The 112,268-nt window shown below is 71.1% G+C and carries 102 protein-coding genes, 1 tRNA gene, 2 pseudogenes and 1 riboswitch (2 of these 106 cut by a window edge); of the genes and pseudogenes, 46 read left to right on the plus strand and 59 right to left on the minus strand.

Annotated features, from left to right (window positions below; genetic code table 11):
- Both clpX and lon read left to right on the plus strand, forming a co-directional pair.
- Positions 1-400, plus strand: the 3' end of a protein-coding gene (gene clpX / locus ACE101_RS28340; protein WP_379136990.1) for an ATP-dependent Clp protease ATP-binding subunit ClpX. The gene continues 872 nt to the left of window position 1, outside the view; only the last 400 of its 1,272 coding nucleotides appear in the window; its start codon lies off the left edge, out of view; its stop codon occupies positions 398-400.
- Positions 401-666: 266 nt separating this feature from the next.
- On the plus strand, positions 667-3,090 hold the full coding sequence (gene lon, locus ACE101_RS28345) for an endopeptidase La (protein WP_379136993.1): 2,424 nt from the start codon (positions 667-669) through the stop codon (positions 3,088-3,090).
- Positions 3,091-3,183: 93 nt separating this feature from the next.
- Here lon and ACE101_RS28350 read toward each other — a convergent pair whose 3' ends face one another.
- Entirely contained in the window at positions 3,184-4,671 is a 1,488-nt protein-coding gene (locus ACE101_RS28350) for an NAD(P)H-hydrate dehydratase (protein WP_379136997.1), read from the minus strand.
- A 182-nt stretch (positions 4,672-4,853) separates the two neighbouring features.
- Between ACE101_RS28350 and ACE101_RS28355 the strand changes: the two genes are divergently transcribed.
- The 7 genes from ACE101_RS28355 (at position 4,854) to rpmG (ending at position 12,123) form a co-directional block, all read left to right on the plus strand.
- Positions 4,854-5,192: a P-II family nitrogen regulator gene (locus tag ACE101_RS28355; RefSeq protein ID WP_012336219.1), complete on the plus strand. Its 339-nt coding sequence runs from the start codon at positions 4,854-4,856 to the stop codon at positions 5,190-5,192.
- Positions 5,193-5,304: 112 nt separating this feature from the next.
- Positions 5,305-6,717, plus strand: a complete 1,413-nt coding sequence (gene glnA, locus ACE101_RS28360) for a type I glutamate--ammonia ligase (protein ID WP_379137000.1) — start codon at positions 5,305-5,307, stop codon at positions 6,715-6,717.
- A 245-nt stretch (positions 6,718-6,962) separates the two neighbouring features.
- Positions 6,963-9,248, plus strand: a complete 2,286-nt coding sequence (rnr, locus tag ACE101_RS28365; RefSeq protein WP_379137003.1) for a ribonuclease R — start codon at positions 6,963-6,965, stop codon at positions 9,246-9,248.
- Complete coding sequence (locus ACE101_RS28370) at positions 9,245-9,757, plus strand: DUF983 domain-containing protein (protein WP_379137005.1); 513 nt, start codon at positions 9,245-9,247, stop codon at positions 9,755-9,757. The genes rnr and ACE101_RS28370 overlap by 4 nt, the downstream gene beginning before the upstream one ends.
- Positions 9,693-10,448 carry an NUDIX hydrolase gene (locus ACE101_RS28375; protein ID WP_379137008.1) on the plus strand — a complete coding sequence of 252 codons (756 nt, stop codon included), beginning with the start codon at positions 9,693-9,695 and terminating at the stop codon, positions 10,446-10,448. The genes ACE101_RS28370 and ACE101_RS28375 overlap by 65 nt, the downstream gene beginning before the upstream one ends.
- Before the next feature lie 214 nt (positions 10,449-10,662).
- Positions 10,663-11,829 carry an MFS transporter gene (locus tag ACE101_RS28380; RefSeq protein ID WP_379137011.1) on the plus strand — a complete coding sequence of 389 codons (1,167 nt, stop codon included), beginning with the start codon at positions 10,663-10,665 and terminating at the stop codon, positions 11,827-11,829.
- A 126-nt stretch (positions 11,830-11,955) separates the two neighbouring features.
- Entirely contained in the window at positions 11,956-12,123 is a 168-nt protein-coding gene (gene rpmG / locus ACE101_RS28385; protein ID WP_127731156.1) for a 50S ribosomal protein L33, read from the plus strand.
- A 55-nt stretch (positions 12,124-12,178) separates the two neighbouring features.
- Here rpmG and ACE101_RS28390 read toward each other — a convergent pair whose 3' ends face one another.
- The 3 genes from ACE101_RS28390 to ACE101_RS28400 all read right to left on the minus strand — a co-directional run bounded on the left by ACE101_RS28390 (position 12,179) and on the right by ACE101_RS28400 (position 14,665).
- Positions 12,179-12,643: a hypothetical protein gene (locus tag ACE101_RS28390; RefSeq protein ID WP_379137014.1), complete on the minus strand. Its 465-nt coding sequence runs from the start codon at positions 12,641-12,643 to the stop codon at positions 12,179-12,181.
- A 254-nt stretch (positions 12,644-12,897) separates the two neighbouring features.
- Positions 12,898-14,271, minus strand: coding sequence for a PleD family two-component system response regulator (locus tag ACE101_RS28395; RefSeq protein WP_379137016.1), 1,374 nt, complete (start codon positions 14,269-14,271; stop codon positions 12,898-12,900).
- A gap of 13 nt (positions 14,272-14,284) precedes the next feature.
- Complete coding sequence (locus tag ACE101_RS28400; RefSeq protein WP_015933713.1) at positions 14,285-14,665, minus strand: response regulator; 381 nt, start codon at positions 14,663-14,665, stop codon at positions 14,285-14,287.
- Between the two features lie 170 nt (positions 14,666-14,835).
- On the opposite strand from ACE101_RS28400, the gene ACE101_RS28405 reads away from it, so the two are divergent.
- Together ACE101_RS28405 and ACE101_RS28410 are read left to right on the plus strand one after the other, a co-directional pair.
- Positions 14,836-15,081 (plus strand): DUF3572 domain-containing protein, encoded by a 246-nt coding sequence (locus ACE101_RS28405; protein WP_379137018.1) that lies wholly within the window; start codon positions 14,836-14,838, stop codon positions 15,079-15,081.
- Positions 15,078-16,358, plus strand: a complete 1,281-nt coding sequence (locus ACE101_RS28410; RefSeq protein WP_379137021.1) for a DNA polymerase IV — start codon at positions 15,078-15,080, stop codon at positions 16,356-16,358. Before ACE101_RS28405 ends, ACE101_RS28410 begins: the two co-directional genes overlap by 4 nt.
- 4 nt (positions 16,359-16,362) lie before the next feature.
- Here ACE101_RS28410 and ACE101_RS28415 read toward each other — a convergent pair whose 3' ends face one another.
- Positions 16,363-17,217, minus strand: coding sequence for a cell envelope integrity EipB family protein (locus tag ACE101_RS28415; RefSeq protein ID WP_379137024.1), 855 nt, complete (start codon positions 17,215-17,217; stop codon positions 16,363-16,365).
- A gap of 539 nt (positions 17,218-17,756) precedes the next feature.
- Here ACE101_RS28415 and ACE101_RS28420 point away from each other — a divergent pair.
- The gene (locus ACE101_RS28420; RefSeq protein WP_379137027.1) at positions 17,757-18,299 is read left to right on the plus strand and encodes a GcrA family cell cycle regulator; all 543 of its coding nucleotides are present in this window, start codon (positions 17,757-17,759) and stop codon (positions 18,297-18,299) included.
- Positions 18,300-18,444: 145 nt separating this feature from the next.
- On the opposite strand, the gene phoB is transcribed toward ACE101_RS28420, so the two are convergent.
- From phoB to pstS, 6 genes are all read right to left on the minus strand, one after another.
- Positions 18,445-19,149 (minus strand): phosphate regulon transcriptional regulator PhoB, encoded by a 705-nt coding sequence (phoB, locus tag ACE101_RS28425; RefSeq protein WP_379137030.1) that lies wholly within the window; start codon positions 19,147-19,149, stop codon positions 18,445-18,447.
- Positions 19,150-19,174: 25 nt separating this feature from the next.
- Positions 19,175-19,897, minus strand: coding sequence for a phosphate signaling complex protein PhoU (gene phoU, locus ACE101_RS28430; protein WP_379137032.1), 723 nt, complete (start codon positions 19,895-19,897; stop codon positions 19,175-19,177).
- A gap of 28 nt (positions 19,898-19,925) precedes the next feature.
- Complete coding sequence (gene pstB, locus ACE101_RS28435) at positions 19,926-20,738, minus strand: phosphate ABC transporter ATP-binding protein PstB (protein WP_379137034.1); 813 nt, start codon at positions 20,736-20,738, stop codon at positions 19,926-19,928.
- 28 nt (positions 20,739-20,766) lie between these two features.
- Positions 20,767-21,687 (minus strand): phosphate ABC transporter permease PstA, encoded by a 921-nt coding sequence (gene pstA / locus ACE101_RS28440; RefSeq protein WP_379137037.1) that lies wholly within the window; start codon positions 21,685-21,687, stop codon positions 20,767-20,769.
- 19 nt (positions 21,688-21,706) lie between these two features.
- A complete protein-coding gene (gene pstC / locus ACE101_RS28445) occupies positions 21,707-22,681 on the minus strand; it encodes a phosphate ABC transporter permease subunit PstC (RefSeq protein WP_379137040.1) in 975 nt (324 codons plus the stop codon).
- A gap of 125 nt (positions 22,682-22,806) precedes the next feature.
- Positions 22,807-23,847, minus strand: a complete 1,041-nt coding sequence (gene pstS / locus ACE101_RS28450) for a phosphate ABC transporter substrate-binding protein PstS (RefSeq protein WP_379137042.1) — start codon at positions 23,845-23,847, stop codon at positions 22,807-22,809.
- Positions 23,848-24,108: 261 nt separating this feature from the next.
- Here pstS and ACE101_RS28455 point away from each other — a divergent pair, with 261 nt between their 5' ends.
- Together ACE101_RS28455 and ACE101_RS28460 are read left to right on the plus strand one after the other, a co-directional pair.
- On the plus strand, positions 24,109-24,363 hold the full coding sequence (locus ACE101_RS28455; RefSeq protein WP_379137045.1) for a hypothetical protein: 255 nt from the start codon (positions 24,109-24,111) through the stop codon (positions 24,361-24,363).
- A gap of 205 nt (positions 24,364-24,568) precedes the next feature.
- Positions 24,569-25,285 (plus strand): sigma-70 family RNA polymerase sigma factor, encoded by a 717-nt coding sequence (locus tag ACE101_RS28460; protein ID WP_379137047.1) that lies wholly within the window; start codon positions 24,569-24,571, stop codon positions 25,283-25,285.
- A gap of 353 nt (positions 25,286-25,638) precedes the next feature.
- Here ACE101_RS28460 and ACE101_RS28465 read toward each other — a convergent pair whose 3' ends face one another.
- The 13 genes and pseudogenes from ACE101_RS28465 to ACE101_RS28525 form a co-directional block, all read right to left on the minus strand.
- Entirely contained in the window at positions 25,639-25,839 is a 201-nt protein-coding gene (locus ACE101_RS28465; protein WP_379137049.1) for a hypothetical protein, read from the minus strand.
- 183 nt (positions 25,840-26,022) lie between these two features.
- Positions 26,023-27,696 carry a DNA repair protein RecN gene (gene recN / locus ACE101_RS28470; protein WP_379137052.1) on the minus strand — a complete coding sequence of 558 codons (1,674 nt, stop codon included), beginning with the start codon at positions 27,694-27,696 and terminating at the stop codon, positions 26,023-26,025.
- A 182-nt stretch (positions 27,697-27,878) separates the two neighbouring features.
- Positions 27,879-28,778, minus strand: coding sequence for an outer membrane protein assembly factor BamD (locus ACE101_RS28475; protein WP_379137054.1), 900 nt, complete (start codon positions 28,776-28,778; stop codon positions 27,879-27,881).
- A gap of 227 nt (positions 28,779-29,005) precedes the next feature.
- Entirely contained in the window at positions 29,006-29,953 is a 948-nt protein-coding gene (gene lpxC / locus ACE101_RS28480) for a UDP-3-O-acyl-N-acetylglucosamine deacetylase (RefSeq protein ID WP_379137056.1), read from the minus strand.
- A 397-nt stretch (positions 29,954-30,350) separates the two neighbouring features.
- Entirely contained in the window at positions 30,351-32,171 is a 1,821-nt protein-coding gene (gene ftsZ / locus ACE101_RS28485) for a cell division protein FtsZ (protein WP_379137059.1), read from the minus strand.
- Between the two features lie 99 nt (positions 32,172-32,270).
- Positions 32,271-33,596 carry a cell division protein FtsA gene (gene ftsA / locus ACE101_RS28490; RefSeq protein ID WP_379137062.1) on the minus strand — a complete coding sequence of 442 codons (1,326 nt, stop codon included), beginning with the start codon at positions 33,594-33,596 and terminating at the stop codon, positions 32,271-32,273.
- 52 nt (positions 33,597-33,648) lie between these two features.
- Complete coding sequence (locus tag ACE101_RS28495) at positions 33,649-34,632, minus strand: cell division protein FtsQ/DivIB (RefSeq protein WP_379137064.1); 984 nt, start codon at positions 34,630-34,632, stop codon at positions 33,649-33,651.
- A pseudogene (locus ACE101_RS28500) lies at positions 34,599-35,420 on the minus strand (D-alanine--D-alanine ligase). The gene ACE101_RS28495 and the pseudogene ACE101_RS28500 overlap by 34 nt, the downstream one beginning before the upstream one ends.
- Positions 35,421-35,458: 38 nt before the next feature.
- Complete coding sequence (gene murB / locus ACE101_RS28505) at positions 35,459-36,385, minus strand: UDP-N-acetylmuramate dehydrogenase (protein ID WP_379137067.1); 927 nt, start codon at positions 36,383-36,385, stop codon at positions 35,459-35,461.
- A 196-nt stretch (positions 36,386-36,581) separates the two neighbouring features.
- A pseudogene (locus ACE101_RS28510) lies at positions 36,582-36,857 on the minus strand (endonuclease domain-containing protein); the annotation flags it as partial.
- Positions 36,858-36,873: 16 nt separating this feature from the next.
- Entirely contained in the window at positions 36,874-38,289 is a 1,416-nt protein-coding gene (murC, locus tag ACE101_RS28515) for a UDP-N-acetylmuramate--L-alanine ligase (RefSeq protein ID WP_379137069.1), read from the minus strand.
- Between the two features lie 28 nt (positions 38,290-38,317).
- The gene (gene murG / locus ACE101_RS28520; protein WP_379137072.1) at positions 38,318-39,436 is read right to left on the minus strand and encodes an undecaprenyldiphospho-muramoylpentapeptide beta-N-acetylglucosaminyltransferase; all 1,119 of its coding nucleotides are present in this window, start codon (positions 39,434-39,436) and stop codon (positions 38,318-38,320) included.
- A gap of 76 nt (positions 39,437-39,512) precedes the next feature.
- Positions 39,513-40,652, minus strand: coding sequence for an FtsW/RodA/SpoVE family cell cycle protein (locus tag ACE101_RS28525; RefSeq protein WP_379137074.1), 1,140 nt, complete (start codon positions 40,650-40,652; stop codon positions 39,513-39,515).
- 210 nt (positions 40,653-40,862) lie between these two features.
- Here ACE101_RS28525 and ACE101_RS28530 point away from each other — a divergent pair, with 210 nt between their 5' ends.
- The 5 genes from ACE101_RS28530 to ACE101_RS28550 all read left to right on the plus strand — a co-directional run bounded on the left by ACE101_RS28530 (position 40,863) and on the right by ACE101_RS28550 (position 47,897).
- Positions 40,863-43,694: a bifunctional transaldolase/phosoglucose isomerase gene (locus tag ACE101_RS28530; RefSeq protein ID WP_379137077.1), complete on the plus strand. Its 2,832-nt coding sequence runs from the start codon at positions 40,863-40,865 to the stop codon at positions 43,692-43,694.
- 94 nt (positions 43,695-43,788) lie between these two features.
- Positions 43,789-44,763: a phosphogluconate dehydrogenase (NAD(+)-dependent, decarboxylating) gene (gene gnd / locus ACE101_RS28535; protein WP_379137079.1), complete on the plus strand. Its 975-nt coding sequence runs from the start codon at positions 43,789-43,791 to the stop codon at positions 44,761-44,763.
- 13 nt (positions 44,764-44,776) lie between these two features.
- Positions 44,777-46,300, plus strand: a complete 1,524-nt coding sequence (zwf, locus tag ACE101_RS28540) for a glucose-6-phosphate dehydrogenase (RefSeq protein ID WP_379137082.1) — start codon at positions 44,777-44,779, stop codon at positions 46,298-46,300.
- A 1-nt stretch (position 46,301) separates the two neighbouring features.
- Complete coding sequence (pgl, locus tag ACE101_RS28545) at positions 46,302-47,024, plus strand: 6-phosphogluconolactonase (protein ID WP_379137084.1); 723 nt, start codon at positions 46,302-46,304, stop codon at positions 47,022-47,024.
- Positions 47,025-47,177: 153 nt separating this feature from the next.
- A complete protein-coding gene (locus ACE101_RS28550; RefSeq protein WP_379137087.1) occupies positions 47,178-47,897 on the plus strand; it encodes a superoxide dismutase in 720 nt (239 codons plus the stop codon).
- 44 nt (positions 47,898-47,941) lie between these two features.
- Here ACE101_RS28550 and ACE101_RS28555 read toward each other — a convergent pair whose 3' ends face one another.
- Positions 47,942-49,027: a 2'-deoxycytidine 5'-triphosphate deaminase gene (locus ACE101_RS28555; RefSeq protein ID WP_379137090.1), complete on the minus strand. Its 1,086-nt coding sequence runs from the start codon at positions 49,025-49,027 to the stop codon at positions 47,942-47,944.
- Between the two features lie 194 nt (positions 49,028-49,221).
- Here ACE101_RS28555 and apaG point away from each other — a divergent pair, with 194 nt between their 5' ends.
- Positions 49,222-49,614 carry a Co2+/Mg2+ efflux facilitator ApaG/CorD gene (gene apaG, locus ACE101_RS28560; RefSeq protein WP_379137092.1) on the plus strand — a complete coding sequence of 131 codons (393 nt, stop codon included), beginning with the start codon at positions 49,222-49,224 and terminating at the stop codon, positions 49,612-49,614.
- Between the two features lie 85 nt (positions 49,615-49,699).
- A complete protein-coding gene (gene argE, locus ACE101_RS28565; RefSeq protein ID WP_379137095.1) occupies positions 49,700-50,884 on the plus strand; it encodes an acetylornithine deacetylase in 1,185 nt (394 codons plus the stop codon).
- Here argE and ACE101_RS28570 read toward each other — a convergent pair whose 3' ends face one another.
- The 6 genes from ACE101_RS28570 to ACE101_RS28595 all read right to left on the minus strand — a co-directional run bounded on the left by ACE101_RS28570 (position 50,885) and on the right by ACE101_RS28595 (position 56,823).
- Entirely contained in the window at positions 50,885-51,508 is a 624-nt protein-coding gene (locus ACE101_RS28570) for a LysE family translocator (RefSeq protein WP_379137098.1), read from the minus strand.
- Complete coding sequence (locus ACE101_RS28575; protein ID WP_379137100.1) at positions 51,505-52,548, minus strand: DUF2332 domain-containing protein; 1,044 nt, start codon at positions 52,546-52,548, stop codon at positions 51,505-51,507. Before ACE101_RS28575 ends, ACE101_RS28570 begins: the two co-directional genes overlap by 4 nt.
- A 165-nt stretch (positions 52,549-52,713) precedes the next feature.
- Positions 52,714-53,196, minus strand: a complete 483-nt coding sequence (locus ACE101_RS28580) for a PRC-barrel domain-containing protein (protein ID WP_379137101.1) — start codon at positions 53,194-53,196, stop codon at positions 52,714-52,716.
- 203 nt (positions 53,197-53,399) lie between these two features.
- Positions 53,400-54,413, minus strand: a complete 1,014-nt coding sequence (locus ACE101_RS28585) for an Hsp33 family molecular chaperone (protein ID WP_379137103.1) — start codon at positions 54,411-54,413, stop codon at positions 53,400-53,402.
- A 272-nt stretch (positions 54,414-54,685) separates the two neighbouring features.
- On the minus strand, positions 54,686-55,630 hold the full coding sequence (gene argF / locus ACE101_RS28590) for an ornithine carbamoyltransferase (protein ID WP_379137105.1): 945 nt from the start codon (positions 55,628-55,630) through the stop codon (positions 54,686-54,688).
- Positions 55,630-56,823 carry an aspartate aminotransferase family protein gene (locus tag ACE101_RS28595; protein ID WP_379137108.1) on the minus strand — a complete coding sequence of 398 codons (1,194 nt, stop codon included), beginning with the start codon at positions 56,821-56,823 and terminating at the stop codon, positions 55,630-55,632. The genes argF and ACE101_RS28595 overlap by 1 nt, the downstream gene beginning before the upstream one ends.
- 242 nt (positions 56,824-57,065) lie before the next feature.
- On the opposite strand from ACE101_RS28595, the gene ACE101_RS28600 reads away from it, so the two are divergent.
- From ACE101_RS28600 to ccoS, 6 genes are all read left to right on the plus strand, one after another.
- The gene (locus tag ACE101_RS28600) at positions 57,066-57,539 is read left to right on the plus strand and encodes a RidA family protein (protein WP_379137111.1); all 474 of its coding nucleotides are present in this window, start codon (positions 57,066-57,068) and stop codon (positions 57,537-57,539) included.
- Positions 57,536-58,291, plus strand: a complete 756-nt coding sequence (locus ACE101_RS28605) for a glycerophosphodiester phosphodiesterase family protein (protein ID WP_379137114.1) — start codon at positions 57,536-57,538, stop codon at positions 58,289-58,291. The genes ACE101_RS28600 and ACE101_RS28605 overlap by 4 nt, the downstream gene beginning before the upstream one ends.
- A gap of 268 nt (positions 58,292-58,559) precedes the next feature.
- Positions 58,560-60,050 (plus strand): cytochrome c oxidase accessory protein CcoG, encoded by a 1,491-nt coding sequence (gene ccoG, locus ACE101_RS28610; RefSeq protein WP_379137117.1) that lies wholly within the window; start codon positions 58,560-58,562, stop codon positions 60,048-60,050.
- Positions 60,051-60,078: 28 nt separating this feature from the next.
- Positions 60,079-60,579, plus strand: a complete 501-nt coding sequence (locus ACE101_RS28615; RefSeq protein ID WP_379137120.1) for a FixH family protein — start codon at positions 60,079-60,081, stop codon at positions 60,577-60,579.
- 9 nt (positions 60,580-60,588) lie between these two features.
- Positions 60,589-62,865, plus strand: coding sequence for a heavy metal translocating P-type ATPase (locus ACE101_RS28620; RefSeq protein WP_379137123.1), 2,277 nt, complete (start codon positions 60,589-60,591; stop codon positions 62,863-62,865).
- On the plus strand, positions 62,862-62,999 hold the full coding sequence (gene ccoS, locus ACE101_RS28625) for a cbb3-type cytochrome oxidase assembly protein CcoS (protein ID WP_379137126.1): 138 nt from the start codon (positions 62,862-62,864) through the stop codon (positions 62,997-62,999). Before ACE101_RS28620 ends, ccoS begins: the two co-directional genes overlap by 4 nt.
- A 43-nt stretch (positions 63,000-63,042) precedes the next feature.
- On the opposite strand, the gene ACE101_RS28630 is transcribed toward ccoS, so the two are convergent.
- From ACE101_RS28630 to ACE101_RS28655, 6 genes are all read right to left on the minus strand, one after another.
- Positions 63,043-64,122, minus strand: a complete 1,080-nt coding sequence (locus ACE101_RS28630; RefSeq protein WP_379137128.1) for an HD-GYP domain-containing protein — start codon at positions 64,120-64,122, stop codon at positions 63,043-63,045.
- Positions 64,123-64,682: 560 nt separating this feature from the next.
- Positions 64,683-65,405, minus strand: a complete 723-nt coding sequence (gene lexA / locus ACE101_RS28635; protein WP_379137131.1) for a transcriptional repressor LexA — start codon at positions 65,403-65,405, stop codon at positions 64,683-64,685.
- 195 nt (positions 65,406-65,600) lie between these two features.
- A complete protein-coding gene (locus ACE101_RS28640) occupies positions 65,601-65,960 on the minus strand; it encodes a hypothetical protein (protein ID WP_379137134.1) in 360 nt (119 codons plus the stop codon).
- Between the two features lie 208 nt (positions 65,961-66,168).
- Positions 66,169-66,254: transfer RNA gene (locus ACE101_RS28645), tRNA-Leu, on the minus strand.
- A 34-nt stretch (positions 66,255-66,288) separates the two neighbouring features.
- Positions 66,289-67,503 (minus strand): FAD-dependent monooxygenase, encoded by a 1,215-nt coding sequence (locus ACE101_RS28650; protein ID WP_379139008.1) that lies wholly within the window; start codon positions 67,501-67,503, stop codon positions 66,289-66,291.
- Between the two features lie 22 nt (positions 67,504-67,525).
- A complete protein-coding gene (locus ACE101_RS28655; protein WP_379137137.1) occupies positions 67,526-67,783 on the minus strand; it encodes a zinc-finger domain-containing protein in 258 nt (85 codons plus the stop codon).
- A 175-nt stretch (positions 67,784-67,958) separates the two neighbouring features.
- Here ACE101_RS28655 and ACE101_RS28660 point away from each other — a divergent pair, with 175 nt between their 5' ends.
- The 8 genes from ACE101_RS28660 (at position 67,959) to ACE101_RS28695 (ending at position 74,921) form a co-directional block, all read left to right on the plus strand.
- Positions 67,959-68,279: a DUF456 domain-containing protein gene (locus tag ACE101_RS28660; RefSeq protein WP_379137140.1), complete on the plus strand. Its 321-nt coding sequence runs from the start codon at positions 67,959-67,961 to the stop codon at positions 68,277-68,279.
- A gap of 142 nt (positions 68,280-68,421) precedes the next feature.
- Positions 68,422-69,246: a type I methionyl aminopeptidase gene (gene map, locus ACE101_RS28665; RefSeq protein ID WP_379137141.1), complete on the plus strand. Its 825-nt coding sequence runs from the start codon at positions 68,422-68,424 to the stop codon at positions 69,244-69,246.
- A gap of 13 nt (positions 69,247-69,259) precedes the next feature.
- A complete protein-coding gene (gene radC, locus ACE101_RS28670) occupies positions 69,260-70,000 on the plus strand; it encodes a RadC family protein (protein ID WP_379137144.1) in 741 nt (246 codons plus the stop codon).
- A 159-nt stretch (positions 70,001-70,159) separates the two neighbouring features.
- A complete protein-coding gene (locus tag ACE101_RS28675; RefSeq protein ID WP_379137146.1) occupies positions 70,160-71,599 on the plus strand; it encodes a circularly permuted type 2 ATP-grasp protein in 1,440 nt (479 codons plus the stop codon).
- 145 nt (positions 71,600-71,744) lie between these two features.
- Entirely contained in the window at positions 71,745-72,689 is a 945-nt protein-coding gene (locus tag ACE101_RS28680; RefSeq protein WP_379137149.1) for an alpha-E domain-containing protein, read from the plus strand.
- 190 nt (positions 72,690-72,879) lie between these two features.
- Positions 72,880-73,761 carry a transglutaminase family protein gene (locus tag ACE101_RS28685; RefSeq protein ID WP_379137152.1) on the plus strand — a complete coding sequence of 294 codons (882 nt, stop codon included), beginning with the start codon at positions 72,880-72,882 and terminating at the stop codon, positions 73,759-73,761.
- A gap of 169 nt (positions 73,762-73,930) precedes the next feature.
- Positions 73,931-74,077 (plus strand): hypothetical protein, encoded by a 147-nt coding sequence (locus ACE101_RS28690; RefSeq protein WP_379137155.1) that lies wholly within the window; start codon positions 73,931-73,933, stop codon positions 74,075-74,077.
- Positions 74,078-74,168: 91 nt separating this feature from the next.
- The gene (locus ACE101_RS28695; RefSeq protein WP_379137158.1) at positions 74,169-74,921 is read left to right on the plus strand and encodes a proteasome-type protease; all 753 of its coding nucleotides are present in this window, start codon (positions 74,169-74,171) and stop codon (positions 74,919-74,921) included.
- A 38-nt stretch (positions 74,922-74,959) separates the two neighbouring features.
- Here ACE101_RS28695 and ACE101_RS28700 read toward each other — a convergent pair whose 3' ends face one another.
- From ACE101_RS28700 to ACE101_RS28735, 8 genes are all read right to left on the minus strand, one after another.
- Positions 74,960-75,610 carry a thiamine phosphate synthase gene (locus tag ACE101_RS28700; protein ID WP_379137160.1) on the minus strand — a complete coding sequence of 217 codons (651 nt, stop codon included), beginning with the start codon at positions 75,608-75,610 and terminating at the stop codon, positions 74,960-74,962.
- Positions 75,607-76,404, minus strand: a complete 798-nt coding sequence (locus ACE101_RS28705) for a thiazole synthase (protein WP_379137162.1) — start codon at positions 76,402-76,404, stop codon at positions 75,607-75,609. Before ACE101_RS28705 ends, ACE101_RS28700 begins: the two co-directional genes overlap by 4 nt.
- Before the next feature lie 39 nt (positions 76,405-76,443).
- Entirely contained in the window at positions 76,444-76,656 is a 213-nt protein-coding gene (gene thiS, locus ACE101_RS28710; RefSeq protein WP_379137165.1) for a sulfur carrier protein ThiS, read from the minus strand.
- Positions 76,653-77,861: a glycine oxidase ThiO gene (gene thiO / locus ACE101_RS28715; protein ID WP_379137168.1), complete on the minus strand. Its 1,209-nt coding sequence runs from the start codon at positions 77,859-77,861 to the stop codon at positions 76,653-76,655. The genes thiS and thiO overlap by 4 nt, the downstream gene beginning before the upstream one ends.
- A gap of 72 nt (positions 77,862-77,933) precedes the next feature.
- Positions 77,934-78,061, minus strand: a riboswitch (TPP riboswitch).
- A 27-nt stretch (positions 78,062-78,088) separates the two neighbouring features.
- Positions 78,089-79,339, minus strand: a complete 1,251-nt coding sequence (locus ACE101_RS28720) for an adenylate/guanylate cyclase domain-containing protein (RefSeq protein ID WP_379137171.1) — start codon at positions 79,337-79,339, stop codon at positions 78,089-78,091.
- 390 nt (positions 79,340-79,729) lie between these two features.
- On the minus strand, positions 79,730-81,730 hold the full coding sequence (rpoD, locus tag ACE101_RS28725) for an RNA polymerase sigma factor RpoD (protein WP_379137174.1): 2,001 nt from the start codon (positions 81,728-81,730) through the stop codon (positions 79,730-79,732).
- 208 nt (positions 81,731-81,938) lie between these two features.
- Positions 81,939-83,828 (minus strand): DNA primase, encoded by a 1,890-nt coding sequence (gene dnaG, locus ACE101_RS28730; RefSeq protein ID WP_379137177.1) that lies wholly within the window; start codon positions 83,826-83,828, stop codon positions 81,939-81,941.
- A gap of 58 nt (positions 83,829-83,886) precedes the next feature.
- A complete protein-coding gene (locus tag ACE101_RS28735; RefSeq protein ID WP_379137179.1) occupies positions 83,887-84,741 on the minus strand; it encodes a glutamine amidotransferase-related protein in 855 nt (284 codons plus the stop codon).
- Between the two features lie 237 nt (positions 84,742-84,978).
- Here ACE101_RS28735 and ACE101_RS28740 point away from each other — a divergent pair, with 237 nt between their 5' ends.
- The 4 genes from ACE101_RS28740 to ACE101_RS28755 all read left to right on the plus strand — a co-directional run bounded on the left by ACE101_RS28740 (position 84,979) and on the right by ACE101_RS28755 (position 92,086).
- Entirely contained in the window at positions 84,979-87,126 is a 2,148-nt protein-coding gene (locus tag ACE101_RS28740) for a transglycosylase domain-containing protein (protein WP_379137181.1), read from the plus strand.
- A gap of 260 nt (positions 87,127-87,386) precedes the next feature.
- The gene (locus ACE101_RS28745; RefSeq protein WP_379137183.1) at positions 87,387-89,876 is read left to right on the plus strand and encodes a TonB-dependent receptor; all 2,490 of its coding nucleotides are present in this window, start codon (positions 87,387-87,389) and stop codon (positions 89,874-89,876) included.
- A gap of 138 nt (positions 89,877-90,014) precedes the next feature.
- Entirely contained in the window at positions 90,015-91,457 is a 1,443-nt protein-coding gene (locus ACE101_RS28750) for an ATP-binding protein (RefSeq protein WP_379137186.1), read from the plus strand.
- The gene (locus ACE101_RS28755) at positions 91,454-92,086 is read left to right on the plus strand and encodes a response regulator (RefSeq protein WP_379137189.1); all 633 of its coding nucleotides are present in this window, start codon (positions 91,454-91,456) and stop codon (positions 92,084-92,086) included. The genes ACE101_RS28750 and ACE101_RS28755 overlap by 4 nt, the downstream gene beginning before the upstream one ends.
- A 27-nt stretch (positions 92,087-92,113) precedes the next feature.
- On the opposite strand, the gene ACE101_RS28760 is transcribed toward ACE101_RS28755, so the two are convergent.
- The 3 genes from ACE101_RS28760 to ACE101_RS28770 all read right to left on the minus strand — a co-directional run bounded on the left by ACE101_RS28760 (position 92,114) and on the right by ACE101_RS28770 (position 95,931).
- Positions 92,114-94,258: a putative bifunctional diguanylate cyclase/phosphodiesterase gene (locus ACE101_RS28760; protein WP_379137191.1), complete on the minus strand. Its 2,145-nt coding sequence runs from the start codon at positions 94,256-94,258 to the stop codon at positions 92,114-92,116.
- Between the two features lie 342 nt (positions 94,259-94,600).
- Complete coding sequence (gene coaA / locus ACE101_RS28765; protein ID WP_379139010.1) at positions 94,601-95,593, minus strand: type I pantothenate kinase; 993 nt, start codon at positions 95,591-95,593, stop codon at positions 94,601-94,603.
- A 14-nt stretch (positions 95,594-95,607) separates the two neighbouring features.
- Complete coding sequence (locus ACE101_RS28770) at positions 95,608-95,931, minus strand: phosphoribosyl-ATP diphosphatase (protein ID WP_379137193.1); 324 nt, start codon at positions 95,929-95,931, stop codon at positions 95,608-95,610.
- 481 nt (positions 95,932-96,412) lie between these two features.
- Here ACE101_RS28770 and ACE101_RS28775 point away from each other — a divergent pair, with 481 nt between their 5' ends.
- From ACE101_RS28775 to ACE101_RS28785, 3 genes are all read left to right on the plus strand, one after another.
- Positions 96,413-98,377: a hypothetical protein gene (locus tag ACE101_RS28775; protein WP_379137196.1), complete on the plus strand. Its 1,965-nt coding sequence runs from the start codon at positions 96,413-96,415 to the stop codon at positions 98,375-98,377.
- Between the two features lie 220 nt (positions 98,378-98,597).
- The gene (locus ACE101_RS28780; protein WP_379137198.1) at positions 98,598-99,074 is read left to right on the plus strand and encodes a TadE/TadG family type IV pilus assembly protein; all 477 of its coding nucleotides are present in this window, start codon (positions 98,598-98,600) and stop codon (positions 99,072-99,074) included.
- Positions 99,074-99,487, plus strand: coding sequence for a TadE/TadG family type IV pilus assembly protein (locus ACE101_RS28785; protein ID WP_379137201.1), 414 nt, complete (start codon positions 99,074-99,076; stop codon positions 99,485-99,487). Before ACE101_RS28780 ends, ACE101_RS28785 begins: the two co-directional genes overlap by 1 nt.
- A 13-nt stretch (positions 99,488-99,500) precedes the next feature.
- Here the strand turns inward: ACE101_RS28785 and hisF are convergent, their stop codons facing one another.
- From hisF to ACE101_RS28840, 11 genes are all read right to left on the minus strand, one after another.
- Positions 99,501-100,277 (minus strand): imidazole glycerol phosphate synthase subunit HisF, encoded by a 777-nt coding sequence (hisF, locus tag ACE101_RS28790; RefSeq protein ID WP_379137203.1) that lies wholly within the window; start codon positions 100,275-100,277, stop codon positions 99,501-99,503.
- Positions 100,278-100,281: 4 nt separating this feature from the next.
- Complete coding sequence (locus tag ACE101_RS28795; protein WP_379137206.1) at positions 100,282-100,758, minus strand: DUF29 domain-containing protein; 477 nt, start codon at positions 100,756-100,758, stop codon at positions 100,282-100,284.
- 27 nt (positions 100,759-100,785) lie between these two features.
- A complete protein-coding gene (hisA, locus tag ACE101_RS28800) occupies positions 100,786-101,547 on the minus strand; it encodes a 1-(5-phosphoribosyl)-5-[(5-phosphoribosylamino)methylideneamino]imidazole-4-carboxamide isomerase (RefSeq protein ID WP_379137209.1) in 762 nt (253 codons plus the stop codon).
- 31 nt (positions 101,548-101,578) lie between these two features.
- The gene (gene hisH / locus ACE101_RS28805) at positions 101,579-102,241 is read right to left on the minus strand and encodes an imidazole glycerol phosphate synthase subunit HisH (protein WP_379137212.1); all 663 of its coding nucleotides are present in this window, start codon (positions 102,239-102,241) and stop codon (positions 101,579-101,581) included.
- Positions 102,242-102,269: 28 nt separating this feature from the next.
- Entirely contained in the window at positions 102,270-102,755 is a 486-nt protein-coding gene (locus ACE101_RS28810; protein WP_379137215.1) for a DUF2628 domain-containing protein, read from the minus strand.
- A 141-nt stretch (positions 102,756-102,896) separates the two neighbouring features.
- Positions 102,897-103,499, minus strand: a complete 603-nt coding sequence (gene hisB, locus ACE101_RS28815; RefSeq protein WP_379137218.1) for an imidazoleglycerol-phosphate dehydratase HisB — start codon at positions 103,497-103,499, stop codon at positions 102,897-102,899.
- 68 nt (positions 103,500-103,567) lie between these two features.
- Positions 103,568-104,443, minus strand: coding sequence for an S-methyl-5'-thioadenosine phosphorylase (locus tag ACE101_RS28820; RefSeq protein ID WP_379137220.1), 876 nt, complete (start codon positions 104,441-104,443; stop codon positions 103,568-103,570).
- Positions 104,444-104,641: 198 nt separating this feature from the next.
- Positions 104,642-105,538, minus strand: coding sequence for a cytochrome c1 (locus ACE101_RS28825; protein WP_379137222.1), 897 nt, complete (start codon positions 105,536-105,538; stop codon positions 104,642-104,644).
- Between the two features lie 89 nt (positions 105,539-105,627).
- Positions 105,628-106,914 (minus strand): cytochrome b, encoded by a 1,287-nt coding sequence (locus tag ACE101_RS28830; RefSeq protein WP_379137225.1) that lies wholly within the window; start codon positions 106,912-106,914, stop codon positions 105,628-105,630.
- A gap of 98 nt (positions 106,915-107,012) precedes the next feature.
- Entirely contained in the window at positions 107,013-107,576 is a 564-nt protein-coding gene (petA, locus tag ACE101_RS28835; RefSeq protein ID WP_379137227.1) for a ubiquinol-cytochrome c reductase iron-sulfur subunit, read from the minus strand.
- A gap of 238 nt (positions 107,577-107,814) precedes the next feature.
- The gene (locus tag ACE101_RS28840) at positions 107,815-109,107 is read right to left on the minus strand and encodes an MFS transporter (protein ID WP_379137229.1); all 1,293 of its coding nucleotides are present in this window, start codon (positions 109,105-109,107) and stop codon (positions 107,815-107,817) included.
- Between the two features lie 257 nt (positions 109,108-109,364).
- Between ACE101_RS28840 and ribH the strand changes: the two genes are divergently transcribed.
- The 4 genes from ribH to ACE101_RS28860 form a co-directional block, all read left to right on the plus strand.
- Positions 109,365-109,910, plus strand: coding sequence for a 6,7-dimethyl-8-ribityllumazine synthase (ribH, locus tag ACE101_RS28845; protein ID WP_379137231.1), 546 nt, complete (start codon positions 109,365-109,367; stop codon positions 109,908-109,910).
- Positions 109,907-110,377, plus strand: coding sequence for a transcription antitermination factor NusB (nusB, locus tag ACE101_RS28850; protein ID WP_379137234.1), 471 nt, complete (start codon positions 109,907-109,909; stop codon positions 110,375-110,377). Before ribH ends, nusB begins: the two co-directional genes overlap by 4 nt.
- A gap of 12 nt (positions 110,378-110,389) precedes the next feature.
- Complete coding sequence (gene thiL, locus ACE101_RS28855; RefSeq protein ID WP_379137237.1) at positions 110,390-111,382, plus strand: thiamine-phosphate kinase; 993 nt, start codon at positions 110,390-110,392, stop codon at positions 111,380-111,382.
- Positions 111,383-111,601: 219 nt separating this feature from the next.
- Positions 111,602-112,268, plus strand: partial view of a sodium-translocating pyrophosphatase gene (locus ACE101_RS28860; RefSeq protein ID WP_379137240.1) — the start only. 1,481 nt of this gene lie beyond the right edge of the window; 667 of the gene's 2,148 nt are visible here — the first part of the coding sequence; its start codon is at positions 111,602-111,604; its stop codon lies beyond the right edge, outside the window.

The following is a 112,268-nucleotide window of genomic DNA, read 5'->3' on the forward strand; positions in this document are numbered from 1 at the left end:
TCTGCTGAAATTCGGTCTGATCCCCGAATTCGTCGGCCGCCTGCCGGTGCTCGCCACCCTCGAGGACCTCGACGAGACCGCCCTCAAGCGGATCCTCCAGGAACCCAAGAACGCACTGGTCAAGCAGTACCAGCGCCTGTTCGAGATGGAGAACGTCGATCTGACGTTCCAGGAAGAGGCGCTGACGCTGGTCGCCCGCAAGGCGATCGAGCGCAAGACCGGCGCCCGCGGCCTGCGCTCCATCCTGGAGAGCATCCTCTTGGAAACGATGTACGACCTGCCGGGCCTCGAGTCGGTCGAGCAGGTGGTCATCGGCCCCGAGGTGGTCGAGGGCAAGGCAAGACCGCTCTACATCCACGGGGACCGCAACAAGGATGCCCCGGCGAGCGTGAGCGCCTGACGGCTTGGAAAGGCCGCCGCAGAAGCGGCGGCCTTTCCTGTCTCAACTCCCATGCGGCCGGGGTGGCACGGCGCTTGAAAGACACAGCGCCCGCAACCACCTGAGAGCTAACGCGGCGGCCGCATGCTCACTCGGAGGTGCGGTGCCGCGGCCCGGCCGCCTCCCCCCTCCGACCCTGCGGCCCGGTCGTCCCCCCGTACCGTGTGCTTCTCGCCGATTGATCGAAGGCGCGGAACGTCGGGAGTCATCATCAAGGAAGTCAGTCAATGACCCAGCCGAAATCGCGCCAGCCCGTCGTCCCCGGTTCGACCGGGACCTACGCGGTTCTGCCGCTGCGCGACATCGTGGTCTTCCCGCATATGATCGTCCCGCTCTTCGTGGGCCGCGAGAAGTCAATCCGCGCGCTGGAGGAGGCGGTGCGCGCCGACCGCCACATCCTGCTCGCCACCCAGGTCAACGCCACCGACGACGACCCGGCCACCGACGCCATCTACACGATCGGGACGCTCGCCTCGGTTCTCCAGCTGCTCAAGCTGCCCGACGGCACCGTGAAGGTGCTGGTCGAGGGCGCCGGCCGGGCCAAGATCCGCTCCTTCGTGCGCTCGGACGAGTATTACGCCGCCGAGGCCGAGACCCTGTCGAACGACCTCGGCGACCGGATCGAGGCCGAGGCCCTGGCGCGCTCGGTGATCTCGGAATTCGAGAACTACGTCAAGCTCAACAAGAAGATCTCGCCCGAGGTGGTCTCGGCGGTGATCCAGATCGACGAGCCCTCCAAGCTCGCCGACACGGTCGCCTCGCACCTCGCGGTCAAGATCTCCGACAAGCAGGCGATCCTCGAGATCCCGACCGTCGCGGAGCGCCTGGAGCGCGTGCTCTCGCTCATGGAGAGCGAGATCTCGGTGCTGCAGGTCGAGAAGCGCATCCGCACCCGCGTCAAGCGGCAGATGGAGAAGACCCAGCGCGAGTACTACCTGAATGAGCAGATGAAGGCCATTCAGAAGGAACTCGGCGACGAGGACGGCCGCGACGAGCTGGCCGAGCTCGAGGACAAGATCGAGAAGACCAAGCTGTCGAAGGAGGCCCGCGACAAGGCGATGGCGGAGCTGAAGAAGCTGCGCCAGATGTCGCCGATGTCGGCCGAGGCGACGGTGGTGCGCAACTATCTCGACTGGATGCTCGGCATCCCGTGGGGCAAGCGCTCGAAGATCAAGAAGGACCTCGTCGGCGCGCAGAACCTGCTCGATTCCGATCATTTCGGGCTCGACAAGGTCAAGGAGCGCATCGTCGAGTACCTCGCGGTCCAGCAGCGCGCCAACAAGCTCACCGGCCCGATCCTGTGCCTCGTCGGCCCTCCCGGCGTCGGCAAGACCTCGCTCGGCAAGTCGATCGCCAAGGCCACGGGCCGCGAGTTCGTGCGCATGTCGCTCGGCGGCGTGCGTGACGAGGCCGAGATCCGCGGTCACCGCCGGACCTATATCGGCTCGATGCCCGGCAAGATCGTGCAGTCGATGCGCAAGGCCAAGACCTCGAACCCGCTCATCCTGCTCGACGAGATCGACAAGATGGGCATGGACTTCCGCGGCGACCCGTCCGCGGCGCTCCTCGAGGTGCTGGACCCCGAGCAGAACGCCACCTTCAACGACCATTACCTCGAGGTCGATTACGACTTGTCGAACGTGATGTTCGTGACGACGGCGAACACGCTCAACATCCCGCCGGCGCTCCTCGACCGTATGGAGGTGATCCGCATCGCCGGCTACACCGAGGAGGAGAAGGTCGAGATCTCCCGCCGCCACCTGATCCCGAACACGCTGAAGAAGCATGGTCTCGCGGTGAAGGAGTGGTCGATCGCCGATGACGGCCTCCTGCTGCTGATCCGCCGCTATACCCGCGAGGCGGGCGTGCGGAACCTGGAGCGCGAGCTGTCGAACCTCGTCCGCAAGGCGGTCAAGGAGATCCTGATCTCCAAGGTCACCAGCGTGACGGTGACCGCCGACAACCTCGACACCTTCCTGGGTCCGGCGCGGTTCCGCTACGGCGAGGTCGAGACGGACGATCAGGTCGGCGTGGTCACGGGGCTGGCCTGGACCGAGGTCGGGGGCGAGTTGCTCACGATCGAAGGCGTCATGATGCCCGGCAAGGGCAAGATGACGGTCACCGGCAACCTGCGCGACGTGATGAAGGAATCGATCTCGGCGGCGGCGTCCTACGTCCGCTCGCGGGCGGTCGATTTCGGGGTCGAGCCGCCGATGTTCGAGCGCCGGGACATCCACGTCCACGTGCCGGAGGGGGCGACCCCGAAGGACGGGCCCTCGGCCGGCATCGCCATGGCGACGGCGATCGTCTCGGTCATCACCGGCATCCCGGTGCGCCGCGACATCGCCATGACCGGCGAGGTCACGCTGCGGGGCCGCGTGCTCCCGATCGGCGGGCTGAAGGAGAAGCTCCTGGCGGCTCTGCGGGGCGGCATCAAGACGGTGCTGATCCCCGAGGAGAACGCCAAGGACCTCGCCGACATCCCGGCCAGCGTGAAGAACGGCCTGGAGATCGTCCCGGTCGCGCGCATGGACCAGGTGCTGGAGAAGGCCCTGATCCGGCTGCCCGAGGCGATCGAGTGGGACGAGGCGCTGGCCCCCAAGACCCCGGCCCGCGGCGAGGACGAATCCTCGGGGCTGGTCGCGCACTGATCGCGCGCTTGAGCTGAACGCGTGAGAAGGGCCCCGGACGGCGACGTCCGGGGCCCTTCTGCTTTCGACACCAGATGGGCGCGCGGCAGTAGCCTAAGCGAGCAGGGCCGCCAGCACCCGCGGCATCAGCTCCGGCAGATCCTCCGCGATCAGGCCCGGCCCGTAGTGGCGACCCGCCTCGGCATGCATCCACACCGCCGCGCAGGCTGCCTCGAAAACGGGCATCCCCTGGGCGAGGAGCCCGGCCACGAATCCCGTGAGCACGTCCCCGGCCCCGGCCGTGCCGAGCCAGGGCGTGCCGTTGTGGTTGATGGCCGCTCGCCCGTCCGGCGCGGCGATCACCGTGTCGGCGCCCTTGAACACCAGTACGCCGCCGATGAAGGCGGCGGCGGCCCGCGCCCGCTCCAGCTTCGAGCCGGCCGGCACCGCCGCGACATCATCGAACAGCCGCGCGAACTCCCCCGCATGCGGGGTCAGCACGGCCTGCGATCCGCTCTCCCGCAGGAGCCGCGCGAGGTCGCCGGCCCGGCCCTTGAAGCTCGTCAGGGCATCCGCGTCGAGGACGAGGGAGCGCTCCGCCTCCGCCATCACCCGCACGATTTCCCGCGTCGCGCCGCCGCTGCCCAGCCCCGGCCCCGCCGCGATGGCGTTGAGCCGCTCGTCCACGAGCAGGTCCTCCAGGTCGTCGGCGCCGTTGCAGGGACGCAGCATGATGGCCGTGAGATGCGCCGCGTTCTCGGCGAGCGCCGTCTCGGGGGAGACGACGGTCACGAGGCCGGCGCCGATCCGCAGCGCCCCGCGGGCCGCGAGCCGCGCCGCGCCGGTGCGCGTCGCCGGCCCCGACACGACAACGGCGTGGCCGCGGGTGTATTTGTGGCTCGCATCGGTCAGGCGCGGAAAGTGCTTCTCCCAGAGGGCCGGGCCGTTCGCGAAGGTGCGCGCGCCGAGCCCCGCCACGATTGCGTCCGGAATGCCGATCTCCGCCAGCGTGACCGGCCCGCACAGATCGCGGCCCGGCAGCAGCAGGTGCCCGGGTTTGAGCCGCGCGAAGGTGACGGTCTCGGCCGCCCGCACGGCCGTGCCGCGCGGCTCGCCCGTGTCGCCGTCGAGGCCCGAGGGAACGTCCACCGCGAGAACCGGCACCCCGGCGCGGTTGACGCGCTCGATCAGCGCCCGGGCCTCGCCCTCCACCGGGCGGGTCAGCCCGGCGCCGAACAGGGCGTCGATCACCAGATCGTAGCCGGCCGGCTCGAGGCCTGCCGCATCCGCGACCGGGCCCGTCCAAGCGTCCGCGGCCGCGGCGGCGTCGCCCACGAGGGCCGCACGGTCGCCCAGCAGCGCCACCGCGACGGCGCGGCCCGAGGCGGACAGGTCGGTCGCGGCCACGAAGCCGTCGCCGCCGTTGTTGCCGGGCCCGCAGAGCACGAGGATGCGGGCCCCCTCCCCCGTCAGTGCCAGCGCCCGGGCGGCCACGGCGGCGCCGGCCCGGCGCATCAGCGCGAAGCCGCCGGTGCCCGCCGCGATGGTCACGGCATCGGCCCGCCGCATCTCCGCATTGGTCAGCACTTCGGTTGTCGCCATCGCGGCCATCCTCGGAATCCTCCGATGCGGGACTCTAGACGCGGCATCTGCACAACAATCGCGCAGGATGCGCCTATTCGCTGGGCGCTTCTCGGGGGACGCGCCGGAAAACATCATGGCGGCCGGCGCGGCGCGATGCTAGGAATGCGGCAGGAACCGTTGCAGAACCAGGCCCGCCCGGCATGAAGAAGATCGAAGCGATCATCAAGCCCTTCAAGCTCGACGAGGTGAAGGAAGCCCTTCAGGAGGTCGGCCTCCAGGGGATTACGGTGATCGAGGCGAAAGGGTTCGGCCGCCAGAAAGGGCACACCGAACTCTACCGTGGGGCGGAATACGTGGTGGATTTCCTCCCCAAGGTGAAGCTGGAGATCGTCCTTCCCGACCACCTCGTTGACGGAGCGGTTGACGCCATCCGCAAATCCGCGCAGACCGGCCGCATCGGCGACGGGAAGATCTTCGTGTCGTCGATCGAGGAGGCCATCCGGATCCGCACGGGCGAAACGGGCGCCGACGCGATCTGATTTCCCGGTCCGCCTGACCTCCTCTCCATTTCCAGACCGCGGTCCCCGCATGTGCGGGGCCCGTGGATTTGTGACGGCCTGAGCGCCGGCTCTAGGAAGGGGTCAAAAGGGAATGACCAAGACTGCCACGGAAGTCCTTAAGGAGATTAAGGACAACGACGTGAAGTACGTCGACTTCCGCTTTACCGATCCGCGCGGCAAGTGGCAGCACGTCACCTTCGACGTGTCGCTGGTGGACGAGGAGATCTTCGCGGAAGGCACGATGTTCGACGGTTCGTCGATCGCCGGCTGGAAGGCGATCAACGAATCCGACATGCTGCTGATGCCCGATCCGGCGACCGCCTGCATGGACCCGTTCTTCTCGGCCGCGACGATGTCGATCGTCTGCGACGTGCTGGAGCCGGCGACGGGCGAGCCCTACGGCCGCGACCCGCGCGGCATCGCCAAGAAGGCCGAGGCCTTCGTGAAGGCGAGCGGCATCGGCGACACCATCTTCGTCGGCCCCGAGGCCGAGTTCTTCGTGTTCGACGACGTCCGCTTCTCGGCCGATCCGTACAACACCGGCTTCAAGCTCGACTCGGTCGAGCTGCCGATCAACGGCCAGACCGAGTACGAGGGCGGCAACCTCGGCCACCGCATCCAGATCAAGGGCGGCTACTTCCCGGTTCCGCCGCAGGATTCGGCGCAGGACATGCGCGGCGAGATGCTGGCCGCCATGCAGTCCATGGGCGTCAAGGTCGAGAAGCACCACCACGAGGTAGCCTCGGCCCAGCACGAACTCGGCATGAAGTTCGACACGCTGACGCTGATGGCCGACCAGATGCAGATCTACAAGTACTGCATCCACAACGTCGCCCAGAGCTACGGCAAGACCGCGACCTTCATGCCGAAGCCGGTCTACGGCGACAACGGCTCGGGCATGCACGTCCACCAGTCGATCTGGAAGGAAGGCAAGCCGCTCTTCGCGGGCAACAAGTACGCCGACCTCAGCCAGGAATGCCTGTGGTACATCGGCGGCATCATCAAGCACGCCAAGGCGCTCAACGCCTTCACGAACCCGTCGACCAACTCCTACAAGCGGCTGGTCCCGGGCTACGAGGCGCCGGTGCTGCTGGCCTATTCGGCCCGCAACCGCTCGGCCTCCTGCCGGATTCCGTGGACGACCTCGCCGAAGGCCAAGCGCGTCGAGGTCCGCTTCCCCGATCCGATGGCGAACCCCTACCTCGCCTTCGCGGCCATGCTGATGGCGGGCGTCGACGGGATCGTGAACAAGATCGATCCCGGCCCGGCCATGGACAAGGACCTCTACGACCTGCCTCCGGCGGAACTCAAGGAGATCCCGACCGTGTGCGGCTCGCTTCGCGAGGCGCTGAACTCCCTCGATGCCGACCGCGAGTTCCTCAAGGCCGGCGGCGTCTTCAACGACGACTTCATCGACTCGTTCATCGAGCTGAAGATGACCGAGGTGCTGCGCTTCGAGATGACGCCGCACCCGATCGAGTTCGTGCACTACTACTCGCTCTGATCCATCCGGATCGTGAGACGAACCGGGGGCCGGAGCGATCCGGCCCCTTTTTCGTGCCCGGCCTCCGTCTCCTGCGGGGCCGCGCGGGATCGCGGGCCCGGCTCCGGCCGCCGTCGGCCGGCCGCTCCGGTTGCTCAGGACGGTCCGAGATCCCATATTCCGATGAAGAGGTTGGACCCGCGCGGGGCCGGAGGGTGTCGCGGAGCCGGTCGTCGCTCTCCCCCACTCCTCACGAAGTCTCTCTCTTGGCCAAACGCACCGCTCCGAACGCCGATCACGGCACCCTTCCCTCCCGCGAGGCCATCCTCGCCTTCATCGCCGAGTCCACCACCAAGGTCGGCAAGCGCGAGATCGCCAAGGCCTTCGGCCTCAAGGGCGCCGACAAGCTCGAACTCAAGCGCCTGCTCGCGGAGCTGAAGGACGAGGGCGCGGTCGAGAAGGACCGCTCCGGCCTGCGCAAGGCCGGGCGCCTGCCGCCCGTCCTCGTCGCCGACATCGATTCGCGCGACCGCGACGGCGAGTTGCTGGCCCGTCCGGCCCAGTGGGACGCGGAGGCCGGGCCCGCCCCGAAGATTCTCGTGATGGTGCCCCGCGGACGCCGCTCGGGCGCGCTGCCGGCGCCCGGCATCGGCGACCGGGCGCTCCTGCGGGTCGAGCCGGACCGCGAGGCGCCCGGCCGCTACATCGGCCGCGTGGTGAAGCTCATCGGCCGCAACAAGGCCGAGGTGCTCGGCATCTACCGCGCCCTGGAGAAGGGCGGCGGGCGGATCCTGCCCGTCGACAAGCGGGCGCAGGGGCGCGAGATCGCGATCCCGCCCGGCCAGGAGGGCGAGGCCACCGACGGCGATCTCGTCACCGTGGCGCTCGCCCGGGACACCCGCTTCGGCCTCCCGCAGGGCCGGGTGAAGGAGCGGCTCGGGGCGATCAATTCCGAGAAGGCCGTGAGCCTGATCGCGCTCCACGCCCACGGCATCCCGCACGTCTTCCCCCGCGAGGTGCTGGCCGAGGCCGAGCAGGCGGCGCCGGCCGGGATGGAAAATCGCGAGGATTGGCGCGACGCGCCCCTGGTCACCATCGATCCGCCGGACGCCAAGGACCACGACGACGCCGTGATGGCGGTGCCGGACGCGGATCCGGCCAATCCCGGCGGCTTCGTCGTGACCGTCGCCATCGCGGACGTGGCCGCCTATGTGCGCCCCGGGAGCGCCCTCGACCGCGAGGCGCTGGCGCGCGGCAACTCGGTCTACTTCCCCGACCGCGTCGTGCCGATGCTGCCCGAGCGCATCTCCAACGATCTCTGCTCGCTCCGCCCTGCCGAGGACCGGCCGGCGATCGCGGTGCGCCTCGTCATCGGGGCGGACGGGCGCAAGAAGCGCCACAGCTTCCACCGGGTGATGATGCGCTCGGCCGCCAAGCTCGCCTATGCGCAGGCGCAGGCGGCGATCGACGGCCAGCCGGACGACGTCACCCGCCCGCTGCTGGGGACGGTGCTGCGCCCGCTCTGGGAGGCCTACCGGGCGATGGCGAGCGCCCGCGACCTGCGCGGCCCCCTCGCCCTCGATCTTCCCGAGCGCAAGGTGATCCTCGACGCGGAGGGGCGGGTCGACCGGGTGATCGTGCCCGAGCGGCTGGAGGCGCATCGCCTCATCGAGGAGTTCATGATCCAGGCGAACGTCGCCGCCGCCGAGACCCTGGAGGAGAAGGCCCAGGCCCTCATCTACCGGGTCCACGACGAGCCCTCCCTGGAGAAGATGCGGGCGCTCGGCGAGGTGCTGGCCTCGATCGGCATCAAGCTGCCGAAGGAAGGCGTGCTGCGCCCCTCCCTGTTCAACCGCATCCTCGGTCTCGTGGACGGGACCGAGCACCAGATCTTCATCAACGAGGTGGTCCTGCGCTCGCAGGCGCAGGCCGTCTACGCCCCGGAGAATGTCGGGCATTTCGGCCTCGCCCTGCGCCGCTACGCCCATTTCACCTCGCCGATCCGGCGCTACGCCGACCTCGTCGTGCATCGGGCCCTGATCCGGGCGCTGCGGCTCGGGCCGGACGGGCTGCCCGACATGAGCGCGGGCGAACTCGCCGAGGTCGGCCAGCAGATCTCCAACGCCGAGCGCCGCGCCATGGCCGCCGAGCGCGAGACCATCGACCGGCTGATCGCCCAGCACCTCGCCGACCGGGTCGGCGCCACCTTCGCGGGCCAGATCTCGGGTGCCACCCGCGCGGGGCTGTTCGTGAAGCTCACCGAGACGGGGGCGGATGGTTTCGTGCCGGTCTCGACGCTGGGAGCGGATTACTTCCGCCTTGAGGAGGGCCGGCACGCCCTCGTCGGCGAGCGCACCGGCGAGACCTTCCGCCTCGGCGACCGGGTGACGGTGCGGCTGGTGGAAGCAGCGCCGGTGGCGGGCGCCCTGCGCTTCGAAGTGGTATCGGAGGGGGCACGCGGCGCGCCCGGTCCCCGCCGGGGTCCGCGCCCGGGGCGCCCGTCGCCCCAGCGCCGCGAGGGTCTGACCAAACGAAGGGGGAAGCGGGCGTGATCGAGATCGACGGCAAGGCCGCCCCCGCACCGCAGCCCGCGGAGGTGCCCTGGCACCGCGCGGTGGTGCGGGGCTTCCGCAACCGCTGCCCGCATTGCGGGGAGGGTCGCGTCTTCGGGCGCTTCCTCAAGGTGCGGGAGGCCTGCGAGGCCTGCGGCACCGAACTGCACCATCACCGGGCCGACGACCTGCCGCCCTACCTCGTGATCTTCATCGTCGGCCATCTCGTCGGGATCGGCATCCTCGAGAGCGAGATGCGCATCGAGGACATCCCGCTCTGGTTCGAACTCACCTTCTGGCCGCTCCTGACCCTGGCGATGGCGCTCGGCCTGCTCCAGCCCGTGAAGGGCGCGGTGGTCGGGCTGCAATACGGCCTTGGCATGCACGGCTTCGCCGCGATACGCCGCAGCAGGGCCGGGACGGGCCCGAGCGGGGAGACACGGGATGGCGCGCGCGACGGCCGAGACGATGGACAGCGGGGCCACGCCCCCGATCTCCGCAGCGCGTGAGCGCAAGCCGACGCTCCGGCCGAAGAACGCCGCGACGCTGATCATCCTCGATCATTCGAAGCGCAAGCCCAGCGTCCTGATGGGGCGGCGCCACGACGGCCACAAGTTCATGCCCGGCAAATACGTGTTCCCGGGCGGCCGCATCGAGCTGGCCGACCGGCACATGCCGGTGGCGGGCACCCTCAACGACCGGGCGGAGGCGGCGCTCGCCGCGCGGGTCAGCCGCCCGCCCCACCATCTCGGCCGCGCCCTGGCGCTCGCGGCGATCCGCGAGACCTACGAGGAGACCGGCCTGATGATCGGCACCCGGGATTACGGGGCACCCGAGACCGCGCCGGACGGGCCCTGGGCGGCCTTCCGCGAGGCCGGGGTGATGCCGGATCTGGAGGCGATGCAGTTCATCGCCCGCGCGATCACCCCGCCGGCCCGGCCCAAGCGCTTCGACACCCGTTTCTTCGCGGTCACGCGCGAGGCGGTCGCCGTGGAGGTGCCCGGCATGGTCGGGCCGGATTCGGAGCTGACCGAACTCGCCTGGGTGAGTTTTTCCGAGGCGCGCAAGCTCGACCTGCCGCGCATCACCCACATCGTCCTCGACGAGCTGGAGGCGCGCCTCGCCGCCGGGTTCAGTCCGTTCCTGCCGGTGCCCTACTTCCGCGAGGTGCGCGGCAAGCACACCCGCGAGGAGATCTGATACGGTTTCCGGACGATCACTTTCGGAAACCGTATCACGAGCCGGCGCGGCGCCTGAGCGAGGCCGGTTTCCGCATCGCGAAGCGATCATCCGGAAACCGTATGAGAAAAGCTGCGTCGCGACGGGAAGCTGGCGGGCCTTCCACGCCGGCCCCTGGCTGCGCGGCCGGTTTCGCGCCATATCCGGCCGCCCGGAACGGGGTGGCAGGATCAGGATGCGCGCAGTCACGGCGGAATTCGGCAGGGCGGACGTCGCCTCGATCGCGGCGGCGATCGCCTGCGTGGCGGTGGTCGGGATCGGGCTCAGCCTCTCGATCCCCCTCCTCTCCCTCGAGATGGAGCGGATGGGCCTCTCCAACACGCTGATCGGCATCAACACCGCCGTCGCGGGCCTCGCCAGCATCGTCGTCGTCCCCTTCGTGCCGCGGGTCGCGGCCCGGCTCGGGGTGCTGCCGCTGCTCCTCGGCGCCATCGCGGTGGCGGCGGTCTCGCTCGTCGGCTTCCGGGCGCTGTTCGGCTTCCTGTGGTGGTTCCCGCTGCGCTTCACCTTCTCGGCGGCGCTCGGCGTCCTGTTCGTGCTGTCGGAGTTCTGGATCAACCAAGCGGCGCCCCCGGCCCGGCGCGGCTTGGTGATGGGCATCTACGCCACGGTGCTCGCCCTCGGCTTCGCGGTGGGACCGGGGCTGCTCGGCCTCGTCGGCACGGCGGGCTGGGCGCCCTACCTCGCGGGGGCCGCCCTGTTCGGCGTCGGCGCCCTGCCGCTCCTCCTCGCCCGCGGGCTCTCGCCGGAGATCCCTCACAAGGGGGGGAAGGGCTTCCTCAGCTACCTGCGGGTGGCGCCCTCGGCCACCCTGGCAGCCCTGGTCTACGGCGCCGTCGAGACCGGCGGCTTCGCGATCCTGCCGATCTACGGCCTGCGGCTCGGCTTCACGGCCGAGGAGGCGGCGGGTCTCGTCAGCCTCGCGGCCCTCGGCAACGTGCTGTTCCAGATCCCCGTGGGCCTGCTCTCCGATCACGTCGATCGCCGCAAGGTGCTGCTCACCGCGAGCGGTTGCGGGGCGCTCGGAGCCCTCCTGCTGCCGGCGGGCGCGGGGCAGCCGTGGCTCCTCGGCACCATCCTGCTCCTCTGGGGCGGGATCGCGGGGACGCTCTACACGGTCGGCCTCGCGCATCTCGGCGCCCGCTTCGACGGCGCGGCGCTGGCGGGCGCCAACGCGGCCTTCCTGGTGCTCTACAATGTCGGCCTCGTCCTCGGGCCGCCCCTCGTCGGCGGCGGCATGGACCTCGCCTCCCCGCACGGCTTCGCGTGGTCCCTGGCCGGCCTGTTCATCGCCTATCTCGTCGTGGTGGGTGGGCGCGTGATGCGCGCCGTCCCGGCCTGAGCGGGCGTAGCCGGCTTGACGTCCGGCGGCGGATGGGGCAATCACACCCGGCGTTTCGGCCGGGCCATCCCGGCCCTTTTTGCGTTTCGGTCACCCGGACGCATCCCTGCACAATGAGGTCGCGTCATGGCCAAGGCCGTCACCGTCAAGATCAAGCTCGTTTCGACCGCCGACACCGGCTACTTCTACGTGACGAAGAAGAACTCGCGCACGCAGACCGACAAGCTGTCGTTCAAGAAGTACGACCCCGTCGCGCGCAAGCACGTCGAGTTCAAGGAATCCAAGATCAAGTAACGGCCGGGCATCCCGCCGTTCGGAGAAAGGCCGCCCTCTCGGGCGGCCTTTTTGTTTATCCGAACAGGAGAAGCAGGCCCGGCAGGCTGACGACGCCGGCCGCGCAGCCATAGACCATCCAGAGTCCGGGCTGCTTGGCCGCGAGGCGGCGCAGACGGCGGGCGGTGGCGGAGCCCGTGACGCTGCGGCCGTTCACGCAGGAGCACAGCAGGTGGTGCGCCTCGCCCGTGCTCAGCTCGAAGAAGTCGCGCACGTCCCCGAACGTGTCTCCGGACAGCCCGCTCGCCCGCAGGATCGGATCCGCATAGGCGTAGGCGATCGGCGAGTTGTCGGCCCGGATGGCCGCCCGCATGCGGCGGGGCACGAACTCGATCTCTTCCAGGGTCGTGAAGGCGCGGGTCGGCTCACGGTCGAGGATCTCGGCCCAGCGTTCGAGCCGGGCGCGCCGTCCTTCGAGCAGTCCGGGGACCGGCTCGACGTCGGCGATGTCGCGGAGGTGACGAAGCGGCTGATGTTCCATGCTGGGCATCCTATCGATGCGCGGCGTTCAACCTTGCGCGCTGCTGTCGAACCAGCATGCAACAGACTTCGCGAGGATGCATGTGCGAAGATCGGGGGCGTTTTGACTTCTTTTACTGTCAAGCTTGCTTGGGATGACAGGCAAAGAGATGGCCGAAATCAATGGCCTGAGACACGATCGTCGGCGGCCGAACCCGTGCCACGGTCATGCTCCGAGAACATTGCGTCGTTTCGCCGCAAGTGCTCCGGCCGCCGTCACGCTGCCGCGGCGACGACCCGGTTCCGGCCTTCCTGCTTGGCCTGATAGAGCGCGACGTCGGCACGCTTGAGCAGATCGGCCGGGCCGGCATCGTCGGGATGCCGCACGGCGACGCCGATGGACACGGTCACGTCGATCGCCCGCGTGCCGCCATGGACCGTGAACGGCGCCGCCTCGATCCGCTCGCGGATCCGCTCGGCCACCTGGCGACCGCCGTCGAGGCCGGCATCCGGCACCACCACCACGATCTCCTCGCCCCCGAACCGGGCGACGATATCGATGCCGCGGGTATGGGCCCGGATGCGGTCGGAGAACTGCCGCAGCACCTCGTCGCCGGCATCGTGCCCGAAGCCGTCGTTGATGGTCTTGAAGCGGTCGATGTCGAGGAGGAGGAGCGCGAGCGCCCGCCCGCGCAAGGTCGCCTCGCGGAAGAGGCCGGCAAGATGGCTGTCAAAGTAGCGCCGGTTGTGCAGGCCGGTGAGCCCGTCCGTCACGGCGAGTTCCATCGAGGCCTGCACGGATTCGCGCAGCGAATGCGCGAAGCGCTTGCGGCGCACCTGCGTGCGGACCCGGGCCACGAGCTCGTTCCGGTCGATGGGCCGCACGAGGTAGTCGTGCACGCCGAGGTCGAGGCCGCGCATGATCCGCGAGCGGTCGCCCGCGTCGGCCAGCATCACCACCGGCATGTCGCGGGTCCGGTCGACCGAGCGCAGCTGCGTGCACAGGCGCAGCCCGTCGAAGCCCTCGAAATCGAGGCTCACCAGAGCCACGTCGTAGGCGCCCCCGGTCGCCTTCTCGAGGGCCAGCTGGGGATCGCAGACCACCTCGACGCAATGGTACTGGCAGAGGGCCGCCGCCATCCGGTCGGCGGAGGCGCGCCGGTCGTCGGCGATGAGGAGGTTGGCGTTGAGCCCGGTCTCGGCGGCGGCGGCGGCGAGCGGGTCGCCGAAGCCGAGGTCGCGCGAGGCGAGCGCGCGGTTGCGCAGCTCGTCCGTCATGGCCTTCAGCCGCACGAGGCTGCGCACGCGGGCGAGCAGGGCGGTGTCGTCGATGGGCTTCGTCAGGAAATCGTCGGCGCCCGCGTCGAGACCGCGCAGGCGGTCGCTCGGCTGGTCGAGGGCGGTGACCATCACCACCGGGAGATGCGCCGTGGTCGGCGTGGTCTTCAGCCGGCGGCACACCTCGAACCCGTCCATGCCCGGCATCATCACGTCGAGCAGGACGATGTCGCACAACCCCTTCTCGCAGATCGCGATCGCGTCCGGCCCGTTCATCGCCGAGACCACGTCGAAATATTCGAGCGACAGCTTGGTTTCGAGGAGCTTCAGGTTGGGGAACAGGTCATCGACGATGAGCACGCGTGCCGACATGGAGCGTCGCCTCTCAGCTCTGGCGCTCGTCGCCGAGATAGGTCCGGACGGTGGCGAGGAACTTCGCCACCGAGATGGGCTTCGACAGGTAGGCCTCGCAGCCGCCCTCCCGGATGCGCTCCTCGTCCCCCTTCATGGCGAAGGCCGTGATGGCGATCACCGGAATGCTCTTGAGTTCGTCGTCCTCCTTGATCCACTTCGTGACTTCGAGCCCGGACACCTCGGGGAGCTGGATGTCCATCAGGATCAGGTCGGGACGGTGCTGCCGCGCGAGCTCGATCGCCTCAATCCCGTTCGCGGTCTTGAGAGTCGCGTAGCCATGAGCCTCCAACAGGTCGTTGAAGAGCTTCATGTTCAGCTCGTTGTCCTCGACGATGAGCACCGTCTTCGTCATGGCTCACTGTCTCCGGCGTCGGCGAGACGCATCTGAACCTCCGACGACGCCCGTCCATCCTGTTTAAGCGGCACAAGTTGATGAAACGCAAATCACAGAGTTTTACCAGAGGGAAAGCTCCCCAGGGCGGAGCGCCGAGCCGCGCGGAGGCCGAGGCCCTGGCCGGCGCGGTGTTCGGATTCGTCACCGGCGATCCCGGCCGCCTGATGCGGTTCATGGAGCAGGCGGGCCTGAGCCCCGCCGCCCTGCGGCAGGCCGCCGAGGATCCCGGCCTCCTCGTCGGGCTCCTCGACCACGTCGTGGCGGACCAGGACTTGCTGCTCGCCTGCGCCCAGGCGATCGGCGAGACGCCGGAGCGGATCACGCTGGCATGGCAGCGCCTCGGGCCGCCGCCGCCGGATTCCTTCGGGGCATGACGGCCGGAATCCCGCTCTGCCGCGACTGCGCCCGCCTCACCGGCGGAACCCTGCGCTGCGCCGCCTGCGGGTCGCCGCGCCTCGTCACCCATCCGGAGCGCGACGGGCTCGCCATCGCCCATGTGGATTGCGACGCCTTCTACGCGGCCATCGAGAAGCGGGACGATCCGTCGCTGCGCGACCGGCCGCTCATCATCGGCGGTGGGCGCCGGGGCGTCGTCTCGACGGCCTGCTACATCGCCCGCACCCGGGGCGTGCACTCGGCCATGCCGATGTTCAAGGCCCTGAAGGCCTGCCCGGACGCGGTGGTGCTGCGCCCCGACATGGAGAAATACGTCCGCGTCGGCCGCGAGGTGCGCGGGATGATGCAGGCGCTCACCCCGCTGGTGGAGCCCGTCTCGATCGACGAGGCCTTCCTCGACCTGACCGGCACCGAGCGGCTGCACGGCGCGAGCCCGGCCGTGACGCTGGCGCGCTTCGCCTGCGCGGTCGAGGCACAGGTCGGCATCACCGTCTCGATCGGGCTTGCTCCCAACAAGTTCCTGGCGAAGATCGCCTCCGACCTGGAGAAGCCCCGCGGCTTCTCGGTGATCGGCCGGGCGGAGGCGCAAGCCTTCCTGGCGCCGCGCCCGGTCGGCATCCTGCCAGGCATCGGGCAGGCCGCCGCGGCCCGGCTCGGGAGCCTCGGCATCACCATGGTCGGCGACCTGCTGCGCGTGCCCGTCCCGCGGCTCCAGGCGGCGATCGGGCGCGACGCGGCCCGCCTCGCCGGCCTCGCCCGCGGCGAGGATCCGCGGCGCGTGCAGCCGGTTCGCGAGGCGAAGAGCGTCTCGGGGGAGACCACCTTCGCGGAGGACCTGCGGGATTTCTCCGCGCTGCGCCCGATCCTGTGGCGCCTGTGCGAGACGGTGGCGCGGCGCTTGGTGCGCGCGGACCTCGCCGCCGGCAGCGTGACCCTGAAGCTGAAGGATGCGAGCTTCCGCCTGCGCACCCGCACCCGCTCGGGCCTGCCCCCGACGCAGCTCGCCGACCGGCTCTTCCGGCCCTCCGAGGCGCTGCTGCGCGAGGCCTGCGACGGCACCGCCTATCGGCTGATCGGGGTCGGCGCGGGGGATCTCTGCGAGGCGATCCACGCCGACCGGGGCGATCTCGCCGATCAGGGCGTGCGGCGCGAGGCGAGCCGGGCCGCCGCCGTGGAGGCGCTGCGGACCCGGTTCGGCCCGGCCTCGGTCCAGCGCGGCCTCGCCTTCACGCCAGGCAAGACACCCAAGGCCTGACCCGTCAGGGCCGGCAATCCTTGGCTTCGGGCGCGAGATCGATCCGCGAGAGGTCGCCCTTGAGGGCGAAGCCGCCGTAATCGAGCCGCAGGGCGCCGCTGACGCCGTTCTCGTAGAGATCGAAGGAGAGCACGTAGATCGGCATGCGCTCGCCCTCCTCCCCGGCGGAGAAGTAGCTGAGCGTCACGGGCCAGCGCGGCATCGTCGCCATGGCGCCCTCGCGCAGAGGCGCCTCGGCGGCCGGAGGAGCGGTGGTCTCCACGCTCGCCGGAATCGTCCGGCGCGGGCCGATGACCGCGAGCGTGTCGTAGATCTTGCGGCCGTCATCCGAGCCGTCGAAGACCTTCACGGAGACGGTGCGCTCGCCGGCCTGGGCGGCCTCGATCAGCCGGCGCATGTGGGCGGCCGGGAACAGCACCTCCCCGGGCGCCGTGACGCGCGCCTTCTGCGGGTTCTTGATGGTGACGGCGAGCCCCTTGGCGTCGCGCTCCGCATCGCCGTCCACCGCCGGCTGCTGGCTGCCGTTGAGGTCGGACTGGGTGCGGAAATGGAAGCTGTGGCCGTCCCCGCTCTCGAAGGTGTTGTTGCGCAGGTCCGAGGTGCGCGTGCCGCTCTCCGAACTCTCCAGCACCGTCACCTGGCGGTACTGCAGCGCCCATCCCTTGCAGGGGTCGCCCGAGAAATCGAACACGATCCGGCCCCGGGCGCTGTCGACCGAGCGCGCCCCGCCGCTGCGCATCAGCGACAGGTCGTAGACCGCGCGGTGCGGCGCGAGGCGGATGCCGGATGCCGGTTCGGCGGCGAGACCGGTGGGGGCGAGGGCGAGGAGCGGAAGCAGGGACGCGAGGACGATCCGCATGAGTTTCCCGGGGGTCGAGCGCGTACGGCGCCGGGCCCGAACATAGGTGCAGCCCAGCCCGCGGGCAACGCCGCCTCTCGGGCGGGGGCACCGTGGCTTGTCTGCCACGCTGATCGCGCGAGCGGTTCGGGAGGCTGGCGTCGGAACTGCCCGATCGGGCCCGCGGCCGCGTCTCCGGCCCCGTGCGGACGGGGTCCCGAGGCCGGGTCCGGCAGCCCCCGGGATTGCCCACAAGCTGTTGACGGCGTGTGGATTTCAGGCGCCTGCGCGGCGGAGTTCGCGTGGCGCCGGCGCGCCTTGGCGCCCTTCCGAGGGGCGCCGCCGCATGCGCGGCCGGTGCGGGGAAAAGGGGCTCGGATGGGCCGGGGACTCTTGCGCGGGCAACAGCCGCTCCTGTAGGTTCACCCCCGTCGCAGGCGCTGTCACGAAGCGGCGATCACCAGCAGGATCGAAGGGTTTTGGCGCCCGGCCTCAGGGTCGGGCGAAGGCGGTCGCGTGCGCTTCGGCCGCCGGCGTACTGGGGGAATTCGGAGGCGGCGATGATGGATGCGGGCCCGAGCTGGACGAAGGAACGGGTCGAACTCCTCAAGCGGCTCTGGGGGGAAGGACGCAGTGCGAGTCAGATCGCCGCCGAGATCGGGGGCGTGTCGCGCAATGCGGTGATCGGTAAGGTGCATCGGCTCGGCCTCGCCGGGCGGGTGCTGAAATCGAACGGCGCGGTGAGTGCGGCCGCGCCCGCGCCCGTGCAGCCCCGCCGCACGGTGAGCGAGGAGGTCCGCGTGCCGAGCGCGGCGCCCACGCCGACGATGGTCGCCCCGGCGCCCGCGTCGCTGGCGCTGGTGCGTCCGGAGAGCATCGCGCCGCCTGATGTGGCGCTGCCGCTCTCCGAGCGTGTGACCATCATGGAGCTGCGGGAGTTCATGTGCCGCTGGCCCATGGGGGACCCGTCCTCGCCGGATTTCCGCTTCTGCGGTGCCCGCTCGATCACCGGGCTGCCCTACTGCACGCATCACGCCCGCATCGCCTATCAGCCGGCTGCGGAGCGCAAGCGCAGCGACCGGCGCGCGGTGGGCTTCCGCTGAAATCCAGGCACTCCCGGCGCCGGGTTGCCCTGCGCCGGGCCTAAGGCGCGACGCCCACACGAAAGAGCCCTCCGCCGATGGCGGAGGGCTCTTTCGTGTGGGGATGCGGGAGGCTCGCGGGGCGGATGGGCCGCCCAGCCGGGGATCAGGCCGCGCCGGTGGCGAACATCTCATCGAAGGAGTAGCCCGATCCGCGCACCGTGCGGATCGGGTCCGGGCGGCGCGGCCGGTTGATGGCCTTGCGCAAGCGGCCGATATGCACGTCGACGGTGCGCTCGTCGATGTAGACGTCGTGGCCCCAGACGCCGTCCAGCAGCTGCTCCCGGGAGAAGACCCGGCCGGGGCTCTGCATCAGGAATTCGAGCAGCTTGAACTCGGTCGGGCCGAGATGCAGCTCGCGGCCCTCGCGCCGGACCCGGTGGCTCACCCGGTCGAGTTCGATGTCGCCCGCGACCAGAAGATGCGCCACGTGGGCCGGCTTCGCGCGGCGCAGGAGCGCGCGCACGCGGGCCAGGAGCTCCGGCACCGAGAACGGCTTGACGATGTAGTCGTCGGCACCGGTCGCGAGGCCCCGCACCCGGTCGCCCTCCTCGCCCCGTGCCGTCAGCATGATGATCGGCAGGCGCTCGGTCTCCCGGCGGGCCCGGATCCGGCGGCAGAGCTCGATCCCGGACAGGCCCGGCACCATCCAGTCGAGGAGGACCAGATCCGGGATCTGCTCGCGCAGCCGGATGTCGGCCTCGTCGCCCCGCATGACGGAATCGACCTCGAAGCCTTCGGCTTCGAGGTTGTAGCGGAGGAGGAGCGTCAACGGCTCCTCGTCCTCGACGATCAGGATCCTCGTGCTCATGCGGGCTTTCGGGACTCCGACGGGGTCACGCGTCCGTCTGCGGCGCCACCGTGGCGTAGCTCGACCGGTCGTTCTTGGGCCGTTCGGCCACCAGGGTCTCGCCGGTGACGAGATAATGGATCGTCTCGGCGATGTTGGTGGTGTGGTCGCCGATCCGTTCCACGTTCTTGGCGCAGAACAGGAGATGCGTGCAGAAGCTGATGTTGCGCGGATCCTCCATCATGTAGGTCAGGAGTTCGCGGAACAGCGAGGTGTAGAGGGCGTCGATGCCGCCGTCGCGGGTCCAGACGTCGAGGGCCGCGGCGGTGTCCTGGGTGGCGTAGGCGTCGAGCACGTCCTTGAGCTGGGCCTGGACCAGCTCGGCCATGTGCTGGACGCCGACCACGATCTTCTGCGGCTGCGCTTGGTCGCTGATCGCCACCACGCGCTTGGCGATGTTCTTGGCGAGGTCGCCGATCCGCTCCAGATCGCCCGAAACGCGGATGGCCGAGACGGTCTCGCGCAGATCGATCGCCATCGGCTGGCGCCGGGCGATGAGCAGGATCGCCCGCTCCTCGATCTCGCGCTGAAGCCCGTCGAGGCGGGAATCCGCCGCGATGATCGACTGCGCGAGGCTGGCGTCGCGCCGCACCAGGGCGGCGGCGGAATCCGCCACCATCTTCTCGGCGATGCCGCCCATCTCGGCGATGCTGCGGCGCAGGTTCTGCAGGTCCGTGTCGTAGGAACTGACGATGTGTTGGTCCGGCATGGCTCTGTCCCCTTCCCAACCTGTGCGATCAGCCGAACCGGCCGGTGATGTAGTCCTGGGTCTGGCGCTTCGCCGGATTCATGAACAGGCGGTTCGTCGGTCCGACCTCGACGAGTTCGCCGAGATACATGAAGGCGGTGAACTGCGAGATGCGGGCCGCCTGCTGCATGTTGTGGGTGACGATGGCGATGGTGAACTCGCCGCGCAGCTGCTCGATCAGCTCCTCGATGCGCCCGGTCGAGATCGGGTCGAGGGCCGAGGTCGGCTCGTCGAACAGGATCACCTCGGGGCGCTGGGCCACCGTGCGGGCGATGCAGAGGCGCTGCTGCTGGCCGCCCGAGAGGCCCATGCCGGATTGCCTCAGCTTGTCCTTCACCTCGTCCCACAGGGCCGACTTGCGCAGGGCCTCCTCGACGCGGTTGTCGAGATCGGCCTTGCCGAGGCGCTCGTAGAGCCGGATCCCGAAGGCGATGTTGTCGTAGATCGACATCGGGAACGGGGTCGGCTTCTGGAACACCATGCCGATGCGGGCGCGCAGCTCGTTGAGGTCGATCGACGGGTCGAGGATGTTGCGCCCGTCGAGCAGGATCTCCCCTTCCGCGCGCTGCTCCGGATAGAGGCTGTAGATCCGGTTGAAGGTGCGCAGCAGGGTGGACTTGCCGCAGCCCGACGGGCCGATCAGCGCCGTGACCTGCCGGTCGAGGAAGTTGAGGTTGATGTTCTTCAGGCCGTGGAAGGTATTGTAGTAGAAGTTGAGATTCTTGACCGAGATGCGGACCGGCGCGGCCTCGTCGGCGACGCTGTTGCCGACGATCGGAGCGGCGGTGGCGGGGGCGCTCATCGGGATTCTCCTGAGGATCGGCAGGGGGTCAGCGGCTCTTGCCGCCGCCCAGGAAGACGCGGGCCACGATGGAGAGGCCCAGGATGGTGACGGTGATGAGGAGCGCCCCGGCCCAGGCGAGCTGGCGCCAGTTCTCGTAAGGAGAGAGGGCGAACTGGTAGATCATCACCGGCAGGTTGGCGACGCCGCCCATCAGGTTGGGAGCGAACCAGGAATTGTTGTTGAGCGCGGTGAAGAGGAGCGGCGCGGTCTCGCCGGCGATGCGAGCGAGCGCGAGCAGGATGCCGGTGACGATCCCCGATTGCGCGGCCTTCCAGGTCACGGCGCGGATCACGATCGAGGTCGGCGCGCCGAGCGCGGCGCCGGCCTCCCGCAGGGTGCCCGGCACGAGGCGGAGCATGTCCTCGGTGGTGCGCACGATCACCGGGGTGGCGATGATGGCGAGCGCGACGCCGCCGGCCCAGCCGGAATAGCCGCCCATGCCCCGGACCATGATCGTGTAGACGAACAGGCCGATCAGGATGGAGGGGGCCGAGAGCAGGATGTCGTTGAGGAAGCGGATGACGTCCGCGAGCTTCGAGGTGCGGCCGTATTCCGCCAGGTAGGTGCCGGCCAGGACGCCGATCGGCGTCGCCACGACGATGCCGATGAACGTCATCACCAGGCTGCCGAGAATGGCGTTGGCGATGCCGCCGCCGGCCGAGCCGGGACCCGGCGTCACCTCGGTGAACAGGGTCGGCGAGAAGCCGCGCAGGCCCTCGACGATCAGCATGATCAGGATCGAGCCGAGCACGAGGGCGCCGAGCGCGGTCGCGCCGGTGCAGAGCACGATCAGCAGGCGGTCGGCGGTGCGCCGTCCCGCGCGCACGCGGCCCCAGGCCGCCGCGGACGGGGCGGCAGCGGCCGCCGGGGCGGCACCTGCCGGGGCGAGAGTGGTCCGGGCGTCCATGAGAGGCTCCGTGGCGGGATCAGGCCACCTTCACGCGGCGCACGAGCAGCCGGGCGATGATGAGCACGATGAAGGTGACGACGAACAGGATGCAGCCGAGGGCGAGGAGCGAGCTGAGCTGCAAGCCATCCGCCTCGTTGAACTCGTTGGCGATGCGCGAGGCGATCGTCGAGCCCGGGTCGAAGATCGAGGCCGAGAGCCGGTTGGCGTTGCCGATCACGAAGGTGACAGCCATGGTCTCGCCGAGCGCGCGGCCGAGGCCGAGCATGATCGCGCCGATGATCGACACCGAGGCCTGCGGGATCAGCACGTGGCGCACGACCTCCCAGGTGGTGCAGCCGATGCCGTAGGCGCTCTCGCGCAGCACGGTCGGGATCTGGTCGAGCATGTCGCGGGTGATCGAGGCCACGAAGGGCACGATCATGATGGCCAGGATGATGCCGGCGGTGAGCACGCCGACGCCCGAGGGCACCTGCGCGTAGAGCAGGGTGCCGACGATGGGCAGCCCCTCGACGAGGTTCGACACCGGCACCTGCACGAAGCGGGCGAAGAGCGGCGCGAACACGAACAGGCCCCACATGCCGTAGATGATGCTCGGCACCGAGGCGAGGAGTTCGATCGTCATCGCCACCGGGCGGCGGGCCCAGCCGGGGCAGAGCTGCGTCAGGTAGATCGCGATGCCGAGCGAGACCGGCACGCCGATGAGCAACGCCAGGAAGGCCGAGGCGAGCGTACCGATGATGGCGACGAGGGCGCCGTATTCCTCGCGCCCGACATTCCAGGCGCTCGACGTGATGAAGCCGGGCCCGAATGTCCGGAAGGCCGGGATCCCGCCGTAGATGACCGAGGCGAGGATGCCCGCCAGGACCAGCAGCACCAGGAGCGCGGAGCCGAGCGAGGCGGCACGGAAGAGGCGGTCGGCCACGGGGCTCGGCGCGCTGCGCGCGGGCTTCGAGGCGGAGGCGAGAGCGACGTTTTCGGACAACGCGACCATCCGGGATTCCCTTGAGTGAGCCGCCTGTGGCGCGTCGGGCGGGAATGACGCGAGCCGGGGACGGGAAGAGGGCTCCCCCGCCGGGAGGAGGGAGAGCCCCGTCGATCAGGATCGAGGGAAGCCGATCACAGGCCGAGGACGGGCTTGCCGTCCTTGCCGGCGACCTTCTTCCACTCCTCGCGGACGAGGCCGACGACGGTCTCCGGCAGCGGGACGTAGTCGAGGTCGCTGGCGAGCTTGCCGCCGCTCTTGTAGGCCCAGTTGAAGAACTTCAGCACCTCGGTGGCGCGGGCCGCGTCGCTCGGGCTCTTGGGGATCAGGATGAAGGTCGCGGCGGTGATCGGCCACGCCTTGTCGCCCGGCTGGTTGGTGAGCGAGATGCCGAAGCCCGGCGCCGCCTTCCAGTCGGCGTTGGCGGCGGCGGCCTGGAAGGCCTCGTCGCCCGGCAGCGGGAACTTGCCGGCCTTGTTCTGGAGCAGGACCACCGGCAGGTTGTTCTGCTTGGCGTAGGCGTATTCGACGTAGCCGATCGCGTTCGGCACCTGCTTCACGACGGCGGTCACGCCCTCGTTGCCCTTGCCGCCCTGGCCGGCCGGCCAGCTGACGGTCGTCGAGGCGCCGAATTCCTTCTTCCAGTCGGCCGACACGTCCGACAGGTAGGTGGTGAAGATGTTCGTGGTGCCCGAGGCGTCGGAGCGGTAGACCGGGGTGATCACCGCGTCGGGGAGCTTCACGCTCTCGTTCAGCTTGGCGATCTTGGGATCCGACCACTTCTTGATCTTGCCGGCATAGATCTCCGCCAGCACCTCGCCGGTGAGCTTCACCTCGCCGGTCTTCACGCCCGGCACGTTCACGACCGGGACGACGCCGCCCATCACGGTCGGGAACTGCACGAGGCCGTCCTTCTCGAGGGTCTCACCCTTCAGCGGCGCGTCGGTGGCGCCGAAATCGACCGTGCGGGCCTGGATCTGCTTGATGCCGCCGCCGGAGCCGATCGACTGGTAGTTGAGGCCGACATTGGCCTCCTTGCGGTACGCCTCGGCCCACTTGGAGTAGACCGGGAACGGGAAGGTCGCGCCGGCGCCGGTGATGTCGGCCGCGAGCGCGGACGTGGCGATCTGGACGGTCGCGAGCCCGATGGCGAGCGCGGTTGAGAAGGGTCTCACGAGAAGTCTCCGTGTGCCTGGCGATCTGTCGCGCGGCCGATCCCTAACGCAGCGTTAGGCTTCGCTCCGCCCGGGCAGCGGTAGACCGGCAACGACGCCGCCCCTATGACGATTGCATGACGCTTAGATGACAGCGCCCGGGGTGGCGGCCCTCCGGCGGCGGCTTCCATGGGGATGAAGCGGAATCGGATGCGACTGTTCCGGGCCCTCGCGCGTTGATCCCCCGGATGACCACACGGGAGCGAATCGAGGAACTCCGCCGTGCACGAGGCGACGACCGAGATCGGAAACGGGCAGGACCGTGAGCGGGCCGCCCTGCTCGCCCTCCATGACGAGCGCGAAACGCTGGAGCGGCGCTTGGCGCTGGCGCGTCAGCAGCATCTCTACCTCTCCGACCCGGACGCCATCGCGGCGGCGCAGGCGGAGGAGCGGATCCTGCTTCAGCGGCTCGACCAGCTTCTCACGCGGATCCGCGCCGCCGAGTACCGGCGCCGGCCCGGCGGACGGTCCTGGTAGGACGTAGGCAACTCGATTTCGCGAGAGCGGCCGAGGAACCTTAGCCGTGCTTCGGCCGTTGCCCCCGGCGCGCGGCCCTCATGCGGGGTGCCGCTGGTGATGCCGGGACGAGGGACGGGCCATGGCGATCGGTGCGGATCGGGCCGGTGCAGGCCCCTCGCTTCTCCGTCCGGCATCCATTCCCACGTTTGAGAGTTCTGCGACCATGCTCTACCCGAATGCCGCCGCCTCGACCGGGGTGAAGCCCTCCCTGCCCTCCACGGTGCAGCAGCATCTCGGGCAGCACCTGCGGGACGCCTACGCGGCGATCGAGACCACGATTCCCGAGGGCTTCCTGACGCTGATCGAGCGGCTCGAAGCGGCGCTCGCCGCGCAGGGGCGGACCGTCGAGCCGGAGTTCCGCGACGGCCTACTCTCCGCCCTCCCCTCGCTGCGGGCCTTCGCGCTCTCGCTGACCAACAACGCCGCCCGGGCCGACGATCTCGTGCAGGACACGATTCTGCGGGCATGGCAGAACCAGCACCGCTTCCAGCCCGGCACCAACCTCAACGCGTGGCTGTTCACGATCCTGCGCAACGCCTTCTACTCGGAGCAGCGCAAGCGCATGCGCGAGGTGCAGGACGAGGACGGGTCCTACGCGGCCCGCCTGTTCACGGCGCCGGACCAGGGTCACCGGCTCGACGTGCAGGACCTGCGGGCCGGTCTCGCCAAGCTCCCGCCGGATCAGCGCGAGGCCCTGATCCTCGTGGGCGCGGAGGGGCTGTCCTACGAGGAGGTCGCCCGGATCTGCGGCGTTGCCATCGGCACCATCAAGAGCCGGGTCAACCGCGCCCGCAACCGGCTCGCGGACCTGCTCGGCTACACCGAGGACGACCTGAGTTCCGACCGCATGATCCAGTCGGCGATGAGCGAGGGCGCCTGACCGGCCGGATCCGCTCGGTGAGCGCGAGGAACCCCTCTCCGAATGGAGAGGGGTTTTTTGTGTGATACGGCGTCGTTGGCCGGGCTCGGCGCCGTCCTTCGTGCCGACCGCGCGGCGATGGCGCTCGGTCCCAGCGCGCAAGCCGCACCACCCTCGGGCTGAAGCGCCCGGTGTCGACGATTGCCGGGCCTCGAAGCACCTCCGGCCCGATGATCCCGACAGCGGATCAGGCGCGCGGAGGGGATTTGCGCCGGGCGATTCGCCATCGCCGGCGCCCTCGGCAGAAGGGCGGTTCGCGTGGATCCCGATCCCGGCGGTGGGTGGTCGGGTCCGACCACCCGCCCGAGCCGGCATCAGCGCGAGCGCTGCAACTCGCGTTCCCGATGGCGCAGCCGCAGCAGCTGCTGGATCTGATCGTCCGGCAGTGGCAGGCCGTCCGTCGTCGTCTCGTAGAATTTCCGCAGAACCTGTCCCAGCCGCCGCTGGATCTCGGCTCCCAGGAACGGCAGCCGGCGGTCGGGCGTGATGGCCGGCGTCACGGCGTCCTGATTCATCGCGATCCCCTTGCGCGGTCGGGGGCTCCGGCAACAGGGAGCCCGCTGCGAGCACCGAGGATCGGTTCACATGGTAAAGATCCGGTTAATTTTCTGATTTCGTTTACCATGTCGCGCGGGTGCGGCAGCGTAGCGCGATTCGCGATACCGGACCTTAACCGTTTGCCGCGGCCTGTCCAGCGGTCACGCTTCGGCCGCCTCGAGCAGCCGCGCGGCGGCGGCGCGGGCCTCCTCGGTCACCGTCGCCCCCGCGAGCATCCGGGCGATCTCCTCGCGTCGCGGATCCGCGGCGAGGAGCTTGACGCGGGTGGCGACGCGGTCGGAGCCCTTCACGGCCTCCTTGGCGATCAGGAAATGGGTGGCGGCGCGGGCCGCGACCTGGGGGGCGTGGGTCACCGCCACCACCTGCACCCGGGCCGAGAGCCGCGCGAGCCGCGCACCGATGGCATCCGCCACGGCTCCGCCCACGCCGGTATCGATCTCGTCGAAGATCAGGGTCGGAGCGGAGCCCTTGTCCGCGAGCACCACCTTGAGGGCCAGCATGAAGCGCGAGAGTTCACCGCCGGAGGCGACCTTCATCATCGGCCCCGGCCGGGTGCCCGGATTGGTCTGGGCCCAGAACTCCACCCGGTCGAGGCCGGCCGGATCGCGGCTCTCCTCGTCGGCGGCGATCTCGGTGATGAAGCGCGCGCGTTCGAGCTTGAGCGGGGGCAATTCCGCCTGAACGGCCTTGTCGAGCTTGCCCGCGGCCTTGCGGCGGCCCTCGCTGAGTGCGCGCGCCTTGTCGAGATAGGCCGCCTCCGCCTGGGCGAGGTCGGATTCGAGGCGGCCGAGCGTCTCCTCCCCGGCATCGATCGCCGCCACGTCGGCGACGTAGCGCTCGCGCAGGGTCGCGAGGTCGTCGGCCGGGACGTCGTACTTGCGGGAGGCGGCGCGCAGCCCGAACAGGCGCTCCTCCACCCGCTCCAGTTCGCGCGGGTCGAACTCGGCGGCCTGGAGCGCGTCCTCCAGGGCGTTGCGGGCCTCGTCGAGGGCGACGAGGGCCGCGTCGAGGGCGGCGACGCAGGGCTCGACGAGGCCCGGCGCCTGCGCGGCCCGGCGTTCGAGCTTGCGCAAAGCCGCCGAGAGATGCGCCGCGGGCGAGCCCTGGCCGCCGACCGCGTCGAGGGCCTCGTTCAGCTCGCGGGCAACCTTCTCGCCCTGCTGCATGACGGTGCGGCGCTCGGCGAGGTCCGCCTCCTCGCCCGGCTTCGGGTCGAGGACGTCGAGCTCCTCGACGGCGTGGCGTAGGAAGTCCGATTCCTTGCGGGCCGCCTCCACCCGGGCGCGGTGCTCGGTGAGCGTGCTGCGCGCCTGCCGGACGCGCTTGGCCGCCTCCGCCACCGCTGCCTGCCGGTCCTGCAGGTTGCCGAAGGCGTCCAGGATGGCGCGGTGCGTGGTCGGGTCGGCCAGCGCCCGGTCGTCGTGCTGGCCGTGGATCTCCACCAGCGCCGCGCCGATCGCGCGCAGCACCTGCACGCCCACCGGCTGGTCGTTGACGAAGGCGCGGGTGCGCCCGTCCGCCACCTGCACGCGGCGCAGCACGAGGTCGCCCTCGGTGTCGAGATCGGCCGCGGCCGCGACGGCGCGGGACGGATGGTCGAGGGGCACGTCGAAGACGGCGGTGACCTGCCCCTGCGCCTCGCCGTGGCGCACGAGGCGGCCATCGCCGCGGCCGCCGAGGGCGAGAGCGAAGGCATCGAGGAGGATCGACTTGCCGGCACCCGTCTCGCCGGTCAGCACGCTGAGGCCGTCGCGGAAGTTCAGCTCGAGCTTGTCGATCAGGACGATGTCGCGGATGGCGAGCTGAACCAGCATGCCGCCTTGGCCAAGCCTCTCGGAAGTCTCTCGGAAGGGTGAAACCGGGCGTCTCTACAGGTTTCCGCAACCGGGCGCGAGAGGCACCGCGGCCGCACGTCCTTGCGGGCGCCAGATCGTGCGAACGGCCCGACGCGTCGACGCATCGGGCCGCCGATCGATGCGCCGCGACGGCGGCGCCTTTACTGCGCCTCGGCGGTCTGCTCCATGCCGACGATGCCGCGGAAGGCCTTGCTGATCCACGAGGACTTCTCCTCGCGGGGCGCGACGCCGCCCGATTGCAGGAGCGCGTAGGCGTCCTTGTACCAGGGCGAGTCGGGGAAGTTGTGGCCGAGCACGGCGGCGGCGGTCTGCGCCTCCGCGACGATGCCGAGCGCCATGTAGGCCTCGGCCAGCCGCTCCAGCGCCTCCTCGGCGTGCCGCGTCGTCTGGTACTTGCTCACCACGTCGCGGAAGCGGTTGATCGCGGCCGGGAAGTTGTGGCGCTCCAGGTAGTAGCGCCCGATCGCCATTTCCTTGCCGGCGAGCTGGTCGCGGGTGATCTGGATCTTGGCCTTGGCGTCGGCGGCGTATTCGGAGGTCGGGTACTTCTGCACCAGCTCCTGAAGGGCGGCCAGCGCCCGCTCGGAGCGCTCCTGGTCGCGGGTCACGTCCGGGATCTGCTTGTAGTGCGACATCGCCAGGATGTACTGGGCGTAGGCCGCGTCCTTGCTGCCCGGATGACGCTGCAGGTAGCGCTTGGCCGCCGTGATCGCGTCCTCGTACTTCTGGCCCTCGTAGTTCGAATAGGCCGTCATCAGCACGGCTTTCCGCGACCAGTCGGAATACGCGTATTCCTTGTCGAGGCTCTCGAACCGCTTCACCGCCTCGTCGTAATCGTGGTCCTCGAGCTTGGCGAGGCCCTCGCTGTAGAGCTTGTCTGCGGGACGGCGCTCGATGATCTTGGGCTGATACTTCTCGGGGCCGAACGGATTGATCGAGTCGAGGGCGTCGCAGCCGCTCAGACCGGCGCCGCAGGCCGCGACCAGCGCGACGCGGAGTACGGCATTCTTCGCACCGCGAAGCGAGGAGGCGAGAGCCATGAGTTCATCCCCAAGCGGGCGGCCCGCGCGGGCGCCGACCCCTGTCATGTCGATTGCGCCGCGGGATCGCCCCGCGGCCCTGCCCTCACGTCTGCGAGGCGATTTGGGCGCGAAAACGGCGCGCGGCCCGCTGGCACTACCGGCCGTGCCGCGGATGCACCGGATACTCGCCTGAAAACGGGAGGTCTGTGGCTTTCGCGCAACCCGCGCCGCGAGCGAGCGGCCGCTCAGAGATCGGGGGCGTAGGCCGCCACGCCGAGGGCGGCGCCGAGATCGGCAAGCACGGGCTCGCGGCGGGCGCCCGCCCCTTCCACGATGGCGTAGTTCGCCCGGTCGGCGAAGAGCGCGTCGAGCACCGCCACGTTGAGGCCGTGGCCGCCGCAATAGGACTGATAGGCGCCGAGGATCGGCAGGCCGGCGAGGGCGAGGTCGCCCACCGCGTCGAGAAGCTTGTGGCGGACGAACTCGTCCGGGTAGCGCAGGCCCTCGGGGTTGACGATGCCGCCGTCGCCGACCGCGACGGTGTTCTCGAGCGAGGCGCCGAGGGCGAAGCCCATCTTCCAGTAGCGTTCCACGTCCCGCATCATCCCGAAGGTGCGGGCGCGGGCGATCTCGCGGCGATAGGCGGCGGGGGTGAGGTCGAGGGCCTTGCGGCTGCGCCCGATCACCGGGCTCTCGAAGTCGATCTCGACGTCGAGGCGGAAGCCGCGCTCGTAGGGGCGCAGCTCGGAGAAGGCTCGCCCCTTCTCGGCCCGGACGGGCTTGAGGACCTTGATGTAGCGCCGGGGGGCGCCGCAGGAGACGATGCCGACCGAGTCGATGGCGGCGACGAAGGGGGCGCTCGACCCGTCGAGGATCGGCATCTCGGGCCCGTCGATCTCGACCAGCACGTTGTCGAGGCCGAGGCCGCAGAGGGCCGACATCAGGTGCTCGACGGTGGCGACGGCGCCGGTCTCGCGGCTGCCGATCACGGTGCAGAGTTCGGTCGCGGAGACTTGGCTGTGATGGGCCTTGATCAGCCGGTCGAGGCCCTTGGGCAGTCCGGTGCGGAGAAACTCGATGCCCTCGTGAGCCTCGCGGGGGTGAAGCGTGATGCTGACGGGGTTCCCGGAATGGACGCCGATGCCGGTGAGGCTCACGGCCGAGCGGAGGGTCGTCTGCTGACTCGATCTCATTCTTCAGCCCCCGGACGCGATCCACCGTCGCGTCCCGCTTGGGAGACACGCTCGAGAGAGACCCATCCGCTGTTTGAAGCCCCTGGGGCGCCTTGGCCGACGCTGCCGGCCGCGACCCCTGCTTTGCTGTTGGGACACCTATAGTCGCGCTCCAAAGCGCGGCCAAATCACGGATTCTTACGCTCTGTAACAGCCCGGCGGATCGTGTGCAGTTCCCGAAAGCCGTTATGGCACAGAGTCTTAAACAACGGCTTAATCCCCGGGATCAGGGATCCCGGGGTGTGGCCGAAACGCCTCTATGACGGGTCGTGATGGCGCCGTCGGGGCGCTTTCAGGGCCCTCGCGAGGCCCTCTCGCGGTGCTCCCGGCCCATCCCGGAGGATGGGCCGGCGCGCTCTCAGTTCGCCTGCCGCCGGAGGAAGGCGGGAATCTCGAGCTGGTCGTCGTCCATCATGCGCGGGGCGGCCATGGCGCGGCCCTGCGGGTCGAGCTGGCCCTGCGCCGGCCGGTAGCCCTGCGGCTGCGGGGCGTAGCCGGGATGCGCGGGAGCCTGGACCGGCGCCCGGGGAGCCGGCGGTGCCATCGGCGCTTGCGGCTGCCGGGCGACGGGCTGCTGCGGCATCGGCTGGTGCATCGCCGGGGCCGGAGCCTGGGGCTGGGCGGCCGGAGCGGCCATTCCCTGGGCATCGTCCTCGCGCCGGCCGCCGAAGCCGACGGTGGCGAGGCGGCGCAGCAGCGAGGTGCGCTTGACGTCGGGCGCGACCTGCTGGGGCACCGGCTCCTCGCCGCGGCTCGCGCGGATCTGGTTCTGGGCCGGGAGCGGCAGATCCTGCACCCGCGGCATCCGCGGGGCCCGCACCACCGCCGGCGACGGCGGGATGAAGGGCGCGGAGGCCGAGACCATCGGCTGCTCGGCGACGGGCGCGGGCGCTGCCGGCTCGTAGGAGGGCATCGGCCGCGGCTGGGTCGGGGTGATCTGCACCTCGTCCCGCATCATCGGGGCCTGGGGCAGCTCGGCGCGGGGCGCCTCGACGGCCGGGGCGGCCATCATGGGCGGGGCCATCTCCTGCGCCGGGGCGAGCCGGGGAGCGGCGGCCTGCGGCTCGGGCTGGCGGTAGACCGGCGCGGCGGGCTGGGGCTGCTGCTGGTTGGCGCGGGCCCGGGCCTCGGCCCGCAGGCGGTCGGCCACCTCGGCGATGCGCTGCTCGGTCTGCGCGAGGTCCGGCCCGTTCACGGCGTGGGCGGTGATCAGCGCCGGCTCGATGCCGGTCGCCACCACGGAGACCCGGATGATGCCGTCGAGGCTCTCGTCGAAGGTGGCGCCCAGGATGATGTTGGCGTCCGGATCGACCTCCTCGCGGATGCGGGTCGCCGCCTCGTCGAGTTCGTAGAGGGTGAGGTCGTTGCCGCCGGTGATCGAGATCAGCAGGCCGCGGGCGCCCTTCATCGAGACGTCGTCGAGGAGCGGGTTGGCGATCGCGGCCTCGGCCGCGCGGTTGGCGCGGTTCTCGCCCGAGGCCTCGCCGGTGCCCATCATGGCCTTGCCCATGCCGCGCATGATCGCCCGCACGTCGGCGAAGTCGAGGTTGATGAGACCTTCCTTCACCATCAGGTCGGTGATGCAGGCGACGCCCGAGTAGAGCACCTGGTCGGCCATCGCGAAGGCGTCCGCGAAGGTCGTCTTCTCGTTGGCGACCCGGAACAGGTTCTGGTTCGGGATCACGATCAGGGTGTCGACCGCGGCCTGCAGCTCGTTGATGCCGGCATCCGCCGTGCGCATGCGGCGCACGCCCTCGAACTGGAACGGCTTCGTCACCACGCCGACCGTGAGGATGCCCATGTCGCGGGCGGCCCGGGCGATCACCGGGGCGGCGCCGGTGCCGGTGCCGCCGCCCATGCCGGCGGTGATGAAGCACATATGCGCGCCCGAGAGCTGATCGCGGATCTCGTCGATCACCTCCTCGGCGGCGGCGCGGCCGACTTCCGGCTGCGAGCCGGCGCCGAGGCCCTGGGTGACGCCGATGCCCATCTGGATCACGCGCTCGGCCTTCGAGGAGGTCAGCGCCTGCGCGTCGGTGTTCGCCACCACGAACTCGCAGCCGAGCAGCCCCGACTCGATCATGTTGTTGACAGCGTTGCCGCCCGCCCCGCCGACGCCGAAGACCGTGATGCGCGGCTTGAGTTCCCGGATGTCCGGCGCTTGGAGACTGATGGCCATGATGCGCGTGCCCCTTGTTGACTGTTGTGAGCGCCGACCGGCGCCGGTTCGTCCCGCTCGCCCCCGTGGCCTCATCGGCCCGGCCGGGCGCTCGATTGGTTAGAAGCTCTCCCGGATCCAGCGTCCGACCCGGTGGAGGTAGCTGTCGCTCGCCATGCCCATTCCGGCGGCTTGCCCCTTCGGCTCGAAATGCTCGACGTGGGAGACCTGCGGGTAGACGAGGAGTCCGACCGCCGCCGAGAAGGCCGGCCCCTTGGCCGCCTCCGGCAGTCCCTTGATCCCGAGCGGCCGGCCGATGCGGACCTGCCCCTGGAGGATCCGGCGGGCCACCTCGGGCAGCCCGACGAGCTGGCTCGCGCCGCCGGTCAGCACCACCCGGCGCCCGGCCTGGGCGGCGAAGCCCGCGTTGCGCAGGCGGTCGCGCACCAGTTCGAGCACCTCCTCCACCCGGGGGCGGATGATGCGCACGAGCTGCGACTTCGGGATGTGATGCGGCAGGTCGCGCTCGTCCTCGTCGACGCCGTGGACCGCGATCATGTCCCGCTCGTCGGAGGCGGTCGCCATGGCGGCGCCGTAGAGCGTCTTGAGGCGCTCGGCGGCGACGACGCGGGTGGAGAGGCCCCGCGCGATGTCCATGGTGACGTGGTGCCCGCCCACCGCCACCGCGTCCACGTGGACGAGGTGGCCGCCGGTGAACACGCCGACGCTGGTCGTGCCCCCGCCCATGTCGACCACCGCGACGCCCATCTCGGCCTCGTCGTCCACGAGGGCGGAGAGGCCGGAGGCGTAGGGCGTGGCGATCACCGCCTCGACCCGCAGGTGGCAGTTCTCCACCGCCAGCATCAGGTTGCGGGCGGTGGCGATCTCGGAGGTGACCACGTGCAGGTCCACGCCGAGGGTCTCGCCGATCATGCCGGACGGATCGACCACTGCGCTCTGCTGGTCGAGGGAATAGCCGGTGGGCAGGGCATGCAGCACCGCGCGGCCGGGGCTGACGCTGTGCGTGCTCGCGGCTTCGAGCACCCGCTGCACGTCCGAGCCGGTCACCGGGCCGGTGCGCACCGGGACCCGGGCCTCGAAATGCTGCGAGCCGAGCCGCCCGCCCGACAGGTTCACGATGACCGACTGGACCTCGCACTTCGCCATACGCTCGGCGGCATGGACCGCGTGGCGGATGGCGCTCTCGGCGGCTTCGAGATCGACCACCGCGCCGCCCTTGAGGCCGAGCGAGCGCTGGTGGCCGATGCCGATGATCCGCGCGAGATGCGTGCGGCCGCGCAGGGTCGCGAGCGTGTCGACCGGCTGCAGCTCGGCGACGAGGCAGACGACCTTGCTGGTGCCGACATCGAGCACCGACAGCGTCGCGCTGCGCCGCGCGGAGAGCGGCTTGAGGCGGGGCGTGAGGCCGTGCTGGAGAAGACTCATGACGCGACGCCCGGACGAACGGAGGGGGTGAGGAGCGCGGGGAGCGGGCGCGTCATGTCTCGGTCCCCTTGCCCTTGGCTTTCTTCTTCTGCGCCTCCTGGCGGGCGGCGGCGCCCTCCTCGGTGAGGCGCACCACGAGCCGGTCGGGCATCCGCAGGTCCACCGCGATGATGTCCTTGTCGAGGAGGTGCGATTCGGCATCGAGCTTCACGAGCCGCGCGACGGCTTCCCGCGCGCCCGTCTCGGGCAGGCGGATGTCGATGCCGTCGAGCTTGAGCGTCCAGCGCCGGCCCGAGACCAGGGTCCCGGCGCGGATGCGCTCCTTCAGGGGGCCGGCGGCCTCCAGGAGGTCGAGATACTCCTTGGTGCGCAGGTTCGCCTCGTCCCCGACGACGAGCGGCAGGGCGGCGAAGCGCCCGTCCCGCATCCGGTCGATGACGGTGCCGTCCGCCGAGATCACCGCGATCTCGCCGTTGCGCTGCCACAGGGCGCTCGGCTCGCGCTCGGTGAGCGTGACCACGAGCTCGTGCGGATAGATCTTGCGCACCGAGACGGCGCCGATCAGCGGCACCTCGGCGAGGCGGTCGCGCACCCCGACCACGTCGAGGAAGGGCAGCGAGTTGCGCTGGTCGATCCGGGCCGCGTGCAGGATCTCGGAAGGCTGCAGCTGGACCAGCCCGGCGAGCGTCACCTTCTCGAGGCCGAATCCGGCCGCGCGGGCCGCGATGTCGCCGAAGCTGCCGCGGCGCGTCACGACCTCCGCATAGGCGCCGCTCGCCACGAAGCCGGCGGCGCCCACGAGGCCGAAGAAGCCGAACAGCAGGCTCGTGCCGAGAAGCTTCGGCACGCGCTGCTCGATCGGGATCGCCACGGACGCGCGGCGGGGCCGCAGGAACCGGGGCATGTATCGCGTCAGAATCCCCGTGCCCGTCCTGGCTCCGGGGAGCGCGGCTCCCGGAGCGGGCACGCCGCCGGCCTGACCGCCGGCGGGGCCGGCGGCGATCAGCGGTTCAGGGAAGCGTCCTCCACCATCCATCGGACGAGTTCACCGAAACTGTACCCGGCATGGGCTGCGAGCTCCGGCACAAGGCTGGTCTCGGTCATGCCGGGTTGCGTGTTGACCTCCGGCACCACGAGCGCACCGGTGCCACCCGGTGTGTCGTCGTAGCGAAGGTCGGCACGGCTCACGCCCCGGCAGCCAAGTGCTTGATGCGCCGTTAACGCCAACTCTCGAACCAGCTGGTAAATTTTCGGTTTAATTTCGGCCGGCGGCACGCGCACCGACCCGCCCTTGGCCTACTTCGCGTCGGAGTCGTACCGCCCCCCGAGGCGGGGCGGATATCGATGACGCCGAGCGCCGTGCCCCCATCGCCGCGCAGCCGGGAATGCAAGTCTCCGCAGTGACTTCGTTGCCGTGGGGCCGGTCCGCCCGGGCGCGTTCCCGGGGCGGCGGGGAGCGCCCGTCGCGCACGGTCGCGCCCCCACGGGCGAGCCTTCGGCGATCGGCTCGAGCACGTAGGGCGGCGGCAGGACATGGGTTCCGGCCGCATCGAACCGGTTAACGATTCGCCCCTCCGGCACCGGAACCCCGGCCGCCCGCATGACCGTTTTGGCACCGTCCGTGTGCATGGCCAGCGCCGAGGCGAGCACGCCCGAATGGGTGCAGGGGGCGGCGAGCGCGGCGGCGGGATCCCGCTGCACGTCGATCGGCGTGACGCGGCATCCCTGCGCCTCCGGCGCGCGGGCGCCGGCCCGGCCGGAATTCAGCGAGACCGCGCGCTCCGAGGACCAGCCGCCCGTCAGGACGGCGACGTGCTTGGACATGGCGGTCCCTCCGGTTCCGGCCTGCGGTGGAGTGGTGCTCAGCCGGGCAGGCCGATCCGCTTGATCTCCCAGTGCAGATCCACGCCGGATCGCGCGCGCACCCGCTCGCGCACCTCCTCGCCGAGGCCCTCGATGTCGGCAGCGGTCGCGCCGCCGGTGTTGATGAGGAAGTTGCAGTGCATCTCGGAGACCTGGGCCCCGCCCCGACGCAGGCCGCGGCAGCCGGCGGCATCGATGAGCTGCCAGGCCTTGCCGCCCTCCGGATTCTTGAAGGTCGAGCCGCCGGTGCGCTCGCGAATCGGCTGCGCGGCCTCGCGGGCGGCGGTGACCCGATCCATCTCGGCCAGGATCGCCGCCTTGTCGCCCGGCCGCCCGCGGAAGAGCGCGCCGGTGAAGATCACATCGGCGGGCACCGAGGAGTGCCGGTAGGAGAAGCCCATTGCGGCATGGGAGAAGCTGCGGATCTCCCCCGCCCGGGTGACGCCGCGGGCCTCGACCAGCACGTCGGTGGTCTCGCCCCCATGGGCGCCCGCGTTCATGCGCAGCGCCCCCCCGATCGAGCCCGGGATGCCGCGATAGAAGGCGAGCCCGTCGAGCCCGGCCTCGGCGGCGGCGCGGGCCACCTTCACGTCCGGCACCGCGGTGCCGGCCCGGATGGTCTCGCCCTCGATCTCGATGCTGCCGAAGGCCCGGCCGCCGAGCCGCACCACCAGCCCGGGCACGCCGCCGTCGCGCACGATCAGGTTCGAGCCGAGGCCGATCACCGTGACCGGGATGTCGGCGGGGAGCGCCCGGAGCGCCGCGGCGAGATCCTCCTCGTCGGCGGGGGTGAACAGCACCTGCGCCGGGCCGCCGACGCGGAACCACGTGAGGTCGGCGAGCGGGTGATCCGCCAGCAGGCGGCCGCGCAGGGCGGCGGGGGCGAGGCGGGAGAGAATGTCCTGGGATGTCGTCTGGCTGGTCATTTGTGCGCATCTCCGCCTCTCCCCGCTTGCGGGGAGAGGGCTTCACCCCCCCTTGTCGGGGGTGAAGCGAGCCCGAACCGCAGGTTCGGCGCGAGGGTGAGGGGGTGAGACCCTCTCCCCGCAGGCGGGGAGAGGAGAGAGCCGCGAGGATCGTTTCGAGAACGCCGGGGAGGTTGGCAAATACCTCGCCGTTCCGGAATCGAGGAATGCGGTAGCCTTGGGCGGAAAGCCGGGCGCCGCGCGTTCGATCGCAGGGGCTGTCGGCGTGCGGGCTGCCATCCACCTCGACGATGAGCCTCGCTTCTCGACAGGCGAAGGCGGCCACGTCAGGCGCGATCGGACGCTGCCGCACGAATTTGAACCCGCCGAGCCGGCGGTCGCGCAGATGGGCCCATAGCCGAGCCTCAGCCTCCGTTTGAGACTGCCGCACGCCGCGTGCCCGCTGCGTACGACTGGCTGCGGGCCCGCGCATCAGGTGCGAGGCGGCGTCACGCCGCCTTCTCGCCGAGCGTGTCCAGCTCGCCCGGGAGCGCGTAGGCCCATTGCGTGATGTTGCCGGCGCCCAGGCACACGACGTAGTCGTCCGGCCCCACGAGGCCGCGGATCAGGCCGGCGAGGTCCTCGCTGCGCTCCAGCGCGATGGCGTTGCGGTGCCCGCGCGACTTGAGGCCCGCCACCAGCGTGTCGCGGTCGAAGCCCTCGATCGGCGCCTCGCCCGCCGCGTAGACCGGGGCGACGATCACCGTGTCGGCGTCGTTGAAGCAGGTGCAGAAATCGTCGAACAGCGAGGCGAGACGCGTGTAGCGGTGCGGCTGCACCACCGCCACGACGTTGCCGTCCGTCGAGGAGCGCGCGGCCTTGAGCACCGCCTTGATCTCCACCGGATGGTGCCCGTAATCGTCGAAGATCTGCGCGCCGTTCCACTCGCCGGTGCGGGTGAAGCGGCGCTTCACGCCGCCGAAGCCGGCGAGCGCCTTGCGGATCGTCTCCGGCGCAACACCGAGTTCGTGCGCCACCGCCAGCGCCGCCGTCGCGTTGAGCGCGTTGTGCTTGCCCGGCATCGGCAGGACGAGATCCTCCATCTCCAGCCGGAAGCCGGGACGGCGGTCGCGGATCATCACCCGGAAGCGGCTCTGGCCGCCCTTCAGGTCCACGTCGATCAGCCGGACATCCGCCTGCGGGTTCTCGCCGTAGGTGATGATGCGCCGGTCCTCGATGCGCCCGACGAGGTCCTGCACGGTCGGGTGGTCGATGCACATCACCGCGAAGCCGTAGAACGGGATGTTGTCGATGAAGGCCCGGAACGCGTCCTTGATCGCGTCGAAGGAGCCGAAATGGTCGAGATGCTCCGGGTCGATGTTCGTCACGATGGCGATGTCGGCCGGCAGCTTCAGGAAGGTGCCGTCGGATTCGTCGGCCTCCACCACCATCCAGTCGCCCTCGCCCATGCGGGCGTTGGTGCCGTAGGCGTTGATGATGCCCCCGTTGATCACGGTGGGATCGAGGCCGCCCGCGTCGAGGAGCGTCGAGACGAGCGAGGTCGTGGTGGTCTTGCCATGCGTGCCCGCCACCGCGACGCAGGACTTGAAGCGCATCAGCTCGGCCAGCATCTCCGCCCGGCGCACCACCGGCAGGCGCCGCTCGCGGGCCGCCACCAGCTCCGGGTTGTCGCGGCGGATCGCCGTCGAGACCACCACCAGCTCGGCCTCGGCGAGGTTCTCGGCCCGGTGCCCCACGAAGGTGCGGATGCCCTTCTCGGCCAGGCGCCGGACATTGTAGTTGTCGGCCGCGTCCGAGCCCTGCACCGTGTAGCCGAGGTTGTGCATCACCTCGGCGATGCCGGACATGCCGATGCCACCGATGCCGATGAAGTGGATGGGTCCGAGCTTGTTCGGCAGCTTCATGGGAAAGGATGTCCTTGTCGGTCGTCTGTCAGCGGGTCGAGGCCTGGATCGCGGTCTCGACCACCAGGGCGGCGAGGCGCTCGGCGGCGTCCGGGATCCCGGCGCCCTTCGCGGCGGCGGCGGCGGCGGTGAGCCGCTCGGGCGCGCCGAAGAGGCCGGTGAGGTCGGCCGCGAGCCGCTCAGGAGTGAAGTCCGTTTGTGGTCGGGGAAAGGCGGCGCCCGCCGCGCCCAGCACCGCGGCGTTGGCCGCCTGATCCTGGTCGAGGGAGCCGGGCAGCGGCACCAGGATCGCCGGGCGGCCGATCACCGCGAGTTCCGCCACCGTGGAGGCGCCCGAGCGGGCCACCACCAGATGGGCGGCGGCCATGCGGGAGGGTAGGTCCTTGAAGAAGGGCGCGACCGAGACCGAGGCGAGCCCTGCCCGGCCGTAGATCGCCTCCGCCCGGGCGAGATCCTCCGCGCGGGCCTGCTGCACGAGGTGCAGGCGGGCCCGGATCCCCTCGGGCAGGCGCGCCACCGCGTCGGGCACCACGTCGCTCATCACCCGGGCGCCCTGGCTGCCGCCGAAGACGAGGAGGTGGAGCGGGCCGTCCGCCGCGAGGGCCGGATAGGGCGTCTGCGCGGCGGCGAGCACCGCGGGGCGCACCGGGTTGCCGGTATGGACGCGCCGGGCCGTCGCCTTCGCCGGCACGCCCCGCACCTCGGAGAAGCCGGTCGCGATCACCGTGGCGCCGCGGGCGAGGAAGCCGTTCGCCCGGCCCATCACGGCGTTCTGCTCGTGCAGCAGCGTCGGCACCTTGAGCATCTGGGCTGCGAGAAGCGGCGGCACGGTCGGGTAGCCGCCGAAACCCACCGTCACCGCGGGGTTGAGGCGGCGCACGGCGCGCAACGCCGCGGCGAAGCCCCGGCCGAGGGTGAGCATTGCCGCGCCGCGGGCGAGCGGCGAGCGGCCCGAGGGCGTCGCCGAGGGAATGGGCACGATCTCGGAGGCCGGGAACTCGCCCGACAGCTTCTCGACCCGGCTGTCGGTGGCGAGCGCCACCCGGATGCCGCGCTCGCGCAGGCGCAGGGCCAAGGCCTCGGCCGGGAACAGGTGCCCGCCGGTGCCGCCGGCGGCGAGAAGGACGAGGGGTTGGGCGACCGTCATGGCGGGTCTTCGATCTCCGGATGCGGACCGCTCTTTAGGCAGGTTGGGCGCCGAGATCACCCCCCGGGCGCAGAGCCTATCGCGCCAGCCCCTCGTCGCGGTTGAGGAGCGCGGTGCGCGGGCGGCGGCGGGTGAGCGCGACCAGGAAGCCCATGCCGAGCGCGAGCGAGATCAGCGAGGAGCCGCCGTAGGAGACGAAGGGCAGCGTCATGCCCTTGGCCGGCATCAGCCGCACGTTCACCAGCATGTTGATGCAGGCCTGGAGGCCGAACAGGGTGGTGAGGCCGGTGATGGCGAGGCGGCAGAAGATGTCCTCGCTGCGCCGCGCCAGCATCAGCCCGCGCATCACGATGAAGGCGAACAGCAGAACGAGGCCGATGCAGGCGATGGTGCCGAATTCCTCGCCCGCCACCGAGAAGATGAAGTCGGTATGCGCGTCGGGCAGGTGGCGCTTGGCGACGCCCTCCCCCGGTCCGGTGCCGAACCAGCCGCCCACGTTGAAGGATTCCTTCGACCAGAAGCCCTGGAAGTTCTCGCTCGGGTCCTTGTCGAGGAAGCGGTTGATGCGGTCGCGCACGTGGGGCAGGAACTCGTACGCCGCCGCCACGCCGAGCAGGCCGGCGCCGCCGAGGCCCGCCACCCAGATCCAGTGCAGGCCCGCCACGAACACCATGCAGCACCACACCATGGTGAGCAGCATGGTCTGGCCGAAATCCGGCTGCATGATCAGCGGCACGATGGTCATCGGCAGCATGACCAGGGCGAGGAGGCCGCCCGGCATGTCGCGCCGCCGCGAACCCTCCGCGAAGGCCCAGGCCGCCAGCACCACGAAGGCCGGCTTCACGAATTCGGAGGGCTGCACGCCGATGGAGCCGAACTGGATCCAGCGATGCGCGCCCTTGATCTCGGGCCCGTACTTGGTGGCGAGCACGCACAGCACGATGCCGACCGAGTAGGTCACCAGGGCGAGCCGCCGCACGTGGCGCAGCGACAGGAAGGACACCGCCAGGATCAGCCCGATCGTCGGGACCAGATAGGCCACCTGCCGGTTGAGGAAGTGGAAGGTCGGCAGCCCGAGCCGCTCGGCCACCGGCGGGCCGCCCGCCATCAGGAAGACGAGGCCGATGGTCATCAGGGCGCCGAGGCCGGCGAGCAGCGCCCGGTCGACGGTCCACCACCAGTCGCCGAGATGCGAGCGTTCCGCACGGGACATCATGGCTGTCAGGGATCCTCGCTGGCGGGCCGGGACGCGCCCGCGCCGGGCCGCATCGGCCAGGCAACACGTCCGGGGGAGCATCGGGCCGAATGGTAAACCGGGCGTTTCCGGCTCCGGGGAGCGCATGATCCACCGCGGTACGCGCTTCTTCCTCTGGACAGCGGCGTCCGGTTCGCCACATTCCGGCGGGACACCCTCAAGGAGGCCGGCATGAATCCGCTCAAGGCGCTGCACGCGGAACAGGGGCAGGCCGTGTGGCTCGATTTCGTGGCACGCGGCTTCGTCGCCAAGGGCGACCTGAAACGCTTGGTGGTGGAGGACGGGCTGCGCGGCGTCACCTCGAACCCGGCGATCTTCGAGAAGGCGATCGGCCATTCGGACGAGTACGACGACGCCCTGCGCCAAGCCGGCGATGCGCGGGTGATCGACCTCTACGAGGGGCTCGCCATCGCGGACATCCAGGCCGCCGCCGACGTCCTGCGGCCGGTCTACGACGCGAGCGGCGGCCAGGACGGCTTCGTGAGCCTCGAAGTCTCGCCCTACCTCGCCATGAACACCGAGGAGACCCTGGCCGAGGCCCGCCGCCTCTGGGCCGCCGTCTCCCGCGACAACCTGATGGTCAAGGTGCCGGCCACTCCCGAGGGGCTGCCGGCGATCCGGGCGCTCACCGCCGAAGGCATCAACGTCAACATCACCCTGCTGTTCGCGCAGGACGTCTACGAGGAGGTGGCGAACGCCTATATCGGCGGCCTGGAGGAGCTGGCCGCCAAGGGCGGACCGGTGGAGCGGGTCGCGAGCGTGGCGAGCTTCTTCGTCAGCCGCATCGACGCGAACGTCGATGCCGCGCTCGACGCGCTGATCGCCAAGGCCGGCGCGGCGGAGAAGGCCCCTCTCGAAGCCCTGAAGGGCAAGGTCGCCATCGCCAACGCCAAGCTCGCCTATCAGCGCTACAAGCGCCTGTTCGCCGGCCCCCGCTGGGAGGCGTTGGCGGCCAAGGGCGCGCATCCGCAGCGCCTGCTCTGGGCCTCCACCGGCACCAAGAACAAGGCCTATTCGGACGTCCTCTACGTCGAGGAGCTGATCGGCCCCGATACCGTCAACACCATCCCGCCCTCCACCATGGACGCGTTCCGCGATCACGGCCGGGTGCGGGCGAGCCTGGAGGAGGATGTCGGCGAGGCCGAGCGGGTTCTCGCGCAGCTCGCGCGGACCGGGATCGACCTCGACGCGGTCGCCCGGGATCTGGTGCGCGAGGGCGTGCAGCTCTTCGTCGACGCCGCCGACAAGCTCCTCGGCGCGGTGGCGGGCAAGCGCGCGCAGGTCCTGGGCGAGCGGCTGAACCGGCAGGACCTGGCCCTCGGCGCCCTCAAGGAGCCGGCGGAGGCCGCGGCCGAAGCGTGGCGGGCCAAGGGGCTGGTGCGCCGGCTCTGGCAGAAGGACGCCGCGGTCTGGACCGGAGCCGACGAGGCGCGCTGGCTCGGCTGGCTCGACATCGTGGACCAGCAATTCGCCAAGGCCGGCGACTACGCGACCTTCGCGGAGGAGATCCGCGCCGAGGGCTTCACCGACGCGGTGGTGCTCGGCATGGGCGGTTCCAGCCTCGGGCCGGAGGTGCTGGCCGAGACCTACGGGCCGCGCTCCGGCTTCCCGCGCCTGCGCATCCTCGATTCGACCGATCCGGCCGAGGTGCGGGCGGTCGAGGCGGCCGTGGACCTGCCGCGCACCCTGTTCATCGTCGCCTCCAAGTCCGGCTCGACCCTCGAGCCCAACGTGTTCCGCGACTACTTCCTCGCCCGCATGCGCGCGGTCGTGGGGGCCGACAAGGCCGGCCGGCACTTCGTGGCGGTGACCGACCCGGGCTCGGCGATGGAGAAGGCCGCGCTCGGCGACGGGTTCCGGCGCATCTTCTACGGGGTGCCGGAGATCGGCGGGCGCTACTCGGTGCTCTCGGCCTTCGGGCTGGTGCCCGCGGCGGCGAGCGGCATCGACGTCGCGGCCTTCCTGGAGGAGGCGCGGCGGATGGTGCGCTCCTGCGGGTCGGACGTGCCGCCCGCGCTCAATCCCGGCGTGCAGCTCGGCCTCGCCCTCGGCGTCGCCGCCACCGCCGGGGGCCGCGACAAGGTCACGCTCGTCGCCTCGCCGGGCGTCGCCACCTTCGGGGCCTGGGTCGAGCAGCTCGTCGCCGAATCGACCGGCAAGGAGGGCAAGGGCCTGATCCCGATCGACGGCGAGCCGCTCGGCGCGCCGGAGGTCTACGGCGCCGACCGCTTCTTCGTCTATCTGCGCCTGGAGAACGAGGCGGACGCGGCCCAGGACGCGGGCATCGAGGCTCTGGAAGCGGCCGGGCACCCGGTGGCCCGGATCACGCTGGCCTCCCGCGAGGGGCTGCCGCAGGAATTCTTCCGCTTCGAGATCGCCACGGCGGTGGCGGGGGCGGTGCTCGGCATCAACCCGTTCGACCAGCCCGACGTCGAGGCGAGCAAGATCAAGACGCGGGAGCTGACGGCGGCGGCCGAGCGCGACGGGGCGCTTCCCGCCGAGACGCCGGTGGCGGAGGACGACCTCTTCGCCCTCTACACCGATCCCGCCAACGCGGAGGCCCTGCGCCAAGCCGGGGCGGGCGGCGATCCGGAGAGCTGGATCCGGGCCCAGATCGGCCGGATCGGCACCGGCGACTACGCGGCGCTCCTCGCCTATGTGGAGCGCAACGCCGACCACCTCGCTCCGCTCCAGGCCGCCCGGCTGGCCTTGCGGGACGCCAAGCGGGTGGCGACCTGCGTCGAGTTCGGGCCGCGCTTCCTGCATTCCACGGGGCAGGCCTACAAGGGCGGGCCCGACAGCGGCGTCTTCCTCCAGATCACCGCCCAGCCGGCGCAGGATCTGCCGATCCCCGGCCGTACGATCAGCTTCGGCACGGTGATCGCCGCGCAGGCCCGCGGCGATTTCGGGGTGCTGTCGGAGCGCGGGCGGCGGGCGCTGCGCGTCCACATCAAGGGTGATCTGTCGTCGGGTCTCGATCGCCTCCGCCGAACGCTGACCTAACTGAAGGCGGGGGCAGGGCCGCCTCGGCCCTGCCGGGGTGCGGGGCTGAGCCCCGCCTGCGGGGCGTCAGGCCCCGCGAACCACGGAGGTCGCGATGCAGCTCGGCATGGTCGGTCTGGGGCGGATGGGCGGCAACATCGTGCGGCGCCTGCTCCGCGCCGGCCATACGGCGGTGGTCTACGACCGCAGCCCCGAGGCGGTCGCGGCCCTGGTGGAGGCCGGCGCGACCGGAGCCACCAGCCTGGAGGACGTCGTCGCCAAGCTCGAAGGGCCCCGCGCCGCCTGGGTGATGCTGCCGGCGGGCGCGCCCACCGAGGACACGGTCGACCGCCTCGCCGCCCTGATGCAGGCGGACGACACCATCATCGACGGCGGCAACTCCTTCTACAAGGACGACATCCGGCGGGCCGCCGCCCTGCGCGAGAAGGGCCTGCACTACGTCGATGTCGGCACCTCGGGCGGGGTGTGGGGCCTCGATCGCGGCTATTGCATGATGATCGGCGGCGACAAGCAGGCGGTCGACCGCCTCGACCCGATCTTCGCCACCCTGGCGCCGGGCCTCGGCGAGGTGCCGCGCACCCCCGGCCGCGAGGGCCGTGACCCCCGGGCCGAGCAGGGCTACATCCATGCGGGGCCCAGCGGGGCCGGCCACTTCGTCAAGATGATCCACAACGGCATCGAGTACGGCCTGATGCAGGCCTATGCCGAGGGCTTCGACATCCTGCGGCATGCGAACTCGCCGGACTTGCCGGAGGCGCAGCGCTTCGACCTCGATCTCGGCGACATCGCGGAGGTGTGGCGGCGCGGCAGCGTCGTGTCGTCCTGGCTCCTCGACCTGACGGCGGCGGCGCTCGCCGGGGACGAGCATCTCGACGCCTTCTCCGGCCACGTCGCCGATTCGGGCGAGGGCCGCTGGACCCTCAACGCGGCGATCGAGGAGGCGGTGCCGGCCACCGTGCTCTCGGCGGCGCTCTACGCGCGCTTCCGCTCGCGGGAATCGGCCTCCTTCGCGGACAAGCTGCTCTCGGCGATGCGCAAGGGCTTCGGCGGCCACCAGGAACCGAAGTAGCGGGAGGCGTCCGATGACCGAGAAGACCGGCCGCACCAGCGCCCCGCCCGCCCCCGCCTGCACCCTCGTGATCTTCGGGGCGACGGGCGACCTCACGCACCGGCTCCTGATGCCGGCCCTCTACAACCTCGCGCGCTGGACGCTGCTGCCGGAGGATTTTCACGTCGTCGGCGTCAGCCGCAGCGAGATGTCCTCCGAGGCGTACCGGGCCGACCTCGCCGAGACGGTGCGCGGCTTCATCACCGCCAAGGGCGGCGAGGCCGGCGGCGGGGAGTTCGACCCGGCGATCTGGGACGGGCTCGTCTCCCGGGTGACCTACCTGTCGGGCGACCTCGCGGATGCGGGGACCTTCGCGCGGCTGAAGGCGCATATCGCCGAGGTCTCGGCGGCCCCGGAGGGCGGCAGCGTGCTGTTCTACCTCGCGGTGGCCGCCGCCCTGTTCGGGCCGACGGTGAAGCGCCTCGGCGAGGCCGGGCTGACGGCCGAGCCGGAGGGGGCCTTCCGGCGGGTGATCATCGAGAAGCCCTTCGGCCACGACCTCCAATCGGCCGAGGCGCTCGACCGCGAGATCCTCTCGGTGCTGTCCGAGGGCCAGATCTTCCGCATCGACCATTTCCTCGGCAAGGAGACGGTGCAGAACATCCTGACCTTCCGGTTCGGCAACGGCATGTTCGAGCCGCTCTGGAACCGCGACCACATCGACCACGTGCAGATCACGGTGGCGGAGACGGTGGGGGTCGAGGGCCGCGGGCGCTTCTACGAGGCGACCGGCGCGCTGCGCGACATGGTCCCCAACCACCTGTTCCAGCTCTTCACGCTGGTGGCGATGGAGCCGCCGATCTCCTTCGCGTCGGAGGCGGTGCGCGACAAGAAGCAGGAGGTGCTGCTCGCCACCCGCTCCGCCTCACCGGAGGCGGCGGTGCGCGGCCAATACGCGGCCGGCCGGGTGGAGGGCCGGGACGTGACCGAGTACCGGCGCGAGCCGGATGTCGCCCGAGACAGCCGCACCGAGACCTTCGTGGCGCTCACCCTCGGGATCGACAACTGGCGCTGGGCGGGGGTGCCGTTCTACCTGCGCACCGGCAAGGCGATGACCCGCCGCGACACCGAGATCGCGATCCGCTTCAAGCAGGCGCCGCTGACCCTGTTCCGCGGCACCGACGTGGAGGAGGCGGTCGAGAACTGGCTCGTCCTCCAGCTCCAGCCCGACGAGGGCATCTCCCTGCAATTCGGCGCCAAGGTGCCGGGGCCGGCCGTGCGGCTCCACACGGTGGAGATGCGCTTCTGCTACCGGGACTTCTTCAAGATCGAGGCGAGCACCGGCTACGAGACCCTGATCTACGACGCGATGATCGGCGATCCGACCCTGTTCCAGCGCGCCGACACGATCGAGGAGGGCTGGCGCATCGTGCAGCCGATCATCGATGCTGCCGATCGCGAGCCCGCCCTCTACGAGGCGGGGAGCGCCGGCCCGCGCGAGGCGGAGGATCTGCTCGCCCGCGACGGGCGGGCGTGGCGTCCGCTCGAGGGGCACTGAGATGACGGCCCTGCCCCCCGGCGGCATCGTGCTGCCCGACGCCGATGCGGTCGCCCGCGCGGCGGCCGAGCGGCTGGCCGCCCTCGCCGCGGGCACCGATCGCTGCGCGGTCGCCCTGTCGGGCGGATCGACGCCGAAGCGGCTCTACGCGCTGCTCGCGGGGCCGGAATTCCGCGGTCGGCTGCCCTGGGAGCGGATCCACTGGTTCTTCGGCGACGAGCGCGTCGGGGATTCGCCCGAGGCCGGCAGCAACCGGCGCATGGTGGAGGCGGCGTTCGGGTCCGACACGCCCGTCCCGGCGGGGCACCTGCACCCGATCCCGACCGGGCCCGATCCGGACAGGGCGGCCGCTTCCTACGCGGCCGAACTGCAATCCTTCCACGGCGGTGCGACGCTCGACCCGGGCCGGCCGCTCTTCGACCTCGTGCTGCTCGGGCTCGGCGAGGATGGCCACACCGCCTCCCTGTTCCCGGGCAAGCCCGCGGTCACGGTGACGGATCGCTGGGTGGTGGGCGTGCCGGAGGCGGGCCTCGCCCCCTTCGTGCCGCGGGTGAGCCTCACCCTGCCGGCCCTCGCCTCCTCGCGCCTCTCCCTCTTCCTCGTCTCGGGCGCGGGCAAGCGCGATCCGCTCACGCGGATCGCCGCGGGGGAGGATCTCCCCGCCGGCCGCGTGCGGGCGGCGGGCGAACTGGTCTGGCTGCTCGACGCGGCTGCGGCCGGATGATCCCGCTCCCCTCCTCCACCGCCACGCTCTCCGCAGAAGCGCGTCATTCCGCTGAGTCTCGTGTTCCCGCATCCTTGGCGCCGCCGAGCCGGTGAGCATTTCGGCGCAGGATGCCCGGCTTACGCATCGTCATCCCTGGAGACCGAAGGCCCGATGATCCAGCTTCCCCGCCGTGCCCTGCTCGCGATGCTCGCCGGAGCCACCGTGCTTCGTCCCCGCCTCGGACTGGCCCAGACCGCTCCCGGCGGTCCCTTCACCCTCCCGCCGCTGCCCTACCCGGCCGCCAAGAACCAGCCGCACATCGATGCCGAGACGATGGAGATCCATCACGGCAAACACCACGCGGCCTACGTGAACAACCTGAATGCCGCCGTGGCCAAGCATGGCGACCTCGCCAAGAAGCCGCTGACCGAACTTCTCGCCGGCCTCGGCTCCGTGCCGGAGGACGTGCGCACGGCGGTGCGCAACAACGGCGGCGGCCACGCCAACCACACCATGTTCTGGCAGATCATGGGCGGGGCGGGCGGCGACCCGACCGGCGAGCTGAAGGCCGCGATCGACCGCGACCTCGGCGGCATCGCCAAGCTGCGCGAGGATTTCAACGCCGCGGGTGGCCGCGTCTTCGGCTCGGGCTGGGTCTTCGTCACGGTGACGAAGGACGGCAAGCTCGCCCTCACCGCGCGCCCGAACCAGGACACGCCGCTGATGGAAGGCCAGCGGGTGCTGATGGGCAACGACGTCTGGGAGCACGCCTATTACCTCACCTACCGGAACCGCCGGCCCGACTACCTGAAGGCGTGGTGGAACGTGGTGAACTGGGACAAAGTCGCGGAGCGCTACGCGGCGGCCAAGGCGGGCACGCTGGAGGTGTAGGGAGGCCGTCCCGTCGGAGGCTCGCAGCCCTCCGGCGATCATCGTCACACGAAGTGCTTGGACAGCTTCAGCCCTTGCGCCTGGTAGTTCGAGCCGGCCTGCGACCCGTAGAGGGCCGCGGGCCGCTCGGCCATGCGCTCGTAGACGAGCCGGCCGACGATCTGGCCGTCCTCCAGCATGAAGGGCACGTCGCGCGAGCGCACCTCCAGCACGGCCCGGGACCCGCTGCCGCCCGCGGCGGCGTGGCCGAAGCCGGGATCGAAGAAGCCCGCGTAATGCACCCGGAACTCGCCGACCAGGGGATCGAAGGGCACCATCTCGGCGGCGAAGTCCGGCGGCACCTGCACGCTCTCCTTCGAGGCCAGGATGTAGAACTGGCCCGGATCGAGGATCAGCGTGCCCGAGCCGTCCGCCCGCAGGGGCTCCCAGAACTCGCTCACCGCGTAGGTCTTCGGCCGATCTACGTCGACGAGGCCGGTATGGCGCTTGGCGCGGTAGCCGATCAGCCCGTCGAAGCCGGCGAGGTCCACCGAGACGGCGACGCCGCCCTGGAACGAGGGATCGGCTGCGCTCACGAGCGGCGCCTCGGCATGCAGGCGCGCGAGCGCCGCGTCGTCGAGCCGTACGGCACCCTTGCGGAAGCGGATCTGCGACAGGCGCGAGCCGGTGCGCACCAGCACCGGGAAGGTGCGCGGCGAGATCTCGGCGAAGAGCGGGCCCGCATAGCCCGGCTCCACCATGTCGAATTCCCGGGCCTGATCGGTGATGACGCGGGTGAAGACGTCGATGCGCCCGGTCGAGCTCTTGGGGTTCGCGCTCGCCGCGAGGTCCGGCGGCAGGGCGAGGCCCTCCTGCAATTCGGCGATGTAGACGCAGCCCGTCTCCAGCACCGCGCCCTGGCGCAGGTCGATCTCGTGCAGCTTGAGCTTGGCGAGCGAGGCGGCGACGTCGCGGGTGCGGCCGGGCAGGAAGCTCGCGCGCACGCGGTAGGCCGTGCGGCCGAGCCGCAGGTCGAGGCTCGCCGGCTGGACCTGATCGTCCGCGAACGGCGCCTCGGTGCGGATCACGCCCGCCGCATGCAGGGCCGCGATGCTCTCCGCCGATTGAATTCCGTCGCGCAACTGGACCATGACCGACCATCCTTCGGGCCAGTGTGATCGACGCGGGTTGCCGATCGATGAAGGGCGCGGAGGATCCGCTGCCCGCGTCGGAGGGGGACCCGCATTTCGTGCCGATTGACGGCCGAAACGGCGGACCGTACCACGGCGCGGCTGGGCGGCTGCCCCGGTTTCCGGGTCGGTCGCGTCCCCCGGGAGGCTCCCTGATGTACAAGGCCGAGACCCGCGGCATCAGCGTGATCGTCACGCCCCGGTTCGTGGAGGAGGAATCCTCGCCGGACGAGAGCCGCTACTTCTTCGCCTATACGGTGGAGATCACGAATAACGGGCACGACAAGGTGCAGCTGCGCTCGCGGCACTGGCGCATCGTCGATGGGCGCGGCTCCCTGCAGGAGGTGCGCGGCGCGGGCGTCGTGGGCAAGCAGCCGGTGCTCGGCCCGGGCGAGTCCTTCAGCTACACCAGCGGCTGCCCGCTGCCGACGCCGAACGGCACCATGGAGGGCACCTACACCATGGCCACCGCGGACGGCGAGAGCTTCGAGGCGGCGATCCCGGCCTTCTCCCTCGACGTGCCGCACATGCGGCGGGTCATGCACTGAAGGCATCGCCCGGCGCGTTGGCGGCGGAGCGGGAGAGGCGTAGGCTGGCGCAGCCTCATCCTTTCCCTCCCGCATTCCGAACCCGATGATGACAGCCGGCACCCGCCTGACGCCGCTCGCCATGCTCGAGCGGCTCGTCGCCTTCGACACCGAGAGCGAGAAGTCGAACCTCCCGCTCATCGCCTTCGTCGAGGCGTATCTCGCCGGCTGGGGGGTGCCCTTCGTGCGGGTGCCGAACCGGACCGGCGACAAGGCCGCCCTGTTCGCCACGATCGGGCCGATGCGCGACGGCGGCGTCGTGCTGTCGGGCCATACCGACGTGGTCTCGCCCGCGGGCCAGGATTGGACGAGCGACCCCTTCCGGCTGCGCGTGGCGGACGGGCGGATCTACGGCCGCGGCGCGGTCGACATGAAGGGCTTCTGCGCCCTCTGCCTCGCCCTGGTGCCCGAGATGCTCGCGGCGGACCTGCGCACGCCGATCCACATCCTGCTCTCCTACGACGAGGAGACCACCTGCCTCGGCGTCGTGGATGTGATCGCCCGGCTCGGCGTCGACCTGCCGCGGCCCGCCGCCGTGATCGTCGGCGAGCCGACCAGCCTCGACGTCGCGGACGCGCACAAGAGCGTCGCCACCTACCTGACCACCGTCCACGGCCACGAGGCCCATTCGTCCAAGCCCGCGCTGGGCGCGAACGCGATCATGGCGGCGGCCGAACTCGTGGCGGAACTCAACCGCCTCGCCGACGAGATGATCGCCCGCGGCGATCCGAGCGGCCGCTTCGACCCGCCCTACACCACGGTGCATGCGGGCGTGATCTCCGGCGGCACGGTGCGCAACATCCTGCCCAAGACCTGTGCCTTCGAGTGGGAGTTCCGCGGCCTGCCGGATCTCGATCTCGACGAGATTCCGCGCCGCATGGCGGCCCAGGCGGAGACGGTGACGCGCGAGCGCCTGAACCGCTTCGGTCCCTACGGGCATATCGAGACGGTGCAGGACGCCGCCGTGCCGGGGCTGGCGCCGGAGCCCGGTTCGCCCGCCGAGCGCTTGGCGCTCCGGATCGCGGGCCGCAACCGCACCATCTCGGTGCCCTACGCCACCGAGGCGGGCCGCTTCCAGCGGGCGGGTCTCGCCACCGTCGTGTGCGGCCCCGGCTCCATCGATCAGGCCCACCAGCCGGACGAATACATCACGGTTGCGGCCTTCGAGGCCGGCGAGGCCTTCCTGCGCAACCTCATCCGCGAATGTGCCGCCGGCTGGAACCCGGTCTGATCATCCGGCCGGGCGGCGCGCGAGGGCAAGGCCGAGCCCGGCCCCGATCAGGACGCCGCCGGTGATGCGGCTGCGCCAGCGGCTCCCCGCGCCGAGGAGGCCGCGCAGGCGGCCGGCGAGGACGGCCCACGCCCCGTCGCCGATGACGGCCACGGCCAGGAACGTGCCGGCCAGGAGCAGGAGCTGCGGCAGCGGCTCCCGCCGCGGATCGAGGAATTGCGGCAGGAAGGCGCCGTAGAACAGCAGCGTCTTCGGATTGGTGAGCGAGACCAAGAACCCGCGCAGGACCATCCGGCCGGCGTCGCGCGCCGCCGGAGGCGTGCGGGCGAGGTCGGCGGGCGGCGCCCGCCACGCCCGGATGCCGAGCCAGACGAGGTAGGCCGCACCGACCCAGCGCAGCAGCGCGAACCACCCCGCCAGCAGGGCGAGCAGCGTCGTGGCGCCGAGCACGGTGAGGCCGAGCTGGAGCACCATGGCGGCGCTGGTGCCCGCCACCGTCGCGAGGCCGTGGCGGGTGCCGTACGCCACGCTGTTCGCCACGATGAGGGCGACGTTCGGCCCCGGGATCAGCACGAGGACGAGGCTCGCGCCCAGGAAGGCGAGGTAGAGATCGAGGGGCATCATTCCGGGCCCCAGCGCAGCCATTGCCCGTGCGGATGGGCCGTGGCGAGGCGCCGGCGCGTGCCGTCCGGCCAGAGGGTGAGCGTCAGCCCGCATTCGCGGCCGTCGAACTCGTAGGCGAGCCATGCGAGCGGGGTGTCCGCATCGGCGTGCGCACCCGCCTCCGCCAGCGATGCGGCGATCCGCGCCTGCCCCTCGGGCGGGACATATTGCAGGGCGATCGAGTGCTGCACCACCCGCACCGTGCCGGGAACCGGCGGCTCGGCCAGGCGCTCGGCGAGCCAGAGAACGGCGTCGCCCCGGTCGAGGACCGGCGGATCCTCCAGCGCGCGGGCCATGGCGGCCTCCATGCGGGCGAGTCGGGCCTGCTGGTCGGGCCAGATATAGGCCATGAGGCGCTCGCGATGGCCCGGATCGCGCAGGTCGACCGGCCTGAGATCGACCCCGCGCCGGGACGTCACCGTCACCCGGGCCGCCGGCGGCGGCGGGCCGGTCCAGCCGGGGGCGAGGCGCACGGCCGCCGCCTCATCGCCGACCACGACCCCGCCGAGGTCGTAGGCGTAGCGGTCGAGGATGAGGTTGAGGCCGGCGCTGGCGCCGATCTCCCAGAGGACGATCGGCCGCCCGCCGGTCTCGGCCGCGACGGTCATCAGGCCGGGCATCAGCACGCCGGAGCGGGCGACCTCGTTGGTCTGCGGCGGCCCGTCGAGCCAGGCATCGAGGTCGGGGCCCGCCGCGTCCAGCGCCCGCTCCAGGGCCGCCCAGAGCGGTTCCGGCGCCAGCGGCGCGGGCGGATAGAGGGCGGCGAGGTCGGGCAGCTGCCCGCGGCGCACCAGGGCGTGCAGGGCGCCGCAGAGCCGGAGCGGCAGCGCATCCGCATCCGGCGCGCCGGGCCAGTCGAGGATGCGCCGCCCGGCCGCGGTGCGGCGGTCGAGCCGCTCGGCGACGAGCCCGCAGAGGGCGGCCGTGAACGGCGAGCCCAGCCGGGCGCAATGGCCCGCCTGGATCGCGAAAGCCTGCCGGACCGAACCCTCTGCCGCCATGGTCGCTTCTCCGCGGCAGCAGCCTAAGCAGACTTGCATTGGCAAGCCAGCGCGTCGTCCGCTCAGGTTCCCGGTGTGTCGCCGATTTTCGTCGCAGAACCGGCGATCACTTTCGCGAAACCGGCTTGGCGCAGCCGTACCGCAGGGTCACGACCGGGCGCCGACCTACTTCTTGGCATCCTGCTGGCTGAGGTAGATGTATTCCGGGGCGGCGCGGAGCTGGTCCTTGTCCGTGTCGATCACGGCCTTGAGGGTCTTGTCGTCGACGCGGTCGAGCTGCACGGCGCTGCGGGCGATCGACACGTACTTGGTGCCGATGCCGAGGAAGCCGCCGACCCCGACCACGTAGGATTTCACCGAGAGGTCGGGGTCGAGGACGAGATCCGCCACCGAGCCGATGGTCTCGTTGGCCCGGTTCTGGATCGAGAGCCCGATCAGCTTCGAGGCGACCATCTCGTTCGGCTGCTGGGCCACGAAGGTCGGGCGCAGGTTGTCGTCGAGGGTCGCGGGCGCGGCCGGGGCGGCCGCCGGGGCCTTGGCCTCGGGCTGAGCCGGCGCCGGGTTGGGCGCCGGGCTCGGCGTGTCTTGCGCGGAGGCGGAGAGCGTACCCGCGAGGAGGATCGCGGCGGCGAGGGACAGGCGGGACATGGGGGCTCCGGATCGGGAAGCGCCGGCCGTCGCCGGCCAGCAAACGCCCTACAAGCGGCCGAGCTTCCGCAAAGTTCCCGCGTCCGTCGCGCGTCGTCTCATACGGTTTCCGGATGATCGCTTCGCGATGCGGAAACCGGCCTCGCTCAGGCGCCGCGCGGGCTCGTGATACGGTTTCCGAAAGTGATCTTCCGGAAACCGTATCAGTGCCGGGCGGCGCCCACGATCTCGGCCTCGACCTCGGCCGGATCGAGGTCGTAGTGCCGCGAGCAGAATTCGCAGGTGATGCCGATGCGGCCGTTCTCGCCGACCATGTCGCGCCGGTCCTCGTCCGAGAAGCGGCGGATCATGGTCATCACCCGCTCGCGCGAGCAGCGGCAGGCCTCGTGCACGCCCTGGCCCTCGAACACCCGCACGCCGCGCTCGTGGAACAGCCGGTAGAGCAGCCGCTCGCTCGACACGGTCGGGTCCACCAGTTCGTGGTCCTCGGTGGTGGCGACGAGGGATTTCGCCTCGGTCCAGGCATCGTCCTCGGACGTCGCCGCGTCGTCGAGGCGCTCATGGCCCTCCGGCACGTCGCCGGGCGGCAGGTCGGCCGCGCGCGCACGGTCGATCGATTGCGGCAGGAACTGGACCAGCAGGCCGCCGGCCCGCCAGCTGCGCCGGCCCTCCTCCAGGCGCTCGGCCACGGCGAGGCGCACCCGGGTCGGGATCTGCTCCGACTGGCGGAAATACTGGTGGGCCGCCTCCTCGAAGCCCTGGCCGTCGAGGGCGACCACGCCCTGGTAGCGGCTCTGGGCCGAACCCTGGTCGATGGTCATGGCGAGATGGCCGTTGCCGAGGAGATCGGCCGTGCCCTGCCGGCCCGCGCCCAGGGCCGCGACGCGCTCGGCGTCGAAGCGCGCGGTGGCGCGCAGGCGGTCGGGCGCCTCGAAATCCACCACCACCATGTCGACGGGGCCGTCCGTCTTGGTCTGGAGCTGGAACCGGCCCTCGAACTTGAGGGAGGCGCCGAGCAGCACGGTCAGGGCCGCCGCCTCGCCGAGGGCCCGGGCGACCGGATCCGGATAGCCGTGGCGGCGCAGGATCGTGTCGACGGCCGGTCCGAGCCGCACGATGCGGCCGCGCACGTCGAGGGGCTCCACCGAGAACGGCAGCACGATGTCGTCGCGGCCCTCCGCCGCGAGGTCGGGATGGGGGGAGGTATCGGAGCTCATGTCCTCTCCGGGGCCGGGGCGATGCGCGCCGGCTCGCTCGAACGGATCGATGGTCTCCCGGCGGCGCGGCTCCCATGCCTCCGCTTCCGCCGACAGCCCGGCGGAAAGCCCGGGCGCGCCGGCGTCGGGCTCGACGTCAGCGCGCAAGGTTCGTCGATCGGTCGCCGGATCCCGCCGGGGATCGGCGGGAGCCTGCCTGGATCAGCGAAGGATGGAACCGCCGCGTCGAGAGACCGGCCTGACCCGCGATATGGGGATCCATACCCGGCTTTTCACGCCTCGACGGCGCCGAGGCACCAGGCGAGGATGCCCTTCTGGGCGTGCAGCCGGTTCTCGGCCTCGTCGAAGACCACCGATTGCGGCCCGTCGATCACCTCGGCGGTGACCTCCTCGCCGCGGTGGGCGGGCAGGCAGTGCATGAAGACCGCGTCCTTGGCCGCGGCCGCCATCAGCTTGCCGTTGACCTGATAGGGCATCAGGAGGTTGTGGCGGTGCGCCTCGTCCTCGTCGCCCATCGAGACCCAGCAATCGGTGACCACGGCGTCGGCCCCCGCCACCGCCTCGAACGGGTCGGTGGTGACGTTGACCTCGGCGCCCTCGGCCTTCGCCCAGGCCAGCAGTTCCGGCTTCACGGCCAGTTCCGGCGGGGCCGCGACGTTGAGGCGGAAGTCGAACCGGGCCGCCGCATGCGCCCAGGAGGCGAGCACGTTGTTGGCGTCGCCCGTCCACGCCACGGTGCGTCCGCGGATCGGCCCGCGATGCTCCTCGAAGGTGAGGAGGTCGGCCATGATCTGGCAGGGATGCGAGATCTTGGTGAGGCCGTTGATCACCGGCACCTCGGCATGCTCGGCGAGTTCGAGCATCATGCCGTGGTCGAGGATGCGGATCATGATCGCGTCGACGTAGCGCGACAGGACCCGGGCCGTATCCGCGACGGTCTCGCCGCGGCCGAGCTGCATCTCCTTGCCGGTCAGCATCAGGGTCTCGCCGCCGAGTTCGCGCATGGCCACGTCGAAGGAGACGCGGGTGCGGGTCGAGGGGCGGTCGAACACCATCGCCAGCACCTTGCCGTCGAGGGGGCGCGTGGCCGGCCGCTGGCCCTTGCGGCGGTTGCGCTTCAGCTCGGCGCTGGCGTCGAGCACGGTGCGCAGCTGCCCGGACGAGAGGTCCGTCAGGTCGAGGAAGTGCCGGGGACCGGACTTGATGGGGGCGTTCATCACTCGGCCGCTCCCCGCAGGGCGGTTTCAAAGGAGGCGGCGGCGGCATCCAGGCGGTCGAGCGCCGCGCCCACCTCGGCCTCGCCGATGGTCAGGGGCGGCAGCAGGCGCACCACGTTGTCGCCGGCGGGAATCACGATCATGTGCTGGTCCCGGACGGCCGCGGCGAAATCCGTGTTCGGCACCACGCAGCGCAGGCCCATCATCAGGCCCTCGCCGCGGACATCCGCGATCACGTTCGGGTGGCGGTCCTTCAGCTCGGCGAGCCGCTGCTTGAGCAGCAGGCCGGTCTTGCGGACGGTGTCGAGGAAGCCCGGCGCCAGGATCACGTCGAGCACCGCGTTGCCGACCGCCATGGCGAGCGGGTTGCCGCCGAAGGTGGTGCCGTGGCTGCCCACGACCATCCCGCGGGACGCCTCGCGCGTGGCGAGGCAGGCCCCCATCGGGAAGCCGCCGCCGATGCCCTTGGCCGCCGACATGATGTCGGGCGTCACGCCCGACCATTCGTGCGCGAACAGCTTGCCGGTGCGACCGACGCCGGTCTGCACCTCGTCCATGATCAGGAGGAGGCCGTGCTCGTCGCAGAGCGCGCGCAGGGTGCGCAGCCACTCGGGCGACACCACGCGCAGGCCGCCCTCGCCCTGGATCGGCTCGATCATCAGGGCGGCGGTCTCGGGCGTGATGGCGGCCTTGAGGGCCGCGAGATCGCCGAACGGCACCTGGTCGAAGCCCTCGACCTTCGGGCCGAAGCCCTCGATGTACTTCTGCTGCCCGCCCGCCGCGATGGTGGCGAGGGTGCGCCCGTGGAAGGCGCCCTCGAAGGTCACGATCCGGAACCTCTCCGGCTGCCCGCCGGCGGCGTGGTACTTGCGCGCCATCTTGATGGCGGCCTCGTTCGCCTCGGCGCCCGAGTTCGAGAAGAACACGACGTCCGCGAAGGTGTTGTCGACCAGCCGCTGCGCGAGCCGCTCCGCCTCCGGGACCTCGAACAGGTTCGAGACGTGCCAGACCTTCTGCGCCTGCTCGGTGAGCGCCGCGACGAGGTGCGGATGGGAGTGGCCGAGGGCGTTGACGGCGATGCCGGCGCCGAAGTCGAGATATCGCGACCCGTCTCGGGCGACGAGCCACGCGCCCTCCCCGCGTTCGAACGACACCTTGGCCCTGGCATAGGTCGGCAAGAGGGCGGACGTCACGATTCCGTCTCCGTCGCGGCCGCCCCTGAAGGACGACCAAAAAGAAAGCGCCGCCTCAATCGGGCGGCACGCCCGCGAATACTAAGGATCGCGGCCTCCCCGGTCAACGCCGGCCGCGTCCGGCCGATCCGTCGCGGCGATGTCGCTTGCCTGTGGCAGGCTTGCCATGATCCGTCTTGCCATGGCGGCTCCGGTTGGGCCAGAACCCGGCACCGATTGGCGAACCCTTGAGGAGAGAGCGCATGAGCGCGACGCTCGAACGGCTGAAGGAACTCGGCCACGTCCTGCCCCCGGCCGCGGCCCCGGTGGCGAACTACGTCGCCTTCAAGCGGGCGGGCAACCTCGTGGTGGTGTCCGGCCAGCTCTGCTTCGGCGCCGACGGCCAGCTCGATCCGCGCCACAAGGGCAAGGTCGGCGCCGAGGTGACGCCCGAGGTGGCCACCGAGGCGGCCCGCCTCTGCGCCCTCAACATCCTGGCCCAGCTCCAGGTGGCGGTGGGCAACCTCGACGAATCCGTGGTCAGCTGCATCCGGCTCGGCGGCTTCATCAACGCCGCGCCCGGCTTCTCCGCGGTGGCGGGCGTGATGAACGGCGCCTCGGACCTGATGGTGCAGGTGCTGGGCGACCGCGGGCGGCACGCCCGCTCGACGGTCGGCGTCGCCGAACTGCCCCTCGACGCCGTGGTCGAGGTCGAGGGCATGTTCGAGGTGCGATGAGCGCTCCCCTGACGCCCGACTGGCTGACCGCCCGCCCGATCGCCCATCGCGGCCTGCACGACCGGGTGGCGGGCATCCCCGAGAACACGATCGCGGCCGCGGAGGCCGCGATCGCCGGCGGCTACGCGATCGAGTGCGACGTCCAGCTCAGCGCGGACGGCGAGGTGATGGTCTTTCACGACGAGGCGCTCGGGCGTCTCACCGCGGAGACGGGCCTCGTGCGCGAGCGCCGGGCGGAGGATCTCGCGCGCCTCGCCGTGATGGGCGGGCCGGAGCGGATCCCGAGCCTGCCGGACTTCCTCGGCCGGATCGCCGGGCGCATGCCGCTCGTGATCGAGGTGAAGTCGCGCCACGACGGCGACCTCGCCCTGACGCGCCGGGTCGCGGCGATCGTGGCGGATTACGCGGGGCCGGTCGCGCTCAAGTCCTTCGATCCGCTGGTCGTCGCGGCGTTCGCCGACCTCACGACGGGGATTCCGCGCGGCATCGTCGCGGAGAGCCGGCAGGACGATCCGGCCTACGCCCACCTGACCGCGGAGGCGCGGGCGGGCCTCGCCCATCTCCTGCACTTCGCCGAGAGCCGGCCGGACTTCCTGTCCTGGCGGGTCGACGACCTGCCGAACGCGGCGACCCACCTGTCGCGGCTCCTCGGGAACCGTCCGGTGATGACCTGGACGGTGCGCACGCCGGAGCAGGTCGAGCGGGCGCGGCTTTACGCGGACCAGATGGTGTTCGAGGGCTTCCGGGCCTGAGGCGGCCTTCGAGGCGCGGAGCGGCGCCCGCGACGGCCGAAGGGCCCGGCGGGAGCCGGCCGCTCCGGCACCCGAGAGTCGCATGCGCCTCCGCGCGACCGGCCCGGTCGGCAGGCATCCGGGTCCTTGCGAGCCGTGACCCGTACGGAGAAGGGCCTCCCGAACGGTCGCTCCCCCGGCCCCGTTTGCGGCAGATCAAGGCAGCCCGCCCGCCGATACGCGACGCAGATCCGACATCGCCCGCATCCCCGCGGGCCGGATCTCGTTCATGGACTCCGTCGATACCGCCCCGGCCGCGGGCACCACCACGCTCCTCGTCGGACGCGAGCGCGCCGTCGCGGGCGTCGTTCCCCCGGAGACCGGGGAACTCTACGCGGCGCGCCGCAAGATCCATCCGCAGGGCGTGCGCGGACGCTTCCGGACCATCCGCTGGGCCATCCTCGCGGTGGCGCTCGGCATCTACTACCTCGTGCCGTTCCTGCGCTGGGGCCGCGGCCCGCACGAGCCGTCGCAGGCGGTGCTGATCGATCTCGACCGCGGGCGCTTCTACTTCTTCTCCATCGAGCTGTGGCCGCAGGAGGTCACCTACGTGATGGGCCTGCTGATCCTGGCGGCCTTCACGCTCTTCTTCATGAACGCGGTCGCCGGCCGGGTCTGGTGCGGCTACCTCTGTCCGCAGACGGTCTGGACCGACCTCTTCCTCGCCGTCGAGCGGCTGGTCGAGGGCGACCGCCGCGCGCGGATCCGTCTCGATGCCGCGCCCTGGTCCCTGGAGAAGGTCACCGCGCGGGTTCTCAAGCATGCCATCTGGCTGCTGATCGCGTGGTGGACCGGCGGCGCCTGGGTGCTCTACTTCGCGGACGCGCCCACCCTGGTCGGCGAACTCGCCACCTTCCAGGCGCCGCCGGTCGCCTACGCGGCGATCCTGACCCTCACCGCCACGACCTACATCCTCGCCGGCCACATGCGCGAGCAGGTCTGCACCTACATGTGCCCCTGGCCGCGGATCCAGGGCGCGCTCACCGACGCGGATTCCCTCGCCGTCACCTACCGCTACGACCGCGGCGAGCCCCGCACGGGGGCGAAGCGGGCGCAGGCCCTGCGGGCGGCCGGCCAGCCGGCGGGCGACTGCGTCGATTGCCGTCAATGCGTCGTGGTCTGCCCCACCGGCGTCGACATCCGCGAGGGGTTGCAGATGCCCTGCATCCAGTGCGGCCTCTGCGCGGATGCCTGCGACGCGGTGATGACGAAGCTCGGCCGTCCCACCGGCCTCATCGCCTACGATACGGAGGCGAATTGCGAGCGTCGCCGCCGCGGCGAGGCTCCCGTGATCCGCATCGTCCGGGCGCGCACCGTGCTCTACGCGCTCCTCGTCGCGGCGGTCGGCGGCACCATGCTCTACGGCCTCGCCACCCGCAGCTTCACGGGCCTGAGCGTCCTGCACGACCGCAACCCGCTCTTCGTCACCCTGGCGGATGGTTCGATCCGCAACGGCCTGACCCTGCGCATCGTCAACAAGCGGCCGGTCGCGCGCCACTTCGCGCTCTCCGCGGAGGGCGTCCCCGGCCTGCGGATCGAGGTGGTGGGGGCGCCCGAGGGCCGGCTCGCCGTCGGCCCGGACACCACGCAGGAATTCCGCGCCCTCGCCTTCGCCCCCGCGGGCGCCGTCCTCGACAAGTCCAGCCCGCTCACCCTGCGCATCACGGATCTCGACAGCGGCGAGGCCGCGCAGGCCCAAGACCATTTCAAGGCCCCCTGAACCGCCTCCCTCTCAAGGACACCCGATCATGGCCCACGCCGTCGCGCCCGCCGGCCGTCCCCTCACCGGCCGCCACGTGCTGCTGATCTTCGTCGCGTTCTTCGGCATCATCGCGATCGCGAACGCCTTCCTGGTCACGACCGCCCTGCGGACGTGGTCGGGCCTGGAGGAGAGGTCCCCCTACCATGCGGGCCAAGTCTACAACGCGGAGATCCGGCGGGCGCGCGCCCAGGAGGCCCGCGGCTGGCATCTCGCCAGCGCGGTGACGCGGGAGGGGAGCGATGCCGTCATCACGGTCCGCCTCACCGACCGGAACGAGGCCCCGCTCTCCGGCGTGAGCGTGCAGGCCCGCTTCGAGCGGCCGACCGATCGGCGCCAGGACGTCGTTCTCCCCCTGGCAGCGACCGGGCGCGGCTCCTACGCCGCCCGCGCGGAGGCCCTGCCCCCCGGCCAATGGACCCTCGTCGTGGACGTTGCCGAGGGCGGCGAGCGGGTCTTTCGCCGCCACGGCCGCGTCGTGCTGAACTAGGGGGCTGCGATGGCCTGCTGCACGGATGCGGCGCTCGCCTACGTGGAGGCCCATGCCTCTTGGAGCGCGGCGAACACGCGGCCCTCCCTGCCGCGGGACTATGCGGCCTTCGTGAGCGAGGAGCCGGACGGGGCGCACCGCGCGGCCTTCGCGGTCGAGGGCGTGCGCTGCGCCGCCTGCATCGGCACGATCGAGCGGGGCATCGCGGCGCTCCCGGGCATCGCCGGGGCGCGGCTCAACTTCACCGAGCGGCGGCTCGCCGTGACCTGGGCCCCCGGCGCCGCTCCAGAGGTGGGCGGCGTGCTCGCGGCCCTCGACGGGCTCGGCTACCGGGGCCATCCCTTCGACCCGCGGCGGCGCGACGAGGCGGCCGCCCGCGAGACCGAGCGCCTGATCCGCGCGCTCGCGGTGGCGGGCTTCGCCTCGATGAACGTGATGCTGCTCGCGGTCTCGGTCTGGGCCGGCAACGTCTCGGACATGACGCCGGAGAACCGCGACCTCTTCCACTGGATCCAGGCGCTGATCGCGCTGCCCGCGGCGGCCTATGCGGGACGTCCCTTCTACGAGGGCGCCGTCCGGGGCTTGCGGGCCGGCCGGGTGACGATGGATTTCCCGATCACGCTCGGCGTGGTGCTGACGCTGGTGATGTCGGTGGTCGAGACGGCGCAGGGCGCGGCCCACGCCTATTTCGACGGCGCCACCATGCTGCTGTTCTTCCTGCTGATCGGCCGGGTGCTCGATCAGGTCATGCGCCGCCGCACGCAGACGCTCGCCGAGAATCTCGCGGCTTTGCGCGCGGAGACCGCCGCCCGGATCGAAGCCGACGGAACGGTGCGGGATGTGCCGCTCGCCGATCTCGCCCTCGGCGCGATGGTGCTGGTGCGCCCGGGCGAGCGGGTGCCGGTGGACGGCACCGTGGTGCAGGGGCGCTCCGAGCTCGACCGCAGCCTCGTCACCGGCGAGACGGCGCCCGTGGCCGCGGAGCCCGGCGATACGGTCCATGCCGGCTCGCTCAATGCGAGCGGAGCGCTCACCGTGCGGGTGACGGCGGCCGGCATGGGCACGCTCCTCGACGAGGTCGAGGGGCTGATGCGCCGGGCGCTGGAGGTGAAGTCCCGCGCCCTGGTGCTCGCCGACCGGGCGACGCGCCTCTACGTGCCGGTGGTCCACGCGGCGGCGCTCCTCACCCTGGCGGGCTGGCTCGCGGCGGGCGCCGGACTTCACGCGGCGCTCCTCGCCGCCGTGGCGGTGCTCATCATCACCTGCCCCTGCGCCCTCGGGCTGGCGATTCCGGCCGTGCAGGTGGTGGCCGCGGGAGCCCTGTTCCGCGAGGGCGTGCTGCTCAACGGCGGCGACGCTCTGGAGCGCTTCGCCGCCATCGACACCGTCGTCTTCGACAAGACCGGGACCCTCACCCTGCCCGAGCCGGTCCTGGCGGGTCATTGCGATCCGGCCCAGCTCGCGCTCGCGGCCCGGCTCGCACGGTCGAGCCGGCACCCCATGGCCATGGCGCTCGCCGCCGCCGTGCCGGACGCCCTGCCCTGCCCCGATGCGGAGGAGGCGGCGGGGCTCGGCGTGCGCGCCCGCATCGACGGGGTGCCCGTGCGCCTCGGCTCCCCCCGCTTCTGCGAGGCCGAGACCGAGGCGGCCGAGGCCCTGGCCCGGGATCACGGCGCCTCGGCGATCTGCATGCGGGTGGGAGAGGCGGCCCCCGTGGTCTTCCGGGTGCGGCAGGCCCTGCGTCCCGACGCCCACGCCGTCCTGCGGGCGCTGCGGGCGGCGCGCTACCGGGTTCTGATCCTCTCCGGCGACCGGCCCGAGGCGGTCGCGGCCGTCGCGGGGGCCCTCGACGTCGCCGAGTGGCAGGGCGGCCTCACGCCCCAGGACAAGATCGCCCGCATCGCGGCGCTGGCGCGCGATGGGCGTCGCGTGCTGATGGTGGGCGACGGGATCAACGATGCGCCCGCGCTCGCCGCCGCCCACGCCTCGGTCTCGCCGGTCACGGCGGCGCATGTGAGCCAGGCGGCGGCCGACGCGCTGTTCCTCGGCCGCGGTCTCAGCCCCGTCCTTGCCGCCCTGCGCATCGGCCGCACGGCCCGGCGGCTGATGCTGCAGAACCTGTGGTTCTCGGCGGCCTACAACGCGGCGGCGATCCCGCTCGCGGCGGCCGGTCTGCTGACGCCGCTGATCGCCGCGCTCGCCATGTCGGGCTCCTCCGTCGTGGTCACGCTCAATGCCCTGCGGGCCCGCCGCGCGCCGGCCCTGCCGGAGGCCGCACGCCGATGAACGTCCTCGTCCTGATGATCCCGCTCGCCCTCCTCCTCGGCGGGATGGGGCTCTGCGCCTTCCTCTGGGCCCTGCGGAACGGCCAGTACGAGGACATCGACGGCGCCGAGCACCGGATGCTCGCCGACGATTGAGGCCCTTCCTCGCCGGGCGCTTCCCGGCTGCCGACGATGCCGCTCAGAGGTCGTCCGCCGCGAGGCTCGCGGCGATCGGGCGGAAGGCCGCGAGGAGCGGCCTGTCGAGCTTCGGGCCCATCCGCTCCATCACCGCCCAGGCTTCGGCGGCCGCCATCGGCGCCCGGTAGGGCCGCCGCTCGGTAAGCGCCGAGTAGATGTCGCAGATCGTCGCGAGTCGGACGATGTCGCTGATCTGCGCCCCGCGCAGCCCATCCGGGTAGCCGGAGCCGTCGAGCATCTCGTGATGATGCCGCACCACGTCGAGGATCTCGGGATCGAAGCCGCCCTGATCGGCCAGCAGCTCCGCGCCGATTGCCGGATGCGCCCTCATCACGGCCATCTCCTCGCCGGAGAGCGCCGCCGGCTTGTTGAGGATGGCCCGGGGGATGCGGGCCTTGCCGATGTCGTGGAGAAGCGCGGCCCGCACCAGCCGCTCCTGATCGCGGCGCCGGAAGCCGAGCTGGACGGCGAAGGCGCAGGCATACCCGGCGACGCCGAGGGAGTGCTGGTAGACCCCGATCTCGTGAGCCCAGATCGTATCGAGCCACACCCGGATCCCGCTATCGGCCATGGCGTCGAGGATGATCCGCGTCCCGGTCTCGACGTCGTCCTGGCTCAGCGCTTCGCCCTCCGTGGCGGCCCGAAAGATGCGCGTGACGCGGGCCTTGGCTTCCACCGCCTGGTCACGGACCGCCCGGAGCGGCTCGGCCGCGCGAGCCATCGCGTCGATCCGCAGGAGCGTGAGCAGGGCCGTCACGAGGTCGGCGATCGGGGTGGAGGCAGGGAGCACCTGGCTCGCCCCGAGGGCCTGGGCCTGCGCGATGGAATGCGGCCGGAGATCCCGGGCGAGGCAGAGGCACGGCGTGCCGCGGGCGCGCATGCCGGTCACGGCCGACAGGATTCCCGCCATGGCTGACGGGTTGCCGGGGGCGAGGTCGAGGACGACCGCCCGGCACCGACCCAGCGGCAGGCCCTCGCCCGGGAGCAGCGCGATGCAGGGCAGAAGACGCGCGAAGGCGGCCGCGAGATCGCTGATCTCGCTCGCTCTGTCGGTGATCAGCAGGATGAACTCGTCCCGCATGGCGTATCCCGGCTGGTCCTTCCGACGCGGGCGCAGCACCAAGCCTCTCACCGCTCGCGATCGGAGTCTTCATCAGACGGGTTAAACATTCCGTTTGGGAAATGCGGTCGACTGCCTGAAACTGTTGAAACAGCGCCGTCGCCGCGCAGTCCTCGTAAGACCGTCTGCGCCACCATCGCATCATCGGCCCGAGCAATGTCTGCCGAGCCATGGCGTGGCCTCATCGCCGGCCAGGTTCAACGCGTGGCGGCTCCCATACCGCTCGCTTGCGGCGGTGTTTCCCGATGTGCCGATGCCGTTGAGTATCCTTGATCACGGGATTGCTCACCGCGAGCGGAATCTCTCAACGTCAATGCATTCATCCATGACCGGATCGACGGCTTTGAACGCGGGCGAGCAGGTCCGGGTGCGTCGGGATCTCGCCGGCCGGGATGCCCGCGGAGCCGGCTTCGGCCCTTGTCCGGGCTGCTCGAGGAGGTCCGCTCACGCGACCCTGCACTTCGAGCGCCCGGATCGCCGGAGGTCGCGATCTGGAGGGCGGCCGCAGGCCCGGGGCGCGCTCAGTACTTGCGGATGAGGCTGACGAGGCGGCCCTGGATGCGGACGCGGTCCGGACCGAGCACCCGGGTCTCGTAGGCCGGGTTCGCCGCCTCAAGGGCGATGGAGGAGCCGCGGCGGCGCAGGCGCTTGAGGGTGGCCTCCTCGTCGTCGATCAGGGCCACCACGATGTCGCCGGTATTCGCGGTGTCCTGACGGCGGATGACCACGAGATCCCCGTCGAGGATCCCGGCCTCAACCATCGAATCGCCGCGCACCTCGAGCGCGTAATGCTCGCCGCCGGCCAGGAAGTCCGGCGACATCGCCACCACGCGGCTCTGGCTCTGGATCGCCGAGATCGGCGTACCGGCGGCGATCCGCCCCATCACCGGGATGCTCACCGAGCGCCCGCCATCGTCGGGCACGAACGAGGCTGTGATCGGAGCGGGCTTGGCCGCAGGCGCGCCGGCCCGGCCGCCCTCCACCACGCTCGGCGTGAAGCGCACCACCTCGGCCGACTGGGCCGCCACCGCATCCGGGATGCGGATCACCTCGATGGCGCGGGCCCGGTTCGGCAGGCGCCGCAGGAAGCCGCGCTCCTCCAGGGCGGTGATCAGCCGGTGGATGCCGGATTTGGACTTGAGGTCGAGGGCGTCCTTCATCTCGTCGAAGGACGGCGGGACGCCGGTCTCGCGCATCCGCTGCTGGATGAAGCGGAGCAGGTCCAACTGCTTACGGGTGAGCATGGGATATTCTCATCGCCTGCGCCGGTGCGCGATACGAAACAAATCGCGAACATGTTAGGCGTTCCTCAAGTGTTCCGCAAGCGGGTGTACCGGGCCGGAGCGGTGGGAGTTCTTCGATCCGGAGCCTGCCAAGCCTCGCTGCCGTGACCTCCGGTCGAACGGCAGCGAGCCGGATATGCGCCCCTTGCGGGCCGGTCAGGACTCGGCTTGAAGGTCCTGAAGCCGGATCCGGGCGCGGACGAGGGCGACGAGTTCCTCGTCGAGGTTCCGCAGCAGGCGCAGATCCTCCTCGGCGTCGAAGCCCAGCGCCAGGTCGCGCATGGCGCGGCGCGCCTCCGCGTCCGCGACCGCCTGGCTGAGCAACTCGCGATCCTCGTCGGTGGCCCGTGCAGGTGCGGCGGCGCCCTGAGCGCCCTGGAGCGCCCACAGCTCGACGCGCAGCACCGTCAACGCGTCGATCGACAGCCAGAGCTGGCGTTCGGCCTCCGTCGCATCCGCGCCGGCGCGATTCAGGGCGGTCACCCGGGCGGCCTGGGCCGCCGACCGCATCTCCATGGCGACGATCCAGCGGCGGACATCTGCGAGAAGTGCGCCGACATCCATCACGCCACCCCGGCTGGTCTCGGATCTCTCCCGTCACCGAGCCTAGCACGGCACCCGGCTCGGAGCTACGCAAGCCGTGTCGTTGGCCATCTCTTTGTGTAACCGGCGGTTTTGCTCGTGCCGCTGCCGGCCCTCGCGGGTCAGCCACCCCCGGAACGGCTGGTGCGGACGGCGGGACTCGAACCCGCACGACCAGAGGTCGCAAGATTTTAAGTCTCGTGCGTCTACCGATTCCGCCACGTCCGCGCCGCCCCGGGTTACCCCGACGACGGGCGGAAGATCAAGCGTCGGAAACCGGCTGCCAGCCGTAGAGCCACGCGTAGCGCTCGGTCATCCGGGCGGGGCCGAGCCGGCCCATCACGAGATCCCGTCCCGCCGCCATCACGCCGCCCGCGTGGTAGATCCGCCCGTTGCGGCGCGCCTGCGATTGGATCGCCCGGGCGCGCGGCGCGCGCGCGGCCGTGTAGGCGGCGAGCGCGGCCGGTACGGCCCCATCCGACAGGCAGGCCGCCAGCACCGCCGCGTCCTCGATCGCGAGCGCCGCCCCCTGCGCGAGATACGGCATCACCGGATGGGCGGCGTCGCCCAGGAGAGCGAGGCGCCCGCGCGCCATCGGGGCGGCGACCCGGCGGTCCGCCAGGGTCCAGACCAGCCACGTATCCGGCACGCGCAGGAGTTCGGCGAGCGGGGCCGCCGCGTCCGCGAAGGCGGCGCGCAGGCGCGCCGGATCGCCGGGAGCGCTCCAGTCCGGCTCCTCCTCCGCCTGGGGCAGCACGGCCACGAGGTTGATGCGCTCGCCGCCAGCGACCGGGTAATGCACCACGTGCCGGCCGCGCCCGAGCCAGAGGCCGGTCTCATCCCCCTGGAGGGCGGCCGGGGCGCGATCGCGCGGCAGGGTGGCACGCCACGCCGCCTCCCCGACCGGCATCAGCCGGCGGCGGTCGAGATGCGCCCGCAGGGCCGAGCGGATCCCGTCCGCCGCCACGACGAGGTCGGCGGAGAGCGTCTCGATGCGTCCGCTCTCGCTCGTCACCGTCAGGCTCGCGCCCTCCCGGGTCTCGGCGAAGCCGGCGGCGCTGCGCCCGACCAGGAGCCGGATGCCCGGCCGGCTGCGCACCGCGTCGAGGAGGATCGTCTGCAGGTCGGCGCGATGGATCACGAGGTAGGGTGCGCCGAAGCGCTCGCGCATGGCCGCACCGAGCGCCACCTCGCCGATCTGCCGGCCGCTCGCGAGCGCGCGGATGCGTACGCCGGACGGCTCAGTCGCCACCCGGCGCAGGGACGGCCCGAGGCCGAGATCGGTGAGGATCCGGCTCGCATTGGGCGAGAGCTGCAGGCCGGCGCCGACCTCGCTGAAGGCCGTGCGCCGCTCGGCGAGCGTCACCGTGTGGCCGCGCGCGGCGAGGGCGAGCGCCGCGGTGAGGCCGCCGATGCCCGCCCCGGCGATCGCGACCCGCAGGCCCGGCCGGTCGGGGACGGGCCTGTTCGGCGGCAAGGCCTTGTTCGGCGGCAAGACCTTATTCGGCAGCTAGACGGGCGCGGTCGTCCCACACGGAGGCGGCCGGGTCGGCGGTGCCGGGCTTCAGGTCGGAGCGGTAGCGGTACAGCGTGGAGCAGTACTGGCAGATGATCTCGCTCTCCGCGCCCATGTCGAGGAACACGTGCGGATGGTCGAAGGGCGGCAGCGCCCCGATGCACATGAACTCCTTGGAGCCCACATGGATGACGCGCACGCCGTCCTGGTTGTGGAAGTGGGGTACCGCCTTGTCTGCCATCGCGGGGATCCTGCTGGAGCTTGGCTCTCTCGCGCCCCCTCTACCCCCTCGCGGACGGGGCGCCTAGGGGGCCGGTCGTCGCCCTGCCGGCGCGCATCGTCCCGCTTTGGCCGAAATCGGCCGCCACGAGGCCCGCGAGACACCGCAGATGAACGAACGGGATCAGGGGTTTTCGATGAGGATCGGGATCACGGGCACCGCCTTGGCCGGCATGGCGCTCGCCGCCGCGCTCGTCCTGCCGCAGGCGGCGTCCGCACAGAGCAACACCGCCCTCGGCGCCGGGGCCGGGGTCGTCGCCGGAGCGGTGGTGGCCGGGCCGGTCGGGGCGGTGGTGGGCGGCCTGGTCGGTGCCGCCTGGGGCGAGTCCACGAAGCCGCGCCGCCGCCACGCCCGCCGCCGGGCGGTCCGCATCACGGCCGCACGGCCCGCGCCCGCGGCCCGGGTCGCGCAGCGGACGAGCCCCGCGACGAGCCCCGCCTGGGTCAATCCGCGCTGACGGAAAAGCGGCGCTATGGGCGCAGTCCAGCTCCCCCGGAACGCCGGCTCGCTCGGAAGCGCGCTTGGCTTCCGGGCCGGAAGCGCCTAAACCCGCTGTCACATCCGCAACCCCACGCGCCAGTCAAGCCGGAACCGGTTCCATGAGTCGTGACGAGCAGAGGACGGCCCAGGACGGACGCCGTCAGGAACCGCCGGTTCACGGTCCGGAGGCCTTCGAGGCGATGCGCAAGGCCGGGCGCCTCACCGCCGAGGCGCTCGACCTCCTGATGGAGGCCGTGGAGCCGGGCGTCACCACCGAGGCGCTGGACAAGCTCGCCTACACCTTCGCGATGGATCACGGGGCCTATCCGGCCTCCCTGTTCTACCGCGGCTACCCGAAGTCGATCTGCACCTCGATCAACCACGTCGTCTGCCACGGCATCCCGAACGACAAGCCGCTGCGCGAGGGCGACATCGTCAACCTCGACATCTGCCTGATCGTGGATGGCTGGCACGGGGATTCGAGCCGCATGGCCTATGTGGGCGAGGTCGCCCGCAAGGCCTCGCGCCTGTGCGAGATCACCCACGAAGCGATGATGCGCGGCATCGCCGCCATCAAGCCGGGGGCGACCACGAACGACATCGGCGCGGCGATCCAGACCTTCGCGGAGGCGGAACGCTGCTCGGTGGTCCGCGATTTCTGCGGCCACGGGCTCGGCCGCGTCTACCACGACGCGCCGACCATCCTCCACTACGTGGAGCCGAGCTACAACGTCGTGCTGCGTCCGGGGCAGTTCTTCACGGTCGAGCCGATGATCAATCTCGGCCGCCCGCACGTGAAGGTGCTCTCGGACGGCTGGACCGCGGTGACCCGCGACCGCTCGCTCTCGGCCCAGTTCGAGCACACCGTGGCGGTGACGGAGACGGGTGTCGAGATCTTCACGCTCTCGCCCAAGGGCCTCGACATGCCGCGCCTGCCCGCCTGAGCGGGCAAGGCCGATGAGCCGCGGCCGGGCGCGCCCGCCGGATCAGGCCGGCGCCTTCGCCGAGGCGCCGGTCGATGCCGCGCGCGAGGTGCCGCATTACCACGGGCACCGCGAACGGCTGCGGGCGCGCTTCGCGCAGGGCGACACGCTGCCCGATTACGAGTTCCTGGAACTCGTTCTGTTCCGCTCGATCCCCCGGCGCGACGTCAAGCCCATCGCCAAGGCGCTGATCCAGCGCTTCGGCAGCTTCGCGGAGGTGATCACCGCGCCGGCGGAGCTGCTGATGGAGACGGACGGGATCGGGCCCTCCGTCGTCGCCGATCTGAAGATCCTGGAGGCGGCGGGCCGGCGGCTCGCCCGCGGCGCGGTGGCCGAGCGGCCCCTGCTCGCCTCGTGGAGCGCGGTGATCGACTATTGCCGGGCCGCCATGGCCTTCGCGCCCCGGGAGGAGTTCCGCATCCTCTTCCTCGACAAGCGCAACCGGCTGATCGCCGACGAGGTGCAGGGCCGCGGCACCGTGGACCACACGCCGGTCTATCCCCGCGAGGTGGTGCGCCGCGCCCTCGAACTCTCGGCGACGGCGCTGATCCTGGTCCACAACCACCCGTCCGGCGACCCGACGCCCTCCCAGGCCGACATCCGCATGACCCGCGACATCGTCGGCGCGGCCCAGCCGCTCGGCATCGTGGTGCATGACCACATCATCGTCGGGCGCGAGGGCCACGCGAGCCTCAAGGGCCTGAAGCTGATCTGAAGCCGGCTCATGCCTGCGGATTGAGCAGAACTCGGCGCGTCTCCGGATAAGGGGATCATTCCCCCGGCAGATCAGCCGGTTCCGTGGCAAGATGCGCGCATTTCCTTTGCCTTGGCCCCCGTCTTGCGTCTAGCTTCCGGGCCATACAGGGGGACGCCCATGCCGCTCAGCGCGTTCGATGAGATGAACGGACTTCGGGAGAGCGGACACGACCAAGCTTCCGTCCGCAGTGCCTACGCGGCTTTGAAGACTTGGCTCGATTCGACGCCGCCCGAACACTTCAACACCCGCCGCAGCCAGGCCGAGCTGTTCTTCCGGCGGATCGGCATCACGTTCGCGGTCTATGGCGACAACGAATCGACCGAGCGTCTCATTCCCTTCGACATCATCCCGCGGGTGCTCACCAAGCCCGAATGGGGGTTCCTCGAGCGGGGTCTCAAGCAGCGCGTCACCGCGCTCAACGCCTTCCTGGCCGACATCTACGGCCCGCAGGAATGCCTCAAGGCCGGGGTGATCCCGCAGGACCTCGTCCTGCGCAACCCGCATTACCGGCTGGAGATGCGGGACTTCGAGGTGCCGCACGGCAAGTACGTCCATATCGCCGGGATCGACATCGTCCGCACCGGCGAGGACCAGTTCTTCGTGCTGGAGGACAATGCCCGCACCCCGTCCGGCGTCTCCTACATGCTGGAGAACCGGGAGGTGATGCTGCGCCTCTTCCCCGAACTCTTCTCCAAGCACCGGGTCTCGCCGGTGGAGGCCTATCCGGACGCGCTGCTCGCGACCCTGCGCAGCCTCGCGCCGATGAGCGCCGCGCGCGACCCGACGGTGGTGCTGCTCACCCCCGGCCGCTTCAACTCCGCCTTCTACGAGCACTCGTTCCTGGCCGACAAGCTCGGCGTCGAGCTGGTCGAGGCCTCCGACCTCTTCACCAAGGACGACGTGGTCTACATGCGGACCACGGAAGGGCCGCGGCGCGTCGACGTGATCTACCGGCGCATCGACGACGACTTCCTCGATCCGCTGGTGTTCCGGCCGGATTCGGTGCTCGGGGTGCCCGGCCTGATGAGCGCCTACCAGAGCGGCAGCGTCACGCTCGCCAACGCGGTCGGCACCGGCATCGCCGACGACAAGGCGGTCTACAGCTACATGCCGGAGATCGTCCGCTTCTTCACGGGCGAGGAGCCGATCCTGCACAACGTGCCGACCTGGCGCTGCCGCGAGAAGGACGCGCTCGCCTACGTGCTGGCCAATCTCGGCGACCTCGTCGTCAAGGAGGTCAACGGCTCGGGCGGCTACGGCATGCTGGTGGGGCCGCACGCCACGAAGCGGGAGATCGAGGAGTTCGGCCGCAAGCTGCGCCACGCGCCGGACGGCTTCATCGCCCAGCCGACGCTCGCCCTCTCCACCTGCCCCACCTTCGTGGCCTCGGGCGTCGCGCCCCGGCACGTGGATCTGCGGCCCTTCGTGCTCGCCGGCGCGGAGGAGATCCGGATCGTGCCGGGCGGCCTCACCCGCGTCGCGCTCAAGGAGGGCTCGCTCGTGGTGAATTCGAGCCAGGGCGGCGGGACCAAGGACACCTGGGTGCTCGACGCCTGACCGCGCCGCGGGCCCCCGCCCTCTCCGCGGGGCCCCGGCTCGCCGCGCGCGCCGCGGCGCGACCCAAGGCGCTCGGCCCCGGCCGCTTCGCGCGAAGCGGCCGGGGCCGAGCGCTCCGCTCTCCCTCTCGCGAAGCGCGTCCTCCATGCTGTCCCGCACCGCTGACAACCTCTACTGGCTCTCCCGCTACACCGAGCGGGCGGATTTCATCGCCCGCATCCTCGATGCGGCCCTGCGGCTCACGGCGCTCCCGGCGAGCTACGGCGGGGGCGAGTCGAACGAGTGGGAATCGGCCCTGGCCTCCGCGGGCAGCGCCGAGATCTTCCGGCCGCTCTACGACAGCGTGAACGAGCACACGGTGCGGGATTTCCTGGCCTTCAGCCCGCACAACCCCTCCTCGATCCGCTCCTGCCTCCAGATCGCCCGCGAGAATGCCCGCAGCGTCCGCACGGCGCTCACCGTCGAGATGTGGGAATCGATCAACGAGGCATGGCTGACCCTGCGCTCCTACGAGGGCCGGGACCTCAGCCGCGAGGAATTCGCCCGCTTCCTCGACTGGGTGAAGGGCGTCTCGCTGGCCTTCGACGGCTCGGCCTACCGCACCATGCTGCGCAACGACGCCTACTGGTTCACCCGGCTCGGCATTGCCGTCGAGCGCGCGGACAACACGGCCCGCATCCTCGACGTGAAGTACCACGTGCTGCTGCCCGAGACGGAGCGGGTCGGCGGCAGCCTCGACTACTTCCAGTGGACCACGATCCTGCGCGAGGTCTCGGCCCTCACCGCCTATCACTGGGTCTACCGCGAGAGCATCAAGCCCTGGCTGGTGGCCGATCTGCTGATCCTGAACCGGCAGATGCCGCGCTCGCTCGCCAATTGCTACGAGATGCTGGTGCGCCACCTCGACCTGATCGCGGATGCCTACGGGCGCCGCGGGCCGAGCCAGCGCCTCGCCAGCAACATGCTGGCCCGGCTCGACAGCGCCTCGGTGGAGAGCGTCTTCGCGGGCGGGCTGCACGAGTTCATCCAGGGCTTCATCCAGGAGAACAACCGCCTCGGTGCCGCCATCGCCGAGCAGTATCTCGTGTGACATCCCGCGGCGCGGCCCCGGCTGCGACGCAACATCCCGCGCCGGACCGGTGTCCGCCGCGCGGTTTCACGCTAAGCAGGTCGCGGGACGGCCCTCCGTGGCGCTCCGCAACCGGCGGCACGACGGCGGGCGGCGCCGCGGCCCGCCGGACATCCCCGGAGCTTACCGCCCCTCACCTCGACAGGACCTCATGCGCATCCGCGTCGTTCACGAGACGGCCTACGACTACGAATCGCCGGCCCGCGGCCTGATCCAGATGCTGCGCCTGACCCCGCGCGACCATGACGGGCAGCACGTCCGCAACTGGCGCATCGAGCCGACGGCGGATGGCCGCCTGAGCCGCCGCGAGGACGGGTTCGGCAACATCGTCCACGTCTACAGCGCCGACGGGCCCGAAGGCTCCCTGGTGGTCCGGGTGAGCGGCGAGGTCGAGACCTCGGAGACCCACGGCGTCATCCGCGGGGCGGTGGAGCGCCTGCCCGACCTGTTCTACCTGCGCGAATCGCGCTTCGCGACGGCCGACGCGGCGATCCGGGAATTCGCCGAGGACCTCGCCGGCAGCGAGACCGACCCGCTGGCGCGCCTCCACGCCCTGGTGGCGGGGGTGCACGGCGAGGTGGAATACGCTCCGGGCGGACCGACCCACTCGAACAGCACCGCCGCGGAAGCGTTCGCCCTGCGCAAGGGCGTCGGCCAGGACCTCGCGCATATCTTCATCGCCGCGGCGCGGCACCTGGAGATCCCGGTGCGCTACGTCTCCGGCTACTATTACCGGGCCGATGCGCCGGCGCAGGAGGCCGGGCATGCCTGGGTCGAGGCCGTGGTGCCCGATCTCGGCTGGGTCGGCTTCGATCCCTGCTTCGGCATCTCCGCCACGGATGCGCATCTGCGCGTCGCGATCGGCCTCGACTACCTCGACGCCGCGCCGGTGCGCGGCAGCCGGATGGGCGGCGGCACCGAGACGATGACGGTGCGCGTCGTGGTCGACGACGCGCGCGCTCAGGCTCACGCCGAAGCACAGGCCCGAGCCGAAAGCCAGGCTCAGGTTCAGGCTCAGCAGGCGCAGTCCTGAGCGGCGTGGCGCATTTGCGACGGGGACAGGCGAATGCGTAACGGCGGCCCCGCGCCATCTTGCCTTGCGGCAGGCGTGACTTAAGGGTGGAGCCGGCTGCCGGAGGCGTGCGCCCGTCGGCGCGCTGGCCCGGCCGCCCCGTGCCGCCGCATCACCGCAGACGATCCCGATGACCGCCATCCCGTTCGATCTTCCGCTCGCCCATTTCCTCACCATGACGGCTTCGGTGATCGCGGGCGCGCTCTTCGCCGATTCCGTCGAGACGTCGGGCCGGCGCTGGCTCGGTCGGGTGCGGCGCTTCTTCGGCGGCCGCTGAAGGGGCCCGCGCGGGTCACTGGACCGGGTCCGCCATCTCCGCGAGGATCGGGCGGATGCGCATCGGCAGGAGCCGGGGGGAGCGCTGAGCGATGACTTACTGCGTCGGGATCCTGGTCGAGGAGGGGCTCGTCATGATCGCCGACACCCGCACGAATGCGGGTCTCGACGACATCTCGACCTTCCGCAAGTTGCATCTGTTCGAGGTGCCGGGGGAGCGCGTGCTGACGCTCGCCTCGGCGGGCAACCTGTCGGTGACCCAGTCCGTGGTCGCCCTGCTGACGGAGGGCGTCGAGAATCCCGAGACGGGCGCCCTCGAGACCATCCTGGAGGCGCCGACCATGTTCCGCGCCGCCCAGCTCATCGGGCGGGCGATCCGGCGCGTGCGCGCCATCGAGCGCGAGGGATTCGAGGCGGCGCAGCTGCGCTTCGAGGTCTCGTTCCTGTTCGGCGGCCAGATCGGCGACGGGCCGATGCGGCTCTACATGATCTACTCGGCGGGCAACTTCATGGCTTGCAGCCAGGACGCCCCCTTCCTGCAGATCGGCGAGCACAAGTACGGCAAGCCGATCCTCGACCGTGCGGTCACCTACAAGACGGACATCTACGACGCGCTGAAGGTCGGGCTGATCTCGATGGATTCGACCATGCGGTCGAATCTGGGTGTCGGCTTGCCGATCGACCTCGCGGTGATCCGCCGCAACACCACCCGGATGGAGGTCGTCCACCGGATCGAGGCGGGCGAGCCGTATTTCCACGACCTGCGCGAGCGCTGGTCGGCGGCTTTGCGGGCGGCCCACCGGGCGATCCCGCGCCCGCCCTACGGACCGCAGGACGGAGTGTAGCCTCGGTCCGGGCGCCCTCGCGACGAGCGATCGGTCGGTCAGGACTGTAAGGATGGCGCGGCCTCCGCCTCCTCCCGCGCGATCGACCCGATCAGCTCCCGCACGGCCTCCGCCGGATCCGCCGCCCGCATGACGCCGCCCATCACGGCGACGCCCGCCGCGCCGGCTCGCAGGCAGGCCGGCAGCGTGCCCGGCTCCACGCCCCCGAGCGCCAGCACCGGCAGCCCGGTCCGGGCCGCCGCAGCGAGGGCCGCCGGCCCGAGCGCCGGGCCATAGCCGGGCTTGCTCGCGCTCGCGAAGATCGGGCTCAGGGTGGCGTAGTCGGCACCGGCCTCCCGGGCTGCTGCGACCTCCGCAACGTGATGCGCCGAGAGGCCGATCACGGCGCGCGGGCCGAGCGCTGCCCGGGCCTGCGCCACCGCCGCGACGGAGCCGAGCTGGACGCCTCCCGCCCCCACCCGCGCCGCGAGCGCGATGTCGCGGCCGATCGTCAGATGCCCGCCGGCCGCCCGCACCAGCCGAGCGACCTCCTCCGCCAGCGCGGCCCGCTCGCCCTCCGGAAGGTCCCGGTCGCGCAGCCAGATCCAGCGGGCGCCCGCTTCCAGGGCCAGCGCCACCCGCCGGACCAGCGGCAGCGTCGATCCGTGCCGGTCCGTGACCAGGAGGAGCCGGGCCGGAAGCCGGCTCACGAGCCGACGAGACCGAGCTGCGGGCTCGACGGTTCGGCCCGGGCGCGCCGCGGGATGCGGCCGGCGCCGTGGGCGAGATGTCCGGCCTCGACGGCGTGCCGCATGGCCCGGGCCATCCGCACCGGATCGTCAGCCTTGGCCACCGCCGTGTTGAGCAGCACCGCTGCCGCGCCGAGTTCCATGGCGATGACCGCGTCCGAGGCGGTGCCGATGCCGGCATCGACGATCACCGGGACGGGCGAGCGGCGGCAGATCAGCTCCAGATTGGCGGGGTTCGCCACGCCCATGCCGGAGCCGATCAGCGAGCCCATCGGCATCACCGCGGCGGCGCCGAGATCGGCGAGGCGGCTGCACACCACGGGGTCGTCGTTGCAGTAGGGCAGCACCACGAAGCCCGCATCGACGAGCTGGCGCGTGGCCTCGATGGTCTCGGCGGCATCCGGATAGAGCGTCTCGCGGTCGCCGATGACCTCGACCTTGATCCAGTTGGTGCCGAGCGCCTCGCGGGCGAGTTCGGCGGTCATCACCGCGTCGCGGGCGGTCTCGCAGCCGGCGGTGTTCGGCAGGAAGCGGAATCCGGAGAGCAGCGACACGGTGTCGGAACCGTGGCCGCGCAGGGACACGCGCCGGATCGACACCGTGGCCACCTCGGCGCCGCTCGCGCGCACGGCCTCGGCCATGATCGCCTGGGTCGGATAGCCCGCGGTGCCGATGAGGAGGCGCGAGCGCAGGGGCGTCCCGGCGATCACCAGCGGGTCGTCGGCTCCGCGATCGAGGGGCGTGACGGTGGTCATGGGCAAACTCCTGTAACGCTTCAGGCGAGGGGCGGTGCCTCAGCCGCCCTGCATGGCGCGGACGATCTCGACGCGGTCGCCCTCGGCGAGCGCCGTCGCCGGCCAGTCCGGGCGGCGCACCACCGCGCCGTTGAGCGCGATGGCGAAGCCCTGCGGGCCGGCCAAGTCGAGATCCGCGGTTTCCTCGCGCCAGAGGGCGTCGAGGGTGGCGGCGGCGCTCTCCCGCGCCTCGCCGTTCACGGTGAGCTTCATGGGATCCTCTGCAGGGGGAGCCCGGGACGCGCGAAGCGGCCGAGGCCGAAGGGAGTGGCGGTGGCGGGAAGCGCGCCGCCGCGGACGAGATCGCGGATCGCGGCGGCCGTGACCGGCGCCAGCAGGTAGCCGTTGCGGTGGTGCCCCACCGCCAGGACGAGGCCGGGCAAGGCCTCGCCGAGGATCGGCGCATCGTCGTCCGAGGTCGGCCGGAAGCCGCTCCAGACGCCCTCGACGCTCATCTCCTCCACGCCCGGGAAGGCGCGGCGTGCGCCCTCCAGAATGGCGAACAGGCCGCCCGCCGTGAGGGTGGCGTCGAAGCCGATCTCCTCGACGGTGGCGCCGACCACGAGCTGCCCGTCGCTCTTCGGCGCCATGTGGATCTGCTCGGTCCAGACCACGTGGTTCAGCGCGCCGCTGCGCGGGGTCGCCTTCAGCGCCACGGACTGGCCTTTCAGCGGCCGCACCGGCAGGGCGAGGTCGGGCACGAGGTTCCCCTCCCCGGCCCAGGCGCCGGAGGCGAGGACGACCGTGTCGGCCCGGGCCAACCCGGCCGCTGTGCGCACGCCGACGACGCGCCCGCCGGCCCGATCCAGGGCCTCGACGGGGCAATCCTCCACGAGCCGGCCGCCGGCCGCGCGCAGAGCGAGCCGCAGGGCCGCCATGACCCGGGCGGGGTCGACCTGATGATCCTCGGGGCAGAACAGCCCCGCCGTGACGGTGGGGCGGAGGGACGGCTCGCGCTCGCGCACCGCCGGGCCGGGCAGCCACGCGACGTCGAGCCCCGCCCGGCGCTGCAATTCGTGGCGGAAACGCAGGCGCTCGACCTCGTCGCGGCCGAGCGCGATCACGAGGGTGCCTTCGCGCCGGTAGTCGATGGGCAGGCCCGAGGCGGCTTCGAGATCGTCGCGGAACCGGTGCCAGAGACGCTGGCTCTCGAGGGCCAGGGGCAGGAGCGCGTCACCACCCGGCTCGTGCTCGGCGGCGGCCGCCAGCATGCCGGTGGCTGCGAGGCTGGCGCCGTCGCCGGCCCGGCCCTTCTCCAGCACCGCCACGGCGAGCCCGCTCTCCGCGAGCCGCCAGCCGATCGACAGCCCGATCAGGCCACCGCCGATCACCACCACATCCGCCCGCTCGGGCAGACGGTCGGCGGCCGGGTCGGGCCCGGCGGCACGCCGCCGGCCGATCGGGGATGGAGCAGACATCAGCAAACCCTCGTCTCCACGGTGGCCCGTCGAGATTGGATCTGCGCCGTCGAAACCGGTGAAGCGCTCGGGTCCGCGGACCCCGTCCAATCCCTACGCCGGTATGAGCCGGATCAGGTTCGAAGGATTTCCGCGCTGATCGGCGCGACGCCGATCCATCGGTTTCTCAGCCCCTTGTCGGGGATCTCCCTGGAACAGGCGGAATGTGGGCGAGGCGCGGGCCGCCGTCAACCGTTCCGTGCCGGCCGGTAGAGGCACATCGCCTCACTGAAGCCGTCGAGCGGGTGGCTGCCCAGGGGCTCCGGATCGCCCCACAGGAAGTCCACGAAGGGCTTCGACATCAGGAGCGGCTCACCCAGCACCTTGTTGAGCTTGGCGAGCCGGCTCGCGAGGTTCACGTCGCGCCCGATCACGGTGAAATCGAGCCGCGCCCCCGAGCCGACATTGCCGTAGGCCGCTTCGCCGTGATGGAGCGCGATGCCCGCCGCGATCCGGGCCGGGAAGCGCCCGGCGGCATTCGCTTCGGAGAGGCGCCGCAGGGCGGTCTGAGCGGCGGTGAGCGCGCTCTGGGCCGCGCCGCCGAGCCCGTCGCCGGTCTCGCGGAAGATCGCGAGCAGGCCGTCGCCCATGTATTTCAGCACCTCGCCCCCCTCGCTCTCGATCGGCGGCACGAGGCAGTCGAAATAGGTGTTGAGGAGATCGACCGAGGCTTCCGGCGCCAGCGAGGCCGTGAGTTCCGTGTAGCCGCGCATGTCGGCGAACAGGATGGCGGAGCGGATCCGCTCCACCTGTCCCCGGCGGATCGAACCCGACAGGATCGCTTGGTGCGGTCCGTCCCCGACATAGATCCGCAGCACTTGGTCGAGCCGCGTGTTGAGGCCGCGCATCTCCATCACGGCGGACAGGGTCGGCACGATGAAGCGCAGGATGGCGAGGTTCTCATTGGAGAAGCCGCGCGGGGAGCGGGTCGCGAAGGTGACGCCGTTGTTGGTGCCGTTGGTGAAGAACAGTGGGATCGCCACGTAGTGGCGGTAGCCGCCCGCCTTCAGTTCGGGGATGATGGTGAAGCGGTCGTCGGGCGTCTCGGCGAGATCGAGGAGCAGCCACTCGCGGGTGGCGTAGATATGCGCGAAGGGGCTCGTCGCCAGCGCCCGGTCCGAGGCTTCGCCGTGCGGAAACAGGCGCAGCGACACGCCGCCCTCGCGGGTCCAGAACCGGCCGACGCCCGTATATTCCGAGTGGAGCGCATCGATGGCGGTGGTCGCCCGGTCGACCGGCACGCCGAGATCGTTGAGGCGCAGGGCGAGGCCCGCCAGGAGATCACCCGATTCGGGCAGCCGCGCGCCCTCGCTGAGCAGCCAGTCGCGCAGGGCCACGCAGGCCCGGAACAGCCCGATCGGGATGGCCCCCGCCTCGGACCCGTCCGCCTCCGCCGTCGGCAGCGGATGAGAGCGGTGAGGAGGCGGAGCGTGGGACATGCGGCGGAGATGGGCAGCCTTCACGGCCAAGGCAAGGCTTCGCCATCGCCCCGTTGCGCCGTCCGCTCCCGGCTGTCGGGGCGGCGGGCCCGCGGGCCGTCAGCGTCTCACGTCAGGCAACGCATCTCTCCGGCTGTTCGCCGGCTTGTGGCGCACGCATCACGCCATGGGGGCAAAACCTGGGAGTGATGGCCCGGGCGCGGGGAATGTGTCTCCCGCAGCACCCTGCTGGCGGCCTTCGCCGCGGTGTCGATCCTCGGCACGGGTTGCGCGCTCCGGACCCGCCGCCGCTGGCGGCTGCGCCCAGGCCGCTGACGGCGGGCAGGCGAACGGCCCGGATGCGGGCGCACCGGGCCGTTCGGCGATCCACGAGGCGGGATCTCGGTCGGTTCAGTTGTCGAGGAAGCTCCGCAGCTTCCGCGACCGGCTCGGATGCTTGAGCTTGCGCAAAGCCTTCGCTTCGATCTGGCGGATGCGCTCGCGGGTCACCGAGAATTGCTGGCCGACCTCCTCGAGGGTGTGGTCGGTGTTCATGCCGATGCCGAAGCGCATGCGCAGCACGCGCTCCTCGCGTGGCGTGAGCGAGGCCAGCACCCGGGTCGTCGTCTCGCGCAGGTTCGACTGGATCGCCGCATCGATCGGCAGGACGACGTTCTTGTCCTCGATGAAGTCGCCGAGATGCGAATCCTCCTCGTCGCCGATCGGCGTCTCGAGGGAGATCGGCTCCTTGGCGATCTTGAGGACCTTGCGCACCTTCTCCAGCGGCATCGCCAGCTTCTCGGCCAGCTCCTCCGGGGTCGGCTCGCGGCCGATCTCGTGCAGCATCTGGCGCGAGGTCCGGACGATCTTGTTGATCGTCTCGATCATGTGCACCGGGATGCGGATCGTGCGGGCCTGATCGGCGATCGAGCGGGTGATCGCCTGCCGGATCCACCACGTGGCGTAGGTCGAGAACTTGTAGCCGCGGCGATACTCGAACTTGTCCACCGCCTTCATCAGGCCGATGTTGCCCTCCTGGATCAGATCCAGGAATTGAAGGCCGCGGTTCGTGTACTTCTTGGCGATCGAGATCACGAGCCGGAGGTTCGCCTCGATCATCTCCTTCTTGGCCTGCCGGGCTTCGCGTTCGCCCTTCTGGACCATGTGGACGATCTTCCGGTATTCCTGGATCTCCAGGCCGGTCTCGGACGCGAGCGACATGATCTGCTCGCGCAGGGTCGCGATGCCGTTGGCGCCCTTCTCGACGAAGTTCTTCCAGCCCTTGCCGCCGAGCTTGCCCACCCGCTCGACCCAGTGCGGATCGAGTTCCTGGCTCTGGTAGTGGCGCAGGAACTCGTCGCGGGCGACGCCGTGGCTCTCGGCGAGCCGCATCAGGCGGCCCTCCTGCGAGATCAGCCGCTTGTTGATGTCGTAGAGCTGCTCGACCAGCGCCTCGATGCGGTTGGCGTTGAGCGAGAGCGACTTCACGTCGGTGACGATGCGGCTCTTCAGCTCGCTGTACTGCCGCCCCTGCGTCTCGCTGGCGCCGCCGCCCTGCAGGCGCGTCTCGGCCTGCGCGGCCTGGACCTGGCGCAGCTTGCGGTAGTTCTCGGCGATCGCGTCGAAGGTCTCGAGCACGCGCGGCTTCAGCTCGGCCTCCATGGCCGAGAGCGAGACGTTGTTCTCGAGGTCGTCCTCGTCGCCGTCGCCTTCCGGCGGCGGCATGTCGCCCTCGGGCGCGTCGCCCTCGCTCTCCACCTCGCCCTCGGCGGGTCCGCCGCGGCCATCCGGTCCCGCATAGGTCGCTTCGAGATCGATGATGTCGCGCAGGAGCACCCGGCCATCGACCAGCTCGTCGCGCCAGATGATGATGGCCTGGAAGGTCAGCGGGCTCTCGCAGAGCCCGGCGATCATCGCCTCGCGCCCGGCCTCGATGCGCTTGGCGATGGCGATCTCGCCCTCGCGCGAGAGCAGCTCCACCGAGCCCATCTCGCGCAGGTACATGCGCACGGGATCGTCCGTGCGGTCGGTGGGCTCCTTGGTGGTCTCGGTGCGCAGCACCGCCGGCCGGCTCTGAGCGACCTCGGCGACCTCGGTCCCCTCGCTCGCCTCCTCGTCCTCGGCCGCGGCCTCGCCGGTCGCGCCCTCGCCCTGGCCGTCGTCGGCCTCCTCGGCCTCGACGACGTTCACCCCGAGTTCGGAAAGCTGACCGAGCACGTCCTCGATCTGCTCGGAGGTGAATTCCTCCTGCGGCAGAACCTCGTTCAGCTCGTCATAGGTCACGTAGCCGCGCTTCTTGGCGAGCTTGATCATCCGCTTGACGGAGGCATCCGTCAGGTCGAGGAGCGGCCCGTCGGTCTGCTGCTCCGGGGCCGCTTCGGTCTCTTCTCGTTCCGTTGCCTTCGTCGCCATGATCAGCCTATGGTTCCGGTGCCGGCCCGCCCGAGCGGGAGGGAGCCCCCCGCTTCGTCGGCACCGTGATGTACAGACGGGCAGCGGAGCCCTCGGCCCAGCCGCCCTCGGATCTCGTTCCAATTGTGCAAGCAAGACGCTTGACTTATTGTTAACTATCCCGGTTCCGCCCTCGAAGTCACGCCTCGTGCGTCATGCGCCCTGCGCGTCAGGGGAGTGCGACGCTCTCGGCCTCCTGGTCCGCATCGGCCTCAGCGGCGGCCACCACCGCCAAGCGGTTCTTCACGTCGCGAAGCCACGCGAAATTCGCCTCCGTCTCCTCCTCGGCGAGGGCGCGCTCGGCTGCCCGAAGCTCGCTATGTAGAGAGCCGGCCTTGCGGTGCAAGATCACGGCCTGCCGGAGCGCGTCTTCCAGACGCATGGGATCGGCGTGCGGGTCAAGGGCCCAGTGGTCCCCCGGACGCACATGCGCGGCGATTCGTCCGGCCGCCGCAGTGAGGCCGACCCGTTCGAGGGTCGCGTTGAGGGAGGTCGCGTCACCCCCCCTTCCCTCCGCCGTGTGGTCGATCAGCGCCTGACGCAGCGCCTTCGCGTCCGCGCTCGCGAGGTCGAGTTCCGCGAGTTCCTCCGCCTCGCCGGCCAAGAGCTCGGGATGCACCAGGAGCATGGCGATGATGAGCGCCTCGCGGGGCGAGGGGCCGCCCGCGAACAGGGAGGAGCGGGCGAGCCGCGTACTGGCAGCTCCGGTGAAGCGCGGCGAGGCGGGCCGCTCGGGCGCGCGGCCCCGCGGCACGAACGGGGCGCCCTCGCGCCGCGCGCGCGGCACCGGGGCCGGGCCGAGGGTGCGCAGGCGCGCCTCGATCTCGTCCCGGTAGTAGCGCTTCAGGGTCTCGTCGCGGATCTGGCCGATCAGCTCGCGCAGGCGCTGGGCGAGGCCGGCGCGGCGCTCCGGCGTGTCGACGGGCGCCATCTCGGTCTCGCGCGACCACAGAACCTCCACGAGGGGGCGGGCACCCTCCAGCACCCGGTCGAGGGCCGCCGCTCCGCCCGAGCGCAGCAGATCGTCGGGGTCCTGCCCCTCCGGCAGCAGCGCGAAGCGCAGCGACTTGCCGGGCACGAGCCCCGGCAGGGCCACGTCGAGGGCCCGAAAAGCGGCGCGGCGCCCCGCTCCGTCACCGTCGAAGCACAGGATCGGCTCGTCGGCCATCCGCCAGAGGAGCGCGAGCTGGTCCTCGGTAAGCGCGGTGCCGAGCGGCGCCACCGCCTCCGGGTGGCCGCCCATGGTCATGGCGATGACGTCGACGTAGCCCTCCACCGCGATCACCCGGCCGGTGTCGTGGGCGGCCCGGCGGGCGGCGTGGTGGTTGTAGAGCACAGAGCCCTTGTGGAAGAGCGGGGTCTCCGGGGAATTCAGGTATTTCGGCTTGGCGTCGGGGGCGAGCCCGCGGCCGCCGAAGGCGATCACCCGCCCCCGCAGGTCGCGAATCGGGAAGATCACCCGGTCGCGGAAGCGGTCGTAGGGCACCGCGATGTCCTCGCCCCCGATCAGGAGGCCGAGTTCGATCATCAGGTCGGCGGGCACGTCCTTGCCCGCGAGGTGGTCGCGCAGGGCGTAGCGCTCCCCCGGCGCGTAGCCGAGGCGGAATTCGCGCTGCACCGAATCGCCCAAACCCCGCCGCGCGAGGTAGTCGCGGGCGCGGGTGCCGGAGCGGGACGCGAGCTGGCCCTCGAAGAAGACGGCGGCGAGTTCCATCACCTCCAGGGCGCCCCGGCGGCGGTCCTCGCTGTCGCGGCTCTCGCGGCTCGGCGCGGGCAGGGTCACCCCCGCCTCCGCCGCGAGCCGCTCCACCGCTTCGGGGAACGAGAGCCCCTCGGTATCCTGAAGGAAGCGGAAGATGTCGCCGTGCTTGCCCGACGAGAAGCAGTGGTAGAACTGCTTCTGGTCGTTCACGTAGAAGGACGGCGTCTTCTCGGCGTTGAACGGCGAGAGGCCGCGCCACTCCCGGCCCGCCTTCTTCAGGCGCACCTTACGGCCGACCACGTCGGAGGTGGGCAGCCGGGCACGAATCTCTTCGAGCAGATGGGGCGGGTAGCGCACGTCCGGGGTCCGGCGATGGGTGGGGCACCATCATAGCAAACCCGATCCCTGCGAGTCCTTAACGGCCCCGCGCGGCCCGGGTCGGGCGAACCAGCGCATCGAGGAAGTTGCCGATCTCGCGGCGCCGCCGGGCCGGTTCCAGCACCTCCGCCCCGAGGCCGAGCCGCCAGGCGAGGTCCGGCTGTCCGGCCGGATCCGCGTGCAGCCGGCGCAAGGCCTCGGCCTGCCCGTCCACCGCGGCCTCGTCCCGGCACAGCCCGGCCTCCACGATCGCCTCCGCGCTCAGGGAGAGCATCGCGGCGACCTCGTCGAGATCGAGTTCGGGATGGTACTGCGTGCCCCAGAACTGGCCCGCCGCGTAGGGAATCACGATCGCCTGGACGTCGAGGCGGCCATTCGCGACGAGAACCGTGCTGCCCGGCGGGGGCACCAGCACCGCGTCGTCGTGGATCGCCGGGGCGTCGAAGGCGGGCGGACGCCCGGCGAGGAGCGGGTGATCCCGCCCCGCGCGGGTCGGTGCGAGGTTGCGGGCGAAGCCGTATTCCGGCCCGCGGGGATTGCGGCCGGCCTCCCCGCCCGCCAGCGCCGCCGCGACCTGCACGCCCCAGCAGGAGCCGAAGACCGGGACGCCCTGGGTCAGCGCCTCCCGCATCAGCGCGATCTGGCGACGCACCGCGTCGCCGCCCTCCGCCACGTGCAGCGTGGAGCCGGTGAAGACGAGCCCGTCATAGGCCTGGACCGGTGCGGGCAGCACCGCGTCGGCATCGGCCGGGGCGACGAGATCGCAGGCGAGGTCCCGGTCCAGGGACCGGAGCACGCCCGCATAGGTCTGCGCGGACGTCTTGCCGCACCGTTCGACGTGGCGTCCGCGCCCGGCGCGATCATTTCCGTCCGCGATCAGCAGGCGCAGCATCCACTCCCCCGGGTCTCGTGCAGCGTGGCGCAACGTGAGAAGGGAGGCGGGTGTTCCGGCGTGCGGCGTCGCAGGCGCCCCGCACTTGGGCTAACACGCCGGAAAAACAAGGAAAATTTTCGGTTAAGAGCCCTTAAACCCGCCTCATTTAGCGTCTTTCTCGGGGCCCGTTCGAGGCGGGGACGGCCATCGCGCCACCCTTGGGAATTGTCTGGCGGGTCATTGGGGTACGGGCATATGGCGAAGGGACGCGGCGGCCGGGTCGAGCCGAAGTTCGACACGCCGGAGGGGCGCCCGGATCCGGCCGACCTCGACCTGCGCCTGACGCGCGGCGACCGAGCGGGGGCGAGCGTGGCACGAGCGAAATCCGCACGCGGGAAGAAACCGGCCGCGCCGAGCCCGCGGCCCCGCCGCCGGCGCTCGCTCCTCGGGCGCCTCGTCTACGGCCTGGTGATTCTCGGCATCTGGGGCGCCGTCGCGCTCGCCGGGCTCATCGCCTATCACGCCTCGCAGCTGCCGCCGATCGACCAGCTCGCGGTGCCCAAGCGCCCGCCGAACATCGCCATCCTGGCAAGCGACGGGTCGCTCCTCGCCAATCGCGGCGAGACCGGTGGCCGCACGGTCGCGATCCGCGAGTTGCCGCCCTACCTGCCCCGCGCCTTCGTGGCGATCGAGGACCGGCGCTTCTACGGCCATCTCGGCATCGATCCGATCGGCATCGCCCGCGCCGTCGCCCAGAACCTGACCCGGCGCGGGGTGGCGCAGGGCGGCTCGACCCTGACCCAGCAGCTCGCCAAGAACCTGTTCCTCACCCAGGAGCGCACCGCCTCCCGCAAGATCCAGGAGGCGATCCTGGCGCTCTGGCTGGAGCACACATACTCCAAGGACGAGATCCTCGAACTCTACCTCAACCGGGTCTATTTCGGGGCCGGCGCCTACGGCGTGGAGGCCGCGGCCCAGCGCTACTTCGCCAAGCCCGCCAAGGACGTGACGCTGGCGGAGGCCGCCATGCTGGGCGGCCTCGTCCAGGCGCCCTCGCGGCTCGCGCCCAACCGCAACCTGCCCGCCGCGCAGGCCCGCGCCGCGCAGGTGCTGGCCGCCATGCAGGAACTGGGCTTCGCCAAGCCCCAGGAGGTCAAGCTCGCCCTCGACAAGCCCGCCAAGCCCAATCGCGCCAAGGGCGGCGGCTCGGCCAACTACGTCGCCGACCTCGTGATGGACGTGCTCGACGATTACGTCGGCAAGATCGAGAGCGACGTCACGGTCTCCACCACCGTCGATCCCACCCTCCAGGCCGCCGCCGAGAAGGCGCTCGTCGACGAACTCAACCAGAAGGGCGCGCGCTACAACGTCGCCCAGGGCGCGGTCGTGGCCATGCGGCCGGACGGGGCCGTGCGCGCCCTCGTCGGCGGGCGCGACTACGCGCAGAGCCAGTTCAACCGCGCCACCACGGCCAAGCGCCAGCCGGGCTCGGCCTTCAAGCCCTTCGTCTACCTCGCGGCGGTGGAGCGGGGCCTCACGCCCGACACGGTGCGGGAGGATTCCCCCGTCACCCTCAAGGGCTGGAGCCCGGAGAACTACACCCGCAGCTACGCGGGCCCCGTGACCCTGCGCGATGCCCTCGCCCATTCCCTCAACACCGTGGCGGTGAAGCTCGGGGTGGAGGTCGGCCCCAAGGCGGTGGTGCAGACCGCGCAGCGCCTCGGCATCACCTCGCCGCTCCAGGCCAACGCCTCGATCGCGCTCGGCACCTCGGAGGTGACGCCCCTCGAACTCGTGGGCGCCTACGCGGCCTTCGCCAATGGCGGCAACGGCGTCATCCCCTACGTGATCACCAGCGTGAAGACCACGGACGGCAAGACCGTCTACAAGCGCAGCCCCACCGGGCTCGGACGCGTCATCGACCCGAACGCCGTCGGCATGATGAACGCGATGCTGCACGAGGTCTTCGTGAGCGGCACCGCCAAGAAGGCCGATATCCCGGGCCTGGATCTCGCCGGAAAGACCGGCACCAGCCAGGATTTCCGTGACGCATGGTTCGTCGGATACTCGACCAGCCTGGTCGCGGGGGTGTGGCTCGGCAACGACGACGGCGAGGCCACGAAGCGCGTGAGCGGCGGCAACCTGCCGGCCGAGGTCTGGAACCGCTTCATGACCACGGCCCTGCGCAACGACAAGGTCGCGGCCCTGCCCGGCGCGGCCCGCTGGCGGCGCGGCACCGGGACCGTGGCCTCGGCCGCTCCCGACCAGGGCGGCATCGGCGCCGTGATCGGGGACCTGCTCGGCGAACCGCAGGCCCCGCCGCGCCCCGTGGCCCCGCCGCGCGGCGGCCCGAGCCGGGAGGACCGCAACTTCCTCGAACGGCTCTTCGGGCTCGGAGACTAGACGGCGGATTCCGCTGCGTTTCGTCTCGGGATAAGAAGCAAAGCCAATTGCCACATTATCCCGGCCGCGCCGGCCATGGTACTTTGAGCCGTGGCAGAAACATCACGCACAGTATCGACCCGTCGCGGACCATGGCCTGAACGGTGTTTGTTGTTCGAGGATGTCCCGTTCGGGATTGCCGCTGAACGGCCAAGTTCGGTATCCGAACCTCAAGCATGCCCGTCGCGGACGGGACATGGTGTCGAGTGGCGGAGGGAACGATGGTTGGATTGCGGCGTGGGCTGCTGGTGACGACGATCCTGGTGCCGTGCGGTGCGCTGGGACTGGCGAGCCAAGCCCTTGCGCAGGGCAGCACCATCGCCCTCGACCAGATCGACGTCGTCGCCGTCACCCCCGTGGCGGGAGCAGGCGGCATCAGCCGCTCCTCCGGGACGGGTGCCCCGGTGATCTCCGGCGGCGCCCTGCCCCTCTCCAAGGTGCCCTTCACGGTCGAGACCGTCACCGCCCGCCAGTTCGAGCAGGACCGCGCCACCCTCGACCCCACCTTCACCCTCGCCCGCACCACCCCCGGCGTGAGCCTCTCCGACGGCCAGGGCAACAGCTTCCGCCAGACCCTCACCTATCGCGGCTTCGACGCCTCGCCGCTCCAGGGCGCCCCCCAGGGCCTCGCCGTCTACCAGAACGGCACCCGCATCAACGAAGCCTTCGGCGACGTGGTGAACTGGGACCTCATCCCGCAGGTCGCCATCAACCGCATGGACATCGTCACCGGCAACCCGATCTTCGGTCTCAACGCGCTCGGCGGCGCCGTGAACATCGAGATGAAGAACGGCTTCACGTGGCAGGGCAAGGAAGTCTCGGTGATCGGCGGCTCGGACGGCCGCATCCTCGGCACCCTGCAATACGGCGAGGTCTTCGGCCCCTGGAGCCTCTATTTCGCGGGCGAGGGCCTCAAGGACGACGGCTGGCGCTACCAATCCCCCTCCGAGATCGGCCGCGTCTACGCCGATCTCGGCTATCGCAGCCCCGATTCCGAGTTCCACCTGATCGCCACGGGCGCCAAGACCTTCTTCGGCGCCGCCGCCGCCTCGCCCGTCGACTTCACCCATGTCAACGAGCGGGCGATCTTCACCTACCCGCAATCCATCGACACCGAGATGGGCCAGATCCAGGTGACGGGGAAGGTCAACCTCTCGCCGACCTGGGATCTCTCGGGCAATGCGTATGTGCGCCGCTTCAGCCAGTTCGTGATCGACGGCAACGACGGCAACTTCGAGAATTGCAGCACGCGCTCGAACTTCCGCGGCTTCCTGTGCTTCGAGGATGACGGCTTCTCGATCCAGCCCGGCCAGACCCAGGCGCAGTTCCGCAACCAGTTCCTGATCGTGGGCCCGAACGGCCAGACCGTCCCGTTCCGCGCCGGCATCCCCTACGGCACGCTCGACACCGTGCGCACGGAGGCGACGGGCTACGGCGGCTCGCTCCAGGCGACCAACCGCGACCGGGTGTTCGACCATTCCAACACCTTCATCGTCGGCGGCAGCATCGATGCGGCCAATTACGGCTTCAAGTCGGGCAGCACGCTCGGGGTGATCAACCCGGATCTGCGCGTCACCACCGATCCGAACAACCCGACCTACGGCGCGATCCCGGGCCTCGGCCTCGGGCCGATCCGCACCGCCGCGGCGCTCGGCATCGCGCCCAGCAGCGTGACCGGCTCGAACCTCTACATGGGCCTCTACGCCCTCGACACCTTCGACGTCACCGAGCAGCTCTCGCTCACCGCGGGCGCCCGGCTCAACTTCGCGCGCATCACCACGCAGGACCTCACCGGCTTCTCGCCGGACGTGACCGGCACCCACTACTTCAACCGCATCAACCCGATCGCGGGCCTGACCTACCGCTTCTTCCCCTGGTTGACGCTCTACGGCGGCTACTCGGAATCGAACCGGGCGCCGACGCCGCTCGAACTGGCCTGCGCCAATCCCGACCGGCCCTGCCTGCTGCCGAACTCGCTGGTGGCCGATCCGCCGCTCAAGCAGGTCGAGGCGCGCACCTACGAGGCGGGCTTCCGCGGCACGGTGCCGGACGTCTACGAGGGCGGCCTGCTGAACTACAAGCTCGGCTTCTTCCGCACGGACCTCACCAACGACATCCTGCAGATCGCGGTGCCCGGCAACGCGGCGCGCGGCTACTTCGTGAACGTGCCGGCGACGCAGCGCCAGGGCATCGAGGTGGCGGCGGAGTATGTGGGCGAGCGCCTGCGGCTCTACGCGAACTACGCGCTGATCGACGCGACCTTCCAGTTCAACGGCGATCTGTCCTCGCCCAACAACCCGCTGGCGGATGACGGGTTGATCACGGTGCGGCCGGGCAACAAGCTGCCGCTGGTGCCCGAGCACCAGATCAAGGCCGGCTTCGACTATGCGATCACGCCGCAATGGCGCTTCGGCATGAACGTGGCGGCGTTCTCCTCGTCGTACTACCGGGGCGACGAGTCGAACCTGAACCGCAAGCTCCCGGCCTATGCGGTCGCGAACCTGAACACGAGCTTCATCCTGACGAAGAACGTGGAGGTGTTCGGGATGGTGACGAACCTGTTCAACACGCGGGTCGCGAATTTCGGGACCTTCCTGGAGCGGACGGAGCCGGGCGAGCTGTTCGCCAACCGCTACGCGCTCAACGACCCGCGCACGACGACCCTGATCCAGCCGCTCTCGGTCTATGGCGGCGTGCGCGTGACGTGGTAGCCCGTCAGGGCCATCGCCGGAGCGAGGGCCCTGCGCGCGCCATGGCCGCCCATTGACATGGGACGAAGACATGGGACGAAGCTGTCCCGACTGCTGAGGGGCCGGGCTCGCAACGCCCGGCCGGAATCCATCGTCCGCATGATCTCCGAGCCCGTCCCAGCCGCCGCGGCCGATTCCCGGCGGCGCCTGCCGTCGCTCTGGTCCGGGCGGCCGATGCGGGCGCGCCTGATGGTCGTCGTGGTGCTCATCAACCTCGTGGCGGCGGCCGTGTCGGGGGCGGTGATCATCATCAAGGCCCGCACGGCGACGCAGGTCGAGACCGCAGCCTCCATCGCCGTCGCCGAGCCCCTGGTGGCCGAGACCCTGCAGCTCATGCAGGACGCGCCGGTGCCCGGCCTGTTCCGGGTGCTCACCCTGCGCTTCCAGGCCCTGCGCCACGTCCGCGTGCGCCTGCTCGACGCGAACCAGGCCGTGGTCGAGGAGCGGCCCGGCAGCGGACCGGAGGCCCGGCGGCGAGCGCCCGCATGGTTCGCGCGGCTGATCGCGCCGCCGGTCCTGAGCCACGAGGTGCCCCTGGTGCTCCAGGGCCGCCGGATCGGCACCGCCATCGTGACGACGGAGCCCTCCGACGAGATCGACGAGGTCTGGGGCTACGCGGTGGCGCTCGGTCTCACGGGGGCGACCCTGAGCATCGCCATGCTGGCGATCCTGTTCTTCGCCTTCGGGCGCCTGCTGCGCCCGCTGGAGCGCCTCGCCGAAGGGCTGACGCGCCTGGAGCAGCAGGATTACAGCCCGCGCCTGGAGCGCCCGGACACCCGTGAACTCGCGGTGATCGCCGCCCGCTTCAACCGTCTCGCCGAGGCGCTGGAGGGTGCGCGGGCGGCCAACCGCCAGCTCAACCGCCAGCTCCTCACCGCCCAGGACGACGAGCGCCGCCGCACCGCCCTCGAACTGCACGACGAATTCGGGCCCTGCCTGTTCGCCCTCGAAGCCAACGCGGCCTCGATCGGCCGCATCGCCGGAACGCTGGAGGATCCCGCCCGCCTCCGGTTGCAGCAGCGCACCGACGACATCGCCGCCATCGTCAAGCGGGTGCAGACCATCAATCGGGCGCTGCTCAGCCGCCTGCGGCCGGCCGGCCTCGGACAGGCGCCCCTCAATGCCTGCCTCGATCTGCTGCTGCGCGATCTCGCCCGGCACAATCCCGGCATCGCGATCGAGGGCGACTTCCGGGCCCTGCGGCGCAGCTATGGCGATCTGGTGGACCTCACCGCCTATCGCTGCGTGCAGGAGGGCGTCACCAATGCCATGCGCCATGCGCAGGCTCGCCGGATCGCCGTGCGGGCCGCGGAGGAGGCCGCCTCGCTCGTGATCCGCGTCGCCGACGACGGGATCGGCCTGCGCCCCGAAACCAAGGCCGGCCGCGGTCTGCCCGGCATGCGCGAGCGCGTCGAGGCGCTCGGCGGCAGCCTCACGCTCGACAGGCCCGGCTCGGACGCCGGAACCGTGCTGGCGGCGGTGATCCCCGTGGATGCGGCCGGGACGGACGCCCCCGACGGCCCGGAGATGTCCCCGGCGTGACCACGATCCTCATCGTCGACGACCATCCGATCGTGCTCCAGGGCTGCCGCCGCCTGCTGGAGGAGACCGGCGCGGAGATCCGGGTCGCCGCGAGCCCGGCCGCGGGCTACCGCGTCGTGCTGCGCCACCGGCCCGATCTCGCGGTGATCGACCTCGCCTTTCCGGGCCGCGACCTCGCGGGGCTCGCCCTGCTGCGGCGGATCGCGGAGCGCCGCCTCGCCACCCGCACGCTCGTCTTCAGCATGCATGCGGATCCGGTCGTCATCGCCCGCGCCCTCGAATGCGGAGCCCTCGGCTACGTGCTCAAGGACGCGCCGGCCGACGATCTGCTCCGGGCGGTCGAGCGCGTGCAGGCCGGCCGGCCCTATCTCGATCCCTCGATCGCGGCCGAGGTGGCGCTGCTGCGCCGCGATCCGCGCCGCACCGCCCTGTGGCAGCTGAGCGTACGCGAGCGCCGCATCCTCGCCCTGCTCGCCGAGGGGCGGACCTACGCGGCCATCGCCCGCGACCTGTCGGTGAGCTACAAGACCGTGACCAATGCCTGCGCGGCCCTGCGCCAGCGCCTCGGCCTCGGCACGCTCACCGAACTCACCCATTTCGCGGTCCAGCACGCGCGCGATCTCGGGTGAGGTGGCGGAGGGCCGATCGGCCCCGGATCAGGCCACCTGCTGGGCCATGTCGGCGGGAGGGAGCCAGGACGCGGCCTGTGCCGCCGGCCAGGGCTCGCCGAGCAGCGGCCCCTGGCCGATCGTGCAGCCGACCGCGAGAAGGCCCTCGCGCTGCGCCTCCGTCTCGACACCGTCCGCCACGACATCGATGGCGAGGCCCGCGCAGAAGCGCAGGACGGCATCCAGGATCGCGCGGTCGAGGGGCGAGGCCAGGAAGCGCTGGGTGAGAACCCGGTCGATCTTCACGGCGTCGACGGGATCGTTGCGCAGCCGCCCGAGCACCGCCGCGACGCTGCCCGGGGCATCGAAGATGACGCGCAGGCCCGCCTGGCGCAGCCGCTGCAGGGCCGCGCGCGCCTGTCCCGGCTCGCCCTCGGCGAAGACGCTCTCCGCCACCGCGATCTCGACGGCGCGGGGATCGAGCCCGTGCCGGATCACGCGGGCGAGGAAATCCTCCCCGAAACCCGGCCCCCGCAATTGCAGCCCGCTCACCGGGATGGCGAGGCGGGCGCAGGACAACCCGGCAGCCGCGAAGGCGGCCGCGTGCCGCAGGGCTTGGTCGATGGTCCAGGTGCCGATCCGCATCATCGCGGCGGGTTCGGAGGCCGCGGCCGCGAAGGGATCGCCGATCTCCTCACCCGGCGGCCCCTGCACCCGCGGGACGGCCTCGATGCCGACGAGGCCGCGATCCGCCAGCCCGAGCCGCGGGCGGAACAGCACCGCAACGCGCTCCTCGCTCAGGGCGGCCGTCACCGCGGCCGCCGCCGCGGCGCGGCGGTCGCCCTTGCTGCGCATGTCGGGGGTGAAGGCGCGGAACGTGTTCTTCCCGGCCGCCTTTGCGGCGTAGAGGGCGAGGTCGGCCCGCACGAACAGGTCCGGCCCGCCGCATCCGTCCGGAACGGCGATGCCCACCGAGGCGCCGAGCCGCACGGCGTGGTCGCCGAGGGTGATCGGGGCCCTGAGCGTGCCCACGATCCGCATCGCCACCCGCTCGCCCGCCGCGGGGTCTGTCGACGGCCCGAGCAGGACCGCGAACTCGTCGCCGCCGATCCGGGCGACGAGATCGGCCTCCCGGCAGACCATCCGCAGCCGGTCCGCTACTTCGCGCAGGCAGACATCGCCCGCCGCATGGCCGTAGGTGTCGTTGACGGGCTTGAAGCCGTCGAGATCGATGAGGAGCAGCGCGCCGATCCGGGAGTCGGGCCGCGGCGCATCAAGGGCCGCGAGCCGCGCCTGGAACAGGCCGCGGTTGGCGAGCCCGGTGAGCACGTCGGTCTCGGCGAGGAAGCGGGTGCGCTCCCACAGCGTGCGCTCCGCCGTGATGTCCTGCTTCATGCCGAAGATGCGCGAGGGCCGGTCGCCCTCGCACTCGACATTGCCCGTGAGGCGCATCCAGCGGCGGTTGCCGCGGGCGGTGACGATCTCCGCGTCGAGGGTGAAGCTGCTGCGCTCGCGGATCGCCCGGGCGCGCGCGGTCTCCATCGCCCGGAGGGATTCGGGCGTGTAGAGCCGCAAGATCTCCGCCCGGGTGACCGCCCCGCCGCGCGGCAGTTCGAACAGGTCGTAGACCGCGTCGGTCCAGCTCAGCGTCTCGGTGGCGAGGTCGCATTGCCAGATGCCGATCTTCGCGACCGCGCAGGCTTGGTCGAAGAGCCGCCTGTGATCCGCGAGGCGCTGCACATGGTCGTCGGCGCGCGCGACCTCCGCGTCGAGGGCCCGCGCCATGGCGCGGGCCTCCGCTTGGTCGCGCAGCAACCGCGCGGCGAGGCTGGCCAAGTGGTCGAGCCGGGCCTCGTCGGCCCGCGAGAGCCGGCGCGGCCGGCGGCCGAACAGGGAGAGGATCGCCGGGCCGTCGTGCGTCGGGACGGTCCGCCCGGCGTAGAAGCGCAGGCGCAAGGGGCCTGCCACCACCGGATCCACCCGGAGGCGGGCATCGTCGCGCGCGTCGGGAATCGTGAGGCGCCCGCCCGACCTGGAGACGGCCCGCAGGAGGCCGCAGGCCGCGAGGCTCTCCGCATCGGCCGCGCGGCCCGCGATCAGCGGCGGCGCGCCGTCCGGCAGCGTGAGGAGCGCGATCGGCACGCGGAAGCTGCCGCGGGCCAGCGCGAGGAGATCCTCGAGCGCGGTCCGCATGGGAGGCGCCGTCCCATCCGGGCCATGGACTTCACGCGAAGAACGCACGGGCATGACGCGGAAGCCGAAGGCAGGCGGGATCCATGCCGACGAGACTAGCGGCGACGCAGTTAAGGCGGTGTTACGCCGATATGCGGAACACGACCCGAGCAGATGTTTTGAGTGGTTGCAAAGCCACGGGTTGCATCTCGACGCGGCGGCTGACTTACCTTCCGCATGGTCCACCCGGTCCGAAATCGCGGGCGACGCGGTCCTGCGCGGGGTTTCGACCGTCCGGGGCTGCATCCTCTTCGCGATGCTCGGGAATCCGGATCGTCCGCGGGCTCCCGACCGGCAGCGGGCTCACAGCCGCCGGAGCGCCACGCTCTCGATGCGGTGGCTCGCGCCCTTGGCCAGGATCAGGCTCGCCCGCTGCCGGGTCGGCACGATGTTCTCGCGCAGGTTGGGCAGGTTGATGCGGGACCACAACCCATCCGCGATAGCGAGCGCCTCCTCCTCCGTGACCTCGGCATATTTGCGGAAATAGGAGAGCGGATCGCGGAAGGCGGTGTGGCGCAGGCGCAGGAAGCGGTTGACGTACCAGCGGTGCAGGTCGTCCTCGTGCGCGTCGAGATAGACCGAGAAGTCGAAATAGTCGGACACGAACGGGATCGCGGTGCCGTCGCGCGGCAGGCGGGCCGGCTGGAGGACGTTGAGGCCCTCCACGATGAGGATGTCCGGGCGGTCGACCACCGTCGTCTCACCCGGCACGACGTCGTAGACGAGGTGTGAGTAAAGCGGGGCCGCCACGTGGCGCTTGCCGGCCTTGATGTCGGCGAGGAAGCGCAGCAGCGTCGGCGTATCGTAACTCTCGGGGAAGCCCTTGCGCTCCATCAGGTCCAGGCGGCCAAGTTCCGCGTTGGGCAGGAGGAAGCCGTCCGTGGTGACGAGATCGACTTTCGGCGTGTTGGGCCAGCGGGCGAGCAGCGCCTTCAGCACGCGGGCGGTGGTCGACTTGCCGACCGCCACCGATCCGGCGACGCCGATGATGTAGGGCACCTTCACCTCGCGCTCGGCGAGGAGGAAGCGCTGGGTCGCCTTGAACAGCCCCTGCGTGGCCGCGACGTAGAGCGAGAGCAGCCGCGACAGTGGCAGGTAGATGGCCACGACCTCCTCCAGGGAGATCGGATCGTTGAGGGATTGCAGCCGCAGCACCTCCTCGGCGGTGAGGGTCAGCGGCGTGTCGGCGCGCAGCTGCGCCCATTCCTCGCGGGAGAAGACGCGGTAGGGCGACAGATGGTCGGTCGCGTCGTCGAGGCTGGCGGCGAGTTCCGCCTGCGCCGGCGTGGTCGACAGCGCGGGCCGCTCGTTCACGGCTGCCTCCGTGCGGCCTTCTCGGCCAGCCCGCCCTGCGCCGTGCGCCGCTCCAGTTCCGCCATGACGTCCTCCAGCGGGATGCCGGCTCCGGCCAGCACCACCAGGAGATGGTAGAGCACATCCGCGCTCTCCGACACGAGACCGGCGCGGTCGCCCTGCACGGCGGCGATGGCCGCCTCGACCGCCTCCTCGCCGAGCTTCTTCGCCGGCTTGGCCGGCCCGGCCGCGATCAACTTCGCCGTGTAGGACTCCTCCGGAGAGGTGGCCGCCCGGCTGCGGACGATCAGGTCGAGGTCGGCGAGGCTGAAAGAAGTCATCGGATCTGTCACGTCGGCATCCGGCCCGGAAGCGGTCGGAGACCGGAGCCTTGTGCCGCGCGGGATCCCAGGTCAAGCGGCGACTGGAGGCGCGCTCACCTCACGGGCGGCGGGATATGCCGGCCCGATCCGAACATCGGGGTAGATCTTGAGATCAGTCGCGATACGGCAGGCGAGATTGTTGGTTGCAACGCAAGGGATGCATAAAGTCATCCGCCCGCCACGGGACATGAGCGGTCTGCCGTGGTCTGTATAAACAAAAAATTAATATTTCTTACGTAAGGTCATATCGGCTAGAGCGCTTCCCGACGAAATGGATCCCGGTTCGACGAGAGGAAGCACGTTCAATCAAAGGCTTGGAGCGGCGATCGATTACCGAGTGATCGGTTGCCGCTCTAGGTATGAGAGAGCGAAACTGAGGTTCATGCGCGCGTTCCTGACCGATACCCTGCGGCGTTTTCGGTCGAGCGGCGATGGAAGCATGACCGTGACGATCGCGATGGTGCTGATGGTGATCATCGGTATCACCGCCGTTGTCATCGAGTTGTCGCGGCTCTACGTGGAGCGCCTCAAGGCGCAACGGATCGCAGATATCGCGACCATGGCGGCGGCCGCGACGTCGTCCCCCATCCAGGGAGGCGCCCTCAGCACAACGGCTCGCAATACGGCACTCAACATTGCCGTCATCAACGGCCTGCGCGCGGACGACATGGTCGTGACGGCTGTCTCCTCTCCGAACGGCAGCGGCAACGGCGCCATTCGGGCAAGGGTTGCCCGGAACCTGACGCTGCTGACCGGAAGCCTCTTCTCGAATTCGCAGAGCGCGACCATCGGCGCGAATGCCTGGGCGGAGATCACCGGCAGCACGCACGGAGCCTGCGCGGCCTCCCTGATCGGCGCCGTGAACATCTACAACGCCGCGATCGTCAAAGGGCCGTCGTGCAATCTGGCCGCCGAGACCTGGCTCTACGTCTGTCATACGGCCCTCCTGAAGGCCAAGGGCGTCACGGTCGGCTACACGAAATCGCAGGAGGCAGCCTTTCTGTGCCCCGGCGCGACCTACTCGCCCGCGTCGAGCGCCTTCACCTATGGCGGCTCGGTGACCGACACGCTCGCCGCGAACCCGGTCATCATTGCGCTGAAAGCCCGGCTCGCGGCGATGTTCAGCCCGGGCTGGCCCTACGGCGCGATCTCGCCCGCCGCGCTCCTTTCGCCGACCATCCCGTCCGGCGCGGACAGGACCTATGTCGGCGTTGCGGCCACCCTCGGCCAAGCCACGCGCTACGGCACCGTGAAGGCGACCAACGCCAGCCTCACCTTCACCGGCAACGGGGCTCCCGACCCTGGCTGCGCCTCTCCGACCACCCTGTCCGGGAGTCTCGTCCTGTCCGGGCTGAACCAGCTCACCTTCGCGCCCGGCTGCTACGCGATCGGCGGGTCGATCCAGCTCAACACGGGTGCATCGGCGACCTTCGTGACGTCGGGCACCGACGTCACCTTCGCGGTGACCGGCGCGGTCACCAACGGCACCGGCAGCCTGACCTTCGGCAACGCCACCTACTCGATCCGGGGAAACCTCGACAACAGCGCCGGCGGAAGCATGACGCTCGGGGCCGGGCGCCTCGTCGCGGGCGCCGGCGTGATCAATACGGGCGGCGGCACGCTGCGGCTGGGGGACGGTCCGCACTACTTCAACGGCGGAACGATCACCAACGGTCCGGGCCGGCTCGTGATCGGCAACGGTGCATTCCATCTCTGGGGCGGCGGCATCGCGAACGCCGCGGCGGGCGAGATGCAGGTCGGCGACGGGCCGTTCCTCTTCTACGGCGGCACGGTGACGAACAGCGGCGGCCGGATGAGCTTCGGGACGGGGCCCTACGCGTTCTCCGGCGGCTCCCTCACGCTCGGCACCGGCTCCACGACGAGCTTCGGGGTGGGCGACGTCAGCTTCTACGGCGGCAGTGTCACGCTCGGCGGGGCCAGCATGACGTTCGGCGCCGGAGGCTCGGCCATCGACGGATCGGCGACGGTGGCGATGGCGGGCGGGAGCTTCTCGCTCACGGCCGATTCCCTCACCGCCTCCGGCGTCACCTTCGCGCTTCAGGGCGGCACCGTGAGCCTGCTCGGGATAGGGACGATGAACGCCACGGCGCCGACCGGGCTCAATCCCCGCCACGGCTACCGCAACGTCCTCTTCGCCGTGTTCGGCGGCGCCTTCAATCTCTATCAGTCGAGCGCCGTCACCGACACCCTGTCGGGCATCGTCTACGCGCCCGGAACGAACGCCTCGATCTACGGCAAGCAGATCGTCCGTTATCCGAGCGGGGGCTGCTTCGGCGTGATCGCGGGCGTCGTCGACATCTACCAATCCGCACAGCTCGCCATGGCGCCCTGCTCCGGCCTCACGGTGCCGGCGAATGGCGCCGGCTACACACTCGTCCAATGATACGGTTTCCGGAAGATCACTTTCGGAAACCGTATCACGAGCCCGCGCGGCGCCTGAGCGAGGCCGGTTTCCGCATCGCGAAGCGATCATCCGGAAACCGTATGAGATCGGAGGTGGCCCCATGAGCACGCGCCGCGCATCGGCCGCCCCGGCATCCGCAAGGCCGCGGCACCGGTCGGCCCGATGGCCCGCGCGGCTTGCATGGCGAGACCGGAGCGGCGTGGCGGTGGTCGAGTTCGCCGCCGCGACCCCGCTGCTCCTCGTCCTGCTGCTGAGCGTGTTCGATCTCTGCCGGGCGTTCACGCAGACCCTGCAGCTCGTCAACGCGATCTCCGCGGCCGCGTCCTACGCGATCAGCGCCGGGCGGGGGGTCGATGGCAGCGGCCTGCCGGCCCTGACCGGCGCCATCACCGCGATCATCCGGGGCAGTTCGCCCCAGCTCGCCGCGGCCACCGTCACCGTCCTGTACAACAATGCGGAGGGGAGCGGGAATTTCGGCCGGTACTACTGCGTGGCCGGCTCCCCGCCGACATGGACCAGCACGGGGCCGTCGAGCACCTCCTGCGGCGATTCCGTCACATCCGGAAAGTTCGCCACCATCTCGGTCACCGTGCCCTACGCGCCGGTCGTTCCGACGAGCGCGGTGTTCGCCGGTTTCACCGGAACGTCGGACCGCGTGATCGTGAGGATCCAGTGATGCGGCGACTCGGCCGGGACGAGACGTCCGGCAGCTTCGCCGTCGACTTCGCCCTGATCCTTCCGCTCGTGGTCGTCATTTTCTGCGGCGTGTCGGCCCTCGCGATCGCCTTCTGGAAGCAGAGCATCCTGCAGGCTGCCGCGGGCGAGGCGGCGCGCTGCATCGCGCTCGCGGCCTCGGCCTGCGCCAGCACGGGGGGAGCCTGCGGCAGTGCCGATCAGGGCGTCTGCTACGCGGTCACGGTCGCCGCGTCCCGCGGGCTCGCCGACCTCACGGCGGCGCAGGTCACCGTCGACCGGGGCGCCACGCTCGGCACGGCGAGCGTCACCAGCGTGGCGATCGCCTATCCGTTCTCGATGTTCTGGGTGAGCGTGCGGCTCACCGCCTCGGCGGCCTATCCGAACGCGTCGTGAGCGCAGGCGCGGCTCAGATGTCGAGCCGCATGGCGAGGCCGGCCGCCGCCATGTGGGCCTTGGCCTGCGCCACCGTCGCCTCACCGAAATGGAAGATCGAGGCGGCGAGCACCGCGCTGGCATGGCCCTGGGTCACGCCGGCCACCAGATCGTCGAGGCCGCCGACGCCTCCGGAGGCGATCACCGGGACGCTGACCGCGTCGGCGATGGCCCGGGTCAGGCCGAGATCGTAGCCGGAGCGCATCCCGTCCCGGTCCATGGAGGTGACGAGGAGTTCACCCGCCCCCCGCGCCGTCACCGTGCGGGCGAAGTCCACGGCGTCGATCCCGGTGGCCCGGCGCCCGCCATGGGTGAAGATCTCCCAGGCCGGAGGCTCGCCCGGAGCGGAGACGCGCTTGGCGTCGATCGCCACCACGATGCACTGGGCGCCGAACTTCTCCGCCGCCTCGGCCACGAAGTCGGGATTGTTCACGGCCGCGGTGTTGATCGAGACCTTGTCGGCGCCGGCGAGCAGCAGCGCGCGGATGTCCTCGACCGTGCGCACGCCGCCCCCGACGGTGAGCGGCATGAAGCAGGCCTCCGCCGTGCGCTGCACCACGTCGAGCAGGATGCCGCGGGCCTCGTGGCTCGCCGTGATGTCGAGGAAGCAGAGTTCGTCGGCGCCGGCCTGGTCGTAGGCCTTCGCGGCCTCCACCGGATCGCCGGCATCGCGCAATTCGAGGAACTGGACGCCCTTGACGACGCGGCCGTCCTTGACGTCGAGGCAGGGGATGATGCGGGTCTTGAGCATGGCTTCACGCGGACGGCGAGACGGGATCGATCGGGAAGGGGCGGGCCAGCATCGCCTCGCGCGTGGAGGGACGGCGTTCGGGAGGGCCCGACGGCGGAAGGCCGGTTTCCCGGGCCGCCTCCACCCTCGCCTTCCGATAGACGCGATCGAGCGCCTCGCCGAAGCGGCTCTTCAGGCCCGGATGGTCCCGCAGAACGTCCGCTGCGTTGTCGCGATGCCCCGCGATCGACGGAGCCCGGCTCCGCGTCGCGCGGGTCGGCCGGTGATCGAACTTCGGCATGGGGAGCACCACCCGCCACGCGCTCACGAGGCTGTTGAACTCGCTCCGGCCCAAGCGTTCGATCTCCTCCGTCAGATTCTCACGGTCGAGGGCGGCGAGGTCACCGGCGCGCGACAGCGCGGCCTGCTCCATGGCCCGGCTGTCGAGATCGTCGTCATGGCCCGCGCGGCTCGGCGCGGCGGGACAGGCGGCAACCGTCATGATCGTGGCTCCTGGGGCGCGAGCCTATCACGCTCCCGCGCGGCGTGCCTCCCCGGCCCGCCGGATGGCGGCGAGCGCCTCGCGCGGGTCGATGCGCCCGTCGTAGAGGGCGCGGCCCGTGATGGCGCCGGCGAGGAGCGCGCAATCCGGCTCCAGGATGCGGTGCACGTCCTCGATGGAGGCGAGACCGCCGGAGGCGATCACCGGGATGCTCACGGCCTGCGCCAGCGCCAGGGTCATCGGGATGTTGAGGCCCTTGAGAATGCCGTCCCGGGCGATGTCCGTGTAGATGATGGCCGCGACGCCCGCATCCTCGAAGCGGCGTCCGAGCTCCTCGGCCGTCACGGTGGAGGTCTGGGCCCAGCCTTCCACGGCGACGCGCCCGTCCTTGGCGTCGATGCCGACCGCGATCCGGCCGGGGAAGCGCCGCGCCGCCTCGCGCACGAAGGCCGGATCGCGCACCGCGGCCGTGCCGATGATCACCCGGCTCACGCCCTTGGCGAGCCAGCCCTCGACGGTGCGCATCTCGCGGATGCCGCCCCCGAGCTGCACCGGGATCGTCACGGCGGCGAGGATCGCGTCCACGGCCGCGGCGTTCATCGGCGCGCCCGCGAAGGCGCCGTCGAGATCGACCACGTGGAGCCAGGAGAAGCCCTGCTCGACGAAGGTGGCGGCCTGCGCCGCCGGATCGTCGCTGAAGACGATGGCCTGGGCCATGTCGCCCTGCACAAGGCGGACGCAGCGCCCTTCCTTGAGATCGATGGCCGGAAACAGGATCACGCGCGTCACCGCAGGGCTGAGGTCGGGGAACCGGCGGCCGTCACGGCCGCCAGCGCAGGAAGTTGGCGATCAGCGCGAGGCCGAGCCGCTGGCTCTTCTCGGGATGGAACTGCGTGCCCGCGACATTGCCCCGGGACACGATGGCGGTGACCGGCCCGCCGTAATCGCTCGTCGCCACCACGTCGCCGGGCTCCGCCGCGTCGAGGGCGTAGCTGTGCACGAAATAGGCGTGCAGGCCGCCCTCCCCGGTCGGAATCCCGTCGAGGAGCGGCATCTCCCGCTGCGCGCTGAGCGTGTTCCAGCCCATATGCGGCACCTTGAGGCCGGGATCGGCGGGCCGGATCGGCGCCACGTCGCCGGGAATCCAGCCGAGGCCCGCGGTGGTCTCGTACTCGAGGCCGCGCGAGGCGAGGAGCTGCATGCCGACGCAGATGCCGAGGAAGGGGCGGCCGCGGGTCTGCGCCGCTTCCGTCATCGCCTCCACGAGGCCCGGCACGGCGTCGAGCCCGCGCCGGCAATCCGCGTAGGCGCCGACGCCCGGCAGCACCACCCGGTCGGCCACTGCGACCGCGGCGGGATCGGAGGTCACGGCGATGCGCGTGCCGTCGAGCCCCGCCTCGCGCGCCGCGCGCTCGAAGGCCTTGGCGGCCGAGTGCAGGTTGCCCGACCCGTAATCGATGATGGCGACGGTTCCGGCGCTCACCGGATCTCCTCCCGTTCTCGCGATGCCGTCACCGGTGCCCATCCGCCTCGGGGAACAGGCCGAGGGCGGGGCTGCCGGTCTTGGCATAGGGGGGCATGCGCGGCGGGGCGGAAGGGGCGGCCGGGCCGTGGCGGTCGAGCCAGCGGCCGACGAGCTTCACCTCCGCCTCCTTGGCGTCCGAGGCGGTGACCGCGTCGCGCAAGGGGCGCCCGCTGCGCTCGTAGGTCCAGCGACGCAGGGAGGAGGCTTCGAGCCCGATCAGGAGCGACAGCAACAGCGTCACCACGAACCCCGCCAGGGGCGACAGGCCGAGGCTGGCGCCGATCGCCCAGGCCGCCACCTCCGCGGCCAGCACGAGAAGCCCGGCGAGCCAGAGCCGGTGCCAGAAGAACCACAGGGCCGTGAACCAGAAGGCCGGCCAGATGAAGCGGTCGGCCACCAGCTTGGCCCGGTCGAGGGCGTCGGGCGCGCCGGGATCGACCTCGTCGGACAGGTGCAGCGTGTAGGTCGGCATCATGGTTTCCCCGGCCCTTCTCGCGCGGCGCGACCGCCCCTCGAAGCAGGTTCCGCAAAACTGGCCGCGGTTCTGCGACAAGAACCCGCGACGTATCAAGAGCCTAAGCGGACGAAGCGCTGGCCCCCAACGCAAGTCCGTTTAGAGCGAGCCCTTGGTCGACGGCACCCGGTCACCCTCGCGCGGATCGACGGAGACCGCGTGGCGGAGCGCACGCGCCAGCCCCTTGTAGCAGCTCTCGGCGATATGGTGTTGGTTCTCGCCGTAGAGCGTCTCGACGTGGAGCGTGATGCCGGCATTCATCGCGAAGGCCTGGAACCACTCGCGCACCAGCTCGGTGTCGAACTGGCCGATCTTCTCGCGGGCGAATTCCGTGCGGAAGACCAGGAAGGGCCGGCCCGAGATGTCGACGGCGACGCGGGTCAGCGTCTCGTCCATCGGCATGTGCAGGTCGGCGTAGCGGCGGATGCCGCGCTTCGCCCCGAGGGCCTGCGCGAAGGCCTGCCCCAGCGCGATGCCCGCATCCTCGGTGGTGTGGTGCTGGTCCACGTGCAGGTCGCCCGTGACCGTCACGTCGAGGTCGAACAGGGCGTGCCGCGCGAGGAGTTCCAGCATGTGGTCGAGGAACCCGACGCCGGTGGCGATCGAGGCGCGGCCGCTGCCGTCGAGATCGATCGCAACGCTGACGTCGGTCTCGGCCGTCCGCCGGCTGACCCGGCCGGTGCGGGAGGATGTGTCGGTCATCGGGATGTCGGAATGGGAGCCGGCTGCCTTTTAACCGGGCCGCCGGGGGAAAGGCCAGAGGCCTGTGATCATTGCCTGAGGATGCGGCCCGCCACGGCGTCGAGCTTGGCGACGAGATCCGGATCGCGGTGCTCGGCCGGCGTCATGATGGCGCCGTCGAGGGCGCGGTCGGAGCGCGCCGGGCAGGGCTCGTGCTCGGCCGGGAAGTCGCGCGCGAGCCGGCTCACCAGCCGCGCCACCTTGGCGGCGTTCGCCCGCGCCACCGCCACCACGGAGGCCACGTCGACGTCGTCGTGGTCCGGATGCCAGCAGTCGAAATCGGTCACCATCGCGATGGTCGCGTAGGTGATCTCGGCCTCACGGGCGAGCTTGGCCTCCGGCATGTTGGTCATGCCGATCACGTCGTAGTTCTGCGCCTTGTAGGTCAGCGACTCGGCGTAGCTGGAGAATTGCGGCCCCTCCATGCAGACGTAGGTGCCGTTCTTGCGCACCGCGATCTCCTCCGCCTCGGCCGCGGCGAGGATGCGGGCCTGGAGGGCGGGGCCGACCGGGTGGGCCATGGAGACGTGGGCGACGCAGCCGTTGCCGAAGAAGGAGGAGGCGCGGCCGTGGGTGCGGTCCACGAACTGGTCCACGAGCACGAACAGGCCCGGATAGAGTTCCTGCCGGAAGGAGCCGCAGGCGGAGACCGAGACGAGGTCGGTGACGCCCGCCCGCTTCAGGACGTCGATATTGGCCCGGTAATTGATGCCCGAGGGCGAGAGCCGGTGGCCGCGGCCGTGACGGGCCAGGAACACCACCGTGGTCTCGCCGATCCGGCCGATGCGCAAGGCGTCGGAGGGCTCGCCCCAGGGCGAGGCGACCTGCTCCTCGCGCACATCCTCCAGGCCGGGCAGATCGTAGACGCCGGATCCGCCGATCACACCGAGCACCGCCTTCGTCATCCCGTCCTCCTGAAATCGTGCCAGCGGCCCAGGATGCTGACGCATCAGGCCGTCGACCCGTCTCGAATTTCCGATGTCAAATCAGGGATTTGACGAAAATTCGAAAACGGAACCAACGGCCATTCTCGATGACCGCCGGCATCAGCCGCCGAAATGAAAAGAGGCCCCGGAGGGCCTCTTCAAGGATCGTGCCGCCCGTCAGCTCGTCTTGTGAAGCTCGGGCTGCAGGCCGTGCGTCTCGCCGCCGACATCCGACCAGATCTTCTTCTTCACGTAGTAGAGCAGGCCGGAGAGCACGATCAGGAACAGGATCGCGCGCAGGCCGAGCTGCTTGCGGGCCAGGAAGTGCGGCTCCGCCGTCCACATCAGGAAGGCGGTGATGTCGCGCGAGTACTGGTCGAGCGTCTCGGGCACGACCGGCTGGCCGTTGGCACCCTTCGGATAGGTGATCTGCCCGTCACTCAGGGGCTTGGGCATCGCTATGATGTTGCCCGGGAAGTATTTGTTGTAGTGGCCGCCATCCGGCACCTGGAAGCCGTGCGGCGGATTCTCCTCGTAGCCGTTCAGGAGCGCGTGGACGTAGTCAGGACCCTGCTCGGTGTAGCCGACGAAGGGCAGCCAATCGATCAGGAACCACAGGCCGCCGCGGCTGAAGGTGCGCGCCTTGGCCATCAGCGAGAGGTCCGGCGGGGCCTTGCCGCCATTCGCCACCGCGGCCGCCTGCTCGTTCGGGAACGGCGCCGGGAGCTTGTCGGCCGGGCGGCCGGGCCGCTCGAACATCTCGCCCTGATCGTTGGGGCCGTCCTTGACCTTGTAGGTCTCGGCGAGCGCCTTGACCTGCGCCTCGGAGAAGTCCGGCCCGCCCTCTTCCGCGAGGTTGCGGAAGCGGACGTAGTTCATGCTGTGGCAGTTCGCGCAGACTTCCTTGTAGACTTGGAAGCCGCGCTGCAGCTGCGCCTGATCGAAGGTGCCGAACACCCCGGAGAAGGTCCACTTCTCGCGCGGGGGAAGGGCGCCGTGCTCCTCCGCGAGGGCGGCCGTGCCGGACAGGATCGCGGCGAATGCGGCCGCCACGAGAGCGCGTGTTCTGATCATTCCCTCGATGCCCCTTGCGGCGTCGTCATGTGCGTGGACGTGCGGTGGGAGGGGCCGCGCGAGGCGCGCGACCCGGTCGGCTTCGCGGATCAGCCCTTGGTGGATGGCGCGGCTGCGGCGCCGGCCGGCAGGCCGGAGGAGCCGACCTGCTTGCCCGGTCCGGTGACGCTCTCCAGGATCGAGCCCGGCAGCGGTTTGGGCGTCTCGAACAGGCCGACGAGCGGCATCACGAGCAGGAAGTGGGCGAAGTAGTAGACCGTGGCGATGCGCGCCGCGAGCACGTACCCGCCCTCCGGCGGCTTCGCGCCGAGCCAGCCCAGCAGGAAGCAGCAGAACACGAAGACCCAGAAGAACTGCCGGTAGATCGGGCGGTAGTTCGCGGAGCGGACCCGCGAGGTGTCGAGCCAGGGCGCGAAGGCCAGGATGATCACCGCGCCGAACATCAGGATCACGCCGCCGAGCTTGTCCGGCACCGCGCGCAGGATGGCGTAGAACGGCAGGAAGTACCATTCGGGCACGATATGCGCGGGCGTCACGCCGGGATTGGCCGGGATGTAGTTGTCCGCGTGGCCGAGATAGTTCGGCTGCAGGAAGATCCAGTAGGCGAAGAAGATGAAGAACACGACGACCGCGAACACGTCCTTGATCGTGGCGTAGGGCGTGAACGGGACGGCGTCCTTGCCGGTCTTGATCGGGATGCCGGTCGGGTTGTTCTGACCGGTGACGTGCAGCGCCCAGACGTGCAGGACGACGACGCCGGCGATCATGAAGGGCAGCAGGTAGTGCAGCGAGAAGAAGCGGTTGATGGTCGGGTTGCCGACCGAGTAGCCGCCCCAGAGCAGGCTCTGGATGGTGTCGCCGACGACCGGGATCGCCGCCAGGATGTTGGTGATCACGGTGGCGCCCCAGAAGGACATCTGGCCCCAGGGCAGCGTGTAGCCGAGGAAGGCGGTCGCCATCATCAGGAGGTAGATGATCACGCCCAGGATGTAGAGCACCTCGCGCGGGGCCTTGTAGGACCCGTAATAGAGGTTGCGGAACATGTGGACGTAGACCGCGATGAAGAACATCGAGGCGCCGTTGGCATGCATGTAGCGCAGGAGCCAGCCGAAATTCACGTCGCGCATGATGTGCTCGACGGAGTTGAAGGCCTCGGTGGCCGAGGGCTGGTAGTGCATCGCCAGCCAGACGCCCGTGATGATCTGGGAGGCCAGCATCACGATCAGGATCGCGCCGAACGTCCAGAAGTAGTTCAGGTTGCGCGGAACCGGGAAGGCGACGAAGGAGGAATGGACGAGGCCGACGATGGGCAGCCGGGACTCGAACCATTTGGCGAGGCGGCTCTTCGGTACGTACGTCGTGGCGTGTGCGCTCATGAGGACAGCCCGCTTGTTGGTTCAGGGCACCCTCCGATGGGCCGGCGGCCGGCCCGTCGAGGAGGATGCGGCACGATTCGAGGATCCGGTCTCCCGGATCAGGCGGTGGCGCCTTCGCCGATGCGCACCTTGGTGTCGCCCTGGAACGCGTAGGGCGGGATCGGCAGGTTGATCGGGGCCGGGCCGCGGCGCACCCGGCCGACCGCGTCGAACTGCGAGCCGTGGCAGGGGCAGGCCCAGCCCTCGTAGTTGCCCTGGTGACCGATCGGCACGCAGCCGAGATGGGTGCAGTTGCCGTAGGCGATCAGCCACTGGTCGTGGCCTTCCTTGACGCGGGCCGAGAACGGCGCCGGGTCGATCATCTCGCTCGGCGTCACGGCCTTCATGTCCGTGATCTCCTTGGCGGAGAGCCGGCGCACGAAGATGAGCTTGCCGCGCCAGAACACGTTGACGATCTGGCCCTCGGTGATCGGGGAGAGATCGACCTCGATCGGGGCGCCCGCCGCGACGGTCTCGGCATCCGGCGCCATCGAGGAGACGAAGGGCCACGCGAGGGCGCCGGCGCCCACCACGACGCCCGCGCCGGTGGCGAGGAACAGGAAATCCCGGCGGGTGGAACCGTGCGGATGGGCGGCGTCAGAGGGGGCGACGGTCGTGGCCAAGTTCCGGCTCTCCCGAGATGCATGAACGGCGCAGCCCATCGCAAGCCATTGAAGCCGCGCGTGGACTACATTCCTTGGGGTGGGTTGGTTCCCCGGTTCCGGCGGACCGAAGCACCAGCCCGAACGTGCGTGCAATGCGACCGGGCGTCGCCCGCGCGGTCGCTGTCTGCCACGCTTCCCGCCGGGGCGCCAGCATACGGGACCCCGGCTGCAACAGTTTTTTGAAATCGTTGCAAACTCATCCCGCCGGGTGCGCCGCCGCCTGCCGCCCCGGCTGGCCGAGCCAGAGCACCAGTGCGATGCCGACGAGGCCGGCGGCCGAGATCGTCAGCAGCCCTCCGGTGAAGTCGCCGGTGCGGTCCTTGATCGCGCCCACCACGTAGGGTGCGACGAATCCCGACAGGTTGCCGATCGAGTTCACCACCGCGATGGCGCCCGCCGCGGCGGCCCCCGACAGGGCCTCGGTGGGCAGCGTCCAGACGATGGGCAGCGCCGCGAAGATGCCGAAGGCGGCGCCGGAGAACAGCACCATCTTGAGCACCGGATCGCCGACGAGCGCCGCGCCGATCGTGCCAAGGGACGCGCAGGCGAGGGCCGCGACGAGGTGGAAGCGCCGCTCCCGCCGCGCATCCGAGCGCCGGCCCCACCACAGCATGCCGATCGTCCCGACCGCGTAGGGGATGAGCGTCACGAAGCCGGTCTGGAGGTTCGTGAGCCCGAACGCCTTGATGATCTGCGGCAGGAAGAAGCTGAAGGCGTAGAGCAGAGCCACGGCGCCGAAATAGATGAAGGCGATGGCGATCACGCGGAGATTGAAGATCTCCCGGGTCAGCGGCTGGTGCCCGGCCGCCCCGCCGCGCTTGGCCTCCTCCTCGGCCATCCGCCGTTCCAGCCAGGCGCGCTCGTCGGGGTTGAGCCAGTGGGCGTCGGCCGGCCGGTCGGTCAGGTAGAAGAAGGTGACGATCGAGAGGATCACCGCGGGCGCCGCCTCGATCAGGTAGAGCCACTGCCAGCCCTTGAGGCCGAGGAGCCCGTCGAGTTCGAGGAGCGCCCCCGAGATCGGCGCGCCGATCAGGCTGGAGAGCGGGATCGCCACCATGAAGGCGCTGACGATCCGGGCCCGGTAGGCCGCCGGGAACCACAGGGTGAGATAGAAGATGATGCCGGGGAAGAAGCCGGCCTCCGCCGCGCCCAGGAGCAGGCGCATCACGTAGAAGCTCGTCTCGCCCCCGATGAAGGCCATGCCGCCGGAGATCAGGCCCCAGGACAGCATGATGCGGGCGATCCAGCGCCGCGCCCCGAAGCGCTCCAGGAACAGGTTGGAGGGCACCTCGAAGAGGAAGTAGGTGAGGAAGAACAGCCCGGCGCCGAGCCCGTAGGCGGTGGCCGAGATGCCGAGGTCGCGGTTCATGGTCAGCGACGCGAAGCCGACATTGACCCGGTCGAGATAGGCCACGAAGTAGCACAGGATCAGGAACGGGATCAGCCGCCGGCTGACACGGCGGAGCGTGCGGGTTTCGAGGTCGGTCATCGGCGTGAGTGTCCTCCCGTCCGGGTCTGTCGCGCCCGGCTGACCCGGGCCATGGACCGGACGGGCCGTCTTGGCAAGCGGGCTCGGCAAGCGGGCTCGGCAAGCGGGCTCGATCCGCCGAAGGGCGGCGCCGCATGTCGGGCGCGGCGCCCTTGTCGGGAACGGCACTTCGGTCTAGTGCTCCCGCCTCTCCGCGCGGCACGCCCAACCGGCCGGCCGCGCGCGCCTGAATTCTCGTGGTTCGATCGGGATCCGACATGGTAACGCCACGCCGAGACAGCGGCAGCGACCGTCCCTCGCTCAAGGACGCCCGGGTCCTGGTGGTCGAGGCCCGCTATTACGACGACATCGCCGACGAGCTCCTGCGCGGCGCCACCGAGGCGATCGCGGCCTCGGGCGCCGAGGCGGAGGTCGTGACCGTGCCGGGCGCGCTGGAGATCCCGCAGACGGTGGCGATCCTCGTCGAGGCCGCCGCGCGGGCGAGCAAGCCCTACGACGCGGTGGTGGCGCTCGGCTGCGTCATCCGCGGCGAGACCGGGCATTACGACATCGTCGCGGGCGAGAGCGCGCGGTCCCTGATGGACCTCTCGGTCATGCTGCGGCTGCCCCTCGGCAACGGCATCCTCACCGTCGAGACCGAGGCGCAGGCGCTCGCCCGGGCCCGCGTCGCGGAGATGAACAAGGGCGGGGGCGCCGCGGAGGCGGCCCTCGCGGTGCTGGCCCTCAAGCGCGCGAAGGCCGCGGAGCGCCCGGACCGCACCATCGGCTTCACCCCTCGCCGCGCCGCGGAGACAGCGGAATGAAACCTGCCGAGCGCAGCGGCGCCCGCCTGGCCGTCGTGCAGGCCCTCTACGAGATGGAGATCTCGGGCAAGGGCGTGATCGACGCGCTGGCCGAGTTCGAAGCCTTCTGGATCGGCCAGGTGGTCGATGGGATCGAGCACCCGCCGGCCGAGACCGCCTTCTTCCGCGACGTCCTGCGCGGCGCCGTGGAGGAGCAGCGGGCCATCGACCAGCGTCTCGACGGGGCGCTCTCCGCCGGCTGGCCGCTGCGGCGGCTGGAATCGGTGCTGCGGGCGATCCTGCGCGCGGGCGCCTACGAGGTGATCTTCCGCAAGGACGTGCCGGTGCGGGTGGCGATCTCCGAATACGTGGACGTGGCGCACAGCTTCTACGGCGGCGACGAGCCCGGCCTCGTGAACGCGGTGCTCGACAAGGTGGCGCGGGCCGCCCGGTCCGAGGAGCTGGACAAGGCGGGCCGCGAGGGCTGAGGCGGAACGGCCGTGGCCGCCCTCCCCCGCCCGAGCGAGGACGAGCTGATCGCCCGCTACTTCGCGCCGCTCGCCGGGCCCGGCGGGCTCGGCCTGCGCGACGACGCGGCGGTGCTGACCCCCGCGCCGGGCCACGACCTCGTGCTCACGGTCGACGCGGTCGTCGCCGGAATCCACTACTTTCCCGACGATCCGCCCGCCTCGATCGCCGCCAAGGCGCTCGGCGTGAACCTGTCCGATCTCGCCGCCAAGGGCGCGGATCCGCGCGGCTTCCTCCTGACGCTGGCCCTCGCCGACGATTGGGACGAGGCATGGCTCGCCGCGTTCTGCACGGGCCTGAGCGTGACAGCCGCCCGCTTCAGCTGCCCCCTCCTCGGCGGCGACACGGTGCGGGCCGGCGGCCCGACGCTCATCAGCGTGACCGCCCTCGGCGAGGTGCCGCAGGGCCGCATGATCCGGCGCTTCACCGCGCAGCCCGGCGACATGCTCCTCGTGTCGGGCACGATCGGCGACGCCGCCCTCGGCCTCGCGCTCCGCCGCGATCCCGCCTGGGCCGCCGGCCTCGGCGAGGCCGACCGTCAGCACCTCGCCGACCGCTACCTGCATCCGCGCCCGCGCCTCGCGCTGGCGCCCGCCCTCCTCGCCCATGCGCGGGCGGCGATGGACGTCTCGGACGGGCTCGCGGGCGACCTCGCCAAGATGCTGCGGGCCTCCGGGGCCAGCGCCGAGGTCGAGATCGCCGCCGTGCCCCTCTCGGACGCCGCGCGGGCGGCGCTCGCGCGGGACGAGCGCCTGATCGAGCCGATCCTGACCGGCGGCGACGATTACGAGATCCTGTGCGCCGCGGCTCCCGGCGAGGTCGAGGCCCTGCGCGCGGCCGCCCGCCGGGCCGGACTCGCTCTCGCCCCGATCGGCCGCGTGACCGAGGGCCATGCCGCCCCGGCCTTCCGCGATGCGGCCGGAACGGCGCGGATCTTCGCCTCCGGATCGTTCAGCCACTTCTGAACTCCGACCTTCGTCGGGTTTCCCCCGGGATTTCCATGCTCTGCCCCTGAAGCCGAGCCGTCAGAGCGTTTGCGCTCGCCCGTGAAGTTTGGCACTCAAGTCGGGCGGGTCGAGATCGATCGATTCCGCACATCTGGGGAGGGACACCCGCACGGGACGCCGCTCGCCACACAGGCCGTCGACCGTCGCGGGACAAAGCCCGACATCAAGGACGGTAGAATGACCGCACTCCTGCTCATCATCGTGGGCGGCCTCTGTGCCGTTGCCTACGGCATCTACACGATCAACGACGTCATGCGGCGCGACGCCGGCACCCAGCGCATGCAGGAGATCGCAGGCGCCATCGCCGAGGGGGCGCAAGCCTATCTGCGGCGGCAATACCTCACCATCGCCGTGGTCGGAATCCTGCTCTTCGCCCTGCTCTCGTGGTTCCTGGGCGTGAAGGTCGGGATCGGCTTCCTGATCGGCGCCGTCCTGTCCGGCGCGGCCGGCTTCATCGGCATGAACGTCTCGGTACGGGCGAACGTGCGCACCGCGCAGGCCGCGACCCAGTCCCTCGGCGGCGGGCTCGAAGTCGCCTTCAAGTCGGGCGCGGTCACCGGCATGCTGGTGGCGGGGCTCGCGCTCCTCGGCGTCGCCCTCTACTACACCTTCCTCACCCGCCAGCTCGGCCTCTCGCCCGCGAGCCGCGAGGTCATCGACGCCCTGGTGGCCCTCGGCTTCGGCGCCTCGCTGATCTCGATCTTCGCCCGTCTCGGCGGCGGCATCTTCACCAAGGGGGCGGATGTCGGCGGCGACCTCGTCGGCAAGGTCGAGGCCGGCATCCCGGAGGACGATCCGCGCAACCCCGCCACCATCGCGGACAATGTCGGCGACAATGTCGGCG

The organism is Methylobacterium carpenticola (genome assembly GCF_042748905.1).
In the GTDB taxonomy this organism is placed as follows: Bacteria; Pseudomonadota; Alphaproteobacteria; order Rhizobiales; family Beijerinckiaceae; genus Methylobacterium; species Methylobacterium carpenticola.

Excerpts from the sequence above, each read along its gene's own strand:
- ACE101_RS28350 (WP_379136997.1), bottom strand. The coding sequence starts at position 4,671 with ATGGCGACAACCGAAGTGCTGACCAATGCGGAGATGCGGCGGGCCGAT.
- murG (WP_379137072.1), bottom strand. The coding sequence starts at position 39,436 with ATGACGGTCGCCCAACCCCTCGTCCTTCTCGCCGCCGGCGGCACCGGC.
- map (WP_379137141.1), top strand. The coding sequence starts at position 68,422 with ATGAGTCGTGACGAGCAGAGGACGGCCCAGGACGGACGCCGTCAGGAA.
- lon (WP_379136993.1), top strand. The coding sequence starts at position 667 with ATGACCCAGCCGAAATCGCGCCAGCCCGTCGTCCCCGGTTCGACCGGG.
- ACE101_RS28720 (WP_379137171.1), bottom strand. The coding sequence starts at position 79,339 with ATGTCCCACGCTCCGCCTCCTCACCGCTCTCATCCGCTGCCGACGGCG.
- ribH (WP_379137231.1), top strand. The coding sequence starts at position 109,365 with ATGGTAACGCCACGCCGAGACAGCGGCAGCGACCGTCCCTCGCTCAAG.
- murC (WP_379137069.1), bottom strand. The coding sequence starts at position 38,289 with ATGAAGCTGCCGAACAAGCTCGGACCCATCCACTTCATCGGCATCGGT.
- ACE101_RS28420 (WP_379137027.1), top strand. The coding sequence starts at position 17,757 with ATGATGGATGCGGGCCCGAGCTGGACGAAGGAACGGGTCGAACTCCTC.
- ACE101_RS28570 (WP_379137098.1), bottom strand. The coding sequence starts at position 51,508 with ATGATGCCCCTCGATCTCTACCTCGCCTTCCTGGGCGCGAGCCTCGTC.
- ACE101_RS28600 (WP_379137111.1), top strand. The coding sequence starts at position 57,066 with ATGAGCGCGACGCTCGAACGGCTGAAGGAACTCGGCCACGTCCTGCCC.
- ACE101_RS28410 (WP_379137021.1), top strand. The coding sequence starts at position 15,078 with ATGACGGCCGGAATCCCGCTCTGCCGCGACTGCGCCCGCCTCACCGGC.
- ACE101_RS28380 (WP_379137011.1), top strand. The coding sequence starts at position 10,663 with ATGCGCGCAGTCACGGCGGAATTCGGCAGGGCGGACGTCGCCTCGATC.
- ACE101_RS28660 (WP_379137140.1), top strand. The coding sequence starts at position 67,959 with ATGAGGATCGGGATCACGGGCACCGCCTTGGCCGGCATGGCGCTCGCC.
- gnd (WP_379137079.1), top strand. The coding sequence starts at position 43,789 with ATGCAGCTCGGCATGGTCGGTCTGGGGCGGATGGGCGGCAACATCGTG.
- ACE101_RS28775 (WP_379137196.1), top strand. The coding sequence starts at position 96,413 with ATGACCGTGACGATCGCGATGGTGCTGATGGTGATCATCGGTATCACC.
- ACE101_RS28770 (WP_379137193.1), bottom strand. The coding sequence starts at position 95,931 with ATGACTTCTTTCAGCCTCGCCGACCTCGACCTGATCGTCCGCAGCCGG.
- ACE101_RS28375 (WP_379137008.1), top strand. The coding sequence starts at position 9,693 with ATGGCGCGCGCGACGGCCGAGACGATGGACAGCGGGGCCACGCCCCCG.
- ACE101_RS28605 (WP_379137114.1), top strand. The coding sequence starts at position 57,536 with ATGAGCGCTCCCCTGACGCCCGACTGGCTGACCGCCCGCCCGATCGCC.
- thiS (WP_379137165.1), bottom strand. The coding sequence starts at position 76,656 with ATGAAGCTCACCGTGAACGGCGAGGCGCGGGAGAGCGCCGCCGCCACC.
- ACE101_RS28795 (WP_379137206.1), bottom strand. The coding sequence starts at position 100,758 with ATGACGGTTGCCGCCTGTCCCGCCGCGCCGAGCCGCGCGGGCCATGAC.
- ACE101_RS28740 (WP_379137181.1), top strand. The coding sequence starts at position 84,979 with ATGGCGAAGGGACGCGGCGGCCGGGTCGAGCCGAAGTTCGACACGCCG.
- ACE101_RS28395 (WP_379137016.1), bottom strand. The coding sequence starts at position 14,271 with ATGTCGGCACGCGTGCTCATCGTCGATGACCTGTTCCCCAACCTGAAG.
- ACE101_RS28620 (WP_379137123.1), top strand. The coding sequence starts at position 60,589 with ATGGCCTGCTGCACGGATGCGGCGCTCGCCTACGTGGAGGCCCATGCC.
- ACE101_RS28685 (WP_379137152.1), top strand. The coding sequence starts at position 72,880 with ATGCGCATCCGCGTCGTTCACGAGACGGCCTACGACTACGAATCGCCG.
- ccoS (WP_379137126.1), top strand. The coding sequence starts at position 62,862 with ATGAACGTCCTCGTCCTGATGATCCCGCTCGCCCTCCTCCTCGGCGGG.
- ACE101_RS28760 (WP_379137191.1), bottom strand. The coding sequence starts at position 94,258 with ATGCGGACCGCGCTCGAGGATCTCCTCGCGCTGGCCCGCGGCAGCTTC.
- ACE101_RS28750 (WP_379137186.1), top strand. The coding sequence starts at position 90,015 with ATGATCTCCGAGCCCGTCCCAGCCGCCGCGGCCGATTCCCGGCGGCGC.
- pstB (WP_379137034.1), bottom strand. The coding sequence starts at position 20,738 with ATGAGCGCCCCCGCCACCGCCGCTCCGATCGTCGGCAACAGCGTCGCC.
- pgl (WP_379137084.1), top strand. The coding sequence starts at position 46,302 with ATGACGGCCCTGCCCCCCGGCGGCATCGTGCTGCCCGACGCCGATGCG.
- ACE101_RS28640 (WP_379137134.1), bottom strand. The coding sequence starts at position 65,960 with ATGGAGATGCGGTCGGCGGCCCAGGCCGCCCGGGTGACCGCCCTGAAT.
- hisF (WP_379137203.1), bottom strand. The coding sequence starts at position 100,277 with ATGCTCAAGACCCGCATCATCCCCTGCCTCGACGTCAAGGACGGCCGC.
- zwf (WP_379137082.1), top strand. The coding sequence starts at position 44,777 with ATGACCGAGAAGACCGGCCGCACCAGCGCCCCGCCCGCCCCCGCCTGC.
- argF (WP_379137105.1), bottom strand. The coding sequence starts at position 55,630 with ATGAACGCCCCCATCAAGTCCGGTCCCCGGCACTTCCTCGACCTGACG.
- phoU (WP_379137032.1), bottom strand. The coding sequence starts at position 19,897 with ATGCCGGACCAACACATCGTCAGTTCCTACGACACGGACCTGCAGAAC.
- ACE101_RS28825 (WP_379137222.1), bottom strand. The coding sequence starts at position 105,538 with ATGATCAGAACACGCGCTCTCGTGGCGGCCGCATTCGCCGCGATCCTG.
- ACE101_RS28575 (WP_379137100.1), bottom strand. The coding sequence starts at position 52,548 with ATGGCGGCAGAGGGTTCGGTCCGGCAGGCTTTCGCGATCCAGGCGGGC.
- ACE101_RS28830 (WP_379137225.1), bottom strand. The coding sequence starts at position 106,914 with ATGAGCGCACACGCCACGACGTACGTACCGAAGAGCCGCCTCGCCAAA.
- ACE101_RS28690 (WP_379137155.1), top strand. The coding sequence starts at position 73,931 with ATGACCGCCATCCCGTTCGATCTTCCGCTCGCCCATTTCCTCACCATG.
- ACE101_RS28615 (WP_379137120.1), top strand. The coding sequence starts at position 60,079 with ATGGCCCACGCCGTCGCGCCCGCCGGCCGTCCCCTCACCGGCCGCCAC.
- lpxC (WP_379137056.1), bottom strand. The coding sequence starts at position 29,953 with ATGAGATCGAGTCAGCAGACGACCCTCCGCTCGGCCGTGAGCCTCACC.
- rpmG (WP_127731156.1), top strand. The coding sequence starts at position 11,956 with ATGGCCAAGGCCGTCACCGTCAAGATCAAGCTCGTTTCGACCGCCGAC.
- ftsZ (WP_379137059.1), bottom strand. The coding sequence starts at position 32,171 with ATGGCCATCAGTCTCCAAGCGCCGGACATCCGGGAACTCAAGCCGCGC.
- nusB (WP_379137234.1), top strand. The coding sequence starts at position 109,907 with ATGAAACCTGCCGAGCGCAGCGGCGCCCGCCTGGCCGTCGTGCAGGCC.
- ACE101_RS28810 (WP_379137215.1), bottom strand. The coding sequence starts at position 102,755 with ATGCCGACCTACACGCTGCACCTGTCCGACGAGGTCGATCCCGGCGCG.
- pstA (WP_379137037.1), bottom strand. The coding sequence starts at position 21,687 with ATGGACGCCCGGACCACTCTCGCCCCGGCAGGTGCCGCCCCGGCGGCC.
- argE (WP_379137095.1), top strand. The coding sequence starts at position 49,700 with ATGATGACAGCCGGCACCCGCCTGACGCCGCTCGCCATGCTCGAGCGG.
- ACE101_RS28695 (WP_379137158.1), top strand. The coding sequence starts at position 74,169 with ATGACTTACTGCGTCGGGATCCTGGTCGAGGAGGGGCTCGTCATGATC.
- thiO (WP_379137168.1), bottom strand. The coding sequence starts at position 77,861 with ATGTCTGCTCCATCCCCGATCGGCCGGCGGCGTGCCGCCGGGCCCGAC.
- ACE101_RS28735 (WP_379137179.1), bottom strand. The coding sequence starts at position 84,741 with ATGCTGCGCCTGCTGATCGCGGACGGAAATGATCGCGCCGGGCGCGGA.
- recN (WP_379137052.1), bottom strand. The coding sequence starts at position 27,696 with ATGCTGGTTCAGCTCGCCATCCGCGACATCGTCCTGATCGACAAGCTC.
- ACE101_RS28840 (WP_379137229.1), bottom strand. The coding sequence starts at position 109,107 with ATGACCGACCTCGAAACCCGCACGCTCCGCCGTGTCAGCCGGCGGCTG.
- ACE101_RS28675 (WP_379137146.1), top strand. The coding sequence starts at position 70,160 with ATGCCGCTCAGCGCGTTCGATGAGATGAACGGACTTCGGGAGAGCGGA.
- ACE101_RS28525 (WP_379137074.1), bottom strand. The coding sequence starts at position 40,652 with ATGATGTCCCGTGCGGAACGCTCGCATCTCGGCGACTGGTGGTGGACC.
- ACE101_RS28530 (WP_379137077.1), top strand. The coding sequence starts at position 40,863 with ATGAATCCGCTCAAGGCGCTGCACGCGGAACAGGGGCAGGCCGTGTGG.
- hisB (WP_379137218.1), bottom strand. The coding sequence starts at position 103,499 with ATGACCGACACATCCTCCCGCACCGGCCGGGTCAGCCGGCGGACGGCC.
- ACE101_RS28585 (WP_379137103.1), bottom strand. The coding sequence starts at position 54,413 with ATGAGCTCCGATACCTCCCCCCATCCCGACCTCGCGGCGGAGGGCCGC.
- ACE101_RS28820 (WP_379137220.1), bottom strand. The coding sequence starts at position 104,443 with ATGACGAAGGCGGTGCTCGGTGTGATCGGCGGATCCGGCGTCTACGAT.
- ACE101_RS28630 (WP_379137128.1), bottom strand. The coding sequence starts at position 64,122 with ATGCGGGACGAGTTCATCCTGCTGATCACCGACAGAGCGAGCGAGATC.
- murB (WP_379137067.1), bottom strand. The coding sequence starts at position 36,385 with ATGACCAGCCAGACGACATCCCAGGACATTCTCTCCCGCCTCGCCCCC.
- ACE101_RS28580 (WP_379137101.1), bottom strand. The coding sequence starts at position 53,196 with ATGTCCCGCCTGTCCCTCGCCGCCGCGATCCTCCTCGCGGGTACGCTC.
- ACE101_RS28555 (WP_379137090.1), bottom strand. The coding sequence starts at position 49,027 with ATGGTCCAGTTGCGCGACGGAATTCAATCGGCGGAGAGCATCGCGGCC.
- ACE101_RS28400 (WP_015933713.1), bottom strand. The coding sequence starts at position 14,665 with ATGACGAAGACGGTGCTCATCGTCGAGGACAACGAGCTGAACATGAAG.
- ACE101_RS28465 (WP_379137049.1), bottom strand. The coding sequence starts at position 25,839 with ATGAATCAGGACGCCGTGACGCCGGCCATCACGCCCGACCGCCGGCTG.
- ACE101_RS28495 (WP_379137064.1), bottom strand. The coding sequence starts at position 34,632 with ATGGATGGTGGAGGACGCTTCCCTGAACCGCTGATCGCCGCCGGCCCC.
- ACE101_RS28655 (WP_379137137.1), bottom strand. The coding sequence starts at position 67,783 with ATGGCAGACAAGGCGGTACCCCACTTCCACAACCAGGACGGCGTGCGC.
- ftsA (WP_379137062.1), bottom strand. The coding sequence starts at position 33,596 with ATGAGTCTTCTCCAGCACGGCCTCACGCCCCGCCTCAAGCCGCTCTCC.
- ACE101_RS28705 (WP_379137162.1), bottom strand. The coding sequence starts at position 76,404 with ATGACCACCGTCACGCCCCTCGATCGCGGAGCCGACGACCCGCTGGTG.
- ACE101_RS28680 (WP_379137149.1), top strand. The coding sequence starts at position 71,745 with ATGCTGTCCCGCACCGCTGACAACCTCTACTGGCTCTCCCGCTACACC.
- ACE101_RS28460 (WP_379137047.1), top strand. The coding sequence starts at position 24,569 with ATGCTCTACCCGAATGCCGCCGCCTCGACCGGGGTGAAGCCCTCCCTG.
- ccoG (WP_379137117.1), top strand. The coding sequence starts at position 58,560 with ATGGACTCCGTCGATACCGCCCCGGCCGCGGGCACCACCACGCTCCTC.
- ACE101_RS28390 (WP_379137014.1), bottom strand. The coding sequence starts at position 12,643 with ATGGAACATCAGCCGCTTCGTCACCTCCGCGACATCGCCGACGTCGAG.
- ACE101_RS28355 (WP_012336219.1), top strand. The coding sequence starts at position 4,854 with ATGAAGAAGATCGAAGCGATCATCAAGCCCTTCAAGCTCGACGAGGTG.
- ACE101_RS28475 (WP_379137054.1), bottom strand. The coding sequence starts at position 28,778 with ATGGCTCTCGCCTCCTCGCTTCGCGGTGCGAAGAATGCCGTACTCCGC.
- phoB (WP_379137030.1), bottom strand. The coding sequence starts at position 19,149 with ATGAGCACGAGGATCCTGATCGTCGAGGACGAGGAGCCGTTGACGCTC.
- glnA (WP_379137000.1), top strand. The coding sequence starts at position 5,305 with ATGACCAAGACTGCCACGGAAGTCCTTAAGGAGATTAAGGACAACGAC.
- radC (WP_379137144.1), top strand. The coding sequence starts at position 69,260 with ATGAGCCGCGGCCGGGCGCGCCCGCCGGATCAGGCCGGCGCCTTCGCC.
- lexA (WP_379137131.1), bottom strand. The coding sequence starts at position 65,405 with ATGCTCACCCGTAAGCAGTTGGACCTGCTCCGCTTCATCCAGCAGCGG.
- ACE101_RS28745 (WP_379137183.1), top strand. The coding sequence starts at position 87,387 with ATGGTTGGATTGCGGCGTGGGCTGCTGGTGACGACGATCCTGGTGCCG.
- pstC (WP_379137040.1), bottom strand. The coding sequence starts at position 22,681 with ATGGTCGCGTTGTCCGAAAACGTCGCTCTCGCCTCCGCCTCGAAGCCC.
- ACE101_RS28785 (WP_379137201.1), top strand. The coding sequence starts at position 99,074 with ATGCGGCGACTCGGCCGGGACGAGACGTCCGGCAGCTTCGCCGTCGAC.
- ACE101_RS28550 (WP_379137087.1), top strand. The coding sequence starts at position 47,178 with ATGATCCAGCTTCCCCGCCGTGCCCTGCTCGCGATGCTCGCCGGAGCC.
- ACE101_RS28415 (WP_379137024.1), bottom strand. The coding sequence starts at position 17,217 with ATGCGGATCGTCCTCGCGTCCCTGCTTCCGCTCCTCGCCCTCGCCCCC.
- rpoD (WP_379137174.1), bottom strand. The coding sequence starts at position 81,730 with ATGGCGACGAAGGCAACGGAACGAGAAGAGACCGAAGCGGCCCCGGAG.
- apaG (WP_379137092.1), top strand. The coding sequence starts at position 49,222 with ATGTACAAGGCCGAGACCCGCGGCATCAGCGTGATCGTCACGCCCCGG.